The sequence below is a fragment of the Enterococcus sp. C53 genome (genome assembly GCF_040887425.1).
GTDB lineage: Bacteria > Bacillota > Bacilli > Lactobacillales > Enterococcaceae > Enterococcus_B > Enterococcus_B hirae.
In genome coordinates, this window is sequence record NZ_JBFOFT010000003.1 from 1 (window position 1) to 115,343 (window position 115,343).

General features: G+C 35.6%; 112 protein-coding genes and 1 other annotated feature (1 of these 113 running past the window's edge). Of the genes, 79 read left to right on the forward strand and 33 right to left on the reverse strand.

The window, feature by feature from the left end; genetic code table 11:
* The first annotated feature begins 404 nt into the window (after nt 1–404).
* The 3 genes from AB3I42_RS04935 (at nt 405) to serS (ending at nt 3,869) form a co-directional block, all read left to right on the forward strand.
* A complete protein-coding gene (locus tag AB3I42_RS04935) occupies nt 405–1,094 on the forward strand; it encodes a response regulator (protein ID WP_368022357.1) in 690 nt (229 codons plus the stop codon).
* Nucleotides 1,081–2,289: a sensor histidine kinase gene (locus tag AB3I42_RS04940; RefSeq protein ID WP_368022389.1), complete on the forward strand. Its 1,209-nt coding sequence runs from the start codon at nt 1,081–1,083 to the stop codon at nt 2,287–2,289. The genes AB3I42_RS04935 and AB3I42_RS04940 overlap by 14 nt, the downstream gene beginning before the upstream one ends.
* A gap of 38 nt (nt 2,290–2,327) precedes the next feature.
* Nucleotides 2,328–2,546: a binding site (T-box leader), on the forward strand.
* Nucleotides 2,547–2,597: 51 nt separating this feature from the next.
* Entirely contained in the window at nt 2,598–3,869 is a 1,272-nt protein-coding gene (gene serS, locus AB3I42_RS04945) for a serine--tRNA ligase (RefSeq protein WP_010736769.1), read from the forward strand.
* Between the two features lie 446 nt (nt 3,870–4,315).
* Here the strand turns inward: serS and guaB are convergent, their stop codons facing one another.
* The 15 genes from guaB to rpmH form a co-directional block, all read right to left on the reverse strand.
* Entirely contained in the window at nt 4,316–5,800 is a 1,485-nt protein-coding gene (guaB, locus tag AB3I42_RS04950) for an IMP dehydrogenase (protein WP_010720519.1), read from the reverse strand.
* Between the two features lie 320 nt (nt 5,801–6,120).
* Nucleotides 6,121–6,816 (reverse strand): DUF1129 domain-containing protein, encoded by a 696-nt coding sequence (locus AB3I42_RS04955; protein WP_010720518.1) that lies wholly within the window; start codon nt 6,814–6,816, stop codon nt 6,121–6,123.
* An 86-nt stretch (nt 6,817–6,902) separates the two neighbouring features.
* A complete protein-coding gene (gene ychF / locus AB3I42_RS04960) occupies nt 6,903–8,003 on the reverse strand; it encodes a redox-regulated ATPase YchF (RefSeq protein WP_010720517.1) in 1,101 nt (366 codons plus the stop codon).
* Nucleotides 8,004–8,011: 8 nt separating this feature from the next.
* Nucleotides 8,012–8,203 (reverse strand): DUF951 domain-containing protein, encoded by a 192-nt coding sequence (locus tag AB3I42_RS04965; protein WP_010720516.1) that lies wholly within the window; start codon nt 8,201–8,203, stop codon nt 8,012–8,014.
* A gap of 120 nt (nt 8,204–8,323) precedes the next feature.
* Complete coding sequence (locus AB3I42_RS04970) at nt 8,324–9,214, reverse strand: ParB/RepB/Spo0J family partition protein (RefSeq protein WP_010720515.1); 891 nt, start codon at nt 9,212–9,214, stop codon at nt 8,324–8,326.
* Nucleotides 9,201–9,968, reverse strand: a complete 768-nt coding sequence (locus AB3I42_RS04975) for a ParA family protein (protein WP_010736770.1) — start codon at nt 9,966–9,968, stop codon at nt 9,201–9,203. The genes AB3I42_RS04970 and AB3I42_RS04975 overlap by 14 nt, the downstream gene beginning before the upstream one ends.
* A gap of 11 nt (nt 9,969–9,979) precedes the next feature.
* The gene (gene rsmG, locus AB3I42_RS04980) at nt 9,980–10,693 is read right to left on the reverse strand and encodes a 16S rRNA (guanine(527)-N(7))-methyltransferase RsmG (RefSeq protein ID WP_010720513.1); all 714 of its coding nucleotides are present in this window, start codon (nt 10,691–10,693) and stop codon (nt 9,980–9,982) included.
* Nucleotides 10,694–11,032: 339 nt separating this feature from the next.
* Nucleotides 11,033–12,064 (reverse strand): FUSC family protein, encoded by a 1,032-nt coding sequence (locus AB3I42_RS04985; protein WP_010736771.1) that lies wholly within the window; start codon nt 12,062–12,064, stop codon nt 11,033–11,035.
* Nucleotides 12,065–12,637: 573 nt separating this feature from the next.
* On the reverse strand, nt 12,638–14,536 hold the full coding sequence (gene mnmG / locus AB3I42_RS04990; protein ID WP_010720510.1) for a tRNA uridine-5-carboxymethylaminomethyl(34) synthesis enzyme MnmG: 1,899 nt from the start codon (nt 14,534–14,536) through the stop codon (nt 12,638–12,640).
* Nucleotides 14,537–14,551: 15 nt separating this feature from the next.
* Nucleotides 14,552–15,949 carry a tRNA uridine-5-carboxymethylaminomethyl(34) synthesis GTPase MnmE gene (mnmE, locus tag AB3I42_RS04995; protein WP_306690315.1) on the reverse strand — a complete coding sequence of 466 codons (1,398 nt, stop codon included), beginning with the start codon at nt 15,947–15,949 and terminating at the stop codon, nt 14,552–14,554.
* A 605-nt stretch (nt 15,950–16,554) separates the two neighbouring features.
* Nucleotides 16,555–17,958 (reverse strand): hypothetical protein, encoded by a 1,404-nt coding sequence (locus AB3I42_RS05000; RefSeq protein WP_010736773.1) that lies wholly within the window; start codon nt 17,956–17,958, stop codon nt 16,555–16,557.
* Nucleotides 17,959–18,190: 232 nt separating this feature from the next.
* Entirely contained in the window at nt 18,191–18,958 is a 768-nt protein-coding gene (jag, locus tag AB3I42_RS05005; protein WP_181914242.1) for an RNA-binding cell elongation regulator Jag/EloR, read from the reverse strand.
* Between the two features lie 14 nt (nt 18,959–18,972).
* Nucleotides 18,973–19,794 (reverse strand): YidC/Oxa1 family membrane protein insertase, encoded by an 822-nt coding sequence (locus AB3I42_RS05010; protein ID WP_010720506.1) that lies wholly within the window; start codon nt 19,792–19,794, stop codon nt 18,973–18,975.
* Nucleotides 19,791–20,147 (reverse strand): ribonuclease P protein component, encoded by a 357-nt coding sequence (gene rnpA, locus AB3I42_RS05015; protein WP_010720505.1) that lies wholly within the window; start codon nt 20,145–20,147, stop codon nt 19,791–19,793. The genes AB3I42_RS05010 and rnpA overlap by 4 nt, the downstream gene beginning before the upstream one ends.
* A gap of 117 nt (nt 20,148–20,264) precedes the next feature.
* Entirely contained in the window at nt 20,265–20,399 is a 135-nt protein-coding gene (gene rpmH, locus AB3I42_RS05020; protein ID WP_002293121.1) for a 50S ribosomal protein L34, read from the reverse strand.
* A gap of 532 nt (nt 20,400–20,931) precedes the next feature.
* On the opposite strand from rpmH, the gene dnaA reads away from it, so the two are divergent.
* The 9 genes from dnaA to rpsR all read left to right on the forward strand — a co-directional run bounded on the left by dnaA (nt 20,932) and on the right by rpsR (nt 31,138).
* Nucleotides 20,932–22,266, forward strand: coding sequence for a chromosomal replication initiator protein DnaA (gene dnaA / locus AB3I42_RS05025; protein WP_010720504.1), 1,335 nt, complete (start codon nt 20,932–20,934; stop codon nt 22,264–22,266).
* Nucleotides 22,267–22,455: 189 nt separating this feature from the next.
* On the forward strand, nt 22,456–23,586 hold the full coding sequence (gene dnaN / locus AB3I42_RS05030) for a DNA polymerase III subunit beta (protein ID WP_010720503.1): 1,131 nt from the start codon (nt 22,456–22,458) through the stop codon (nt 23,584–23,586).
* 211 nt (nt 23,587–23,797) lie between these two features.
* Nucleotides 23,798–24,040, forward strand: coding sequence for a S4 domain-containing protein YaaA (yaaA, locus tag AB3I42_RS05035; protein ID WP_010720502.1), 243 nt, complete (start codon nt 23,798–23,800; stop codon nt 24,038–24,040).
* Nucleotides 24,027–25,148: a DNA replication/repair protein RecF gene (gene recF, locus AB3I42_RS05040; protein ID WP_034697664.1), complete on the forward strand. Its 1,122-nt coding sequence runs from the start codon at nt 24,027–24,029 to the stop codon at nt 25,146–25,148. Before yaaA ends, recF begins: the two co-directional genes overlap by 14 nt.
* Entirely contained in the window at nt 25,149–27,095 is a 1,947-nt protein-coding gene (gene gyrB / locus AB3I42_RS05045) for a DNA topoisomerase (ATP-hydrolyzing) subunit B (RefSeq protein ID WP_010736776.1), read from the forward strand.
* Between the two features lie 19 nt (nt 27,096–27,114).
* Nucleotides 27,115–29,613: a DNA gyrase subunit A gene (gene gyrA / locus AB3I42_RS05050; protein WP_010720499.1), complete on the forward strand. Its 2,499-nt coding sequence runs from the start codon at nt 27,115–27,117 to the stop codon at nt 29,611–29,613.
* 399 nt (nt 29,614–30,012) lie between these two features.
* Complete coding sequence (rpsF, locus tag AB3I42_RS05055) at nt 30,013–30,312, forward strand: 30S ribosomal protein S6 (RefSeq protein ID WP_010720498.1); 300 nt, start codon at nt 30,013–30,015, stop codon at nt 30,310–30,312.
* A 51-nt stretch (nt 30,313–30,363) separates the two neighbouring features.
* Nucleotides 30,364–30,876, forward strand: coding sequence for a single-stranded DNA-binding protein (gene ssb, locus AB3I42_RS05060; RefSeq protein ID WP_010720497.1), 513 nt, complete (start codon nt 30,364–30,366; stop codon nt 30,874–30,876).
* 25 nt (nt 30,877–30,901) lie between these two features.
* A complete protein-coding gene (rpsR, locus tag AB3I42_RS05065; RefSeq protein WP_002288370.1) occupies nt 30,902–31,138 on the forward strand; it encodes a 30S ribosomal protein S18 in 237 nt (78 codons plus the stop codon).
* A 147-nt stretch (nt 31,139–31,285) separates the two neighbouring features.
* Here the strand turns inward: rpsR and AB3I42_RS05070 are convergent, their stop codons facing one another.
* Nucleotides 31,286–31,693 (reverse strand): hypothetical protein, encoded by a 408-nt coding sequence (locus tag AB3I42_RS05070; RefSeq protein ID WP_010736777.1) that lies wholly within the window; start codon nt 31,691–31,693, stop codon nt 31,286–31,288.
* 238 nt (nt 31,694–31,931) lie between these two features.
* Between AB3I42_RS05070 and AB3I42_RS05075 the strand changes: the two genes are divergently transcribed.
* Nucleotides 31,932–33,905 carry a DHH family phosphoesterase gene (locus tag AB3I42_RS05075; RefSeq protein ID WP_034697669.1) on the forward strand — a complete coding sequence of 658 codons (1,974 nt, stop codon included), beginning with the start codon at nt 31,932–31,934 and terminating at the stop codon, nt 33,903–33,905.
* A 5-nt stretch (nt 33,906–33,910) separates the two neighbouring features.
* A complete protein-coding gene (gene rplI, locus AB3I42_RS05080) occupies nt 33,911–34,363 on the forward strand; it encodes a 50S ribosomal protein L9 (protein ID WP_010720494.1) in 453 nt (150 codons plus the stop codon).
* A 392-nt stretch (nt 34,364–34,755) separates the two neighbouring features.
* On the opposite strand, the gene AB3I42_RS05085 is transcribed toward rplI, so the two are convergent.
* Together AB3I42_RS05085 and AB3I42_RS05090 are read right to left on the reverse strand one after the other, a co-directional pair.
* Nucleotides 34,756–35,247: a glycine zipper family protein gene (locus tag AB3I42_RS05085; protein WP_034867241.1), complete on the reverse strand. Its 492-nt coding sequence runs from the start codon at nt 35,245–35,247 to the stop codon at nt 34,756–34,758.
* Nucleotides 35,248–35,295: 48 nt separating this feature from the next.
* Complete coding sequence (locus AB3I42_RS05090; RefSeq protein ID WP_014834375.1) at nt 35,296–35,418, reverse strand: hypothetical protein; 123 nt, start codon at nt 35,416–35,418, stop codon at nt 35,296–35,298.
* Between the two features lie 456 nt (nt 35,419–35,874).
* Between AB3I42_RS05090 and dnaB the strand changes: the two genes are divergently transcribed.
* From dnaB to AB3I42_RS05120, 6 genes are all read left to right on the forward strand, one after another.
* Nucleotides 35,875–37,242, forward strand: a complete 1,368-nt coding sequence (gene dnaB, locus AB3I42_RS05095) for a replicative DNA helicase (RefSeq protein ID WP_081123091.1) — start codon at nt 35,875–35,877, stop codon at nt 37,240–37,242.
* 436 nt (nt 37,243–37,678) lie between these two features.
* Nucleotides 37,679–38,971: an adenylosuccinate synthase gene (locus AB3I42_RS05100; RefSeq protein ID WP_010720491.1), complete on the forward strand. Its 1,293-nt coding sequence runs from the start codon at nt 37,679–37,681 to the stop codon at nt 38,969–38,971.
* Between the two features lie 336 nt (nt 38,972–39,307).
* Nucleotides 39,308–40,171, forward strand: a complete 864-nt coding sequence (locus AB3I42_RS05105) for a DegV family protein (protein WP_010736781.1) — start codon at nt 39,308–39,310, stop codon at nt 40,169–40,171.
* 254 nt (nt 40,172–40,425) lie between these two features.
* A complete protein-coding gene (locus tag AB3I42_RS05110) occupies nt 40,426–40,512 on the forward strand; it encodes a putative holin-like toxin (RefSeq protein ID WP_223603319.1) in 87 nt (28 codons plus the stop codon).
* Between the two features lie 371 nt (nt 40,513–40,883).
* Nucleotides 40,884–40,970, forward strand: a complete 87-nt coding sequence (locus tag AB3I42_RS05115) for a putative holin-like toxin (protein ID WP_223603319.1) — start codon at nt 40,884–40,886, stop codon at nt 40,968–40,970.
* Between the two features lie 419 nt (nt 40,971–41,389).
* Complete coding sequence (locus AB3I42_RS05120; RefSeq protein ID WP_191984884.1) at nt 41,390–41,494, forward strand: putative holin-like toxin; 105 nt, start codon at nt 41,390–41,392, stop codon at nt 41,492–41,494.
* A gap of 319 nt (nt 41,495–41,813) precedes the next feature.
* Here the strand turns inward: AB3I42_RS05120 and AB3I42_RS05125 are convergent, their stop codons facing one another.
* The gene (locus AB3I42_RS05125; protein WP_081115159.1) at nt 41,814–43,436 is read right to left on the reverse strand and encodes an ABC-F family ATP-binding cassette domain-containing protein; all 1,623 of its coding nucleotides are present in this window, start codon (nt 43,434–43,436) and stop codon (nt 41,814–41,816) included.
* Between the two features lie 394 nt (nt 43,437–43,830).
* On the opposite strand from AB3I42_RS05125, the gene AB3I42_RS05130 reads away from it, so the two are divergent.
* Entirely contained in the window at nt 43,831–44,352 is a 522-nt protein-coding gene (locus AB3I42_RS05130) for an HdeD family acid-resistance protein (protein ID WP_010720488.1), read from the forward strand.
* Nucleotides 44,353–44,452: 100 nt separating this feature from the next.
* Here the strand turns inward: AB3I42_RS05130 and spxB are convergent, their stop codons facing one another.
* A complete protein-coding gene (spxB, locus tag AB3I42_RS05135) occupies nt 44,453–46,183 on the reverse strand; it encodes a pyruvate oxidase (protein WP_010736783.1) in 1,731 nt (576 codons plus the stop codon).
* Nucleotides 46,184–46,350: 167 nt separating this feature from the next.
* On the opposite strand from spxB, the gene AB3I42_RS05140 reads away from it, so the two are divergent.
* A complete protein-coding gene (locus tag AB3I42_RS05140) occupies nt 46,351–47,169 on the forward strand; it encodes a ZIP family metal transporter (protein ID WP_010720486.1) in 819 nt (272 codons plus the stop codon).
* 98 nt (nt 47,170–47,267) lie between these two features.
* On the opposite strand, the gene AB3I42_RS05145 is transcribed toward AB3I42_RS05140, so the two are convergent.
* Entirely contained in the window at nt 47,268–47,459 is a 192-nt protein-coding gene (locus AB3I42_RS05145; protein WP_010736784.1) for a hypothetical protein, read from the reverse strand.
* 216 nt (nt 47,460–47,675) lie between these two features.
* Between AB3I42_RS05145 and AB3I42_RS05150 the strand changes: the two genes are divergently transcribed.
* Nucleotides 47,676–48,257: a TMEM175 family protein gene (locus AB3I42_RS05150; protein WP_010720484.1), complete on the forward strand. Its 582-nt coding sequence runs from the start codon at nt 47,676–47,678 to the stop codon at nt 48,255–48,257.
* 90 nt (nt 48,258–48,347) lie between these two features.
* Nucleotides 48,348–48,488: a hypothetical protein gene (locus AB3I42_RS05155; RefSeq protein WP_014834373.1), complete on the forward strand. Its 141-nt coding sequence runs from the start codon at nt 48,348–48,350 to the stop codon at nt 48,486–48,488.
* Nucleotides 48,489–48,886: 398 nt separating this feature from the next.
* Here the strand turns inward: AB3I42_RS05155 and AB3I42_RS05160 are convergent, their stop codons facing one another.
* On the reverse strand, nt 48,887–49,447 hold the full coding sequence (locus tag AB3I42_RS05160; RefSeq protein ID WP_236599424.1) for a hypothetical protein: 561 nt from the start codon (nt 49,445–49,447) through the stop codon (nt 48,887–48,889).
* A gap of 531 nt (nt 49,448–49,978) precedes the next feature.
* Between AB3I42_RS05160 and AB3I42_RS05165 the strand changes: the two genes are divergently transcribed.
* Entirely contained in the window at nt 49,979–51,427 is a 1,449-nt protein-coding gene (locus AB3I42_RS05165; protein ID WP_368022360.1) for a helix-turn-helix domain-containing protein, read from the forward strand.
* 374 nt (nt 51,428–51,801) lie between these two features.
* Entirely contained in the window at nt 51,802–52,353 is a 552-nt protein-coding gene (locus tag AB3I42_RS05170) for a hypothetical protein (protein WP_081125009.1), read from the forward strand.
* 398 nt (nt 52,354–52,751) lie between these two features.
* Here AB3I42_RS05170 and AB3I42_RS05175 read toward each other — a convergent pair whose 3' ends face one another.
* Together AB3I42_RS05175 and AB3I42_RS05180 are read right to left on the reverse strand one after the other, a co-directional pair.
* The gene (locus AB3I42_RS05175; RefSeq protein ID WP_181934555.1) at nt 52,752–53,669 is read right to left on the reverse strand and encodes a hypothetical protein; all 918 of its coding nucleotides are present in this window, start codon (nt 53,667–53,669) and stop codon (nt 52,752–52,754) included.
* 388 nt (nt 53,670–54,057) lie between these two features.
* Entirely contained in the window at nt 54,058–55,227 is a 1,170-nt protein-coding gene (locus tag AB3I42_RS05180) for a protein kinase (protein WP_368014299.1), read from the reverse strand.
* A 352-nt stretch (nt 55,228–55,579) separates the two neighbouring features.
* On the opposite strand from AB3I42_RS05180, the gene AB3I42_RS05185 reads away from it, so the two are divergent.
* Nucleotides 55,580–55,975: a hypothetical protein gene (locus tag AB3I42_RS05185; protein WP_181934553.1), complete on the forward strand. Its 396-nt coding sequence runs from the start codon at nt 55,580–55,582 to the stop codon at nt 55,973–55,975.
* A 44-nt stretch (nt 55,976–56,019) separates the two neighbouring features.
* Here the strand turns inward: AB3I42_RS05185 and AB3I42_RS05190 are convergent, their stop codons facing one another.
* The 3 genes from AB3I42_RS05190 to AB3I42_RS05200 form a co-directional block, all read right to left on the reverse strand.
* Entirely contained in the window at nt 56,020–56,649 is a 630-nt protein-coding gene (locus AB3I42_RS05190) for an ImmA/IrrE family metallo-endopeptidase (protein ID WP_368014300.1), read from the reverse strand.
* A gap of 17 nt (nt 56,650–56,666) precedes the next feature.
* Nucleotides 56,667–57,038, reverse strand: a complete 372-nt coding sequence (locus AB3I42_RS05195) for a helix-turn-helix domain-containing protein (RefSeq protein ID WP_181934552.1) — start codon at nt 57,036–57,038, stop codon at nt 56,667–56,669.
* 1,077 nt (nt 57,039–58,115) lie between these two features.
* Nucleotides 58,116–58,670 (reverse strand): hypothetical protein, encoded by a 555-nt coding sequence (locus AB3I42_RS05200; protein ID WP_081202171.1) that lies wholly within the window; start codon nt 58,668–58,670, stop codon nt 58,116–58,118.
* A 75-nt stretch (nt 58,671–58,745) separates the two neighbouring features.
* Between AB3I42_RS05200 and AB3I42_RS05205 the strand changes: the two genes are divergently transcribed.
* The 11 genes from AB3I42_RS05205 to AB3I42_RS05255 all read left to right on the forward strand — a co-directional run bounded on the left by AB3I42_RS05205 (nt 58,746) and on the right by AB3I42_RS05255 (nt 66,680).
* Nucleotides 58,746–59,072: a hypothetical protein gene (locus AB3I42_RS05205; protein WP_368014301.1), complete on the forward strand. Its 327-nt coding sequence runs from the start codon at nt 58,746–58,748 to the stop codon at nt 59,070–59,072.
* Between the two features lie 2 nt (nt 59,073–59,074).
* Nucleotides 59,075–59,479, forward strand: coding sequence for a DUF961 family protein (locus tag AB3I42_RS05210; protein WP_048340583.1), 405 nt, complete (start codon nt 59,075–59,077; stop codon nt 59,477–59,479).
* A gap of 223 nt (nt 59,480–59,702) precedes the next feature.
* Complete coding sequence (locus AB3I42_RS05215) at nt 59,703–59,912, forward strand: hypothetical protein (protein ID WP_143352805.1); 210 nt, start codon at nt 59,703–59,705, stop codon at nt 59,910–59,912.
* 33 nt (nt 59,913–59,945) lie between these two features.
* Nucleotides 59,946–60,143 carry a hypothetical protein gene (locus AB3I42_RS05220; protein WP_368014302.1) on the forward strand — a complete coding sequence of 66 codons (198 nt, stop codon included), beginning with the start codon at nt 59,946–59,948 and terminating at the stop codon, nt 60,141–60,143.
* A 119-nt stretch (nt 60,144–60,262) separates the two neighbouring features.
* Complete coding sequence (locus AB3I42_RS05225; protein WP_081202166.1) at nt 60,263–61,318, forward strand: C39 family peptidase; 1,056 nt, start codon at nt 60,263–60,265, stop codon at nt 61,316–61,318.
* A gap of 88 nt (nt 61,319–61,406) precedes the next feature.
* Complete coding sequence (locus tag AB3I42_RS05230) at nt 61,407–63,221, forward strand: VaFE repeat-containing surface-anchored protein (RefSeq protein WP_081202164.1); 1,815 nt, start codon at nt 61,407–61,409, stop codon at nt 63,219–63,221.
* A 57-nt stretch (nt 63,222–63,278) separates the two neighbouring features.
* On the forward strand, nt 63,279–64,013 hold the full coding sequence (locus tag AB3I42_RS05235; RefSeq protein WP_241547434.1) for a class A sortase: 735 nt from the start codon (nt 63,279–63,281) through the stop codon (nt 64,011–64,013).
* 11 nt (nt 64,014–64,024) lie between these two features.
* Entirely contained in the window at nt 64,025–64,141 is a 117-nt protein-coding gene (locus AB3I42_RS05240; RefSeq protein WP_241547433.1) for a DUF3789 domain-containing protein, read from the forward strand.
* A 14-nt stretch (nt 64,142–64,155) separates the two neighbouring features.
* Complete coding sequence (locus AB3I42_RS05245) at nt 64,156–64,707, forward strand: hypothetical protein (RefSeq protein WP_368022364.1); 552 nt, start codon at nt 64,156–64,158, stop codon at nt 64,705–64,707.
* Nucleotides 64,708–64,716: 9 nt separating this feature from the next.
* A complete protein-coding gene (locus AB3I42_RS05250; RefSeq protein WP_081202159.1) occupies nt 64,717–65,172 on the forward strand; it encodes a hypothetical protein in 456 nt (151 codons plus the stop codon).
* On the forward strand, nt 65,172–66,680 hold the full coding sequence (locus AB3I42_RS05255; RefSeq protein ID WP_368014304.1) for a cell division protein FtsK: 1,509 nt from the start codon (nt 65,172–65,174) through the stop codon (nt 66,678–66,680). The genes AB3I42_RS05250 and AB3I42_RS05255 overlap by 1 nt, the downstream gene beginning before the upstream one ends.
* Before the next feature lie 18 nt (nt 66,681–66,698).
* On the opposite strand, the gene AB3I42_RS05260 is transcribed toward AB3I42_RS05255, so the two are convergent.
* Complete coding sequence (locus AB3I42_RS05260; RefSeq protein ID WP_086319677.1) at nt 66,699–67,205, reverse strand: hypothetical protein; 507 nt, start codon at nt 67,203–67,205, stop codon at nt 66,699–66,701.
* 84 nt (nt 67,206–67,289) lie between these two features.
* Between AB3I42_RS05260 and AB3I42_RS05265 the strand changes: the two genes are divergently transcribed.
* From AB3I42_RS05265 to AB3I42_RS05350, 18 genes are all read left to right on the forward strand, one after another.
* Nucleotides 67,290–67,721, forward strand: coding sequence for a hypothetical protein (locus AB3I42_RS05265; RefSeq protein WP_181934547.1), 432 nt, complete (start codon nt 67,290–67,292; stop codon nt 67,719–67,721).
* A gap of 291 nt (nt 67,722–68,012) precedes the next feature.
* A complete protein-coding gene (locus tag AB3I42_RS05270; RefSeq protein WP_368014305.1) occupies nt 68,013–69,296 on the forward strand; it encodes a replication initiation factor domain-containing protein in 1,284 nt (427 codons plus the stop codon).
* A gap of 18 nt (nt 69,297–69,314) precedes the next feature.
* On the forward strand, nt 69,315–69,932 hold the full coding sequence (locus AB3I42_RS05275) for a Phi-29-like late activator (RefSeq protein ID WP_368014306.1): 618 nt from the start codon (nt 69,315–69,317) through the stop codon (nt 69,930–69,932).
* Nucleotides 69,933–69,990: 58 nt separating this feature from the next.
* The gene (locus tag AB3I42_RS05280) at nt 69,991–70,419 is read left to right on the forward strand and encodes a hypothetical protein (protein WP_368014307.1); all 429 of its coding nucleotides are present in this window, start codon (nt 69,991–69,993) and stop codon (nt 70,417–70,419) included.
* A 132-nt stretch (nt 70,420–70,551) separates the two neighbouring features.
* Complete coding sequence (locus AB3I42_RS05285) at nt 70,552–71,577, forward strand: conjugal transfer protein (RefSeq protein ID WP_368014308.1); 1,026 nt, start codon at nt 70,552–70,554, stop codon at nt 71,575–71,577.
* Between the two features lie 3 nt (nt 71,578–71,580).
* The gene (locus tag AB3I42_RS05290) at nt 71,581–71,799 is read left to right on the forward strand and encodes a TcpD family membrane protein (protein WP_368022365.1); all 219 of its coding nucleotides are present in this window, start codon (nt 71,581–71,583) and stop codon (nt 71,797–71,799) included.
* 1 nt (nt 71,800) lies between these two features.
* Nucleotides 71,801–72,190, forward strand: coding sequence for a TcpE family conjugal transfer membrane protein (locus AB3I42_RS05295; RefSeq protein ID WP_368014310.1), 390 nt, complete (start codon nt 71,801–71,803; stop codon nt 72,188–72,190).
* Between the two features lie 68 nt (nt 72,191–72,258).
* Entirely contained in the window at nt 72,259–74,778 is a 2,520-nt protein-coding gene (locus AB3I42_RS05300; RefSeq protein WP_368022366.1) for an ATP-binding protein, read from the forward strand.
* Between the two features lie 11 nt (nt 74,779–74,789).
* Nucleotides 74,790–76,892, forward strand: coding sequence for a CD3337/EF1877 family mobilome membrane protein (locus tag AB3I42_RS05305; RefSeq protein ID WP_368014312.1), 2,103 nt, complete (start codon nt 74,790–74,792; stop codon nt 76,890–76,892).
* Nucleotides 76,882–78,021, forward strand: a complete 1,140-nt coding sequence (locus AB3I42_RS05310) for a glucosaminidase domain-containing protein (protein ID WP_368014313.1) — start codon at nt 76,882–76,884, stop codon at nt 78,019–78,021. Before AB3I42_RS05305 ends, AB3I42_RS05310 begins: the two co-directional genes overlap by 11 nt.
* A 113-nt stretch (nt 78,022–78,134) precedes the next feature.
* Nucleotides 78,135–78,635 carry an EF0163 family protein gene (locus tag AB3I42_RS05315; RefSeq protein ID WP_368014314.1) on the forward strand — a complete coding sequence of 167 codons (501 nt, stop codon included), beginning with the start codon at nt 78,135–78,137 and terminating at the stop codon, nt 78,633–78,635.
* 39 nt (nt 78,636–78,674) lie between these two features.
* Entirely contained in the window at nt 78,675–79,088 is a 414-nt protein-coding gene (locus AB3I42_RS05320) for a hypothetical protein (protein WP_368014315.1), read from the forward strand.
* Nucleotides 79,089–79,155: 67 nt separating this feature from the next.
* Nucleotides 79,156–79,266, forward strand: coding sequence for a DUF3173 family protein (locus AB3I42_RS05325; protein ID WP_143352787.1), 111 nt, complete (start codon nt 79,156–79,158; stop codon nt 79,264–79,266).
* A 480-nt stretch (nt 79,267–79,746) separates the two neighbouring features.
* Nucleotides 79,747–79,923: a leucocin A/sakacin P family class II bacteriocin gene (locus AB3I42_RS05330; RefSeq protein ID WP_081201481.1), complete on the forward strand. Its 177-nt coding sequence runs from the start codon at nt 79,747–79,749 to the stop codon at nt 79,921–79,923.
* 101 nt (nt 79,924–80,024) lie between these two features.
* A complete protein-coding gene (locus AB3I42_RS05335; RefSeq protein ID WP_368022367.1) occupies nt 80,025–82,085 on the forward strand; it encodes a peptidase domain-containing ABC transporter in 2,061 nt (686 codons plus the stop codon).
* Between the two features lie 59 nt (nt 82,086–82,144).
* Nucleotides 82,145–82,441, forward strand: a complete 297-nt coding sequence (locus tag AB3I42_RS05340) for a bacteriocin immunity protein (RefSeq protein WP_048340601.1) — start codon at nt 82,145–82,147, stop codon at nt 82,439–82,441.
* Between the two features lie 411 nt (nt 82,442–82,852).
* Nucleotides 82,853–83,062, forward strand: a complete 210-nt coding sequence (locus tag AB3I42_RS05345) for a DUF3173 domain-containing protein (protein ID WP_038811063.1) — start codon at nt 82,853–82,855, stop codon at nt 83,060–83,062.
* Entirely contained in the window at nt 83,055–84,272 is a 1,218-nt protein-coding gene (locus tag AB3I42_RS05350) for a site-specific integrase (protein ID WP_081201487.1), read from the forward strand. Before AB3I42_RS05345 ends, AB3I42_RS05350 begins: the two co-directional genes overlap by 8 nt.
* A gap of 37 nt (nt 84,273–84,309) precedes the next feature.
* On the opposite strand, the gene guaA is transcribed toward AB3I42_RS05350, so the two are convergent.
* A complete protein-coding gene (gene guaA, locus AB3I42_RS05355; protein ID WP_010720480.1) occupies nt 84,310–85,875 on the reverse strand; it encodes a glutamine-hydrolyzing GMP synthase in 1,566 nt (521 codons plus the stop codon).
* A 59-nt stretch (nt 85,876–85,934) separates the two neighbouring features.
* The gene (coaA, locus tag AB3I42_RS05360) at nt 85,935–86,858 is read right to left on the reverse strand and encodes a type I pantothenate kinase (RefSeq protein WP_010720479.1); all 924 of its coding nucleotides are present in this window, start codon (nt 86,856–86,858) and stop codon (nt 85,935–85,937) included.
* A 250-nt stretch (nt 86,859–87,108) separates the two neighbouring features.
* On the opposite strand from coaA, the gene AB3I42_RS05365 reads away from it, so the two are divergent.
* From AB3I42_RS05365 to deoD, 14 genes are all read left to right on the forward strand, one after another.
* Nucleotides 87,109–87,714, forward strand: coding sequence for a class I SAM-dependent methyltransferase (locus AB3I42_RS05365; protein ID WP_010736788.1), 606 nt, complete (start codon nt 87,109–87,111; stop codon nt 87,712–87,714).
* 352 nt (nt 87,715–88,066) lie between these two features.
* Nucleotides 88,067–90,199: a hypothetical protein gene (locus tag AB3I42_RS05370; protein ID WP_306690303.1), complete on the forward strand. Its 2,133-nt coding sequence runs from the start codon at nt 88,067–88,069 to the stop codon at nt 90,197–90,199.
* A 5-nt stretch (nt 90,200–90,204) separates the two neighbouring features.
* Nucleotides 90,205–90,387: a hypothetical protein gene (locus AB3I42_RS05375; protein ID WP_010736790.1), complete on the forward strand. Its 183-nt coding sequence runs from the start codon at nt 90,205–90,207 to the stop codon at nt 90,385–90,387.
* A gap of 168 nt (nt 90,388–90,555) precedes the next feature.
* On the forward strand, nt 90,556–91,572 hold the full coding sequence (locus AB3I42_RS05380; RefSeq protein ID WP_081123098.1) for a LacI family DNA-binding transcriptional regulator: 1,017 nt from the start codon (nt 90,556–90,558) through the stop codon (nt 91,570–91,572).
* 140 nt (nt 91,573–91,712) lie between these two features.
* Nucleotides 91,713–93,014 (forward strand): pyrimidine-nucleoside phosphorylase, encoded by a 1,302-nt coding sequence (locus tag AB3I42_RS05385; protein WP_034697695.1) that lies wholly within the window; start codon nt 91,713–91,715, stop codon nt 93,012–93,014.
* 14 nt (nt 93,015–93,028) lie between these two features.
* Nucleotides 93,029–93,691: a deoxyribose-phosphate aldolase gene (gene deoC, locus AB3I42_RS05390; RefSeq protein ID WP_010720473.1), complete on the forward strand. Its 663-nt coding sequence runs from the start codon at nt 93,029–93,031 to the stop codon at nt 93,689–93,691.
* A 17-nt stretch (nt 93,692–93,708) separates the two neighbouring features.
* The gene (locus tag AB3I42_RS05395) at nt 93,709–94,107 is read left to right on the forward strand and encodes a cytidine deaminase (RefSeq protein WP_010720472.1); all 399 of its coding nucleotides are present in this window, start codon (nt 93,709–93,711) and stop codon (nt 94,105–94,107) included.
* 73 nt (nt 94,108–94,180) lie between these two features.
* A complete protein-coding gene (locus AB3I42_RS05400; protein ID WP_010720471.1) occupies nt 94,181–95,263 on the forward strand; it encodes a BMP family protein in 1,083 nt (360 codons plus the stop codon).
* Between the two features lie 502 nt (nt 95,264–95,765).
* Nucleotides 95,766–97,328 carry an ABC transporter ATP-binding protein gene (locus AB3I42_RS05405; protein WP_240210812.1) on the forward strand — a complete coding sequence of 521 codons (1,563 nt, stop codon included), beginning with the start codon at nt 95,766–95,768 and terminating at the stop codon, nt 97,326–97,328.
* Nucleotides 97,321–98,454 (forward strand): ABC transporter permease, encoded by a 1,134-nt coding sequence (locus AB3I42_RS05410; protein WP_010720469.1) that lies wholly within the window; start codon nt 97,321–97,323, stop codon nt 98,452–98,454. Before AB3I42_RS05405 ends, AB3I42_RS05410 begins: the two co-directional genes overlap by 8 nt.
* The gene (locus AB3I42_RS05415) at nt 98,454–99,410 is read left to right on the forward strand and encodes an ABC transporter permease (RefSeq protein WP_010720468.1); all 957 of its coding nucleotides are present in this window, start codon (nt 98,454–98,456) and stop codon (nt 99,408–99,410) included. The genes AB3I42_RS05410 and AB3I42_RS05415 overlap by 1 nt, the downstream gene beginning before the upstream one ends.
* A 97-nt stretch (nt 99,411–99,507) precedes the next feature.
* Complete coding sequence (gene deoB, locus AB3I42_RS05420) at nt 99,508–100,674, forward strand: phosphopentomutase (RefSeq protein ID WP_010720467.1); 1,167 nt, start codon at nt 99,508–99,510, stop codon at nt 100,672–100,674.
* A gap of 212 nt (nt 100,675–100,886) precedes the next feature.
* Nucleotides 100,887–101,705: a purine-nucleoside phosphorylase gene (locus tag AB3I42_RS05425; protein WP_010736792.1), complete on the forward strand. Its 819-nt coding sequence runs from the start codon at nt 100,887–100,889 to the stop codon at nt 101,703–101,705.
* Nucleotides 101,706–101,726: 21 nt separating this feature from the next.
* Nucleotides 101,727–102,434, forward strand: coding sequence for a purine-nucleoside phosphorylase (gene deoD / locus AB3I42_RS05430; RefSeq protein ID WP_204639680.1), 708 nt, complete (start codon nt 101,727–101,729; stop codon nt 102,432–102,434).
* 54 nt (nt 102,435–102,488) lie between these two features.
* Here the strand turns inward: deoD and gpmA are convergent, their stop codons facing one another.
* From gpmA to rpiA, 3 genes are all read right to left on the reverse strand, one after another.
* Nucleotides 102,489–103,175, reverse strand: a complete 687-nt coding sequence (gene gpmA / locus AB3I42_RS05435; protein ID WP_010720464.1) for a 2,3-diphosphoglycerate-dependent phosphoglycerate mutase — start codon at nt 103,173–103,175, stop codon at nt 102,489–102,491.
* A gap of 308 nt (nt 103,176–103,483) precedes the next feature.
* Nucleotides 103,484–104,065 carry a recombinase family protein gene (locus tag AB3I42_RS05440; protein WP_010720463.1) on the reverse strand — a complete coding sequence of 194 codons (582 nt, stop codon included), beginning with the start codon at nt 104,063–104,065 and terminating at the stop codon, nt 103,484–103,486.
* Between the two features lie 137 nt (nt 104,066–104,202).
* Nucleotides 104,203–104,886, reverse strand: coding sequence for a ribose-5-phosphate isomerase RpiA (rpiA, locus tag AB3I42_RS05445; protein WP_010736793.1), 684 nt, complete (start codon nt 104,884–104,886; stop codon nt 104,203–104,205).
* A gap of 308 nt (nt 104,887–105,194) precedes the next feature.
* Between rpiA and rpsL the strand changes: the two genes are divergently transcribed.
* From rpsL to AB3I42_RS05490, 9 genes are all read left to right on the forward strand, one after another.
* Nucleotides 105,195–105,608 carry a 30S ribosomal protein S12 gene (rpsL, locus tag AB3I42_RS05450; RefSeq protein WP_002294318.1) on the forward strand — a complete coding sequence of 138 codons (414 nt, stop codon included), beginning with the start codon at nt 105,195–105,197 and terminating at the stop codon, nt 105,606–105,608.
* 91 nt (nt 105,609–105,699) lie between these two features.
* Nucleotides 105,700–106,170, forward strand: coding sequence for a 30S ribosomal protein S7 (rpsG, locus tag AB3I42_RS05455; RefSeq protein WP_010720461.1), 471 nt, complete (start codon nt 105,700–105,702; stop codon nt 106,168–106,170).
* Between the two features lie 78 nt (nt 106,171–106,248).
* The gene (gene fusA, locus AB3I42_RS05460; protein ID WP_010720460.1) at nt 106,249–108,333 is read left to right on the forward strand and encodes an elongation factor G; all 2,085 of its coding nucleotides are present in this window, start codon (nt 106,249–106,251) and stop codon (nt 108,331–108,333) included.
* Between the two features lie 171 nt (nt 108,334–108,504).
* Nucleotides 108,505–109,692 (forward strand): elongation factor Tu, encoded by a 1,188-nt coding sequence (gene tuf / locus AB3I42_RS05465; protein ID WP_010720459.1) that lies wholly within the window; start codon nt 108,505–108,507, stop codon nt 109,690–109,692.
* A 352-nt stretch (nt 109,693–110,044) separates the two neighbouring features.
* Entirely contained in the window at nt 110,045–110,881 is an 837-nt protein-coding gene (locus AB3I42_RS05470; RefSeq protein ID WP_010736794.1) for a PRD domain-containing protein, read from the forward strand.
* 9 nt (nt 110,882–110,890) lie between these two features.
* A complete protein-coding gene (gene nagE, locus AB3I42_RS05475; protein WP_131773309.1) occupies nt 110,891–112,867 on the forward strand; it encodes an N-acetylglucosamine-specific PTS transporter subunit IIBC in 1,977 nt (658 codons plus the stop codon).
* A 240-nt stretch (nt 112,868–113,107) separates the two neighbouring features.
* Nucleotides 113,108–114,577, forward strand: coding sequence for a PRD domain-containing protein (locus AB3I42_RS05480; protein WP_010736796.1), 1,470 nt, complete (start codon nt 113,108–113,110; stop codon nt 114,575–114,577).
* A gap of 1 nt (nt 114,578) precedes the next feature.
* Nucleotides 114,579–115,067, forward strand: coding sequence for a PTS sugar transporter subunit IIA (locus tag AB3I42_RS05485; RefSeq protein WP_010720455.1), 489 nt, complete (start codon nt 114,579–114,581; stop codon nt 115,065–115,067).
* Between the two features lie 20 nt (nt 115,068–115,087).
* Nucleotides 115,088–115,343 carry the 5' portion of a PTS fructose transporter subunit IIB gene (locus AB3I42_RS05490; protein ID WP_010736797.1) on the forward strand. 59 nt of this gene lie beyond the right edge of the window, so only the first 256 of its 315 coding nucleotides appear in the window; its start codon is at nt 115,088–115,090; its stop codon lies beyond the right edge, outside the window.

A 115,343-nucleotide genomic window follows, 5' to 3' on the forward strand; every position in this document is an offset into this window, starting at 1 on the left:
CGTAAGCTGTCGTTTTTTTACGACTCAGTTATCTTATCATGGTGTGATCCCTCTGTCAACAGTTTATTTTAACTATTTTCACTAGCGATCTTTGCTCTTTCGAACAAATAATAATATACCAACAGCAAAAATAAAAGTCAATAAGAAAAAAGCTGTTTTATCAACATTTTTAGCGTAATCGATCGTTCTAATCCTATAAGTGAGAAACGTTCGCTTTTAACATGTTTTTCATTAATGATAGCCTTCTCAGCATTGCGATTGTTCAGTTTTCTATTGATGAGCCACTTCACTTAGCTCTTACCTTCTAAAATTTTCCTTAACAAAGTGTTGCTTTTATCTATTTAGACATTTTTTTGCTAGAATGAATAGTAAATAGTATCATTCTAACTCTGGAGGAACAATCTATGAAAATATTAATTGCTGATGATGATAAAGAAATTGTTGAATTACTAAGTATTTATGTTCACAATGAAGGATACGAAGCTGTTAAGGCTTATGATGGGAAAGAAGCATTATCAAAGATTCGAACGATACCTGATATTGAGTTATTGATTTTGGATATTATGATGCCTGAAATGGATGGCATGCAGGTCGTTAAAGAATTACGAAAGGAATCGCAAATCCCGATTATCATGTTGACAGCAAAAACAACCGATATGGATAAAATTAAAGGGCTTGTTGCTGGTGCTGATGATTATGTTACAAAACCATTTAATCCTTTAGAAGTTATGGCACGCGTAAAATCTTTGCTTCGTCGAACAAAAATGCAAATCACACCGGATCAACCGGATATATTAGAAGTAAACTCTTTGATTATTAACAAAGATTCCCATGAAGTAAAAACAATTGATGGGAAAGAGATTCAGCTCACAGCATTAGAATTTGGGATTCTATACTTATTAGCAAGTCATTCTAATCGTGTGTTCAGTGCAGATGAAATCTTTGAGCGTGTATGGAAACAAGAAAGTATTGTTTCCGCAAAAACTGTTATGGTCCATGTTAGTCATTTGAGAGATAAGATCGAAGAAGCAACTGGTGGAGAAAAAGTCATTCAAACCGTTTGGGGAGTGGGCTATAAAATTGATGCAAGATAAAAAAAGAGGAACAGAAAAACGGCGACGAATCAATCTAACTTCTAAGGAAATCAGTGAGTTATTAGCAGAAGGTATTATCACCGTGATTCTCCTTCTACTATTAAATGTTGCGATTTTGGTTGTCCTTACTTCAATAATTAGTAGTTCCCCTTCATTGACTAATGCGATTTGGGATTCAAAAAATATTTTTGCTCAACGATTGAATAGTGATTTATTTTGGAACGGCCGAAATTTTCTGATTCCCCTTTTCTTTCTTTTAGATATCGGCGTATTATACTGGCGGTTAATCCGTCGCTACCGACAAATGCAACTACGTCATATTATTAGCGAGCTTCACTATATCGCTAATGGTAATTATGACCATCGGATCCCTTTTGAATTAACAGGTGATCTTAGTCGTGTAGTAACAAGCATTAATGGTTTAGTCGATAGTACAGTAGCTGCGATCGAAGATGAACGGAAAATTGAAAAATCAAAAGATGAATTGATTACTAATGTGAGTCACGATATCCGTACCCCTTTAACCTCTATTATTGGTTACTTAGGATTAATCGAAGATGGTCAGTATCAAACAAAAGAGGATCTTTTGAAGTATACCCATACAGCTTATATCAAAGCAAAACAAATGAAATTACTAGTGGATGATCTTTTTGAGTATACTAAAGTCAGACAACCAGCTGTTCCGGTCAATTTTTCGGCTTTTGATCTGATCCAGCTAATTGAACAACTAGCTGCTGATTTTGAATTAGAAGCATCAAAAAAGCATATCCAAATCCTTGTATCATCACAGGTTCCATCATTAACTATGGATGGGGACACTGAAAAACTAGTTCGTGTCTTTAATAATTTACTGACGAATGCTTTAAAATACGGCAAAGGCGCTACAAAAATTGTCATTGAAGTCGAAAAAGTTGGCTCAGAAGTCGTTGCGACAGTAAAAAACAATGGAGCTATGATTCCTCGAGAATCAATCGATAATCTTTTTGACCGTTTTTACCGAGTAGAAGAGTCTCGTTCACAAGAAACCGGTGGGACGGGTTTAGGTTTAGCCATTGCTCAAAGTATCGTTGCTTTACATGGTGGTTATATTTATGCTAAATCTGATAAACACTGGACTTCATTCATCATACATCTCCCAATAAAAAGAAATGAAAAATTACCAATCAAAAGTCAGGAATATATTGACGAAAATTAAAATATCCGATATTCTTATTACAATCATTTCTATATATCATATCTATATAGCACAGAACCCAGTACATTTTATTTTTTTCAAGAGAGCTGATGGATGGTGTAAATCAGCAAAAAATAAGTTGGAAGTTCCAGTTCTTTGATGTGTACCTTTCGAAATAAGAAAGGTCGGTAAAACAGCCGTTATCTGTTAACAAGAGCAGCATATTTATATGTTGAACTCGGGTGGTACCGCGAATGTTAGACCGATTCGTCCCAAGATAATTGAGGGATGGATTGGTCTTTTTTTATTATATTTAAGGAGGAATTGCAATGTTAGATGTAAAAATGATGCGTCAAAATTTTGATTATGTTCAAGAAAAATTAATGACTCGTGGGGTCAAAAAAGAAACCTTAGCTGAATTTATGGAATTAGATGAAAGTCGTCGAAAATTACTTGTTAAAACGGAAGAATTAAAAAAATATCGTAATGATGTTTCAGCAGAAATTGCGCAATTAAAACGGAACAAAGAAGATGCAACAGCTAAAATCAATGAAATGAAAGAAGTTGGGGGCAACATTAAAGCTCTTGATGAAGAAGTAGCGCAAGTAGATGAAAAGTTACATCAAATTGCGACTACCTTACCAAATTTACCAGATGATTCTGTACCTGTTGGAAAAGACGAAGAGGACAACGTGGAAGTTCGTCGTTGGAACACGCCTCGTAATTTTTCATTTGAACCGAAACCACATTGGGAAATCGCTGAAAACTTAGGTATCTTAGACTTTGAAAGAGGGGCAAAAGTTTCTGGAAGTCGTTTTGTTTACTATAAAGGATTAGGTGCTCGCTTAGAACGTGCCGTTTATAACTTTATGCTAGATCAACACATCTATGAACATGACTATACAGAAATGATTACTCCTTATATCGTAAATAGTCGGGCTATGTTCGGAACTGGGCAATTTCCTAAGTTTAAAGAAGATGTTTTCCAATTAGAAGATACAGATTTGACATTGATCCCAACAGCGGAAGTTCCATTAACAAACTATTACAACGATGAGATCTTAGATGGGCAAGATTTACCGATTTATTTCACTGCTCTTAGTCCCGCATTTCGTTCGGAAGCAGGGAGTGCCGGCCGTGATACTCGAGGATTGATTCGTTTACACCAATTTAATAAAGTAGAAATGGTCAAATTCTCTGATGCAGAACATTCTTATGATGAGCTAGAAAAAATGACAGCCGATGCTGAAGATATTCTACAAAAATTACATTTACCTTACCGTGTAGTAGCATTATCTACTGGAGATATGGGCTTCTCTGCTGCCAAAACATATGACTTAGAAGTATGGATCCCTGCACAAGAAACATATCGTGAAATCAGCTCATGTTCAAACTGTGAAGATTTCCAAGCACGACGCGCAATGATCCGTTACCGTGATGCAGACGGAAAAATCCACTATGCTCATACACTGAATGGTTCAGGACTTGCAGTCGGCCGAACTGTCGCAGCGATCCTTGAAAACTACCAAAATGAAGATGGATCAGTGACTGTTCCAGAAGTATTAGTTCCTTACATGGGAAATTTAAAAGTAATCAAATAAATAGAGCTAGATCAAAAAGTGGACTGATAACACAATAAAAACTAGGCTCTTTGTCAAATAATGTTGATGGAGAGAAATCTTGCTATTACTTTAAATCATAAAAAGGATGACGCTAAAGTCTAGGACGGATAGAGATTCTATTCGTCCTAGACTTTTTTTCAAAAAACAACGAACCAGACAAAAATGCGGGTAGACTCCCTAAAACTTCTAATCTAAAATGTTAAAAGACAAATTCATCTGTCATATATTTGTTTGATCAAACGATCCACATCAAAGATACAGGTTTGAAATTAAATCAATCAATTAGATAGAACTATCGCATCCGCTGACAACAAAAAAACACCAAAGCTAGTAAGATTCTACTAACTTTGATGTTCATAAATCGAGCATTGTTACTTTAAATCTGGCATTCTGCTAGATTTCCCACTACTTTTATCTCTTTTTTATTAAGATTCTACTGAATAGTTAGGTGCTTCTTTTGTGATTTGGACATCATGTGGATGGGATTCTTTCAACCCATTGCCACTCATTTGGATGAATTGTGCTTCGTCACGCAATTGTTTCAAGTTGCCTGCCCCAACATAACCCATACCAGATTTTAATCCACCGATCATTTGGAAGATAATATCCGCAACGCTTCCTTTGTAGGCCACACGTCCTTCGATTCCTTCTGGTACTAATTTATTCGCTTCATTGACGCTACCTTGGAAATAACGATCTTTTGAACCTTTTTCCATTGCGCCCAATGAACCCATACCACGATAAGTTTTAAAACGTCGTCCTTGGAAAATCTCAAATTCACCTGGAGATTCATCTGTACCGGCCAACATGCTACCTAACATGACGGCATGTCCTCCAGCAGCTAATGCTTTGACGATATCACCTGAATATTTGATTCCGCCATCAGCAATAATTGCTTTGCCATATTGTCGTGCGACAGAAGCAGCATCATAAATCGCTGTTAATTGTGGTACACCTACACCGGCAACCACACGTGTTGTACAAATTGATCCTGGTCCGATACCGACTTTTACGACATCCACACCAGCATCATATAATGCTTTTGTTGCTTCCGCTGTCGCTACGTTACCGGCAATCAAAGTAGCATCTTTAAAGGTAGAACGAATTTCTTGGATTTTACGAATCACTCCAGCACTATGACCATGTGCTGTATCAATAACGATCGCATCTGCTCCTGCTTCCAACAAGGCACCTGCACGCTCAAATGTATCACTTGTTACACCAACAGCAGCAGCTACAAGTAGACGTCCATGTTCATCTTTGGCAGCGTTGGGAAATTCAATCACTTTTTCAATATCTTTGATTGTGATCAATCCACTTAAACAACCATCGTTGTCAACGATAGGTAATTTTTCAATTTTATGTTTTTGCAGTATTTTTTCTGCGTCTTTTAGAGAAGTACCGACTGGGGCTGTTACTAAGTTTTCTTTGGTCATCACATCATTGATTTCCATATGATAATCAGTTACAAAGCGCATGTCACGGTTCGTAATAATACCAACAAGTTTTCTGTTTTCTAAAGTCTCAACGATCGGTACACCGCTAATTCGATATTTGCTCATCAATTCTTCTGCATCTGCTACAAGATGTTGCGGTGTTAAGAAAAATGGATCAATGATCACACCACTTTCAGAACGTTTGACTTTGCGCACTTCGTCTGCTTGTTGACTAATTGTCATATTTTTATGAATAACACCTAATCCACCTTGTCTAGCCATCGCAATAGCCATCTTACTATCAGTTACAGTGTCCATACTTGCACTGATGATCGGGATATTCAACTTAATATTTTTTGCTAATTGTACACTCATATCCACTTCGTTTGGTAACACGTGACTTTCTGCTGGTATCAGTAAGACATCATCGAAAGTAAACCCTTTTTTCGTGAACTTTGTTTCCCAGTTGGACATTTTTAGTACCACTCCTCTAGTTTTTAGTTTATCTATTAAAATAATCGATTTTTTCTATTAAGTCAACCGTCTTCCCATAATCCGGACTGTTTCTAAGAATATCCTTATTATAAGCGTTTCCATCACAAGTCATATATGGTTAATAACGAGAAACTCTTTTAAGAGAAGCTACTGATTAAATTTACCAAGTTTCTCAAATTTTTGTTCTTTCTGTTTTAACCATTTCTCCATAAAAAATAAGAGACCACTATTCAAAACAAACAACTGTTTCAAATAATGATCCCTCATCATTGATATACATCGAATCGTACTTTAACGAATTATCTTCTAGGTACAGATAAACTTCCAACGATTCCATATTTTTTCTTCATGTAATAACGCAAAGCTAGTGCAGCAGCCCCAATAATGATGATAACTACTGGATCTAACAACGGATTCAGTACTGGAGGAAGAAGTGTGGTAGCGGAAAAGGCAACCACCCAGACCAATGTAGTTCCAGTTAAGATCAACAATGTTTTACCCATACCTGGCTTTTTACTACGATCTGCTCCCGGATACTCATATTGATAAATGTATTTATACATCAGGTAAAATACCCAACCACCAACAGCTGATCCGAAGACCAAAGTTGTGATTCCATAAGCTGGCGTTGTTCCACGTGAAAACAATCCGGTAATAGCAATCATGATACTCAACAAACCTAATAACAGGAATGTATTGTCTAGCCACATCAATAGTGGTTTAGAATTTACCTTTGCTTCAACTGGTTTGTTGATAATTGCTTCAGTTCTTTCAGAGACAGTTCCAAATAATTGTCTGGCTGTTTTTCCACCTTTTTGTTCAGACACTAAGGTTGGAAGGATGTCATGAAGTGCTTTTACCTTTTCCTCTTCGGATAGATTAGCTGCTTCTAAAGATTTTTTTAAGTCAAAAATATATTGTTGGTTTCTTTTAGTTAATTTTTCTTCTAATTGATTGTTTTCTTTTACAATTTCACGTAATTGTTCTGATTCCATGATCTAAATAGTCCTCCTTAGCCGCTACTTTAACGGTTGTCACAAAAGACATTCTAACATACTATACGTATCGTTTGATAGCCCTTTTATACATTAAAACGGAATAACATAACGTCGCCATCTTGGACTACATAGTCTTTACCTTCTAGACGAACACGGCCAGCTTCTTTGGCAGCATGCATATTTCCATAATGATCTAGATCTTCAAAAGAAACAGTTTCCGCACGGATAAATCCACGCTCAAAGTCTGAATGGATAATCCCAGCTGCTTGAGGTGCTTTGATGCCTTTTTTAAATGTCCAAGCCCGAACTTCTTGTTCTCCTGCTGTAAAGTACGTAGCTAATCCTAGCAAATCATAAGCTGCACGAATTAATTGATCTAATCCAGACTCTTCAATTCCTAAAGCTTCTAAGAATTCTGCTTTATCTTCTTCATCTAGTTCAGCAATTTCTTCCTCTGCACGTGCGCTGACTACGATAACTTCTGCATTTTCTTCGGCAGCAAAATTACGTACAGCTTGAACGTAGTGATTCGTATCGCTATCTGCTACTTCATCTTCTGCAACGTTTGCTACATATAAGATTGGTTTGGTAGTCAATAAAAACAATGATTTAACGATTTTTTGTTCTTCGTCCGTAAATTCGATAGAGCGAGCTGAACGTCCTTCTTCCAGGACTGGCTTGATTTTATCTAAAACAGCTAATTCAGCAACTGCATCTTTATCTTTCGTTTTTGCGATTTTTGCTACTCGAGTATAGCGTTTAGTGATCGATTCCAGATCTGCCAATACTAATTCTAGATTGATCGTATCAATATCCGCTAATGGGTCAACTCGTCCTTCAACATGTGTGATGTTGTCATCATCGAAACAACGGACCACATGACAAATCGCATCAACTTGGCGGATATGACTTAGAAATTGATTTCCCAAGCCTTCCCCTTTACTTGCACCTTTAACGATTCCTGCAATATCCGTAAATTCAAATGTTGTTGGCACGGTTTTTTTAGGATGAACAAGTTCAGTTAAGCGTTGTAAACGCCAATCGGGAACTTCTACCATTCCTACATTCGGATCAATGGTTGCAAAAGGATAGTTCGCTGCTTCTGCTCCAGCTTTGGTGATTGCGTTAAATAAAGTTGATTTACCGACATTGGGTAATCCAACAATTCCAGCAGTTAATGCCATAGATTTATTCACTCTTTCTCTGCATTTTTTTCAAGTACTTTTTTTAATTTTTTCTCAAATTCTCGACGAGTCATCATAACGATGTGCCCGCAATTGACGCATTTGATTTTGATGTCCGCTCCCATGCGGATGATTTCCCAACGGTTGGTCTGACAAGCATGAGGTTTTTTCATTTCAACAATATCATGTAAGTCGTACATAAAAGTCCCCTCCTTTAGTCATTTCTCTTAAGAACGGTTCCCACGTCTTTTTTGATATTCATATAGTGATCGTAAAAATTAAGGTTGATTGGTCTGAATTGAACGCTTCTTTCCTATTACTTATTCTTCATCGAATTGAATATTAAGGATATCAAGGATTCTTGTCAAATCATTTTGCGAAAGGTACTCAATTTCAATCTTTCCTTTACCGTCTTTTTCTTGGATAGCAACACTTGTACCAAACTTATCCATCAAGCGGTCTTCACTTTCACGTATATAATAAGGCTTTTCTTTTGCTAGTCGAGGGATTTTCTTTTTTTCTTTCCCATCGTTTTGATTTAATTGCGAAACAATTTGTTCCAACTGACGAACCGTTAGATTCTCCATAACTGCTCGATTCGCTAATTTTAGAATCAAACTTTTGTTTTTTAGACCTAATAAGGTACGAGCTTGTCCCATCGATAATCGTTGATCTTGGACCATTTCCTTCACTAAATCAGGTAACGTTAACAGTCGGAGATAGTTTGCGATATATGGACGACTTTTACCTAAGCGTTTCGCTACTTCTGCTTGCGTAAGTTTAAGATTTTTCATCAGCATATCATAGGCTTCAGCTTCTTCTAATGGGTTCAAGTCTTCACGTTGCAAGTTTTCCAAAACAGCGACTTGCATCATTGCTTCTTCATCAAAGTCACGAACAATTGCAGGGATGGTCGCTTTTTCTGCTAACTTAGAAGCTCGGAAACGACGTTCACCAGCAATGATTTCATATCCTTTTACTGCCGAACGACGGACGATAATCGGTTGAAACACGCCTGATTGCTCAATGGAGTTTGCCAATTCTTGAAGCGAGACTTCTTCAAATGTTTTACGTGGTTGATAAGGGTTAGGGCGTAATTCGTTTAGTGGTAATTGTACAACTGTTTCATCTTCAACATCCACAGTTTCTAAATTCTCTAAATCTTGAAATAACGCATCGATCCCTCGTCCTAATCCTTTACTTTTCTTCACGGTTAACCACTTCCTTTGCCAATGCTTGGTAAACTTCAGCTCCTCTAGAACGTGGATCATAATCAATGATCGGCATTCCATGACTTGGTGCTTCTGAAAGACGAATATTTCTTGGAATAATCGTTTCATAGACCTTCTCACGGAAATACTTTCGGACTTCTTCCACGACTTCATTTCCTAAGTTCGTACGTGCATCATACATTGTAAGTAAGACGCCTTCAATCTCCAATTCTGGATTGAAATGCTTTTGAACTAAACGAACTGTATTGAGTAATTGACTCAATCCTTCTAATGCATAATATTCACATTGCACTGGGATCAGAATAGAATCGCTAGCTGTAAATGAATTAATAGTCAAATGACCTAATGAAGGTGGGCAATCAATCAGAATATAATCATATTGATCGTTCACTTCGGCTAAAGAACCTTTCAAGCGAGACTCTCTGGCCATCATTGAAGTTAATTCGATTTCTGCTCCTGCTAATTGAAGAGTGGCAGGCACAATACTCAAATTTTCATGTTCGGTAACAAGAGTTGCTTCGGCAATCGGTAGCTCATTGACTAAGACATCATAAATATCTTGAGTAACATCTGGTTTTCGAATACCGACACCACTTGTGGCATTGCCTTGTGCATCCATATCCACTAACAAGACTCTTTTACCAAGACTAGCTAAGCAAGCACCTAAGTTAACAGTGGTCGTCGTTTTACCTACGCCACCTTTTTGGTTTGCAACAGATATTATTTGTGCCATCTCTTCTCCTCCTACTTGATTGGTTGCTTATTTGGCATACCAGGTTTTCTTGGGTATTTTTTCGGGGTGACTTTCTTCTTTTGGATTACCAAAATATGTCGCTTGTCAGATATTTTCGGTAATTCTATCGCATCTTCTTTGATAAACTTTCCCCCTAAGATTGCGATCGCATGCTTGGCTTCTATTAGTTCTTCTTCGCTTTTTGCAGCTTTCAGCGCATAAAAGTATCCTTCTTGCTTCACTAGAGGCAAACATAGTTCTGCTAAAACATTCAATCTTGCTACAGCGCGAGCAGTCACTAAGTCAAATGAAGCTCGGAATTGAGGATTTTGACCAAATGTCTCGGCACGATCGTGGTGAAGTGCCGCTGTGATACCAAGTTCTTTTGTTAATTCCGTTAAGAAGTTGATTCGTTTATTCAGTGAATCAACGATCGTGATCTGTAAGTTAGGAAACGCAATTTTCAGTGGAATACTCGGAAAACCTGCGCCTGAACCTACGTCACAAAGTGAAAGAGGCTGAGAAAAGTCCACCTCAAAAGCTAACGTTAATGAATCATAGAAATGCTTCAAATAAACGTCATTTTTTTCCGTGATGGCTGTTAAATTCATTTTTTCGTTCCACTCAACTAACCACTGATAGTAACGTTCAAATTGACTCATTTGTTGATCAGATAAATGGATGTCTTTATCTGCCAATGCTTGACGAAATTCTTCTGGTGTCATAATTAATCCTTTCATTGTGAAACAGCAATTGTTTCACGAAATCTCTTTTTACTTTAACGCAAAATGAACCGAGTTGCAATCTTTCTACCGGTAAATTTATAGGAGGTTTTAAAAAATTAAAAAGGAAGCACTAGGAAGTACACATCCTTCTATATGTAAGTAATTAAAAAAAATAAATGCCTTAACTAGGTTATCTCTAATTTTTAGCGCCAGTTGATTTTTTATTCAAATTTAAACAAAAAATGAACACATATCAAATGTATGGGTTAAAAAAATCAGCTCGTCTTTGATCCTCACTTCAAAAACGAACTGGCTTTTTTTTGTATATACTTTTATTTATTATTTTGTCTCTAATTTTCTCCGCACAACATTGAGATAGTGCTGTAACCCAACGGTCATGACCCATGCAGCACCTAAACCAATAAAACTTCCGATAACGATTCCCAAAAAGCGATATTCGATCAAGGATATCAAGTAGGCCCCACGAATTAGTGTCGATAACATCAGTGCCATCGGATTAAGAAAAATGTTGGCAACCGCATAATTTCTAGCAACCAAAAATTGTGAGATACCGTAAAGAAAAGTGATCAGAAAAATCGTTTGTAACTGAGTAAATGGTACAAAGGATAAAACAGCCGACACACATAAGCCCCCCATGGAACCAATCAAATATTGTACTTGCCGATGTTTCATTGCATCCAAATTCTCAGCTAAAAGAATAGAAGCACAAGAAAGAGTTAACCAGTAAGGATTGTGTAACTGCAATCCGTGACTAATATAGACGGAAAGAAATAAAGCAACACTGTAGAAAACAGAATCAATGATTACTAACGGTTCTTCTTGGAATCTCTCTTTTAAAGAGATTTGTTCAATGGCTTGTTCTGGACGTGAATCAAGTAACTTGGTGATAACTGCAGCAATCAATGAAAACATGACCCCCATGAAAAAATAAAGAGAAACCATTGGCAAATGATCAATCGGTAACTGCATACTTGTTCCCATCGCCGAAAGCATCGCAAAAAATAAGCCACCTGGTTTTGAAATATGGAACAACCGCAAAATAAACCGGCTGGCAAAAGCCACTACAGCTACAGCAAAAGGTTCCAACCATAAAACATAGGTTGATAACATTCCTAATACAAAGGCAAATAAAAGTCCACAACCAATGAAAAACATGCGCTTAATTAAATGTTTCATGGGTATATTTTGATAATAGAAAAAAGTAAAGATCCCTAATGAAGAAAAACTTGAAATCAAGAAATTCTGGTTTATGTATCCTAACCATAGTACGATAAAAATCAATAGCATCAGGTTCATGATACGAAATGGGTTATCTTGAATCTTATTAAAACGAAAATAAGTTTTGAACAACCAATCGCTCCTTTCTTCTATCTTTATTTAGATGTTGAGGCTCCAATGTTTCGCTCTCGTTTCTATCAACATCATTTAGTATAACAACAATTTCTTTATTTTTCATAAAAAATTAAGTGGGGGTTGAGACAAAAGTGTTTAGCATCAAGAAAGAAGAAAGAATTTCCAGAAATTGACAGAAAACACAAACACTAGTTTTTGCTGTTGATTGTTACCTACTTGATACTTCTCAAATTTTTGGCTCAGTCTATAAATAGGAGGAGACTCGAGACTTACGAGGTAATTTCCCATCAATTCTAGCTCAACCTACCCAATTGAATTGTGCCCTGGAAAAAGGAGATTTACACCATCAAAAAATGGACAAAAAGCAAAATACTTCCTATCCATTGATGGTGCTAAGATTTCTCTTTACTGGTATCGTTGCTAAAAAGACGAAAAAAAAACTATCTTCTAGAGATTCCAACAGGAGTATCTAGCTCTGAGAAATAAGCCGGAGAATCCAAAAATAGTTCCTCCTATTTTTTGAAATCTTCGGCTAATTTTCCAATGTAGCTACTTCTGGAAAACCGTAAATCAGAGGTTTTCCACTTTCGCAATCTTCCCTTGTTCGATGTAGACCATCAAAATACTTAGATCAGCGGGGTTTACACCACTGATACGGCTAGCTTGAGCGATGGTTTCTGGTTGGATTTTTTGTAGTTTTTGTTTTGCTTCTGTAGCCAATCCATTAATTGCTGCGTAGTCGATATTTTCTGGTATTTTTTTGGCTTCCATTCGTTTTAATTTTTCTACTTTTTCAAGTGCTTTTTTAATGTATCCTTCGTACTTAATCTGAATTTCAACTTGTTCAATTTCTTTCGCTGTCAATGCTTCATTTTCCGGAATAAACAACATTAAATCGCTGTAGCTAATTTCAGGTCGCTTCAAAAAGTCACTCGCTAAAACCCCGTCTTTTAATGGCGCAGCATTGATAGTTGCCAAAAATGCTTGGACTTCTTCTGTCGGTTTGATCCGGACAGTCATCAAACGTTTAATTTCTGCTTCAACAGCAGCTTTCTTTTTCAGATAAGCTTGGTATTGGTCTTCTTTGACTAAACCTACTTGGTGTCCCATCTCCGTCAAACGTAGATCTGCATTGTCATGACGCAATAATAAACGATATTCAGCACGTGAAGTGAGCAAGCGATAAGGTTCATTGGTTCCTTTAGTCACTAGGTCATCAATCATAACACCAATATAACCGTCACTGCGTTTGATGATCAAAGGCTCTTTTCCTTGGACTTTGAGCGCTGCATTGATTCCAGCAATCAGCCCTTGGCCCGCTGCTTCTTCATAACCACTAGTCCCATTCGTTTGACCTGCAGTATAAAGGTTTTCGATGACTTTCGTTTCGAGCGTTGGACGTAATTGATGGGGTTCGACAACATCATATTCGATCGCATATCCCGTACGCATCATTTCAACTTTTTCCAGTCCTGCGATAGAGTGTAGCATATCCACTTGGACATCTTCTGGTAATGAAGTCGATAATCCTTGAACGTATACTTCTTCCGTATGCAAGCCTTCTGGTTCTAAAAACAATTGATGTCTTGGTTTATCTGCAAAACGTACGATCTTATCTTCAATCGATGGACAATAGCGAGCGCCCACACCTTCAACGATTCCAGTAAACATCGGTGCACGATGCAAGTTATCACGTATGATTTTATGAGTCGTTTCACCGGTATAAGTCAACCAGCAAGATTCTTGTTCTAAGTTGTACGCACTATCTGGCGTGCTAAAACTAAAATGATTTGGTTCTTTATCGCCAGGTTGCTCTTCAGTCACTGAATAATCAATCGTACTTGATTTAACCCGAGGAGGTGTTCCTGTTTTGAAACGATCAATCGCAAAACCTAATTCTTTTAGATTATTAGCTAATCCAACAGAAGGCTGTGAATTATTTGGTCCAGATGAATACTTCAATTCTCCAATGATGATCTCGCCTCGTAAAGCTGTACCAGCAGTAATAACAACAGCTTTTGCTTGGTAGCAAGCACCAGTTGACGTCACCACACCTCGACAAACGCCCTCTTCGACGATTAATTCTTCGACGATTCCTTGACGCAACGTCAAATTAGGTTCTTTTTCTATCGTATGCTTCATTTCTGCGGAATAAGCATGCTTGTCTGCTTGCGCTCTTAAAGCACGCACAGCAGGCCCTTTTCCTGTGTTTAACATTCTCATTTGAATGTACGTTTTATCGATATTTTTACCCATTTCGCCACCAAGAGCATCGATTTCTCTCACTACGACACCTTTTGCTGGTCCTCCGACTGAAGGGTTACATGGCATGAACGCTACCATGTCTAGGTTGATAGTTAGTAATAACGTTTTGGAGCCCATTCTGGCTGCAGCCAACGCTGCTTCTGAACCAGCATGTCCTGCCCCTACAACGATGACGTCATAAGTATCTGCTTGATAATGATTCAAGTACATTTCCTCCTTTTATTTTCCTAAACAGAATTGACTGAATAATTGAGTGATTAATTCATCTTGTACACTGTCTCCAACGACTTCCCCTAAGTAGTCCCAACAGCGTGTCATATCGATTTGAACAAGATCTACAGGCATCCCTGCTTCAATCCCAGCAACTACTTCTGCTAATGAAATTGATGCTTTTTCAAGTAGAGCAATATGTCTGGTATTTGATACATACGTAGCATCTCTTTCACCGGTTTTCCCACCAAAGAATAAATCAGCGATAGCTGTTTCTAATTGATCTAAACCATCATTTTTAGCCACAGAAACGGCAAACACCGGTTCATCTTCTAACCACTGATCAAGTTCTTCTTTTTCTAACTTTTGCGGCAAATCTGTTTTATTTAAAAGTACAATCCGTTTCAAACCGTTAGTGGCTTCTAAAAGCTGCTCGTCTTCTCTGGTCAGTGGCTCACTTTGATTCAAGACCAATAAAATCAAATCCGATTCAGATAATGCTTTTCGACTTCTTTCTACTCCGATCTGTTCAACGAGATCTTCTGTTTCACGGATTCCTGCTGTATCAATTAATTTCAATGGTACACCACGAACGTTCACGTATTCTTCGATGACATCTCGTGTCGTTCCCGCAATATCTGTTACAATTGCTTTTTCTTCTCGCAATAAGTGATTCAACAAGCTTGATTTTCCGACATTTGGACGACCGATGATAGCTGTACTTAATCCTTCACGCAAGACTTTTCCTTGTTTCGATGTAGCAAGTAAAGCTTGGATCCTTTGTTGGATCATCGTCGCTTTTTCAAGCAATAATCGTGTAGTCAATTCTTCCACATCATCGTATTCAGGATAATCGATATTGACCTCCACTTGTGCTAATGTTTCTAAAATTTCTTGTCTTAATGAACGAATCAACGAAGAAAGATTGCCATCTAATTGATTTAAAGCTAATCCCATTGCTTTGTCCGTTTTTGCCCGAATTAAATCCATCACGGCTTCTGCTTGAGAAAGATCCACACGACCATTTAAGAAAGCTCTTTTTGTAAATTCTCCAGGTTCAGCTAGTCTTGCTCCTTCTCGTAATAGCAGTTGTAAAATTTGATTTACGACTACGATCCCACCATGACAATTGATTTCAACGACATCTTCACGAGTAAATGTTTTAGGTGCTAACATAACAGAAACCATCACTTCATCAATGATCTGTTCATTCTTTGGATCAGTAATATGCCCATAATGAATCGTATGACTAGGTACTTCCAATAAGCTTTTCTTGCCACAACGATAGACTTTATCTGCTAAAGCTACCGCTTGGTCTCCACTAAGTCGAACAATACTGATCGCTCCTTCTCCTGGTGGGGTAGAAATTGCAGCAATCGTATCAAATTCTAAAGTAATTTCAGCCATTTTTTCACTCCCTTTTTAATTTTACGCACAAAAAAAGTGCCCACTTCACCCTTTACAATAAATGGTGAACTTCGCACTTTGACTGCTTGTCCATGATTAAATTCTGAACATAGGTTATCATATTTAGTTACAAGACACAAGTATTGAAAATAGAGAACTCTGACAACTTCTGCTTTTTTACAATATCGTAAAAATTTTTTTCATTTATACATTCATTCTGATTTGAGGATATTGTACATTCTTTTTATTTCATCCTTTGTATCGTCGCGATCCTTTTCACGACTATTCAACATAAAAAATAGCCATTCAAAACAAATCGCTATCTCATCTCAGTTCTACAAAAAAACACACGAAGGCTAACCTCCATGTGCTTTTTCTATCAAAGTAAGACTACTTAAGCATCGTATACTCCGATAAGAATGATTTCTAATAAAATATACTTTGTTTAAAAAAGTTTGTCAATGTGATTCCTAAAAAGAACCACGCATATCAACCATTAAATTTTGTTTTTCTCAATATAACTGATCTTCTATGTATGATTGAATGAATTTTCAACTATAGGATAAAACGACATTTATTTTATCCCTATTCAGGAGGGTTTACCTCTATCTTTCCAATCCAGAGTTTAGTCTTTCTGCTTTTTTCTTTTTTGAAACTTTTTTATTTACAGCAGCAACTTTTCTCAGGTATTCTTCACCCGTTTTTCTATTATGTAACTCGTTTTTAACATCTTTCTGATTTATAAGAAACTGGTTTGTAAGCACGTCTCCAACTTTTTCTCCAGCTTCATTTACAACATCTATTAACAATTCTTTTTTTACTATTTTCATGCTTGGCGTCTCTTGCGCCAATTCTTTTTTATTTTTAAGAAAAAACGCGTAATTCTGATCAAGTAAATCACTATAACTCTGGTTCTTGACCTCATCTTTAGCAACTTTTAGCAGCATTTCATCCATACCCTCAATTTGTTTACATTGATCATACTCTTTGTCTTTAATAATTGCCTTAGTTTTATAACCTAGTGTATATTTGAATGCTAATCCTATATTTTTTACGATACATGCCCCTGTCATTTGTGACCTTGCAACATAATTTTCAAACTTACATTCTGATGCATGATGATGAAGCTCTTTTAACGGAAATTCTGTTGTCTTATGAAAAAACAACATATATTTATCTTGAAAAAAGCTTCCAAAGCTCACACCTTCTTTTCGGGACAAACTTAAAAAATCTCGCCATGTAGGAGCATATCTTCCTATACGAACAGCTTTTGAAATGGCTTCTATGTTTTCTTTTGATTCTTCAAACTCATATACATAGATTGATTTTAATTGTTTGGTATCCAGATCTACCCACAATTTTTCTACTGCTGCGAAACTCTCTACACATTCTGCTTTATCCTCCTTACTAACGCCTTTCCAAAGGTCTAATTTCTCTTTATCGGAAAAATCATTCCAGTTTTCCCATTGATAAAACGACGCTATTTTATTTAAATGCTCAAGAGAAATTTTTCCATCAACATTTGGCGCTTCATTAGGTACAAGTTGACCTCCTTTATTACAAACGCGCACTTTAATTTTATTGTCTTCTTTTTGAATAAGCAGGCTGACACTATGAACATCGCCTGTTCTTCGGTTATACATGATTGGTATAACTAAAAAACTATCCGGATCATTATTTACCAAGTCTTTCATGCATGGCTTAAAATATTTGTTATCGTAACTACATCCTATACTACCGTTTAAAGAGTTTATTAAGTTCTTTCGTTCTCTACCATTTTCTGTAAACTGTTCAGGATTTTTTTCAACTACCTTTTTATACAAATACATATACTCTATAAGGTTATCATATTTTACTCCAGCCTCATTATCCAGCATATTGGAAGTCCAATTCCATTTTTGATTAAAGACATGCGACATTTCTGCAATATATTTTTGTTCATTTTTTACATATTTTTCACGAGCTTTTTCGATATCTTTTATCATTTTTTTTCTTTTTTTCTCTTCCATTTTTCCCTTCCTTTCCCCCAGTCGTATTCACAGTAACATAGATTATTTTGGAGAAAGAAACTTTTTTTTAGAAAACAGAGAAAAAAAGATTTCTTGCAAAACACAACAAAAATAAAGTAGCGAAAAAGTAATCAGTTTACTTTTTCGCTACTTCATTGATTTAAACTTCTCTTATTTATCAAGCATTATTTCATTAACAAGCATTTGTTAATGAAGGAAACTCTTTTAGTGTTTATAATCGTTTTTTTACAGGTTCTACTACTAGATAACGATAAGGCTCGTCTCCTTCAGAATGAGTTTTCACATATTCATTCTTGCTTAATGCCGCATGGATTTGTTTTCTCTCAAATGCCGGCATTGGTTCTAAGAAGACTGGTTGACCGGATTTAATTGCTTTTTCGGCAGTACGATCTGCTAAGCGTTGAATGATTTCTTGTCTTTTTTCACGATAATTACCAACGTTTACTACTACAGATAGTTTATTTTTAGCAATACGGTGAATGAAAACTTGGGCTAAATACTGCAACGCATTTAATGTTTTGCCGTGTTTGCCAATTAAAATCCCTTGTTTTTGTGTATCTAATTGAAAAACGACGGTATTTGCTTCGCGGGTCATTTTTACTAAAGCTGGCGCATCTAATTGCTTGGTAATATCCGTGAGATAGACTGCTAATTCCGTTAAAGCTGCTTCATCGCCTAATTCACTGGTTTCTACTTCTTCTGGTTGGTCTTCTGTAAAGACTTCAATGGTTTCAGTTTCTTCTATCGTTTTTTCTAAAGGTTCTTCTACCGTTTCTTCAATCGTTTCTTCAATTGCTTCTGAAACAGTTTCACTAATTGAAGGTTCAATCTTAAGACGAGCATTCTTACGCCCGATCCCCAGAAATCCTTTCTTACCTTCATCTAGTATCTCAATTTCAACTTTCTCTTTATCCAATCCTAAATCGTTTAAACCAAGTTGGATTGCTTCATCAATTGTCGCAGCTTCATAAATCGGCATTAGCATTCCCTCCCTTATTTTTTACGTTTTTTCTTCGGACTCATGGCTTTTTTCAACGCACGTTCTTTTTCACGAATACGTTGAGCTTCTTCTTCTCGCTCTTTTCTAATCTTAAATGGATTATTGATTAGTAATGTTTGAACGACTTGGAAAGCATTAGATATTACCCAATATAATGAAAGACCACTTGCTAAGTTGACCCCCATAACTAAGATCATCACAGGCATCACAAAATTCATGATCTTCATTGATGCATTTGATTCAATTTGACTCATGCTACTTAGATACGTACTTGCAAAAGTAAATACCGCAGCAAGGATCGGTAAAATAAAGGTTGGATCTGCTGTTCCTAGATTTAACCATAAAAAGTTTCCTTGTTTTAATTCAGGCACACGTGAAATCGATTGCCATAACGCCATCAAAATCGGCATCTGTACTAACAACGGTAAACAACCAGCATATGGGTTCACATTATTTTCCGCATATAAACGTTGTTGCGCTTCACGTAACTTACTTTGTGTCTCAGGATCTTTTGAACTATATTCTTGTTGTAGTGCTTTTAATTTTGGTTGAAGTTCTTGGGTTTTTCGCATACTCTTTGTTTGAAAATGCATCAACGGCATCAAGATCACACGAATGATCAAAGTGAATAAAATAATCCCAATCCCTGCATTTCCAAATGACAATGCCTTGATCGCTTCTGCAAAATAATAAACGATGTAGCGATCCCAAATTCCTGTGCTTTGTGCACTTACTTCTCCAGTTCCACAACCGGATAAGACAACGACTAGACTGATAATGCCTGCCATCAAAAGTAAACGTTTGTATTTCTTCACTTACTCTTTTCCTCTCTATCGATTATTTTTGCAAGTTTTAAGACATGGACTAGATTGGAACGAATCTCATCGTAAGTTAGTCCCTTGACACTTGGTCTTGCAATCACGATAAAATCCAATTCCGGATCGATCTGTTCTTTTACAGAATAGACCGCCGCACGAATCTTACGTTTTACCTCATTGCGACATACTGCATTGCCCACTTTTTTACCTACTGAAAGCCCGACACGAAAATGTGGCTGGTCTTTTTTTTCTAAGCGGTAAACGACAAATTTACGATTAGCAAATGACGTTCCTGTATGGAATACGTTTTGAAACTCTCGTTCTTTTTTGACTCGATACGCTTTTCTCATTCGTTTTCTTTCCTTTTCTATCTTTCACTTACGTCCATAATCATAACATATTTCTCTTTATTCTTTCAGCTTTTCCCTAAAAAAGGGCATAAAAAAAACCACTGAAACCCCAGTGGCTTAAGCTGAAAGAACTTTTCTTCCTTTACGGCGACGGCTTGCTAAAACACGACGGCCATTTTTAGTACTCATACGTTTACGGAATCCGTGAACTTTTTGACGTTTACGTTTATTTGGTTGGTATGTTCTTTTCATGTATTCCACCTCCAAAATTTCTTATCTACTGTTAAAACACAGACATACTTTGATAGTATAACGACAATCAAGGTAATTTGTCAATATAAAATGAAAGGAAACTTCTGGATTTATGCATTCTATTTTTCCACAGTTTAGTTTTTTTTCGTGTGATTCGTTTGTGGAAAAAGTTATACACAAGATTTATCCACAATTATTTTTTAGGGTTTTTTACACAGAATAAACACCTGTAAAAAAAGTAATCCACAAACAGTCATTTATCTGTGAATTGAATGCTTAACTCCTTGATAAACAAAGATTTTTTATCCACAACCTACCTGGAATTTCTGTCTTTAAAACACACTTATCCACCTGTTGATTAGTGATGTGGATAAGTATTTTTCCTCGTTGTGATTTTTTTTGTTTTTTTCTCTCTTAATTTTGTGGATAATCTCAAATAAAAAATTTTTTCTGCTCTTTCTGTGGAAAACTATATGAAAAAATGATAAATTAGTACTAGTTATTCACTTTTTAATGAAGGAGGAAGCCTTATATGGTATCCCTCGATGCTTTATGGAACGAATTAAAAACAACTTATCAAAAGGATCTCTCACCTGCGAGCTATAATACTTGGATCGAAACCGCTCATCCACGTTCATTGGATCAGAGTCAATTAGTCGTCGAAGTACCAAGTAAAATTCATAAAGAATATTGGGAAAAGAATCTAACAACCAAAATTGTTGAAGTTGGTTACATGCTAACTGGAAAAGAGATCATTCCAAGGTTTGTAACTGGTGAAGAGGTGGAGCAAGAAGTCGTCGAAGAAATTAAAAGTCCTAAAATACCTGTTGCAAATCCAATAAAGAAGGCGATGTTGAACCCGAAATATACATTTGATACCTTCGTTATCGGTAAAGGAAACCAAATGGCTCATGCGGCAGCTTTAGTCGTTGCAGAAGACCCTGGTTCCATTTATAATCCTTTGTTCTTTTATGGTGGTGTCGGCCTCGGTAAAACCCATTTGATGCATGCTATCGGACATCAAATGTTGTTAAGCGAGCCTGATGCAAAGGTCAAATACGTTAGTAGTGAAACATTTGCCAATGACTTTATTAACTCGATCCAAAACAAAACTGCAGAGGAATTTCGCCAAGAATACCGAAACGTCGATCTTTTGTTGGTCGATGATATTCAATTCTTTGCTGAAAAAGAAGCTACACAGGAAGAATTTTTCCATACTTTCAATGCACTCTACAATGAAGGAAAACAAATTGTATTGACGAGTGATCGTTTACCAAATGAGATTCCAAAATTACAAGAACGTTTGGTTTCACGTTTTGCGTGGGGATTGTCAGTTGATATCACACCACCCGATTTAGAAACGAGAACTGCGATTTTACGTAAAAAAGCAGCAGCCGAACGTTTGGAAATACCCGATGATACCTTGAGTTACATTGCCGGACAAATTGATTCAAACATCCGTGAATTAGAAGGAGCACTCGTTCGCGTTCAAGCATTTGCTGCGATGAATAGTGAAGATATCTCAACTAGTTTAGCTGCAGATGCACTGAAAACACTAAAATCTGGTAAAGGTCATCCGCAATTATCTATCTTACAGATCCAAGAAGAAGTCGCGAAATATTATCATATTCAGTTAAAAGACCTAAAAGGAAAAAAACGTGTCAAATCAATCGTTGTACCGAGACAAATCGCTATGTACTTAGCAAGAGAGCTAACGGATAGTTCTTTACCAAAAATTGGTGCTGAATTTGGTGGGAAAGACCATACAACAGTGATTCATGCTCACGAAAAAATCCAGCAATTAATGGAATCAAGTGTCAGCATGCAAAATGAAGTATCCGAAATCAAAAATTTCTTATTAAATTAACTTTGAAAAACGAAAAAACGCTTTGTGGATAAAGTCAAAAAAAGCCTAAAAGTTATACACAGATTTTCCACAGCTGTTTTTTCTTTTATTTCTTGCATTTTTTTAGTTTTCCACAGAATCAACAGTACCTAATACTTTTATTATTTATATATTAACTAATAATAAATAAACGCTTAAAGGAGACACAACATGAAAGTAACTTTAAATCGAGCAAGTTTTATGCAAGAATTGCAAACTGTTCAACGTGCTATTTCAAGTAAAACCACTATTCCAATCTTGACTGGAGTCAAAATTACTTTGACTCAAGAAGGATTAACGCTAACTGGGAGTAATGCAGATATTTCTATTGAAACTTTTTTATCTGTTGAAAATGAAAAAGCCCAAATGCAAATTGAATCAACTGGAGCAATTGTGTTACAAGCTCGTTTCTTTAGTGAAATTATCCGTCGCTTACCAGAAGACACCTTTACTCTTGAAGTCTTAGAGAATAAACAAGTAGCCATTACTTCAGGAAAAGCCAACTTCTTAGTAAATGGGTTAGATGCAGACAATTACCCTCATTTACCTGTCGTTGAAAGCCATAATCAAATGAAATTACCGGTACATGTCTTAACGAAATTGATCAATGAAACAGTATTCGCTGTCTCACAACATGAAAGTCGTCCAATTCTAACAGGGGTCCATTTTATTTTAGAAGGAAATTCTCTTTTGGCTGTCGCAACTGATTCCCACCGTCTAAGCCAACGAGTGATTCCAGTTGAACAAGCAGCTGATCATTTTGATATCGTGATTCCTGGTAAAAGTCTGACTGAATTATCTCGTTCATTGACAAATGAAGAAGAAATCGTTGAGATCAGTATAATGGAAAACCAAGTACTCTTTAAAACAGAAAACATGTATTTTTATTCCCGTCTGTTGGAAGGAAACTACCCCGATACGAATCGGTTGATTCCTTCAAGCTTCAACACAGAAGTAGAATTTTCTGTTCCAAGTTTCCTTGCAGCGATTGAACGTGCCTCATTACTTTCTCATGAAGGACGTAATAATATCGTTCGTTTATCCATCCAATCAGATGCGGTGATTCTATATGGAAACTCACCTGAAATCGGAAAAGTAGAAGAAAGTCTGAATTATGTGGCAAGTAGTGGGGATCCTTTGGATATTTCCTTTAACCCTGATTACATGAAAGCTGCGTTACGTGCATTTGGTGATATGAGTATCAAAGTGAAATTTATTTCTTCTATTCGTCCGTTTACATTAGAACCAACAGAAGATGGTGTTCAATTTATCCAGTTAATCACACCAGTACGTACGAACTAATCTGTATATCATTTTGAAAAAGTAATGAAAAAAACAAAAAATAAACAAAAAGCCATAAAATCACTTTTAAGGCTTTTTGTTTATTTTTGTTTAAAACACCTTTTTTCGCTTAAATCGTCTTATATGGAAAAATATATGGATAAATTTGTTTTATTGCCTAAAAAAAGGTATAATAGAGTATACATTTATTAATGAAAATGAGGGATGAACATTGAAACAACAAGTCATTCTAAAAACAGAATTTATGACGTTGGGTCAAATGCTAAAAGAAGTCACAGTAATTAGCAGTGGTGGACAAGCAAAATGGTATTTAGCTGAAAACACTGTCTTGGTAGACGGCGAACCAGAGAATCGTCGTGGACGAAAACTTTATCCCGGCATGATGGTTGAAGTTCCAGAAGTGGGAACTTTTTTTATGGTAAAAAAAGGAATAAACGATAATGAGGCTGAATAAGCTGTATCTAAAAAATTATCGAAACTATCAGGAATTAAAGATTACGTTTACTAAAAACCTTGTCATTTTTTTAGGAGAAAATGCCCAAGGTAAGACGAATCTTTTGGAAAGTATTTATGTTTTGGCTATGACGAGAAGTCACCGTACCAGCAGTGAGCAAGAATTGATCGGATGGCAAGGCGAGCAAGCACTGATCCAGGGCGAAGTGACAAAAGGAACCTCTAAGATTCCTTTGGAGATCCTTCTTTCAAAAAAGGGACGCAAAACAAAGATCAATCATATCGAACAAAAAAAATTAAGTAGCTATGTTGGTCAATTAAATGTCATTTTATTTGCACCTGAAGACCTTTCATTAGTAAAGGGTAGTCCGCAGATCAGGCGAAAATTTCTTGATATGGAGTTAGGACAGATCAATCCGATCTATCTTTACGATTTGGTTCAATATCAAGGTATTCTAAAACAAAGAAATCAATATTTGAAACAACTGAATGAAAAAAAACAAACAGATTTACTTTATTTAGATATTTTATCTGAACAGTTAGCTGAATTTGGAAGTAAAGTATTGAAAGCACGTGCACAGTTTGTTCGACGACTGGAATTTTGGGCAAATACATTGCACCAACAAATCACCCATCAAAAAGAGCAATTAGAGATTGAATATGTCACCTCGTTTTCTTCTTTAAGTACACAAACACAAGAAGAGATCCAAACACAATTTTTAGAATTGTTGAATCAAAACAAAAAGAAAGATATGTTTCGCGGAACAACGACAATTGGACCACATCGTGATGATCTTTCTTTTTTCGTCAATCAAAAAAACGTGCAAACGTATGGTTCTCAAGGACAGCAGCGGACCACTGCTTTAAGTGTCAAGTTGGCTGAAATTGATTTGATCAAAGAAGAAACTGGGGAGTATCCAATTCTTTTACTTGATGATGTAATGAGTGAGCTAGATGATAATCGCCAACTACATTTACTAGAAACGATTGAAGGAAAGGTACAGACTTTCTTAACAACAACGACACTTGATCATGTAAAAAACAAAATGACTGTTGAACCAGAGATTTTTTATGTTCAGCAAGGGGAAATAAAAGGAGAAGAAGGCTAAATGACAGATGAAAAAAGTTTAGTAGAACGTGCAAAAGAATATGATGCCAGTCAGATCCAAGTTCTTGAAGGACTTGAAGCCGTTCGAAAACGTCCTGGTATGTATATCGGCTCCACAAGTTCGGAAGGATTACATCACTTAGTATGGGAAATCGTTGATAACTCTATCGATGAAGTCCTAGCAGGATTTGCGACGAAAATCCAAGTAATAATTGAAAAAGATAACAGTATTACTGTCATCGATGATGGCCGAGGTATCCCCGTTGATATCCAAGCCAAAACTGGTCGTCCAGCGGTAGAAACGGTGTTTACGGTACTCCATGCTGGTGGGAAATTCGGCGGAGGCGGTTATAAAGTATCTGGTGGTCTTCACGGGGTAGGTTCTTCGGTTGTAAATGCGCTCTCCACTCAGCTTGATGTAAAAGTCTACAAAGATGGAAATGTGTACTATCAGGAATATCGTCGTGGTGCTGTTGTCGATGATCTGAAGATTATTGAACAAACCGATCGAAACGGGACAACTGTTCATTTTATACCAGATCCAGAAATCTTTACGGAAACAACAGTTTTTGATTTTAATAAGCTAGCGACCCGTATCCGCGAATTAGCATTCTTGAACCGGGGAATGAAGATCTCGATTGAAGATAAGAGAGAAGAATCTCCAGTAGTAAAAGAGTACCATTATGACGGTGGGATCAAGAGCTATGTGGAATATTTGAATGCAAATAAAACGGTCATTTTTCCAGAGCCAGTTTATTTAGAAGGAGAACAACAAGACATCACGGTAGAAGTTTCCATGCAATATACCGATGGTTACCACTCCAACATCATGAGTTTTGCAAATAATATCCATACTTATGAAGGTGGTACGCATGAATCTGGCTTCAAGACAGCGTTGACACGTGTGATCAATGACTATGCACGTAAACAAAAATTGATGAAAGAAAATGATGATAACTTAACTGGTGAAGATGTGCGGGAAGGACTGACCGCAGTAATTTCGATCAAACACCCAGATCCACAATTTGAAGGGCAAACCAAAACAAAATTAGGTAATTCTGAAGTTCGGACAGTAACAGATCGTCTGTTTAGCGAGCATTTCATGAAATTCTTGTTAGAAAATCCAAGTGTTGGACGACAAATCATTGAAAAAGGATTGTTGGCTTCTAAAGCACGTCTAGCAGCGAAACGTGCCCGTGAAGTAACCAGAAGAAAAGGCGCATTAGAAATCAGTAATTTGCCTGGTAAACTGGCCGATTGCTCAAGTAATGATCCAGAAAAATGCGAATTGTTCATCGTCGAAGGAGATTCTGCCGGCGGTTCAGCAAAACAAGGGCGAAATCGTGAATTTCAAGCAATTTTACCGATTCGTGGGAAAATCTTAAATGTTGAAAAAGCAAGTATGGATAAAATTCTAGCCAATGAAGAAATCCGCTCTTTATTTACCGCTATGGGAACAGGATTCGGTGAAGACTTCGATGTTTCCAAAGCTCGTTACCACAAATTAGTGATTATGACGGATGCCGATGTCGATGGTGCCCATATTCGAACATTGCTCTTAACCTTGTTTTATCGTTATATGCGCCCAATTGTTGAAGCGGGATATGTTTATATTGCACAACCGCCGCTATACGGGGTAAAACAAGGGAAAAAAATCACGTATGTACAACCCGGTAAAAACGCTGAAGAAGATTTGAAACAAGTAGTTGCTTCTCTACCAGCTACACCAAAACCAAGTGTTCAACGATACAAAGGGTTAGGTGAAATGGATGACCATCAACTATGGGAAACAACGATGGACCCTAGCAATCGTATGATGGCTCGTGTTAGTGTGGATGATGCTATCGCAGCTGATCAAATTTTTGAAATGTTAATGGGTGATCGAGTGGAACCTCGTCGTGCATTCATTGAAGAAAATGCCCATTATGTGAAAAACTTAGATATTTAGTCATGAAGGAGGAAAAAAGATGAGTGAAGAAATCAGAGAGAACATCCATGATGTCAATCTAACTAGCGAAATGAAAGACTCCTTCATCGATTATGCGATGAGTGTTATTGTTGCTCGTGCACTACCGGATGTTCGAGATGGGTTAAAACCTGTTCATCGCCGTATTTTATACGGGATGAACGAATTGGGTGTGACCCCAGATAAAGCCCATAAAAAATCTGCCAGAATCGTTGGGGATGTTATGGGTAAGTATCACCCCCATGGAGACAGTGCTATTTATGAATCCATGGTACGGATGGCACAACCATTTAGTTATCGGTACATGCTAGTGGATGGACATGGTAACTTTGGTTCTGTCGATGGTGATGGAGCAGCTGCGATGCGGTACACCGAAGCACGTATGAGTAAAATTGCCACGGAGATGCTACGGGATATCAATAAAAATACTGTAGATTTCCAAAGTAACTATGACGATACAGAAAGGGAACCAGTCGTACTTCCAGCACGCTTTCCTAATCTGCTAGTTAACGGAACAACAGGGATCGCAGTTGGTATGGCGACGAATATCCCCCCTCATAATTTATCTGAGGTAGTAGCAGCGATCGATCTATTGATGGAAAATCCAGAAGTAACAACCAATGAATTGATGGAAGTTTTACCTGGTCCCGATTTTCCAACCGGTGGTCTCGTAATGGGTAAATCAGGTATTCGCCGTGCTTACGAAACGGGGAAAGGGTCAATAACTGTTCGAGCAAAAGTAGAAATCACGGAGATGCCTAATGGCAAAGAACGAATTATCGTAACGGAACTTCCTTATATGGTCAATAAAGCAAAATTGATCGAACGAATCTCTGAATTACACCGTGATAAACGGATTGAAGGAATTACGGATTTGCGTGATGAGTCTTCTCGTGAAGGAATGCGGATCGTTATCGATATCCGCCGTGATGCAAGTGCTTCGGTTATTTTAAATAACCTGTATAAGTTGACTTCATTACAAAATTCATTTGGTTTCAATATGCTGGCCATTGAAAAAGGCGTTCCTAAAGTACTGAGTCTTAAACAAATACTTGAAAACTATGTAGAGCATCAGCGTGAAGTGATCACTCGCCGAACGATTTTTGAAAAAGAAAAGGCAGAAGCACGAGCTCACATTTTAGAAGGTTTACGGATCGCATTGGACCATATTGATGAAATCATTGCAATTATCCGTGGGTCTAAATCTGACGATGAAGCAAAAACAACGATGATTGATCGTTTTGAATTATCTGATCGACAAGCGCAAGCGATCTTAGATATGCGTTTACGTCGTCTAACTGGTTTAGAACGTGAGAAAATCGAAAATGAATACCAAGAATTATTACGATTGATCGAAGATTTAACGGATATTCTTGCTCGTCCAGAACGTGTGACCGAAATCATCAAAACAGAGCTAGCAGAATTAAACCAACGTTTTGGTGACAAACGTCGTACAGAATTACTAGTGGGTGAAGTTTTAAGTCTTGAAGATGAAGACTTGATCGAAGAAGAAGAAATCGTTATTACACTCACGAACAATGGGTATATCAAACGTTTAGCGAACAATGAATTTAGAGCACAACGTCGTGGTGGACGCGGTGTACAAGGAATGGGCGTGCATAACGATGACTTCGTCAAAAACCTTGTCTCTTGTTCGACACATGACACCTTGCTATTCTTTACCAATAACGGGAAAGTCTATCGTGCCAAAGGATATGAAATTCCAGAATATGGTCGAACTGCGAAAGGAATTCCAATCATTAACTTGTTAGGGATCGATTCAAGTGAAAAAATTCAAGCAATTATCGCAGTCACCGGTGAAGCTCAAGAAGGACATTACCTCTTCTTCACTACTCGTCAAGGAACGGTGAAACGGACCACCGTAACTGCTTTTGCGAATATCCGCAGTAATGGATTGATTGCGATTGGCTTAAAAGAAGACGATGAATTAGTCAACGTGTTGTTAACAGATGGTCAATCAAACATTATCATTGGTACACATGATGGTTATTCGGTAACGTTTGCGGAAGGAGCTGTTCGGGACATGGGACGGACAGCGTCAGGAGTTCGAGGTATTCGTTTAAGAGAAGACGATTATGTGATTGGTGCTGCCTTGATGAATGAAAATCATGAAGTCTTGATCATTACTGAAAAAGGCTATGGTAAACGAACGAAAGTGAAAGAGTATCCAGTGAAAGGTCGCGGCGGTAAAGGGATCAAAACAGCCAATATCACTGAAAAAAATGGTCCATTAGCTGGACTAGCCACGATTGTTGGAACAGAAGATATCATGCTGATCACAGATAAAGGCGTTATTATTCGTTTCAATGTCTCAACTGTTTCTCAAACTGGACGTGCTACACTTGGCGTACGTTTGATCAAAATGGAAGCTGATACGAAGGTTGTGACAATGGCGGCCGTCGAGCCAGAAAGCACAGAAGAAACTGAGACACCAACAGAGACCGTGGAAGATACCACAATAGATAAAACAGAAGAATAGTCAAAAAACAGGGCTTGTCTCAGCGATGGGAAGCTTGTAAAAATAAGCCACAACCTCCGATACACAATGATTGTCGGAGGTTGTGGCTTATTATTGTTTTATGTTCATGGATTCTTTTGCAACATAAAAAAGAATCCACCTACGAATAGCTCTTGTAGTTTTTATACTTTGTTATTGTAGGAGATCGTGTTTTTCAAGAGATTCAAAAAGAGAACTTTCGGCAGTCATTTAGTAAAGCATCTTATTAAAAACTTCTTTCTACACTATTTTCCCTTCAGCTTATTGCTTTTTTCACTCTATACGTGTATAATTAAAGATTGTGAGTAGTCTAATTTATTAGAAAACTCTCCTTGCTCTTGGGAATCTAAGAGCCGAAAGTCCATAGGGAGGTGAAAATCAATGGAAAATACGAAATATGAAATCATGTACATTATTCGTCCAAACATTGATGAAGAAGCAAAAACTGCTTTAATCGAACGTTTCGATGCAATCTTGAAAGATAACGGAGCTGAAGTTATCGAATCTAAAGATTGGGAAAAACGCCGTTTAGCGTATGAAATGAACGGTTACCGTGAAGGTATCTATCACATCGTTAAAGTGTCTTCTCCATCATCAGCAACTGCTGTCAATGAATTTGACCGTCTTGCTAAAATCAACGACGATATCATTCGTCACATGATCGTGAAAGAAGAAGCATAATTTATTGTTTCATGTGGAACAATAGAACAACGATGAGAGGAGATGAATCTTTTGATTAATAATGTTGTACTAGTTGGACGTCTAACTAAAGATCCGGATTTACGATATACATCAAGTGGCACTGCAGTAGCAACGTTTACTTTAGCTGTTAATCGTAATTTTACTAGCCAAAACGGCAATCGTGAGGCTGACTTTATTAATTGTGTGATTTGGCGTAAATCAGCAGAGACATTAGCAAACTATGCTCGTAAGGGGACTCTTTTAGGAGTTACTGGACGTATCCAAACTCGTTCTTATGATAATCAGCAAGGACAACGTGTATACGTAACAGAAGTAGTTGCTGAAAACTTCCAATTATTGGAAAGTCGTGCTGCATCTGAAAATCGTCAACAAACTGGCGGTTACCAAAGCTCTGGTCAATCGACAAATGATTTTGGCGGAAGTAATAACTATAATCAAACATCTCAATCATCCAACGGTATGCCTGATTTTGATCGTGACAATTCTGATCCATTTGGTTCAAGTTCAACGATCGACATTTCAGACGATGATTTACCATTCTAAACGAATTTGATAGGAGGGAAATAGAATGGCACAACAAAGAAGAGGCGGACGTAAACGTCGTAAAGTAGACTATATTGCTGCTAACCATATTGAATATATCGATTATAAAGATATTGAATTACTAAAAAGATTTATCTCAGAACGTGGAAAAATCTTGCCACGTCGTGTAACAGGTACAGGCGCTAAAAACCAACGTAAAATTACTGTTGCTATCAAACGCGCACGTATCATGGGCTTACTACCTTTCGTAAGTGAAGATTAATTGAAATAATGAAACGAGGAAATGGTTTTACTACCGTTCCCTCGTTTTTTACTTTTTGAGAATAAATGTTTAGATGTTTTATTATCAAAAAAAAGAGTGTCATCTATACTTAGAAGAATCATAGAGAAAAGCATCCACGATTTTCGTTTAGGATTGGGGATAAAGAATACTATCTTTAAAAATTCCATCTCCCCAAATCTGACTTTCCGACAAGCTGCTCTCAATCAACTCGATTGGTTGCTGATTGACTAAGATCATTGCACAACGGTAGCCAGCGAAAGGTTGATAAAGAGGCATGATGATTTCTTGTCCTTTCAATGCTAGCTCAATGTTATCGACTGTAAAAGCAACATGAGCTTCTTTTTGAATGATTGGATCAAGACGACAATCGGGACCAAAGGCATGGAGTTCGATTGGCATAGATAAAGAATTTTTCACATCCAGTGAGTACATATCGAATAAAGGACTATACTTTGTTTCTGGATGATCTTTGATTTCTTCCAGATCGATTGGTTTACCGATATGATGGAAGCTTAATTTGTTCATTTTATTCATATAATGCTCCTTTGCCTTTTATAAATTGCTCATTTGAACATTCAAAGTAGTAATAATTTGCTTTATTTCGGTTTGAGGTTAGATGATAACTGTCATTTCAAGGTTGAAAACAAGTTATTCTACCATTTTTTTTAATACAGTGAAAAGTATTTTCAGTTAAATAATCAAGCATTTGTTTAGTCGCTTGAATACGGGAAGTTATGGTAAAATTAAACTAATCAACTATGGGAGGAAGAAGATGGAAAAAGAAAAAGAAAACTTAACCCCTAGACCTCTCTTCATTTTTTTATTTTTATTGCTTGAAGTACTGGTTGTATTATTTATGCCATTTCGTTTTGTTAGCGCTTTGGTTGTGCTTTTGATGAACCTTTTTGGCTTACGTTATTGGTTGAAATTAAAACGATGGCTAATGATAAAAAATCGTGAAAAAATCCAACAAGCCTCAACGGTGGCTGAGAACAATCTTGCTTATGTCTCCGAAGTGATGCCAGTAGGAGTGATTGCGTACCAACCAACAAGCCAAAAAATTGAATGGTTGAACCCACTCGCCTTAAAAATCAAAGATCAAAGCAGCTTAACAGAAGAAGAACTATTAGATGCTTTTTTTTCGGCAAAAGAGAAAAAGAAAAAACAAGTATATTTAGCAGATCGAACCTTTCAATTTGAAATGGATACAGTAAAGGGGGTCGTTTATTTCAACGATATCACCCAAAATCAATTGTTGAAGCTCCATCAAACCAACAGTCAGCCAGTGATTGGTATCTTATCAATTGATAATTATGCAGATGCTATCGATAAGTTAGATGACAAAGAAATCTCTTATCTCAATTCGTTTGTGACTACAATGGTGTCTGATTGGATGAACGAATACCATGTCTTTTTTAAGCGGATCACTGCAGAACGCTTTTTCTTTGTCGCACAAATGATTGATTTGAAAAAAATGATGGACAAAAAATTTGATCTGTTGGATCGTTTACGTGCAGAAGCAGAGCGACAAAATTTGCCAATTACTCTAAGTATGGGGATTGCTTACGGTCAAGATTCGTTAGATGAAATTGGGGGAGAAGCCCAAAATAATTTGGACATTGCTCTAGTTCGAGGTGGCGACCAAGTTGTCGTGAAAGAACTACGTGAGGGAGCAAAACCTGTTTACTATGGAGGAAAATCAGCTAAGTCAGTCAAACGAACCCGTGTACGTTCACGAGCGATGAGTACTGCACTTCGTAAGATTTTTACTGAAACTGGCGATGTATTTATCATGGGGCATAAATTCCCCGATATGGATGCTATTGGTTCAGCATTTGGGGTAAGTTGCTTAGCTCGTTTCAATCAAAAAAAAGCGTATATCGTACTTGATGAAAACGAGATTATTCCAGACGTAGAACGATGTTTAGAGGAAATTCATAAACACCCTGAACTAGAAGCACAGCTGATTTCGCCCAAAAAAGCGATGGAGCTTAAAAAAGAAGAAGACCTGCTAGTTATGGTAGATTACCACAAACCCTCGCTATCGATCTCTCAGAGCCTATATGAGCAATTTGATAAGATCGTTATTATTGATCATCATCGACGTGGGGAGGAGTTCCCAAGTAAGCCGCTGTTGACGTATATCGAATCTTCTGCTTCTTCTGCTTCAGAGTTAGTAACAGAACTAATTCAGTATCAAAGCAATCGCACGAATCGCTTAGATCGTTTTGAAGCGACGTTGTTATTGGCAGGCATGACTGTTGATACGAACAGTTTTAATGTACGCACAACAGCACGAACTTTTGATGTAGCAAGTTATTTAAGGTCTTGTAGTGCGGATGCTTCCCTAGTACAATATTTATTGAGTTCAGATTTAGCAACCTATTTGGAAATCAGCCATTTGATTGCACAGAGCGAATATGTAACTTCAGATATTGTCGTAGCAGCTGGGACAGATGAAAAGGAATATAATAGTGTGATCGCTGCGAAAACGGCAGACACCCTCTTATCAATGATCAATATCAATGGGGCTTTTGTCATCACGAAACGAACGGACGGGCTAGTCGGGATCAGTGCTCGTAGTTCGGGCACGATCAATGTTCAAGTGATCATGGAGTCTCTTGGCGGCGGCGGTCATTTCACCAATGCAGCGACCCAATTGGAAGGTGTCACAGTAGAAGAAACCAAACAGCGTTTACTTGCTGCAATCAAAGAAAATAGGAATCAATTATATGATAAGGAGTAATGGATATGAAAGTCATTTTCTTACAAGATGTAAAAGGTAAAGGAAAAAAAGGTGACGTTAAAGAAGTACCGAATGGTTACGCACAAAATTTCCTATTAAAAAATAATTTGGCAAAAGAAGCAAATAAAAGTAGTATTAGCCAATTAGCTGGACAAAAAAAGGCACAAGAAAAACAAGAAGCTGAAATTTTAGAAGAAGCAAAAGAACTAAAAGGATTTTTAGAAAAAGAAGAAACGGTTGTCGAACTGAAAGCCAAAGCTGGTGAAGATGGACGTTTATTCGGTTCAATCCCTTCAAAACAAATTGCTGAAGGATTGAACAAGCAATACAAAGTAAAACTAGATAAACGAAAAATCGAATTGAATAATCCAATCCGTACGTTAGGTTACACGAACGTACCAGTCAAATTGCATCATGAAGTGACTGCAACGATCAAAGTGCATGTGGTAGCAGAATAGCTACCTCACCAATCATTTCTGTTAGCAGTCTCTTGAGGTTTTGTAATAGGACTTGTTGAGAAATGATCGCAGAGACTGAGAGTTCTCTTCAAAAAGAAATCAGCCGGATTTTGATGAATCATGTCAAAATCCGGCTGATTTTTTTCATTTAATGGTAAAGATATTTGATAGGATGGTATGGAAAGCATACTTTCTTTTCAATTGATTTTAGCTACTTTATTCTTACAAGATTATGTGCTTTTTAATACCCTAGATCAAAAAAGTGGGACATTAACCAGATTTTTTTGTTCATGTCCTAGACTCTTTAAGCTTAGATTATTTTTTCTTGCGATATTTCAAAAATAGTAATATCATCACAAGGATTGTTGAATAAATTAATAAGGTTCCCAGTCTCATATACTACACTGCGTTTGTGACGTTAAACTGCAAATCGGAAATTCTGCTGTTAAAGTCATCCGCACTCCTCCATTTGATCTATTTTTACTAATCATTGTTTTTACATCACTTTGACCTTGATCGCAACGTTTGGCTAATACTGCAGCACCAATAATTGTCCCAACTACAGCTCCAATCACACCACCAATTACAGCACCATAACCCGCACCATTTACTGCTAAACCAACAGAACAAAAACCTAAATAGTCTCTTAAATTAGCTAATCCTGTCTTACTAGTGGCATAATCGTTGATACCACCATTAACAAATTTTTCTGACCACCCGGTAGTATCGTAAAGTCCTCGTGCGAACGTATTGTCACCATAAGCATAGTGGACTTCAGCGCCATCATATTTTAAGATAAGAGACTGGATCAAAGCTTTTGTTTCTGCTGAGTCTGGCTGATTCAGTAACTGTTGTTTGATCTCTGGACGATTCACTTCTTGCACAAAAGTTTTGTATAATTCATTGGATTCGACAATCTTGACTTGATCTAGTTAAAAATGGTTTTCAGCTGGTACACTAGCGGTTTTCTCAGCTGCATCAACGATTTGTGTTACTCCTGGTACTACGGATCCAAATAAAGACAGACAAGACAATAAAATAGCAACGAGTTTCATTTTTTTCGTAACACATTTCCTCCTAAAATTTTTTGCGCGGGATAGAAAACGATTTCTTTGATGGATTCTTGCACAATCAATAGTATATAGTATTAAATAATCATAAGCGATCTATTTTTTGTCAAAAATGAAAAAACAGGAAAAAAGTTTCCTTTTTTTTTTCGATTATGACAACACCTATTGAACATATAGCTAGTTTGGTACTAGCATAAAGGATCACTTGACTGATATACTTTTTATAGTTGTTTCATTTTATCAAGGGATCTTCGTTCTCAAAGTTTTTGCTAGTTTAAGATTTTGATGAATCTACATATGTATTTTTTGTACTTATTCTTGGTATTGACTGTCTCTTTTATTGATTTCGAAAGATAAGCAACCATTACACTCACTTTTTTAAAGTGACTTTTTTACGATTTTCTTGTAAAATAAAGCAATTGAAGACAAGGAGCGATATGTATGAATGAAGTGTGGCAGGATCGAATTCCACCGCAAAATATTGAAGCTGAACAAGCGGTTTTAGGATCGGTTTTTTTAGATGCTGAAACGATCATTGATGCCATGGAGTACATAGAACCGAAAGACTTTTATCGTCGGGGACATCAAATCATTTTTGAAACAATGATCGAATTAAATGACCGTAATGAAGCAATAGATGTAGTGACTGTAAAAGATCGGTTGGAGCAAGCGAACTTATTAGAAGATGCTGGTGGGTTAAGCTACCTTTCAGATTTAGCGTTAGCAGTACCTACTGCAGCAAATATCGTCTACTATGCGAAAATCGTTGAAGAAAAATCATTGCTTCGCACACTGATCCAAACAGCTACTGGGATCGTGACAAAAGGGTTTGAACAAGGGGAAGAAGTCCAATCGATTCTGGATGATGCCGAGCGCAGTATTTTAGAAGTATCCGAAAAAAGAAACCGCAGTGGCTTTCTATCTATTGCAGAAGTCTTGAACTCAACCATTGAAAATATTGACCAGCTGGCCCAAAATAATGAAGAAATCACAGGATTACCGACTGGATACAAAGGACTTGATAAAATGACAGCAGGTTTTCAACCTGAGGAATTGATCATCCTAGCAGCTCGGCCTGCGGTAGGGAAAACAGCTTTCGCATTAAATATAGCTCAAAATGTCGGGACAAAAACCGATCGTTCAGTTGCTATTTTTAGTTTGGAAATGGGGGCTGAGTCACTTGTTAATCGGATGCTTTGTGCGGAAGGGTCGATCGAAGCAAGCCATTTGCGTACCGGTCAACTTTCTGAAGAAGAGTGGTCCAATTTGATCGTTGCAATGGGTAGTTTGTCACGGGCAAATATCTTTATTGATGATACTCCAGGAATAAAAATTTCTGAGATTCGTGCCAAATGCAGAAAATTAGCGCAGGAAAAAGGAAATCTTGGATTGATCTTGATTGACTACTTGCAATTGATTGAAGGAAACGGGAGAGAAAATCGTCAACAAGAAGTATCTGATATTTCACGTCAATTAAAAAAGCTAGCCAAAGAATTAAAAGTACCCGTTATTGCGTTGTCTCAGCTTTCCCGTGGAGTAGAACAACGTCAAGATAAACGTCCTGTATTAAGTGATATCCGTGAATCGGGTTCCATTGAGCAAGATGCTGATATCGTAGCCTTCTTATATCGAGATGATTACTATGAAAGAGAAGGTGGCGAAGACAATGAGGATAACGAACCAAAAAACGACAATGTCATTGAAGTCATCATCGAAAAAAACCGTAGTGGTGCCCGTGGTACAGTAGAATTACTGTTTATCAAAGAATACAACAAATTTTCGTCGTTATCCCCGAGAGAAGAATATTGATTATAAATTGACTATAAAAAAGCACCTCCAAATTATCTCGTTAATTTGGAGGTGCTTTTTTAGCTATCGATCATTCCAACTGTTCTTTATCAAAAGAAAACGCAGCAGAATCACATTTGGGAAATAATAGTATAGTAAATTAGGAAGCAGTCTACCCTAGTAATCATTATTTCTAATAAGCAAAGATGTTTAGATTACGATTCTGTCAGTGGCAACGAGTAATAAACCCTAAAAAACTATCTTATTTGCTTTGTACTAAAGGAATTTTCTTCTCTGAATAGTTTGGTTTACACTAGTTTCTATTTAAAATGTATCATCGTTCGTTTTTCAAGCGTTTTTATAAAATAAATAAAAGAATCATTCGATTTTAGTTGAATAAGTAATGAGTTATTGTTACAATAATTCAGGATTAAATAAAATAAAACGAGGTGTTCAAATGTCATCTGTAGTAGTGGTAGGTACACAATGGGGCGACGAAGGGAAAGGAAAAATTACTGACTTTCTTAGTGAAAATGCTGAAGTGATCGCACGGTACCAAGGTGGCGATAATGCAGGACACACGATCAAATTCAACGGTGTTACTTATAAACTGCATTTGATTCCTTCGGGGATTTTTTATAAAGATAAAATCAGTGTGATCGGGAATGGTGTGGTAGTCAATCCTAAATCATTAGTCAAAGAGTTAGCTTATTTACATGAAAAAGGTGTAACTACTGATAACTTACGTATTTCTGACCGAGCACATGTTATTTTGCCTTATCACATCAAGTTGGATCAATTACAAGAAGATGCAAAAGGTGAAAATAAAATCGGTACAACAATCAAAGGGATCGGACCAGCATACATGGACAAAGCAGCTCGTGTAGGGATCCGCATCGCTGACTTACTAGACAAAGAAATTTTTGAAGAACGCTTACGTTTAAACTTAGAAGATAAAAACCGTCAATTTGTAAAAATGTTTGATTCTGAGCCAATTGATTTTGACTCGATATTTGAAGAATATTATGAATATGGTCAACAAATCAAACAGTATGTTACTGATACATCTGTCATTTTAAATGATGCCCTAGATGCAGGAAAACGAGTATTATTTGAAGGCGCACAAGGGGTTATGCTGGATATCGACCAAGGAACCTATCCATTTGTTACTTCTTCAAACCCAGTCGCAGGTGGCGTAACGATCGGTAGTGGCGTAGGTCCATCTAAAATCAATAAAGTTGTTGGTGTATGTAAAGCTTATACTTCTCGTGTAGGAGATGGTCCATTCCCAACTGAATTGTTTGATGAAACGGGACAACAAATTCGTGAAGTTGGTCGCGAATACGGAACGACTACAGGTCGTCCACGACGTGTGGGATGGTTTGATTCAGTAGTGATGCGTCACTCAAAACGTGTTTCAGGAATTACTAATCTATCCCTTAATTCAATTGATGTCTTAAGTGGACTTGATACAGTAAAAATTTGTACAGCTTATGAGCTCGATGGAGAATTGATTTATCATTATCCAGCAAGTTTGAAAGAATTGAAACGTTGTAAACCTGTTTATGAAGAACTTCCAGGTTGGTCTGAAGATATTACAGCATGCAAAACACTTGCTGAATTACCAGAAAATGCACGTAACTATGTCAGACGTATTTCTGAACTCGTAGGTGTGCGTATTTCAACATTTTCTGTTGGACCTGATAGAACACAAACAAATATCTTAGAAAGCGTCTGGGCACAAATTTAAGCCATTCAGCTAAGTTCGTTGAGACAGGACATTCTTGTTCCTTAAGAATGAACGAAATAGCAGAAGTATAGGTAAGAATGCTCATGCGGTAAAGAAAGAAAACGTCGAAACTGCGAAATTTGTTTTTAACATTTTTGTAGATTTTGGCGTTTTTTTTCAATAAGTAATCAAAGTTGGTTTAGAGGTGAGCGTTGTTCTTCTTTTTAATCATCCATTTAAATTTTACGAAGACAATGGTTTTCCTTTTTACAAACATAGTTAACGTTATTTTCCATGCAAGAGATTTGCTATAATAGGAGTTAAGGGTAAAATGAAAAGTTGAAGGAGTTGAAGGGTGTGTATCAAATCGTAACCGATTCATGTTGTGATCTGCCTTATCAAGTGCTACAAGCAGCCAAGGTTGATTATTTATCAATGAAGATCCAGTTAGATGAAGAAGAATTAGTAGATGATCTGGGAAAAACGTTTAATTATGATCATTATATGGAACAATTAAGAAATGGGGCTACCCCAACGACCTCACAAATCAATGTGGGTCAATACTTAGAATTTTTCCGTCCTTATGTTGAACAAAATATTCCTATCCTTTATGTTGCTTTTTCCAGTGCTTTAAGTGGATCCTATAGTAGTGCGTTACAAGCAGTAGAATTATTAAAAGAAGAATATCCAGATCCACAAGTAAAGGTCTTTGATACAAAAGCCGCAAGCGTTGGGGAAGGGTTATTAGTATTGGAAGCTGTTCGATTGAAAAACGAGGGGAAAACATTAGAAGAGAACTTAGAATGGTTAGAAAACAATTACTTAAAAGTACATTCTTGGGTAACCGTTGATGATCTCAAACACCTTGAACGTGGGGGGCGTATCTCTAAAACTAGTGCTACACTAGGTAGTATTCTAAACGTGAAGCCAATTATCACAGTCGATCAGGAAGGACGTTTGACGAATATCAGCAAAGTACGAGGACGAAATAAATCGATACAAAAAATTGTTGAAGAAACTGTTAAAACCATTGTCGCTCCATTAGAACAAACTGTTTATATTGCTTATGCTGGCGATTTAGAAAGTGCTGAAAAAACAAAACAATTACTTGAAGAGAATATTAAGATGAAAGAAGTTAAGTTATATCCACTTGGCCCTACCATCGCAAGCCATACAGGATATGGATGTATTGCGATATTCTCAATGGGAATCACTCGATAAAAAATTGTAGTCATTGTAGAAGAAATGCCCCAAAAAAGAACCATTCAGAAGAAAAAGAATATTCTTCGAGTGGTTCTTTTTAAGAATATAAAATAACTGATTTATATTAAGTTAAATCTTTTGTCGATAGTAAGTACTTCCTAAATTTGCTATAATAAAGCCAGTAATTCGTGGAGTGTAAAAGATGGTAGCTAATCTCTTGAACAAGGGGTGATGCTTATGGTTAAAAGCTTTTTCCCTAGAAAGGAATAAAGTTGTCAGTATATGAAGCAATACAACTCATGCTCGCATTTGCGACATTTGTGTTGTTGTTAATTGACAAAAAAGACCAAAAAAAATAACCATCTAAACCACTTTTAGCAGAGTTTTTAGATGGTATATATACCCAAAAAATAAAGCTACCGTCTTTTTAACGGCACGAGTTACTGATGAAGGGGTTGTTAGAGCAATCCCTTTTTCACTATCCATTATAGCTTATCAATTGGAAAAAAGTAAAGCTGTTGATTAAAAAAAATGAAGGCACACGAATCAAATACATGACAGGTAAAAAATAACATTATTATTTAAAAATAAAGTTAATGAGGATAGCAAGTTTTCGCTAAGTTTGCTACAATAAAACCAGTAATTCGTGGAGTGTAAAAGATGGTAGCTAATCTCTTAGATAAGGGGTGATGCTTATGGTTAAGAGCTTTGTCCCTGGAAAGGAATAAAGTTGTCAGTATATGAAGCAATACAACTCATGCTCGCATTTGCGACATTTGTGTTGTTGTTAATTGACAAAAAAGACCAAAAAAAATAACCATCTAAATCACTTTTAGCAGAGTTTTTAGATGGTTAATTACTTAAACAAAGCTACCGTCTTTTTAACGGCACGAATTACTGATGAAGGGGTTGTTAGAGCAATCTCTTTTTCATTTTCCATTATAGCTTATCAATTGGAAAAAAGTAAAGCGGTTGATTGAAAAAAAGTTTTTAAAACCATTAAGAAAATAGATTAAATAGTTTAAAAAAAAATGAGGCATACGATACACAAATCAACTAACTATCAGCTGAAAAATAACTATTTTATTTTAAGTTAAAGCTAATATTGATAGTAAGTTTTCGCTAAGTTTGCTACAATAAAACCAGTAATTCGTGGAGTGTAAAAGATGGTAGCTAATCTCTTAGATAAGGGGTGATGCTTATGGTTAAGAGCTTTGTCCCTGGAAAGGAATAAAGTTGTCAGTATATGAAGCACTGCAACTCATGCTCGCATTTGCGACATTTGTGCTGTTGCTAATTGACAAAAAAGACCAAAAAAATAACCATCTAAACCACTTTTAGCCAAGTTTTTAGATGGTCAATACTATAAAAAAGCTACCGTCTTTTTAACGGCACGAATTACTGATGAAGGGATTGTTTGCGCAATCCCTTTTTCATTACCAATTATAGCTTATCAGTTAGAAAAAATAAAGCGGTTAATAAAGCAAATAAGAGAAAAAATAATGGTCTCCTTCATACTATAGATTATAGACAGTAAATGGAACTCAGGTACCTCTAGCTAGTTGTGAAAAACAGTGCTTATGATAAAAGAAAGGGACATCTCACCGTCTGATGAGATGTCCCTGATAGGCTATTTTCTTAAGTCTACATGATTGTTGCTTTACTTCCAGAGATCTTCTAATTGTTTTTGGATATCTTTATTTTCTAAAAATTCATCATAGGTTGTATCTGCTCGATCGATAACACCTTTATCAGAAACAGCAATGATACGATTAGCCAATGTTTGGATAAATTGATGGTCATGTGAAGCAAAAAGGATAGAACCAGTAAAGGCCATCAAGCCATCGTTTAGTGCTGTAATCGATTCTAGGTCTAAATGGTTTGTAGGATCATCTAAAACTAGGACATTTGCTTTAGAAAGCATCATTTTAGAAAGCATGCAACGCACTTTTTCACCACCAGAAAGGACATTGACAGGTTTTAATACTTCTTCCCCAGAAAATAGCATGCGTCCTAAAAAGCTTCGTAAGAATGTATTATCGTCTTCTTCTTTACTTGCATACTGACGTAACCAATCTAAGATCGTCAATTCATTGTCAAATTCTTTCGTAGTATCTTTTGGTAGATAAGAATTGCTCGTTGTTACGCCCCATCTTACGGTTCCAGTATCAGGAGTGATTTCACCCATGATTACTTTAAACAAAGTTGTAGTTGTAATATCATTTTCAGCAACGAACGCAACTTTATCTTCTTTGCTTAAATTAAATGATATATCATTTAATATTTTCTTACCGTCGATCGTTACACTCACATTTTCGACCTGTAAGAGATCATTACCAATTTCACGTTCTGGTTTAAATCCAACGAATGGATAACGACGTGAAGAAGGTTGAATATCATCAAGAGTGATTTTTTCTAACATTTTCTTACGAGAAGTTGCCTGTTTAGATTTTGAAGCATTCGCACTAAAACGAGCAATAAATTCTTGTAGTTCTTTGATTTGTTCCTCTTTTTTGGCATTGGCATTTGCTTGTAATTTTGCAGCAAGTTGACTTGATTCTAACCAAAAATCATAGTTACCAACGTATAATTTGATTTTTCCAAAATCTAAATCTGCCATATGGGTACATACTTTATTTAAGAAATGACGGTCATGAGAAACAACGATAACCGTATTTTCAAATTCAATTAAAAATTCTTCTAACCAGTTGATGGATTGGATATCTAATCCATTCGTAGGCTCATCAAGGAGTAACACATCCGGTTTACCAAACAATGTTTGAGCTAAAAGTACTTTGACTTTTTGACCACCAGTAAGTTCACTCATCAATTGATGGTGCAATTCTTCTGGAATATTCAGTCCTTGTAGTAAAACAGCAGCTTCAGGTTCAGCTTCCCAACCATTTAATTCAGCAAACTCACCTTCTAATTCAGCTGCTCGGATACCATCTTCATCAGTGAAATCTTCTTTCATATAGATAGCGTCTTTTTCTTTCATAACTTCGTATAAACGCTTATGTCCCATAATAACTGTTTCTAAAACTGTATATTCTTCATAGTCATAATGGTTTTGTTTCAATACAGCCATTCGCTCATCTGGTCCCATGGAAACAGTCCCTGTAGAAGGTTGTAAGTCTCCTGATAATACTTTAAGGAACGTTGATTTACCTGCACCATTTGCACCTATTAAGCCATAGCAATTTCCTGGAGTAAATTTAATATTAACATCATCAAATAGTTTGCGGTCTGAAAAGTGCAAACTTACATCATTTACAGTAATCAATTTTTTTCCTCACTTTATCTTTATAATATTTAACGAGCCTCCTAGAATTATATAGGGGAAAAGAGAAAGTTTCAAGGTAATCAATTATTCTTTGTGTTTCACGTGGAACATGACGACAAAAACTCATGAAAGAATGGAAAAAATTGTATCTATGAAGCAATGATGAGATTCGAAAGTGGTTAAGAAAGACAAAATGTTTATTATTTAGTAGAAGAATAAGTTGGTAATGAGTTTACAGAAAGTTAAAGGTGGAGCAGCTTTTACTAAAAAATAATAGCAGCAAAAGCTGATCAGAAAAGAAATTACTTTTGCTTTTCATCACCAGCATATGTTTTGACGTTATTTAAAGAGAGCGTTAGTATAATAATAGATTAAAATGAAAGTTGGAATGAAAATGAATGAAAGAAAAACACTAGACTGGGGATCATTAATTTTAGGGATTTTATTTGTCCTTGTTTCATTAATCTCTTTTCAAGATCCTGTTGGTAATTTAGTGGCGATTGTCGTTGTTTTTGCTATTTTTGCCTTTTTAAAAGGAATTTTTGAATTATTTGTACGAAATCGCATGAAAGAATTGACAGGATATAAAGGGAAAATGCCGTTGGTTATTGGTATCATTGATATTTTAGTCGGGATTTTCTTCTTGTTCAATATTGGTGCAGGAGTAGTTGCTTTACCGTTTGTTTTTGCCATTTGGTTTATTGCCGACTCTATCTTAGCTTTATTTACAGCTGATTTAGCGAAAGGTTATAGCACAGGCTACTATTGGTTTACAGTAATCATCAATATTTTGGGTGTGGTATTAGGATGTATACTATTGTTTAATCCTATTTCCTCCGCTTTGACTTTAAGTTTTCTTGTCGGTTTTTATTTTATGCTCTTTGGAATCAACCATATCGTATATGCTTTCAGATAAACAAAGTAAAGTATATAAAGAAGCAATCAGGCTGAATTTTCCTGGTTGCTTCTTTTTTTATAGTTGATATGTCTGAATCTCTCAAAGAGTAGAGGTTCAATTATTTCCTTTTTTCATATAATTCATTCAATACAGGTAAATCATGCACTTCGTATTTTTCTTTGAATTGTTTGATTTCTTCTTCTGTATATTTTCTTGGATCAAGATGAAGATCTTCAACCGGTAAAGGACGTTTGTTATTGATTTTTACATCAATTACTACTGGTCGTTGGGATTTTTTAGCGGCCTCAAATGCAGGTCTTAATTGGTGATACTCAGTAATCGTGAAACCATCAGCTCCCAGTGCTTCACTCGCTTTTCCGAAGTCAGCCTCTTCTAAAAACACACCAAATTTTTTCTGTTCAGTATCTTCTTGTTCTGCTTCAATAAACCCAAACGATGTATTCGATAAAACCACATTAATAATCGGTAGTTGGTATTTCACTTGTGTAATGATATCTTGCATCACCATTGCAAAACCACCATCACCGCTTAAAGTAAAGACTTGTCGATTAGGATAACTTAATTGTGCAGCAATGCCACCTGGAACACCATTCCCCATTGTAGCGAACCAACCAGAGGTCGTGTGTTTTTGTTTGCCGTTCATGTCTAATAATCGAATGGAATGGATCGTCGTATTCCCAACATCTGTTACAAAAATCGCATCTTCTTCAGCGATCCGATTGATTTCTTTATAAACAGCTTCAGGACGAATCGGTTGGTCTTCAAGGTCAGCGAATGAGTTTAACCAGTTTACCCAATTCGCTTTGTTTTCTTGGTTGGCTAGATACCAGCGATCTTCAGGACGTGGTTTGCCCAGCTTTGTTAATCTCGCTAATGTGGTATTGGCATCCCCTAAAATGGTATGGGAGGTAGCATGTCTTCGACCAAATTTTGAAGCATCGATGTCCACTTGGATAAATTCAGCCTCTGGGTTAAAGAACGCACGACCAAAAGGAAAGTCACTACCCATAAATAAAATCAAGTCGGCCTCTGCTAATGCTTCATTTGCAGGTTTTGTGGCCACACGTCCAGCAAAGCCTAGAAAGTTTTTATAGTTATCTGGAATGATGCCTTTCGCTAAAACAGAAGCAACAACTGGCATGGAAAAGTGTTCTGTAAAATCTTTGATTTGTGAAAAGCCATTACGAGTACCTTGTCCAATGTAAAGTACAGGCTTTTTAGCTTTTTCAATAAAAGGAAGAGCAGCAATTACATCTTTTTCATCAGGAAGGACAGTACCTGTTTTATGAGTAGCTGCGTTAGATATTTTCTCTTCTTCAATGTCTGCAAAACCTAAATCAACAGGGATGGTTACAATAGCTACTCCTTTATTTTCATAGGCTGCTTTGATTGCTTCGTCCACTACATGAGGTAAACTTTCAGGTGTCATAACTGTCCGATTATAGACACTAACATCTGCAAAAATTGGATTTTCATTTAATTCTTGGAAAGAGTTATAGTTCATAGCAGTAGTTGCAACTTGTCCAAGCAACGCAACAACTGGAACATGATCCATTTGTGCATCATACAAACCATTGATCAAATGCGTGGCGCCTGGTCCAGCAGAACCAAAAACAGCCCCAACTTTTCCTGTTAGTTTCGCATCGGCTGCTGCGGCTAGCGCTCCTACTTCTTCGTGACGTACTTGGATATATTTTATTTGATCTTTTTCATGATAAAGAGCATCCATGATTGAATTAAACGAACCACCAGGAATCCCATAAATATGCTCGATTCCCCAACTTTCCATTACTTTGACCATTGCGATACCAGCATTGATTGTTGCCATATTCTCCCACTCCTTTATCAAATGAATGATAAAATTTCGTAACTTTATTAATTAAAGTATAGTGCTTTAAGAATAAAAGCCCAACTGATTCGCTTTTTCACACAAACAGTAGTCATGATTTTTTGAATATGCTAGAGTAATAAGTAAAGGCACGAAAGGAGAATAAAATGACAGAATGGCTACTAAGCTTAGCCCCGTGGCAACAAGCATTAGCGGGGACAGCATTTACGTATTTTATGACAGCTCTGGGGGCTGGGTTGGTATTTTTCTTTAAAGAAATCAAAAAAGAAGTATTGAATCTCATGCTTGGTTTTGCTTCGGGGGTCATGATTGCTGCTAGTTTTTGGTCATTGCTTGATCCTGCGATTACAAAAGCTGAAGAAAATGGCGATATCGCTTGGCTGGTCGTTAGTATTGGTTTTGGATTAGGTGGTGTCTTTCTTTATATCGCTGATAAAACGCTTCCCCATATGCACTTTGGCCCACAGCACGAAAAAGAAGGCCTACCTACGCATTTAAAACGAACAATCTTATTAGTTTTTTCGATCACCTTGCACAATATCCCTGAAGGTTTGGCTGTAGGGGTAGCATTTGGGGCTGCCAGTACAGCCGATAATCCAACAGCGGCCGTTTTGGCAGCCATTTCGGTTGCATTGGGTATTGGAATTCAGAATTTTCCGGAAGGTGCAGCTGTTTCGATTCCTTTAAGACAAGAAGGATTGAGTCGAACAAAGGCATTTATATATGGACAAGCTTCAGGTATTGTTGAACCGATCGCAGGTGTGATTGGTGCGGTGCTAGTGACACGAGTAACCATCCTTTTACCTTATGCACTGGCATTTGCAGCAGGTGCGATGATCTATGTGGTTGTTGAGGAATTAATTCCCGAAGCCCAACAAACATTATCAAGTAAACGACATTTTGCCGTTTTTGGGGTGATGTTAGGTTTTATCATTATGATGGTACTAGATGTAGCTTTAGGGTAATACCATCAAATGATATATCATTTGGAACAACTGATAAAAATATAACGAAAAAAGCAGCACAAGACTGGGGAATCTGTCGTGTGCTGCTTTTTTCAATATTAGTAATATTTTCGATGATGTCGACGATTTGTTCCAGAAATTACACGAATTAGCCAAATAATGATTGCAATAGGAATGAGTAATTTAATTGCAAACCATAAAATACTAGTAAAAAGGCTAATTACAAAACTACCTATAATGAATACCATTACTAGCATGAAAATAGTTGAAAAAGTATTTTTTTGTCCCATACAAACCCCTCATTTCTTTCTAGTTCCCAAAATAAGTTAAATTTAATAAAAATGTACTTAGAACTTAGCTTATTTATTAGAGAACTAGGATAGTTAAATCCTCTTGTTTCATTGAGTATAGCAGTATAAAGTGAGCGTTACCTCCAACTATAGACTGATTTAGTTACTTTTTTCTAGCTATCTTTACTACAATAAGTCAGAAAAGGAGGCAAAAATATGCCAAAAAATCGTTTAGAAGCTTTTACCGATGCAGTTATCGCAATCATTATGACTATCTTGGTCTTAGAGCTTCACCAGCCAAACACTGACACTTGGCAAGCGCTAAGTGCCTTAGGATATCGTTTTATGATCTATATTGTCAGCTTTTTTACATTGGTCATCTATTGGAATAATCATCATCATATGTTTCAAGTCGTTCATAAAGTAAATTGGCGAGTTTTGTGGGCAAATAGCTTTTTTATCTTTGCTTTATCATTTTTTCCCTTTGTCACGTCTTGGATCAGCGAGTATAGTCATAGTTTAGCGCCAGAGATCACATACGGTGTAGTAACTTTAGGAGCTAATATTGCTTACTATATTTTAGCAAGAGAGTTGGTTCAGTCTGATCCTAAAAATAAAAAGAATATCAAAGAATTACTAGATAACTATCGAAAATCCTACTGGTCAATTGGGTTAAATATTTTAGGAATTATTTTAGGCTATGTCATTACACCAATAGCTGTTTTAGTAACGAATGCTGTGATTTTACTTGGTTGGCTGATTCCTAGCCGTAAAATCGAATCTCAATATAGTAATTAAAGATGTTCAAAAAAATTAAGAGAAATATAACAAAAAGATAAAAAAATGGTCGAACTTCTAGAGGAAAATCTTCCTTGAAGAGGGATGCTTATGATCAATCAAAAAAAATTGAATATCGGTCTAACTACGAGCATGATAACGATCCTTATCTATATAGATCATCGGCAATGTAGTTTATTGGTTATTTTGTTATCTATGATGATTCCATTTGTTGTAGCATTAAAGAAGTAAGAAGCGTTTATTTTTGATCCCGGATCTTTCAGTCTAAAGAATTGAAAGATCCGGGATTCGTTGTATCTAATTATACACAGACACGTATCAGAGAGGTAATCTGTTCCGAAAGTTTTCCACAGGGGATAACGAAAACGAAAAGTTCCAACCTATCGATAAAAGCAGGTATACAATATTTTTGTATAAATATTAAATGAATAGGCAGACAACAATTTATATAGATTGATCCATCTGATTAAATAACTTTCGGTTTTCGAACATAGTGTTATTTTATCTTTTTAAAATAACGGATTTAATAATTGGTTTATTTTTTTCACAAGAAGAATCAAATAAATTAGGAAAAATGACGAAAAACAAAGGAAACAAGCCGTCTCGAATGAAATAGTTAGTATAAAAGATCAATGGTCGAGTGGGAGAAGAAAAAAAATAAACAGAAAAGTTATTCGAGGTTCTTTCCATTGAAAAGATAAAAGCCAATCAAATATACCTTGTAGGGGTATATTTGATTGGTCAGTCTGTTGTATGAGTGGCACTTGCGACAGGATAATTTTTTTATAAGCAAAGTAGCGTGCTTCTTTTTTTGCTATGCCAAAAGAATCAGATAGCTGTAAATTTTGAGGTGAGAATTGTATGGCGGGGATTGAAAATGTCTGTTTTTGTTTGTCTATAATTGAAATAGAAAAGTTGATTTCTTCTTGTTCGGCATTTGCTAACGTCACATAAGAATGTCTGTCGAAATGGATACCAACTACTGTGTAAATGCCCAGTAATTGAAGTTGATCTCCTTCAATTTTTACTAGTTCATCTTTTGTTGGCACATATTCCATCTTGGCTCCAGTAGTCATTTTCATTTCAGCTTTTGAAGTAACATCTTTTACAGGAGAAGCAAAGTATTCAATCATAAAAAATAAAGCAATTAAACCTAAAAAACTACTAACTATAATAATTGTTTTCTTCACCTTGGACACTCCCATCTAACAGTTATGACGTAAAAAAGTACATTTATGATAAAAATAGTTTTTTAATCATTAAAAATGGTATAATATATGCCTTTTTTTATTAATTTTTGTTATTAATTAATTGCTTTAAAAACAGTATAAATTTAAATATAAAAAAAATAAAGCATAAAATACTTAATTTTAGCAGTTTGTTTTACTGAAGGAATGTTTCAATCAAATAAATTATTTCGCTAAAATAATTTATTTAGTTATTTTTTAAAATGAGAAGGCGAATGATACTATTTTCTGTTGGCAAGATCAGCATTCTGATTATTTGAAAGGTCTAAGGGCAAAAAAAGGCCATAAATGATCTATTTATAAAATAGGTAGATAGGATTGCTTATTTTTCATATTTTTTATACCCATTTTTACTATTTTTTTGAAAAAAAAATTCTAATTCGTTAAAAATTTTCTTTAAAATATAAATAGGAACATTCAAATAGAAAAAAGTGAATGCTTTTTTATAGTTGGTAAAAAGAGGGGAGGAAGTAAATGTTAAATATTTTATCGAAAAAAATGAAACGACAGTTACTTCTACTGGAATTGCTTTTTGAAGGAGAAACCTATCGCTTTCAAGATTTAGAATCTCAATTAAAGTGTTCTTCAAAAACATTGAGAAATGACTTGATGGATATCGATTCTTATGCAAAAGAAATTAATATACATACTGATCGTGAGAATGGGATATTTGCAGAAATTGCTCCTCATGTCACAGAAGAATATATTTACCGAATTATTATGAATGAATCGATTGAGTATCAATTTTTAGAAGCAATCGTGTTAAATAAATATACGAACTACTTGGAAGTAACGGAACAACTATTTATTTCAGAGAGCACTTTAAGACGAATGGTGAAGCGCATCAACCTTTCCTTAGAGCAATATCACTTAAGAATTCGAGGATTGATTCGATTAACGGGAAATACACAATTAATTGAAAAGTTGACGATCCAGTTACTTTTAGAAAAATATGTGTGTTTAGAAGAGGCCTTCAATGAAGAAATTTGTCAAAAAAGTCGTCAATTATACTTAAAATACATAACGAATAATCAACTTCAAGATATAATTCGTAAACTGGAACACCGAAAACATAATCAGCTTTTATTTTATATTGCTATGAAAATTTACCAAGTAAAAAACGAAAAACAATTTATTGAAAAAGAGCAGAATAATCTTTTATGCCTAGAATCAAATGAGAAGCAAAATACTTCTTTATGGTTATCTCTTGAAGAGGATCAGGATCTGATAAAATACATCTTTGAACAGCCGTTTGTTTGTTCGCTACTGGATATACAGAACAACAGCGATGACTACCAACAAAAACCTTATTTAACAAAGATGGTTGGGATATTGCTTGATTATTTGGAAATAAAATATCAGATCAAATATGAAGAACGACAAGAAATCTGCTATAAAATAATTAATGATGGCGACTATATGGAAAATCTTTCTTTTATTTTATATGATAAACATCATCAGTTTTTAAAACAGATACTTCCAGAAATCGAAAGTATTCAAGTAGGACTAAAGAATTATTTAATTAACAAGGATCAAAAAGAGTTATTAAAGTATATGAAAAATGACGAATTTACCAGAAAATTAGTCGCTTTGTTACTTGTCTACTGGCATGATCTGCTAAAAAAGATTGAAACGAGTAAACAAATTAGGGCTTTGATTGTAACCAATTCTGAACAATATGCTAGCTACATTATTGCAAAGCTTGAGCTTTATCTAGGAGGACGATATCGTTTTGTAGCCAGCAAAACCCCGGTAGTTACAGATCAGATGCTACATAAGGAAAATTATGATTGTATTGTTTCCAATACGATGCTGAACAGACAGTTCAATATCCCTATATTTGGTATTTCTATATATCCCAAATCAAGAGAAATTCAAAACTTGATTTTCTTTTATCAACAAACAAGAACAGAAATTACATAGCGTGTTTGATAGTTATTAACTTTGAGAAATTGTTAGTTTGAACATAGGTGGTCAATAAGGGGAAACGCTGATCAATGGTGAATGAATATTCCACAGATAAAAGAAACAAAAAGAAGAGATAGGTTAAAAGTTAACCTAATTTTATGGGCTCTTTGTTAAATGATATGATATTGGTAAAGAGAAATCTTAGAATCATTTGGACAGAAAGAAGAAAAACTTCTTTCTGTTCTTTTAGAGAAGGCAAATATTTCCTCATTGTTTTGGTAGTAATTCAAGTAAGTTTGCAGTAAAAATTACTCATTTAATATTAATGAAAAGTTTAATGTACTTTGCTATTATGGACTAATTAATTAGGAAACAGATGGAGGTTCTCAATGGAAGTACTGAGATTAGTTAGTCAATTTTATGCAATTATAGCGATACCCGTCTTTATTTTTTGTGGTTTTAGATTACGTAATCAAAGAAGGGCTATGGAAAAGAAGAAAAAAAATAAAGTGAGTGAAATGTTCCCCGAACTTAGTAAAGAGGACTTAAAGCTGAGAAAAACAGCAATTATAAATTATCAAAATATGTATTTGAATACCACTTTTAAAAGAGGTATTCAAATGTTATTGACTGTTGCATTACTTGCAAGTATTATAGGCGCTTTGGTCACTAGTATGCTTTATCAAGATTTTTCGACTAGTTTCCTATTTATCAGTGCATTAACCTTTTGTATTTTACTTCTTAGTATAATCGCTCCGTCAAGTCAGAAACAAACACAGTTTTGGGAGAATTATCTAAATCAACATCCCGATAATCCATTGAAAATCGTTCTGTTGGACAGGGAAGATGTCGAAAAGATAACTGCAATAAGAAAAAAACAAGTTATTAACTTTATGGTCATCGAGTTAGCTTTTCTGATTTTTTACGTTCTTTATTTTTAGCAAGATCTCCGATTTTATACGAATAGTCAATTGATTGTCAAAGATAAGAGTGGCAAGAAATTAGAACGATTGATTGGAATGGAGATAGAAAGAATTTTATCAAAAGGCTACAGAATAAGTGTGATAATAAAAAACAGCCAACAAACATTGATTTAACAACGTTTGTTGGCTGTTTTTTATTATTCCCACTCAATAGCCTATTAGAAAGTAAGAACATTCTATGCTGATTTATTGGGATTTTTGATGATATTGTTAGGGTAATTAGGATTTGAATTGAATTAAACTGTGACCAAAAGTGTGACCATTAAAATATTGTAAACAAGCTAACTTATAATATTTTGGTTTGATAATATGTGAAAATCTATATTGCTTAACGGTATAAGAAATTATTAATCTAGTTATAGAATGAACGATATATAGTTAGTAAAAGAACGCATAAAAATTTTTCTCTCTGCCATTTTATCTATATTATCTTCATATAAATCGTAATAACATTCTTTCACCATATCAATCATATCCCACTTTACTTTATACAAAGTCTCTTCTGATAAAAAATCAGGAATACATGAAGGATCGAATTCTAGCGGCGGAAAAAGTTTTAAGGTATCTACATCAACTATTTTCAAAGTATCTTTTAAGAAGAAATAATATAATTCATTTTTAGCTATATCTGTCATTTCAAAGTAATGAAATATTCCATTTTTATTTTGACTACCGTAATAAAAAATGGAAAGTTTAAAGTTTGATTGAGTTTCTAAAGTATATAGATTTTTTTCGTTTGCAATTTTTTTTAATAACTTTATATACGTAGAAATTATTATAGATAAGCTATCCATAATACTTTTTTTAGAATCCATTGAAAAATAGAATTGTGTTAGAAAGCGATCTAAAGGAGGTAACTTTTCGCTTTGCAAATAACCATCTAACTTTTGTATTGACCAATTAAAATCCTTAAAATTTTCATCTATATAATTATATCTTCCATTTTTATAAAAATCGGTTAACAAATTAAAAATCTTGTTTTCTTTTTTGCTAAAGTTTATATTATGCAGTTTAGCTATTATTGATTTTAATTCTTCTAAATTATGTTGGGTTAAAAACTTTTTTTGATTATTCTCTATTTTGCTATCGTCTAGTAGTAAAATTATCTTTTGTATTCGTTCTATACCGACAGAAATATTATAAAAAATATTAAAAATTTCGTAGTCTAAAATAGCTTCTCCAGTATTGTACAGAGCTTCACATCCAGTAAAAAGAAATTCACCTACATTGTGCATCTCCATATTCAATTGTATGCGTATATCATTATCAAACATTTCAATTTTTACCTCTAATTATAAATTTTTTCTTTTATAGTAAGACTATATATTATTTGTGCATTTTTTGTTATTGTCAGTTTTTGTATAATTAAATCATGTTCAAGATGCTTTACATCCCCAGAATGAAAGGAAATCTCAAAAATAAGGTTAGGCTGTTCATAAAGCAAAAAAATAATAGAAATGGTAAAGGAAATAGTAAAAATAATGTCTATGGTGAATCTATAGTTTATTTTTAATGATTCTATATGTATGTTTTACATAATCGAATCTAGTGAGAATAGTATAATACCAGTGATTAGAGCTAAGCTAAACATTATTTTTGTAGGTAATTTAAAAAAGTCAGTTGCAATTAAATCAATATCCATCAATAAAATCTGATACCTTTCTAGCCAGGAATATTTTTAAAAGCGTTTGCTAATTCTTGAATGTTTTTAAATCGAATATTTTTATCTGGGTTCAATCCAATCTCTAAAAATTTTTTTATATTATTATCTTTATTTTTCGATATGTTTGTTTTACCAGTTAACACAAAGTAAAGTAATCTAGTTAAAGCAAAGATTTCATGTGAGATATTGTAATTTGAAAAACCGTCAAGCTCTAAAGATGGATCATTAAACCATCCTTTCATATCAGTATTAAAGGATGTCATCTGCAAATTAGGAACTTTTACCAATCCAAAATCAGCTATTTTCACAATCTGGGTATCATCATATATTTTTAAGAGTACATTTTTAGGATTGATATCTCTGTGAAACAGACCCTTAGAATGAATGTAATAAAAAGCTTTAAGAATCTGATTTCCAATATTCTTTCTTTGAGTGAAGCTCAGTTTATCATTGTTTTGAAGAATATAATGGTATAAGTTTACATCCATAAGTTCCATATAATACATATGTTTTTGTTCATCATAATTATAGACTTCAACAATATAAGGGGAATTAAGTTCTTTCATTTGGTTATACTCTTCTTTAAAACGCAATAGTTCTTTTGCAGTTAAATTTTTCTTAGCCACTTTAATTGCAAATTCCTTATTATAAAATTCATCTTTGTATTTAAAAACATCAGCATATGATCCACTACCAATATTTTGTTTTAATTGATAAATTACTCTATTTTTCGTTTTTTTGATAGCAACGGTATCATCAAAAATAAACATAGGCTTAGTATAATAGAGGATCACTTTATTCATATTTGGGGGTAATGCACTACCTCCGCTTTCAGAAAGAAAAGTTTCGCAATTACTAATTAGATTAGTATAGTATTCATCTAATTGAAACGCATATGGGGTCGCTGAGAGTTCCCTAATTAAATCATTAGTGATTTGTATTATATGAATTAATTCTCGGCTAGGATCTGCCCAAAAGTGAGCTTCGGAATCTTTTGTGGGTAATCTATCATTCATCAATTTGAAAAGTGTTTGAAATTCTTTGTGTAATGTTGATAATATTATCTGTAATCTTTCGCTTTGAATACTTTTATATAAATTAATGTATTCAAAATTAGTAATATGCTCTATCTCTCTATATTGAGACTCAATAAAATTAGTGATGTCCATATGTTTCAGCTCCCGTGGCAATTCTTTATGGTTTATTATGTACTATCAATCATTTGATAGTCAATTCTCTATCTATAAAGTTATTGGTTGCAATAACAAAAAAAGAGGCATGGACTACTTTAATATTAAGGGATTCACGGTTTCTTTGAATGTTTCCATTCAATAACCTATTAGGAAGTAAGAATTTCAACACTAATTTATATAATAGAAAAATCAGAGATACTAACAAGAATTAGTAATAAATGTATGTTATGTTTTAGAGAAAAAATTATCGCCTACTTTTGAAGTTAAGGGACTTGATGAAGTAGCAGAAAAAGCAACAGGAATTGCTAATATAGATGATATTAAGCGAATGATTGATGAGGGTGTCAAGAGAGAATATAAAAGTTCTGAAGAAAATCAATATTCTTGGGATACACAATACGATATAAAAGAAGAAAAATTAGTGTATCGTCAACTCAGTAAAGATGAGGATAATGCTAATAGTTGGTCGGATAGTACTATGAGTAAAGGTGGAAATGGTAATCTAATAAAAATATTTACAATTAAGTTATACTCTGGAGGAACTAAAGGGAAGTTAGAAGATACAAAAACTGTTATCATTGGTTATAGTAATATTGTATTAAATGATAAAAAAGAAGCCGATGTAGCGGATATAATACAAATTGAAGATACAAAAGATGATACTTATTCATTAGAATCGGCAATTAAACTTTATGAAGGTTATGGATATACAGAAGTTAAATAAGATAAAGAGTGTCTAGAAATTTAAATCCTAGACACTTTTTTTATTTAGAAAAAAATATTTAAAAAGTCTTTGTTATTTTTATATCTATATTTATTTATTAAGCACCGAGCATAATCGGGATGACAATTTTTGTTAAAAATCAAGTATTCTGTTAATCGATTGAATAAGGCTGCTTTACTCATAAAAAAATATTTAGCTACTTCTTCAAATGAATTAAATTTAATAACTGCATGTTTCAATGCTAAATCGTTTGCCATCAAGACACTAGCACCAACATTAGCACGGTATTCTTTAGGTAGGTCTTCTGAAAAATAACCATTTTCTGAAATCATATCAGAAAATGTATAACCTTCATTGGCATAAGGAATATCTTTGTAGAGATGTACAACTTCATGCATTTCAGTGAAATTTCTTCTTTCACACATTAGATTTCTATTTATCGTAATAAGAACTTCATTTAGTATTTTAGTTGTAGATCCCAGCATTTTATCTCTAAGTTGTTTTTTGAAATCATAGTATATGATTTCGGCAATATCTTTTTCTATTATATAGCCTTCTATATCAAAACACTTTATTTTCTCTATGTTTTTTGAGTAATAGAGACTGACTTCATATGCTAGTTTGTTTGCAAAATCTACGGCTTCAAAATAAAGTTCTTCACGAATAAAATCCAACGTAACAACCACCCAACCTATTTTTTATCTTTTCTAGCTTTTGCTTTTTGAATTAGAAAATTCATATACTCATTTAATTCTTCTTCTAGTTCTTCTATATCTTCTGTATTCATGTTAGCAGTATTTATACGAAAATGAGAAATAATACTATCTCCAATAGTATCTTCTTCTTTTTTTGGGGGGGTTGGATCGGATGTTCTGTCCGTTAGGTAATCTATGGAAACTTTAAAATAATCAGCAAATTTAATTAATTCATTGTCTCTAATTGGTCGTACACCAGATTCGATTTTATTATACACACTTCTATCCATATGTAGTGCGTCTGCAAGTTCTTTTTGAGTTAAATCGTTGCTTTCACGAAGATATTTTAAACGCTCATATGTTTTCAATACAATCACCTTCAATCAACTGGTTTAATATAGTTTACCATGTATCTAAAATGAATCTTAATAAATATTCAAAATAGAACTTGACATTTCTCTTTCAGCACTATAAACTATGGATGTAGAGATTTGAAATAGAACATATTATTTCTTTTTTAGAATCTCAAATGAGAATAAACAAAAAAGCGTTCACGAGAAGAAAATAAATTTCTGTTCCGTAAACACTCAAAATAAAACCTAGACAATTTTATTTTAAGTGATTTGACGGAATAATACAAGAAGGATATTTTCCTTTACGGTTATAAGTCTTGTTGAGGTGGAGCAACCCAGCCGTTGAATGGTTTGCAAGGTGGCAATGGAATCTGTAAATAGAGCCATGTCAAAGAGGATTTGAGATAGAAGGTTTCTAGCTATTATTAAGGACTAGGTTTTCCGTTTTGACTGCAAGTAAGTAGTAGGGCATTGAAAACATTGGAGTAATTTCCGCTTAATGATAGAAGGGTGGCTATTCTTAAAGAATCTGATTATTTTCTATAACCATGTCGTGATGACACGTTGAAAGTAATTGCTGAAACAAACAAGATGAGAAGGTTTGTAGAGGCTTGACAAGAGGAGGAGTGTTGTACACCGTATATGGTAGGTCTAGTAACGTGCCGTGATACGATTAATGATCGTTAGCACGTTGAAGAATTGATTCTATGAAACGAATGGATAATGCTTATTTTATTTCATGGCGCAAGCGAATTTTTAAGTTATTATTAGCAGTATGCACATTCTACTACCATGAATAAAGAATCACTAAATTTTTAAAGTTAGTGTTTTAAAATAATTTTTCTGAAAAAGCATTTAACTTTAAATTAAAACATATGTTAAGTAGCACAACTAGAAAACTCTGGTTGTGCTTTTTTATTTGAAATAAAAAAAGTAACAGAACGGAAGGTGTTGCTTATTGTGTGACTTTTATGTTTCGTGTGTAATGATAAGCATAATGTTTATAGGGATGATCTATTTTATAAAAGAAAGAGACTGGATGAACGTATTATTTTCTGGAGTAATATTTTTTCTTGAATGTATTCAATTAATCTATTTTTTAAACAATAAATAAATACTTCGAATAGACTGAAAAAGTATAAAAGCAAATAAAACAATATATTCGAGATTCGACCAAATATAGGTTTGGAGTTTAAATCGATATAATTTGTGGTGAATTCTGAAATCTGGAGTTCTTGGTCTTAATCCAATAATTTTTCTTGTTCTATTTAATTCGTTGTAATAACTTCTAGAAAATTTTTGATACATTATATTAAGTTTTTTAGGCTTTATGGACTTGTTCTTTGTTTGAACAAGAGCCTCTAATGGAATTAGTAAACTATCAGAAATATAAAATAGTAATTTTTCTTTGATGAAAGTGTTGTGTAGTTTTATTAAGTGTTCTATCACTTCATTTTTATTTTCTGTTGTTATGTTCACAAATAAATTACATTCGATATCTTCATAAAAAGGAATAAATATTTTTTCTATTAATTCAGAAGCATATTTCTGTGTAAAAGCAAGAGAATTTGTTTTCTTTGAATTAAAAATTAACCACATTAAATTGATGGCACTTAGTATTGAATTAAAGCTATTAAAAAAATTCAAAATGTGCAACTCCTTTAGTCCAGTTTTAATCTTAATTAATTATAACAAAAAACAATTTGAAAGAAGGAAATTATTTTGGCAAATCGTATTCAAGAAGTAGCTTTGAATGAAAAACAATTAGGTAAGAAAATTAAAGCAGTATTTCGTATGGAACGGGATATGTATGTTAACGGTAGTCCAGTGAGAGGATGTGTATTTTCTGCGTCTAGCGCAGAACAACGTGATTTTGAAATTTTTGTTCCGGGGTTAAGAAACTCTCAATCCTTTAATGGTCGTAAAGAAATTCGTTTGACAGATCCAGTTGTTCGCATTAGTGCAAAACGAAATAATATTGGAAATAGCCGATCATTGGATCTAGTTGTTTATGCAAAACGCTTAGAGGTAGTAGGAGGGAACAAGTAATTATGAGTTTAACATTTAAAGATAATATTATTGAAAATTTTGACGTTGTAGGTACTTTTGGCAAAATGAATTTTTTGGAAGTTGAAACAATTTTTGAACGTGATACAGAAAATAAAGTTACTGATGTCGCAAGAGAAAAACGTGTAACAATCTATTCTGAAAAATTAAACGATCAAGTAGAAATAGCAATTGCACCAGATTATGAAGTAAAAGGCATTGAATATGATGATGAAATTGAATTAACAGGACATGTCACTGCAAGAGCTTGGTTAAGTACGTATGAAGGTTATAACAACTCAGTACAATCAGAACAAGCTTTCAAAATTCGTGCTGCTGGAATTAAAAAAGTGGGCGCTACTAACGTGCCACCAATTCAACCAGCAAAAGAAAAACAAGAAAATAAATAATTATTGTCACGTACAATGACAGAGTTTTGAAATGATAAACTACTTATTCGGACGAACGTTGGTTACGTTTAATAACCATTTAGGGCATTCTAATGAGTGCCCTTTTATTATTAATTTGTGTCAGTAATTGTTCTATTGATAGGCATTAGTAATAAATATAAAGGAGGGAAAAGTACGAAAAAAGGAAGTACATTTCTATATAGGGGGAGTTTAGAAAGAGAAATTGAAAAATCGTAAAAGAGTATTAAAAGATTTTATTCTTCTTGGAGAAGAGGAATTAAAGAAGGAGAGGGAAAAAATGAAACAGGGGAAACGCCCCACTAGAAAAGAAAAAGAGTTGTTGAAAAATAAACACTTGAATCCAGTTAATTGGCTAGTAGAAAGACGTTATTCTACTAGTATTATTTTTTTCATAGAGAAAGTAAAAATTTGAGAAAGATTTCTCTAGTGTGAGGAGTGGTATTCTTTGGAAGAGCAAGTACTTGATTATTTAAAGAAACAATATAAAAAAAGAATTAAAATCAATGAGTTAATTTCAGCTTTAGGGATGACTAGAGTTGAAAAGTTACAATTTCTAGGATCAATAAAACACTTTGAACGACTAGAAAAAACCTATATAAAATTAAATCAGCGAGTTTATTGTTGCTTGCAGATCATACCGTAACAAAAATGACTTAAAATTGATCGTTTATGACGTTGTTATTTTTAGTGTTATCTAACATGATATACTTTTAAGTGTATGTCTTATTGATCTATATATTCATAATGAAAAGAGGATAAAAGATGAAAAAAGCGACAATAAAAGGCTTAGTACTAGGCGCAATGGTGCTTGGAGGCTTCGCAATCGGTCAAGCAACTTTTGCTGATAGTTCCATTCCAATGTATCGAGTTTATAATCCATATAGTGGAGAGCATTTGTACACTCGAACGACTGCCGAACGAGATAGTTTAACTCGTATTGGCTGGCGCTATGAGGGCGTAGCATGGAATGCTCCAACTAGCGGAACTCCTGTTTATCGTTTGTATAACCGTTATAATGGTGAACATTTTTACACGATTGATGCAGGCGAGCGAGACAAAATTTCACACACTGGTTGGACGTATGAAGGTGTGGCTTTCTACTCCTACAATGGGGCAAGTGGTGTACCTGTAACTCGTTTATATAATAAATACGTTAATTGGCACCATTACACGTTAGATCAAAATGAAAAAAATGTGATCAGTAAACAAGGCTGGAAGATTGAAGGTACAGGCTGGTATGCAATGCCAAATAGCACACCAAATCCGACACCAGCGCCAGTCAATAGCAAAGTATTGAATGTACCTGTTGTTTGGCAAGGAGATACGATGTTGTGTGAAGGGGCTTCGTTATTAGAAGGTCTGCACTATAAAGGCGTAGCCACGAACCAATCTCTAACAAGTTTTGTTAATTCTATGCCAAAAGCTTCAGATGGCAACCCATACCATGGCTATTCTGGCGAATGGCGCCACAACGTAAGCGGTACGTATCAAGGTATGATGGCTGATCCAGTTGTACAATGGGCGAAAAATGTAGGTGGAAATGCTGTCAATATCACAGGCTCTGGTACAAATGGTATTAAGAATGAAATTCGAAATGGTAACCCAGTGGTTACATGGATCACTTACAATTATGCTTCTCCACAATTTAAACAAATGTCGTGGGGGCGAGCAGTATGGAACGGACATGTGGTCTTAGTTGATGGTTTTAGAGACGGTGCTTATCATGTTGTCGATCCTGTCTTTGGGGCAAAATGGATCAATGCGTCTACGTACGAAAATGCCTTTAACGTTACAGGTATGGCAGTAGCAGTACGATAGAAAAAATTAAATAGATATTTAAAAAGACTTCTAAAGGATTATTTTAGAAGTCTTTTTTTGTATACAAAAAATGAAAAGAGGGAAAAAGATGATTCATAAAAAGGTATTTTTGTATTCAGCAGTGGTATTAAGTATGGCTGGTTTAGGTGTTGGTGCTGGTAAAAGCGTAGCGAATGCAAGTGAAACAAAAGCTTCCATTAATTATACAGCACCCAAAAATATGGAGTATTCATTAGTTGGCGGAGAAATTAAAGGTTATATGCGTGTCAAACGTTCAGATGGATCGCTCGAATATATGATTACGCATGATTTTGTTGATAAAAATGGTAGTGAAGCTTATTGTATGGATTCTGAGAAGCCTTCTCCTAATGGTCATACCTTAGCTCTTCAAGGAAAACTAGGCGATGAGTTTTATAGAATGTACGAAGCGGGTTATGCTAAAAAAGGTAATCTGAATAATTTACCTGTAGCAAATACGCAAGAAGCAAGATATGCAACTCAAATGGTTTCATGGATCTTGTCGGGAAATTTCAAAGCTTCGGATATTGTTTGGTCTACTCCTGAACATTCGCAAGAAGAAATTGATCGAGTACACAAAGCATTTGATATTATTTGGGATCACGTTCAAAATGGTAAAACGTCTACTGATACAACCTATGATTTGAAAAAGGTCAATGAATCAGAAGATGATATTTACTATAACTATAAGTTCAAATCAGAAGCAAATAAAACAGATGGTAAAGCAAGCGTCAGCTTTGACAAGGAAATTCCCGGCATGCGGATTTTGAACAAAGACGGCAAAGAAATTTCAAAAGACAATTTACCACTTAATCAAGAAATTACCATTCAAATTCCAAAAGGTACACCAACAGGTGAATTGAAAATTACGTCTGAGGGCGATATTAAATCTGTCCATGTTTTTAAATACGGTGGGGATTCTGCGGTACAACCAGCGAATTCATTAATCAGCGTTGATGATGAACATAAGACAGATGAACAGAAAATCAATTGGAAATTGAAAGATATTGTGATTGGGACAACAGCTACTGACAAAGCAGACAATGATAAAGTACTTGCGCCAGATACAACGGCTACGGTTGTTGATGAAGTGTCTTATCAAAATCTGATTGTCGGTAAAGAGTATACTGTTACAGGAAAAGTAATGGATAAGGAAACAGGAAAACCATTGATGATTGACGGAAAAGAAGTAACTAAAAGTGCTAAATTTACAGCAAAAACTGCGAATGGAAAACAAAATGTCGAATTTACTTTTGATACTGCAGGTTTAGATGATAAAGAGCTAGTTGTTTTTGAAAATCTTTATTTTGGCACGAAAGTAATTGCTACGCATGCGGATATCAATGACAAAGGGCAAACTGTCAAAGTGGATAAGAAAACGCCGAAAATCGGTACAACAGCCACCGATAAAGCCGATAAAGATAAAACACTGGCAAACGATCAAAAAGTAACAGTCAATGATGAAGTTGCCTATAAAGGATTAGTTGTTGGCAAAGAGTACACTGTTACAGGAAAACTAATGGACAAAGAAACAGGAAAAGCTTTATTAGTGGACGGAAAAGAAGTGACTGGAACAGCCAAATTTGTTGCCAAAACGCCTGACGGCAAGGTAAATGTTGAATTTACGTTTAATACCGCTGGACTAGAAAATAAAGAACTTGTAGCCTTTGAAAGTGTCAAAATTGGCGAAAAAGTGATCGCTACGCATGCGGATTTAAACGATAAAGGACAAACTGTCAAAGTAAATAAACCAGAAACACCATTGCCACAAACTGGATCAGAAAACTATCAATCAAAAGGATTGCTTGGTCTAGCTTTAGCTGGGGTGTCTGCTTTTCTAGTGTCTGCTTATTCCATTATTAAACGCAAAAATACAGCTAAATAAGAGTGAAAAAGGAGTATCGAAAAAATCGGTACTCCTTTTTTATATAAGGAGAAGATGATGAAAAAATTATTTGTACATTGGAAATTGATTGTTGTTTCACTGACTATTTTTTTGATTGCTGGACTTAGTTCTTATTTTTATTTTGGACACCAGCAACAAGAATTAGATAAAACGACTCAAAGCGTTCAAAGTACCGCTATTCAAGCAATGGAGAAAAAGGAGAAACAGCAGAAAAAAACGAACAGTAGTCAGACAGCAGGATCAGATTCAACAGACGCAAGACAGAGCAATGAGATCAAAATTAGTGATCCTAAAAAACAACCTGATTATGTTGGTAAAGATGTTAAGCCATTGACTGTGGAAGCAATGAAGAAAGTGAATGCTGAAAAAGTCGTTTCTACTTTTGGAGCTGGCATGATTCAAATTCCTAGTATCAATATGAATCTTCCAATTGTAGAAGGAATGAGTCAAGAAAATTTAAGTGTTGGTGCTGGAACAATGAAAGCTAATCAAGAATTGGGAAAAGGCAACTTCACTTTAGCTGGGCATTATATGACAAATGCTGGCTTGCTTTTTGGTGGCATTAAAAACGTGAAAAAAAATGATCTTGTACAAGTTACTTATAAAAATAAAACCATGAATTTCAAGGTCACAAAAGTAAAACAGATTACAGCAGAAGATAATCAAGTGATTTTCGATTCAGAAGGAAATGGGATTTTGACGCTAATTACTTGTGATAGTTCAGTTGCTGGCACTGATGGTCGATTAATGGTTCGTTGTGAGCCAGTTTAGGAGGGGATAGCATGATTTTATTTATAGGTGGTTTATTTATCGGCATGTCGTTTGGAATCGCTGTGATGGCTATTTTATCAGCTGGAAAGTGTGAAGACATACGAATGGAAAAAGAAAGTCATTCATAAGGGAATGAGATTAGATGAATATTACTTATTTAGGTACAGAAATGAAGCTTTCTGAGTATCTGTATCGTTATGAAGAAATGATGCTGTATGTTTTGCAAAAATCAAGTTTTGCGGATTTATCGTCTGATCGCTCAAAAGATTTGTTAAAAGCAGAATTGCGTAAAGCAGAAACAGGTTGGCATGAATTTTATAGTGCCAATCGTCGTGGACCCGATTATGCATATTTACAAGAACAAATTACTAATTTTGGGGTCTATCGGTCAGGTTTATTTGACTGTCGAGACGAAGAACTGACCGAAGATAATTTTGTTCATTATCATATTGAATCCTTACAATCGGAAAAGCTATTGTCGATCTTCCAATTCGAGAAAGCCGATTTACATTTTATTGAGAAATACGAGCGAAAGCGTGCTTCTGAATATTTTAATGAACGTAATCAATATCTGAAGGGATATGAAAATGATCGGATTTCTGTGAACGAAACCATGCAACGGATCGGTTATCAGCAATTAAGACAAAGCTTTTTAGCTGATCCATTGATTGAATCTTACAGAAAACAGATATAGGAGGGTTCTATGAGTGAATTTAAACAGAAAATGGAAAGGCAACTCGCGGAAGAAAAAAAGGCTAAAATCCAGCGGAAAATCAATGATTATGAATCTGATATAAAAGTGTTAGAGAAAATTGGGAATACTGAAAATACGTTTTTGAAGCTCTCTAAATTCTTTTTTTCTGGAGAGAGAGGATTTAAAGAGTTTTATTACTTTATAGCAGTTTCTCAATTTGTTGTTTTTCTTTTATTTCCATATATTCATTCTGTTTTTTTTACGGAAGTCTTAGTATTTAGTCTCATTTTGCTTGGTTTGATTGTATTGACCTATTGGAATGTCTCTATTAAAAGACTTAATAAGTATCTAAATAAATTGATCTATAAAGAACTTCAAGAATTAGAGTTCGCTCTGGAAGGTGTCAAAGAACAGCTTAGGAGAGAGACAGACAAGCAGAGAGGAAATAAAAGGAAGGTGATGTAATGAAAAAATTAATCCAATATCGTGGTAGGCGTATACGCTATTCTAGTAGAAATTTATTGAATTTCTATAAATTTTTTCTTCTGTCACCTGTACTAGTTCTTTTAGGATATTTTGTGGGATACAAACAAATTTATCTTTTGGTAATAAAAAGTGTGCAGAAGTGGCAAGTTTATGTGTTACCTGTAGTATTTATTATGGCTTGTTTAATTGGTTCTTTATTATTAATTAATTTACTGATTAAGTGGTCAATTATTCGGTCTGGATATTTCTCAAAAGTGGAGCAACGCCAAATCCTTTCTCGTATGTTGATTGATAACAACTATTACACAAAAAAACAAATCAAAACTAGTGATGGTAAGTTGAAGGAAAAAATCAAATTTCCTAAAGTTTATTTCAAAGCTTCAAAAGAGAGCGTATTTGTTTCATTTGAAACTTCCGGAAATAAATTTCAAGAAAAGTTTGAATCTATAGGCGGTTTCCTAGAAACAGCTTTTCATGCTGATAATATTGCTACTGTCGATGAAAAAGGTTTTATTATCTATGAGTTGGTTGTTGATGTTTATGAAAAACGTATATCTATTATAGATATGAAAGCCGATAAAGGCAAAGTACAACTGATGAAGGGGTTGTATTGGTATTTCGACAAAGACCCGCATTTACTTTTAGGAGGCGGAACAGGCGGAGGAAAGACGTTTACTTTACTGTCTTTAATTTATGCTCTTTGCGGAATTGCGGATATTGAGATTTGTGATCCTAAAAATAGTGATTTGATGGCTTTAGGCAAATTACCCTTATTTTTTGGAAAAGTTCACACTGGGAAGGAAGCTATTACCAATTGTTTAAAAACGGGTGTTGAGTTAATGAATAGTCGTTTTGAAATGATGAACAATAGTCCAAAGTATAGTATGGGGAAAAATTATGCCTATTATGGATTAAAGCCTAAATTCATTGTTATTGATGAATTGGCTGCTTTCAAAGCTGAATTAGCAGGAGATTATAAAACTGAGGGAGAATTTGACGAACATTTGTCTCAATTGGTTTTGAAAGGACGTCAATGTGGGATCTTTTTAATTGTTGCTATGCAACGTCCAGATGGAGAATTTATTAAAACAGCTTTACGTGATAATTTCATGTTTCGCATGTCCGTGGGGCGTTTGTCTGAAACAGGCTTATTTATGATTTTTGGAGACGAAAATAAAAATAAGAAATTCAAATTTGTTGAAAAAATTAATGGATTGAAAGTTTACGGTCGTGGTTATGTGGCTCGTGGAGGAGAAATTGCACGTGAATTTTATAGTCCACAAGTCCCTGACTCGTTCGATTTTATCACTGAATTTATAAAAATTAACGATAAATTAGGCTATGAACGAGTATCAGAAGACGTGAAAGTGGAAGTATCGAAAAAAATATCGGAACATTTGGAAAAAGAAATACTCGATGATATTGACAATGTTTTAAATGCGGAAAATGAAATACTTAATGAATTAAGTAATAAATTTGTTGATTAAGTCTTAAAATATAATCAATTATTTATATTTCCGATGTGGAAAATATTGTTTTACTTTTTTATTTTGGGTTAATGAGTAATTCCAAAGTTTAAATCCTAAATTTACAGGATAAATAATGAGTAGTATTGAATTGGAAGTAGTATCAAAAAAATTCACAGTATAAGATTTATTAATCAAGAGAAGGAATGTAACTATAATAGTGATTATTTCTATAACTTGACTTAATTTATTTTTGTCAAATTCTATGTAGATGTTATTTGACGAAAATAGGTTTGGAACAATGAATTTTGGATTGTGGTTCCATTTATTTAACAAATAAATAGTGAAAAAAATAGCTGGAATAAAATAGAAAAAAACCATACTAATAAACCAAGTCAGTGTATCTTCTGCTTGGATATTTTGGAGTAAGCTTGTACCTAAAAGTAAAAGTGAAACGCATAGTAGACTGAATAATAAGGATAAAAAACCTGTAACTAAAATAAAGATAGTATGAGCTAAGTATTCTTCGATATTTCTTTTTCCCATGGGTAGATTCCTTTCTCAAACATTATTTAATAGTAAAACAAAAAAATTAATAAAAGTAAATATTTCGTCAGAAAGGAGATATAATTGTACGATTTTAATGATGTTTTAAATGAACTTAATTATTCTATTTCGTTAAAAACTTTAAAATCTTGGTGTATTAAGATTGAAAAAATGACTGATACCAAATTTCAGCGTAGATATGCTAAAAATAGAAATGGAAAAAATTATAGTTACAAAGTTTTTGATAGTTCTCAACTTGTGCAATTGAAACAGTTGTCAGATTTAAGATCAGAAAACAAGCCATTAAATGAAGCTATTTATAAGATTTTCATGTCGGAAGACGGGAAAAGAAAACAAGAAGAAATTGCTTTATCGAAACTGGAGTTTGAAGAAAGTAAAGCTGATACTAAGAAATTAATTGAATTGACTAAAAAGGTATTACAAGAGAATGCAGATTTAAAAAAACGAATTCTACGGTTAGAAAATTTAGCGAACGTGGAGACTAGTAGCCGCTGAAATTGTCGCTGACTTCGTAGCAGGAAAAGGGGTGGCGCCATAAGGCGCACACCTCTTTTCCTGCGTGAAACGTAAGTAGTGACGTATATTTCAAGTGTTGCTAGGCGTGCGTGTGGTGGGCTTGTCCCGCCACACGCAATCTACCCCCGTTTTATAACATGGGGGTAGAAATTACAAACCTATTAAAAAAAGTCGCTTACTTTTCTTGTCCCGCAAGGGATTGAGCGATTTTAATTTTGTCACATTTTTTATTAGCGCCTGTCACATTCTTAAGAAAGAAGGTTTTGATGTTTGAGAAGTATTGATTTAAAACGATTCAGAAAGGAGTTGGGGCTAAAACAAAAAGAATTAGCTGATAAATTGGAAGTTGAACGTAGTTTGATTTCTAAAATTGAATCGGGGAAGCGAACGATTTCTAAAGAACTAGAAATGAAAATTATTGATAGGCTTCACCTTGATGGTGGTCGAGCTTCTGTTGAAGCGAAAATTGATTTCTTAAGAATTCGATTTAAGACTTTAGATATACAAACGATTATTGAAAAACTTTTGCATATGGATATGAATTGGTTTACTCATGAAGAACGTGGATTTTACCATTACACTGAAACTTTTTCATACGGTTCTATTCGATTATTTAGAAATCCTGAGGATATGAATATGGGAATAATGTTAGATTTGTCGGGTGAAGGTTGCCGTCAACTGGAAGATATTTTTGAGGAAGATAACAACCGTAGCTGGACAGAATTTTTTAGATCATTGTATGATGATGATATTTTTGGAAAAAATATTATTGTTGATACAAAAATTACTCGTATTGATATTGCTCTTGATGAATTGATTGTTGAAGGGAAACCTAATTTTAATCTATATAAATTAAAGGAAAAAATGGAACAGGGGTTAGTAAGTACCACTTTTAAAAATTTCGATTTTAATGGTGGTTTTTCTTTTGAAAAAAGTAATCTAGTTAACAAAGGCTTGTCTCTATATTTTGGTAGTCGGCAATCTCCGCTTTACTTTAATTTTTATCAAAAAGACTATGAACTAGCTCGTAAAGAAGGACTTTCGGTTGAAGAAGCGAGAGAAAAATATGAAATAAAAAATAGATATGAGATACGGCTTTCTGATGAGAAAGCTTTTTTATTTGTTGAATATTTTTTATCAAGTGGAGAAAGCCTAGATTGGTTAGTGAAAGAAGTTGTTAATGCGTCTCTGACTGTTTTTGATGTGGAAGATGGAATGAAAGTATATTGCAAAGAATGGTATGACGTGATTGATAAATTAGAAGGACTTCGATTATCAGTTCATGCTGAGAAGCCGTCAATTGAAAAAACGTTAAGGTGGTTATCAAATTATTTAGCTCCTTCTCTAAAAATGATTAAGTTAATTGATTTAAGATTAGGGACTAACGAATTGATGGAACGAATTGACTTTGCGGAGTTAAAAGAAAAACATGAGGAATTGATTGATCAAGTCTGTGTTAGTGCAAAAGACCTACTCTTCACTACGGATCAAAATAGCGAAGTACGTAACTACATGGAACAAGAATTTAATTTAGAAGAAGAATATCCATTTTAAAATTGGGAGGTAAAAAAATTGGACGTAAGCAGAGAATTTATTTTAAGGATCACGAGACAATGTGGTTTTGTTAGTGAAAAACTAGAGAAAACAACAGCCACTTTGAATAGGATCATGAAACAGATTGAAGAGCTGGATAAGGAAGGTAATTTAACAATCCCATATCTAAAAAAACGTACAGCAACGGGAGCGTCAGAAATTAGTGATCGGCAATATGAAATAAAAAGAAGTGATTATTTATATCCCATATACGAGAACTTTATGGAACCAATTGATAAGCTTTGTTGGAGTGATTATTTCTTATCTATCAAAAAATTTAATTTAACGGTTGCTGATTTTAATGATTTTATAGATAGATATAAATATTTCGTTCCTAAAAATAGGGAACAGATTGAAAACTTAGTAAGAAATGAGCTTCGTAAAAAAGGTTTTATTGTTGATAGTTATTTTGAGGGTGATTACGATACGTGGATTGGTGTTTATGCACGTCCAAAAGATAAACCAACCTATCTTGATCCTGCGACTGCGGAGGAAGCCCGTCTACAGGATAAATATAGAGTAGATGGTTTCAAACAGGATTTTTCGGAATGGTTTGAATGGAAAATAAAAAATGGTGAAATAATTAATCAATTGTAATGTTAGGCAAGTGATACTAAAAGACTTTTGAATTTTAATTTAACAGGAGGTGGTACTAATGCCTATTGTACCTATCTTTAGAGAACAAAGTGACTTTTACAAAAAATATGGTAAGTACTCTATTCCAGATATGCTTAGGCTGCATGGATTTAGTGTATTTGAGAATGAAATTGATGATGAAGATATTGTTTATATTGAACAATATAAGCAATTTTTAATGACTAAAGGCATTATTGATGTCCCTATTTATTTTAAGAAAGAGTTTGTGGCTGAATTTTCTTTAGAACATACTAGTCTTTTTGCAGAAGGTTATTATCGTCGGAAACCTACTGGAGAAAAGATGTATAACAGTTATTCCTATTATTTTTATACAGGAGGTTATTACTCACATAAAGGAGTGACGAGGAAAAGAATTTATGCTGAAAGAGTAAATAAAATTACTTTTCTTAAAATATTTGAAGAACATTTAGAAAAAGGTTATTCGTAACTAATATCAAAATCCATAAACAAAAAGGCATGTGAAAAATAATCATGCCTTTTTATTTATTTTGATAATGGAAAAAAATTTAATATTTTTAATGAATTATACCGCAAAAAAGTTATCGGAAAGGAAACTAAGATGGATTTTAAATTTAAAAAGAAGGAAAAAGAGAAAACAGAAAGTGTGCCTAAGAAAAAAGGAATCCAAACAAAAGGAGTGAAACGTGTCGTCATGGGTGGGTTAGTGCTGGTTTTGTTTTCGGGTGTGGGCGCATATATCAAAGCTGGTGCAGTGAGTAATCATATTTCCAAAGTGGAAAAATCAGTTGTGCTATTAAAAAATGATGTTGACGGTTCGAATCAGAAACAAATTACGTTTACGCCAGAATTACAGTCTTTCATGGATCGTTTTGTAGATGAGTACATGAATATTTCCAATGATAATGAAGCCTTTAAGGAACGGGCCCAAAATCTTGAGAAAAATTTCTATGCTGACGGATTAGCAGAAGATGAAGTTTCTTTTTCTGCCCAACGTTCTTTGAAAAAAGCGATGCTGGTGTCATTAAAAAATGTGGACGGTGTGTCAGTTGCCAGCTATCAAGTCAATTATGAGATTGAAACGCCAGTAACAAAGAAGATTGAAGAAAAGCACAAAGACAGTAAAGGAAAAGAAACGACGACGACAAAAGAAGTGACAGATACTAAAAAAGTAGAAGCAACGCAAGTTTTGAATATTCCTTTTAGTACGAAGAACCATGCGTTTTGTGTGGTTGCCTATCCTTATTTTACTGAACCAGTCACAACTAAAGCAAAAGTAAAATCTATTACTTATGATATGGAAAAATTAAAAGCGGTTGATGATGAAACAGACAAAGACGCACAGAAATTTGTTTCTGAGTTTCTAACGAAATATTGTGAAAGTTCGTCTGCTGATATGGCGTATATGATGGATAGTCCTGAGGGATTAAATGGGAATTTTACATTAGATAAAGTGGAATCAAAAGTTTATAAAGCGAGTGATGGTTTAATTGTGAAGGCTGATGTTTCTTTGAAAGATAAGGATACGTCGATTTTGCAAAAAGAACAATTAACACTCCATTTAGTAAAAAAATCTGATAAATATTATGTGAAAAAATTAAGTCATACATGGAAGGATAGTGAATAATTCATGGATTTGAAAGGTTTATTAACTTTTATTTTACAACAGGGAAAATATGTTGTGATTGGAATTATCATTTTTAATGTAGCCAAACATTTTTCTAAGTCAAAAGTGGCAGGGATCGTGGCAGCTTTAATTCTTGGTGGGTTAGCATGGTTCTTTTTAGGAAACCCTGAAAAAGTACTAGATGCCATTGGAAATGTGTTAAGTAAAGCGTTTGGTGGTTAGTATGGATTGGGAAGCTTACAACTATACGTCCATATTTAAAGAACCTTACCGTATTCAAGATATTCCGAATATTGTTCGGCTACCATTTTCAATTGTTGTAGTAGATGCTGTGACGGCAGTTGTAGTGGCTTTACTCATAAACTTATTTTTTGGATCAATGATCGCAACATTGGCAAAAACATTTCAAATTATGTATATGCTGTGCTATGTCGGTCTACCGATTGGGTCAGTGATGTTAATGAATAAAATTCAACCTGATGGAAAGAAAATTTATTATTATCTGTTGGATTCGCTGATTTACTATTTCACGGTACAATTGCCAGATATGATTATTTGTGAAGGAAAAAAATGTAAACGAGAAGAGATCACGGAGTCGATTCAATTTAAATAATTTTTAGGTCGTATGTTGTCGAAGGCATACGACTTTTTCATTAAATAAATTTAGAAAGAAGGAAAAGTATGATTACTGTGGAAAGCCCGCTTAAAGCGTTAAAAGATCACTTAATGTTAAACAATGAAGGAGATATTTGGGGCTATTATGAAGTTACGCCTAAAACAATTTCTCAAAATAATCCCAAAGCCATGCAAGACAATAAAGAAATGATGGCAAGTTTATTGAACCTTTTACGGACATATGAAGACATTGATTTAACCATGTATCCTAGAACCCTAAATTTAAGAAGTCGATTTGATAAATTAGCCGAAGGATTTGATCCTAAAAGCCGAGAAATTGGCGAGTATTACGCCAATGAAACCATTCATGTGTTAGAACAAGAATTAGGTAATGTTTATCGTCCGTCTTTTTTGTTAGGGGTAAAAATCAAAGATGCCTATATTGCAGAAGACGTAAAGGAATTGGCGAAAAAGATGTCAGACGCTGTTGTCCAAGAAATAGTCTCTCTTGTTGGCTATGAAATAGCTGATCCTAGTGCTTTATTTGAACAAGTGAAGCTGTCAGAACAAGAACTGACGCAGATTTTATTTTCCTATTCCATTCGTCCATTGTCTAAAAATGAAATGATTTATGCGAATCGCATGCAATATATCCGAGGAATGAAACATAAGATTGAAGATGAAAATTGTATTACGAATGTACAAAATATTCAATCTTCCGTTTTAAGTCCTTTGAAAACGGGAAAAGGAATTTTAAAAATAGAAGATGAATTAGGCGAAAGTTATGTGTCGTTTTTACCTGTTGGGAAGTTTCCTGACAATATGAAAAATATCAATTTATTCCAATTTGTACAAGATTTGCGTTTTCCAGTGGAGTTAAGAGTCAAATTACATTATCCCGAAATCAAAGGAGTAAATGGGGTATCTACTAAATTAGGGTGGTTAACGAATCGTTTTAAAGAAGAACAACAAGTACAAGAAGCAGAAGGCGGAGAAGCTTCCAGTCGTACGAAATCTATTCGCTTTTTAGCCAGCGCCTTGCGTGAAAAGTTAGAACAAAATCAACCAGTGATGGATTGGTTGGCTTGTTTAGTCGTCTACGGTCAAACAAGAGAAGAAGTGAGAGAACGTTCCTTACAGATTATTAAGTCTTTAGATGATGTAATCAAGGTTTATAAAGGGAAAAAAGATCAATTTTCTTTGTTTTATAAAATGGCAATGGGACAAGCTTTAGGTGCACAAAAACACTGGGTACAACGAACGACGTGTGAAGCAGTCGCAGAATTGTTATTTGCGACGATTGAAGAGCTAGGGATGAGTTCAGGAAATTATATTGGTCGATTAGATGTATTAGGCACAGAAGGCTCTAGGGGCGAAAAAACGCCATTAGAAGAGTTTATCTATGCGTCTAATAAATATGTCTTTCTGAATCCTTTAGCGATTGCAGAAGGGATCACAGGGGCATTATATGACGCTCCCCATATTGCGGTAACTGGTAAAACAGGGAAAGGAAAATCGTTCTTAGTTGGCTTGCTATTTCTATATAGTTCCTTTTTAGATGTACAAAGTTTGTTTGTAGATCCAAAAGGCGAAAAAAGAAAATGGTTTAAGAAAGTGATCCATGATCCCTACTATCAAGAAAACTATCCTTTGTTTGTAAAGCACTTGGAAAGCTTTAACTATGTCACGTTAGACGCTTCAAAGAAAAGTAATTATGGGGTACTTGATCCAATGATTTACCTTGATCGGAACAACGCGAAACAAGTAGCACAAGATATGATCGATGAATTAAGCCCATTGAAAAATAATTTCTTGTTAAAAGGGGCGGTACTTAGTTCTATAGAACAAGTGCTAAACCAGCGAGATCAACATGAAACAGTGGGGTTAATGAAAGTGATTGACTTGTTACGTTCGCACGAGAACAAAACAGTCAAGGAATATGGCGATTTTCTTTACTTAACGATTAATGATTCCATTTTACGATTAGGCTTCTCCTATGGCGAAAATGCTGGACTGAGTTTCCATGAGAAAGTCACGATTTTAGAAATTCAAGATTTAAAATTGCCAAAAGATGGGCTTGATCCTTCGTTGTATAGTGACGCTGACAGGAAATCTTTGTGCTTAATGATTAGTCTAGGACGTTTTTGTGAAATGTTTGGAAAACGAGATATCTCGCATAAAACAGCGATTTATTTTACAGAAGCTTGGGTCTTTAACAAGTCAAACTCTGGACGTGCGATTATTAGTGCAATGGCTCGTGTCGGTCGTTCACAGATGAATCAATTGGTTTTAGATACGCAGTTTATTGATGACTTAGGGTCTGATGATGAAAAAGGGAATTTTGGTGTGGTTTTTGCTTTTGATGAAGATAGCGAACGAGAAAAAATTCTTCACCATTTAGGACTTGAAGTGAACGAGAAAAACTTGAAAGAAATGAAACGAATGATTAAAGGTCAATGTTGGATGCGTGATCCCTATGGACGGTTTGGCAAACTGAATGTTCATTGTCCGTTTGAAGAAATGGCAGCCGCACTCAAAACAACAGAAAAAACAAGTAATAGTGAAGCAGAAGAACAGGTGGCATAGGAGGTGCTTTTGTGAAGTTCTTAAAAAAACTGAATATAGGTAAAAAGAAAGCTTTGTTTCTGACTGGAACAGGGCTTTTTTACTTATTGATTCGCACAGTGCCAGCGTTGGCAGTAGGAAAGAATTTAACAGATATTTACAAGGTAGGAACGTACCATATTGATACGTTTTCTTCTTACATGGTAGATGCTGATTTTTCTTTAACCAGTGTGATCTTTGGCGATACTGGGGTTGCTTTCTTCAAAATGATTTCTAATGGTGGTTTTTATGTAGACAAGTTGATGTGGCAAGTAAATGACGCTATTATTGAGAAATTATATAAAGGAGCAGAAATGGATCACTTGATCCATACTTTCTTTACGTTTTCGCAAAATATCTATAATAGTTTATTTAATGTGTTCGGGTTAACTTTAATTGGTGTTTATGTGTTGTACGTGTTTTATTTAAAGATGTTTAAGTCGCCACAACGTGCAACAAGTGCGTTTGTAAAAATGTGTTTGGTGGTCGGATTTTCAGTTGTTTGGTTCGGTCATGGAAATGTAGCGAGTCAAGGTGAAAAATTTACCAAAAATATTGATACGTGGTCAACTTCTGTGGAAGGACTGATTTTTCAGGCAACGAATGGTGTAGAAGGACTGGAAGTTGCGACAAATAGTGATGATGCCATTAAACAAATTCGGAACATGTATTATCAAAAAGCGGTGGTTGATCCGTATTTGTTGTTAAACTACGGAACCACTAATTTACAAGAATTAGATCATGCAAGTATTGATCCCACAGAGTTTTTGAGTAAAAAATATACAGATAAAGAAAAAAAAACTATTGATACGAATCTGGGTGAAGCTAAAAAAGAGGACAAAAATGAAACCTATCGTCAGTATATCAAGCCTGAAATGGGTCTGTATAAAGCGGTAATCGGCGTAGCTACGCCAGTGTTAAATATGACAATTGGAAATCCTATTTTAATAATTGGAATGGTACGTTTTATCTTCCAATTAGGTGCAATGTTGATGTTGATTGCTCTTCCTTTTCTTCTGCTTTTGTCTTTTTTCCCGACATTAGATTATTTGCTTTTTAAAGGATTCCGTTCGTTTGTTGGTTTTATGTTTCAGAAATCCATTTATAGTGTATTGATCTTAGTCGCATTTTTAGTGTTCAATGTCGTGGATACGTTGATTCCTATGGGGACAATCGTTTCCTTTATTGTCAATATGATGATTAAAGGAATCATTGGATTGATTGCTTTCTTCAAACGAAAAGCCATTTTGCAAAAGCTAGGATTAGGACAGGCAGATGCGACGCTTCGTACGGTTAAGCATGGTGCCAAACAAGCGAAACAGGAAACAAAAGAGCGAGTTCGTTCGGGGATTGATCGGACGCAAAAATTAGCGTTAAAAACAGCGTCAGTCGCTGGTTATGGCTATCGTGGGGGAAAAGCTACGATTAATGGGATTCAATCCCTGAATCGTAACTTGCAGAACCTTAAAAATCGTCCGAATGAAGCTACGCCTACTAATGGTCGTGTTATTAATCCTATGGAAATTGGCATGCGGAATAAACAACAAATTCCATATTCAGGTAAGAAAGTGATCTATGGGAATCACATAAAAGGACAACCTTCTAATTTAACCAAAGAAGGTGTGACCGCTCCTGTAGGGTTACCATTTAATCCGATGAAAAATCGAACGGTGCAAAATGGAGAACAAAGTCAAAAGATGAATCCGCCAAGATTAATGACTTTAACTCGCAACCCGATCAATTATGCAGGACAAAAAATTCCATTGATTAATCGAACGATACCACGTGTAACATTGGATTCTCGTTATAGCCAGCCACGTGAAAATGTGCGTCGTTTGAATCATAGCAACGTCAGAATAACTCGAACACCAATTGATCGCACAGGACAAAAAATTCCTTTAACAAATCCATATACGCCACATTTAGTATTGGATAAAAAATTCCATTCAGATGTCAAACAAGTTCAAAATGTAACGAATCAATATCGAAAAGAAGTACAGCCGATAGAGGAAAAAGTGATAAAGAAAAAACAAATCCAAACTTTGCCAAGCGGACGTACACCACAAAAAAAGCTAGGTGGCGTTTATGAAAAATAAAGGCTGTTTTGGTTGCTTTGGTTGTCTTGGGTTACTTGTTCTTCTTGTCATGTCGTTTCTGTTGTTTTTCTTAGGTATGGATGATTCTGATACAAGTGGATCAACTGCTGGTGGAACAGAATTTAATGGTGTATATACGGAAGATTTACCTTCTTATCCTGAAATCAAAGGAGTTGGAAATGTACCTGATGAAATCGCCCAATTAGCGGTAGGATCGGCTGTAAAGTATCACTTATTGCCGAGTGTCATAATTAGTCAATGGGCTTATGAAAGTGAATGGGGGCATTCTGCGTCTGCTAAAAACGACAATAATTTTTTCGGAATCACTTGGTTTGAAGGGTGTCCTTTTCCGAAAGGGACAGCTCGTGGTGTCGGCGGTTCAGAAGGTGGAAATTATATGAAATTTCCGAATAAAAAATCAGCCTTTAGTTATTATGGCTATATGGTAGCTTCTCAAACTAATTTTAATGCGTGTATAGGAAACAAGAGTCCAGAACAATGCTTGTTGACGTTAGGGCGCGGGGGATATGCTGCAGCAGGAATTACAATGAATAGCCCATACTTTACAGGTTGTATGTCCATTATTAAGTCGAATAATCTGACCCAGTATGATGATTTTGCGATCAAAAACTGGAAAGATTTTGGCGGGAACACAGGTGGTTCAGTTGGTGGTGGCTGGGGATGGCCATTTCCTGACGCTGGACAAGGTTCTTTTGCAGGCGGTCAATTATTTGGGAAAAATCCTGGTGGGGAATTTCGAGAAAATGGTTTTCATGACGGATTGGATTTTGGATCGGTGGATCACCCTGGAAATGAAATTCATGCCATTCATGGTGGAACGGTCACTTATGTTGGAAATCCCGGTATTTCGGGGTTAGGTGCTTGTGTGATTGTCATTAATGACAGTGGATTGAATATGGTTTATCAAGAGTTCGCCACAAGTACCAGCAATGCAAAGGTTAAAGTAGGCGATAAGGTCAAATTGGGAGACGTAATCGGTATACGTGATACAGAACATTTACATTTAGGAATCACGAAAAAAGATTGGCTACAAGCGGAATCGAGTGCGTTTACTGATAATGGGACGTGGCTTGATCCATTAAAAATTATCACCACTGGTAAATATTAATTGTTCGCTTTTTGTGTTTGATTTTTTCCCATTTTTCTTGACTGCAGTTGGAAAAATAAATGCAAAAAGCGAATATTGTTTTTGAAGTCAAATTTTTGGAAAAGAGGGAAATAATGAAACGAATTACTTGTATTATTTTATTGTTGATCGGTCTTCTATTTGTTGGAGTGAAGTATCATGAATTACAAGAAAAGTATCACGATCACGAAGCTACGATCACGAAGTTAAAAAAAGAAAAAAGTGAGAAGTCAATTGTCATATCTGAGCCACAAACTGATAGTAACAGAGAAAAAGACGATAAAACAAAAGAAATCCTAGAATCTTTTGTGTACTCTTATGTTAATTTCCACTCTATTGATGATCGAAATCAATCAGTGATGGATTTTGTAACAGAAGACTGTCAAAAAGAAAATGCGCTTGATGTAAAAGTTCATGCGGATTTTGATAGTAAGGGAACGATTGAAAGTAGCTATCAAAGTATAGCTGATCCAGATAGTTTTATTGTGTTAGGAAAAGAAGAAAGCCGTGGAGCGTCTCACGCGTTCTTGATGAATGTTCATTTTATCAATGACAAAATAGATTCTTATACTTACAAATATATGGCACAAAACTAAATAGTGTTTGTTATAATAAGATAAAAAGGAGTTTTTTCAATGAAACGTTTTGTAGGTGTTGCTTTGTTATTAATCTCTTTAGGGATTTTTGGGGCTTGTGGTAGTCAAACCAATAAACTTGATGAGAAGGCTCAAAAAGCAGAAAAAGAGGTGCTTAGTTATTGGAATGAACTACACAAAGAAAAACGAGAAGAAGAACATGGTTCTACATTTGAAGGAAAGTTAACAGAGAAAGATGTAGAAAAAGTTTATTACTCTGGAAAAGATTTTAATGAGTATGTTTTTGTCACAAAAGTTCAATTGTATTCTGATCCTCAATTAAAGGAAAAAGAAAATGAAATTACTAATTACTATATGTATAAAAATGGTGATTCAAATGTAATCAGTGATAAAGAATTTGAACAGTTGATTAAAGATAAAAGTAATCATTTCGAGAAAATTTACCAAGAATAATAAATAGAAATTAAGGACATTGCTTATACAGCAATGTTTTTTTTTATAAAATTAGGAGAGGATTTGAATGGAGAAAGTAGAAAAAAAGTATGATGTCATGATTGATCGTAATTGTTTAATTGAAATGGGATTTAAAACTAGTCAAGCTTCAAAAATTATTCGAGCTTCTAAAGAATAATGGGCAAACGATGAAGGATAGCGTAAGACAAATAGCAGTTTACTTCTCTCTAATGATCAATATGTTATTTTAATTTAAATTAGGTAAGTGATCACATGGTAAAAAAGTTAAGACATAAAGTATTATGACAAGAATATGAAGTGAATTTATGATTTGTATTTTTTATGGACGAATATATTTAAAAAATTTCTGGGTTAATTTCAATAGGGATAACTCAGTCTTTAAAGAGAAAATGAAATATTGTAATACTACGTAATTTCACAAAAAATATATTTACGATTATGATGCTAAAAATAACTTTTATGAATTCAAAATATATGTTTATGAAATCCGTTTCCATATTCTATGAATTTAAAATTTCGGATGACAAAAACGTTAGTTAAAATAACTTAAATGTAAGTTATTTTAATATAAATAATGTGCTACCATTCTAAATAAGAACAATTATATATTGTTCAAAAATGAAAGAAGGAATGAAGTATGGAAAAATTAACTGTGAAAGAAATGTCGCAAGTAGTTGGCGGAAAGTACTATGGTAACGGAGTATCATGTAATAAAAAGGGATGTAGTGTTGATTGGGGAAAAGCTATTGGTATTATTGGAAATAATGCTGCTGCTAATTTAGCTACTGGCGGAAAAGCAGGGTGGAAAGGTTAATTTAGTTATTTTGTTTTGTATATGAATACATTTTCGAATACTCATTCATTAAAATATCTGGATGAGTATTCATATTTATAGGTGATTTTTTGAGAATAAAATTGATAAAACAATATAATGAAGTTGACTGTGGTCTTGCTTGTATGCAGATGATCTTAAATAATTATCATTCATGGGTTTCTGTAGAAATATTAAGAGACTTAACAGAAACTGATTCTGAAGGTACCAGTGCATTAGGGATAGTGAGCGGTTTTTCTAAAGTAGGGATAAATTGTGAAGCATATAAAGCTCGCAATAATGTATGGAAAGAAAATAAATTTAATTATCCAGTAATTGCTAACATAGTAACAGATAATCAATATCTTCATTATTGTATTGTATACGGCGTAAAAAAAAATAAATTATTAATAGCTGATCCTGCAATTGGAAAATACAAAGAATCAATAGAAACATTTGATAAAAAATGGACTGGTGTTATTTTAGTACCTAAAAAAATGCCTAATTTCCAAGCTATAGATAATAAATCAAAAAGTATCTTTTCATCAATAAAGTTGTTAAAAAAACAATATAAAAAATTATTATTTGTAACATTTATTTCATTTATAATAACGATTATAGGGATACTATCTAGTTATTATTTTAGAATTTTGGTAGATTGGTTGGTTCCTGATAGAGATTTTTTAAATCTTTTTATGATATCAGTTAGTTATATTATAGGTATATTTATAACAACAATATTTGAAATAGCCAGAAGATATATTTTAGAAAAATTAGGGCAAGATGTAGGTAGAGATATTTTATTTAAATATTTAGAACATATTTTTGTTTTACCTGTTTCCTTTTTTTCTAAAAGGAAAACTGGAGATATAGTATCTAGATTCTCTGATGCTAATAAAATCATAGAAGCTTTAGCTAGCTTTACAATATCTATTTTATTAGATTTAAGTTCAGTTATAGTTGTAGGGCTGATACTGATTAACATTAATAAACAATTGTTTTTAATAACTTTAAGTTCTATACCTTTTTATATTATAATTATTTTAGGATCGAATAAAAAGATGATTCGATTAAATGTAGAAGAGATGCAAAAGAATTCAATATTAGATTCAAACTTTATTGAATCATTAAACGGTATATATACTATAAAAGCACTTTGTAGTGAGAAAAAAATTGTAAACCAAATATATAAAAGTTTAAATGATTTTTTTGATGTATCATTAAAACGAAATATGTATGATTCTGTAACTCAAAATTTAAAAATAATGATATCTTTTTTAACGTCGGCGTTTGTATTGTGGATTGGTTCATATGATATTATTAATGGTAAAATTACAATAGGAGAATTAATATCTTTCAATTCATTATCTATATTTTTCTCTGCACCTATACAAAACATAATAAATCTACAAGAAAAATTTCAAAAAGCACAAGTGGCAAATACTCGACTTAACGATGTATTTTCTATAGATCATGAAGACAAAGATAAGCTTATTCATTTGGAACGATTACCTGAAAACTCAATAATTACATTTGAAAATGTATATTTTACTTATTCTTCCAAATATTCTAACGTATTAGATAATATAAATCTTTCTTTACCTCTAAACAAAAACATAGGAATAAAAGGTGATAGTGGTGTGGGAAAGTCAACTTTAGCACAACTTCTAGCTGGATTTTATGTACCAGATAGCGGGAAAATTTGTATAAATGAGAAAAATATTGAAAATATTAATAGAAAAGACTTACGTAAATTAATTACTTATGTTCCTCAAGAATCTTTTATTGTGAGTGGATCTATTAAAGATAATTTAGTTTTAGGTTTAGAAAGTGTCCCTAATGAAAAAGAATTTGATAAAGTATTGAAAGATACTTGTTTGTGGAGTTTTATTAATGAGCTTCCTCTGGGTCTTGATACGTATCTAGAAGAAAATGGAACGAATTTATCAGGTGGTCAAAAGCAAAGAATAGCTCTAGCAAGAGTTTTATTATCAGAAAGTAAAGTTTTATTGTTAGATGAAGCTACGAGTGCTCTAGATTCTAAAACTGAAATGCGACTTTTTGATAAGTTATTAACATACTCTAATAAGACATTAATAATAATATCCCATAACCTTAACTTAATAAACAAGTGCGATTTGATAATTGATTTAGATAAAAAGTGACTTCGAGAAATTATAATAAAATTATTTAAAAGTAAATTAAAATTAAGGAGGATTAATAAATGAGTAATTTAAAATGGTTTTCTGGCGGAGATGATCGAAGCAAAAGAGCAGAAATAATTATTACTGAATTATTAGATGATTTAGAGACAGATTTAGGAAATGATTCCCTTCGAATGGTATTGCAAACCTACCTTGGAAATCTGAAAAATGAAGGAACTTCAGTACCTTTAATTTTAAGTCGTATGAATTTAGAAATATCAAATGCAATAAAAAAAGACGGTGTATCTTTAAATGCAAAGCAATCAAAAAAATTAAAAGAATTGATGTCTATATCTAATATAAGATATGGTTATTAGTAATTTCCTTATTTCTTATATTAAATTAAAGATAATTAAATGAATAATAATTATACTTTAATATCTAAAATTATATGAAATATTTGGAAAACTATGAAATTTAAGTGTTCGCTAATAATTATTTCCTACTTTCAAGCTATTTGTAAACAAAAAGCAAATTTATTGACCCGTAAGGTCTAGGTGTGATCTTTATGACTAAGAGTAGAAATCAATCTGTTACAGATTTTGTAACAGAAAACCTTAAAAAAGTATATTTTTTAGAATTAGATTTCTAATGTGCATTTTTTGAGTATTAAGGAGCAAGTATACAAAAATTTATGAAGCTGATTAAATTTGAATAAAAATATGCAGGAACGCTACTATTTTTAGTAGTGTTCTTTTTTATATTTGAATAAAAAATGAGGTGTTTAAATGGTAGTTATAACAAAAAATGAATTAATGAAATTAGGTTATGGGAAGTATCAGTCTGAAAGAATCATACGACAGGCAAAAGCAATTATGGTTTCAAAAGGCTATACCTATTACGAAAATAGAAGATTAGGACTAGTACCTGTTGAATCTGTAGAAGAAGTTTTAGGTATGAAGATAGAGGTAGAGGAGGATTTTCAGAATCATGGTTAATTTTAAAAAAGATAAAAACGGGAAATATTATTTTACTGCTAGTTTGGGATTCGACAAACGAACAGGGAAAAGAGTACAAAAAAAACGTAGGGGGTTTAAAACAATTAAAGAAGCAAAAAAAGCGTATGCCGAACTTATTTCTAATTATGGAAAAGAAGCAGAAACTTCTCAAAGTACTATGTTGTTTGAGGAGTTTTTTTATAAATTATTCCTACCTTATTATCAAGGGAAAGTGGAAGAAAGAACATATAAAAATCGGTTATCTACAATCAAAAAAACTTTTTCTTATTTCTTTAAAATGGAGTTAAGAGAAATACGTCCAATTGACATTCAAAAGTGGCAAAATAATTTATTGAGCAAATATAAAAACTCTTATGTAAGAAACATATATGGGATTTTTCAGATGTCATTAGATCGAGCAGTTGTTTTGGGACTACTTGAAAAAAATCCTGCAAAAGTTATTGGAAATGTGAAGAAAAAGAAAACTGCAGTTGATTTTTGGACAAAAGAAGAATTTGAAAAAGTTATTTCAACTTTTTATATTGATGATTTGTACCAACATTTTGGTTTTATTTGTATTTGGTTACTTTTTATGACCGGTATGCGTTTGGGAGAAGCCACTGCATTAACTTGGAAAGATATTGATTTTGAAAATAAAAACTTGCGTGTGAATAAAACACTCTATTATAAGAATGCCAAAACCTATGAGTTTGTAGAACCAAAAACAGCTTCTAGTATTCGTACAATCGAACTAGACGACGATACAATTACCTTTTTAAAAGCTTGGAAGGAGCGTCAAGATTCAATAGGAGGCATGTCGTTTGTACTTTCTTATAATGGAATACCTACTCAGAAATATACAATCCGTCATATTATGAGAAGACATGCAACGATTGCTGGTGTTCATATGATCCGCATACATGGGTTAAGGCATAGTCATGCTTCTTTGCTTATATCACAACAAAAAGATGCACTTCGAATTAAGGAAAGGTTAGGACATGCTGATGTACAAACGACTTTAGGAACTTATGGTCATTTGTATCCAAATTCATTGAGAGAGATAGCGAATGATTTAACTGGATCTATCCAAACTAATTTTTCTAAAAGCAACCTGACACCTGAAACTAAGAATCAGTTTACGACAGATAAAAAAAGGAATAATGAACACAAGTGTGACCAAACTGTGACCACGCCAAAAGAAAACCGCTAGAAAACCTATAATATAGGCATTTCTAGCGGTTTATTTATTATTCCCACTCCACAGTTGCAGGTGGTTTAGAAGTGATGTCGTACACGATACGGTTGACGTGAGCGACTTCGTTTACGATGCGGACAGAGATTTTTTGTAAAACATCCCATGGGATACGGGCAAAGTCTGCTGTCATCCCATCAATAGAAGTGACTGCACGGATACCTACTGTATAGTCGTAAGTACGGCCATCGCCCATTACACCGACAGAGCGGATTCCTGGTAGAACAGTGAAATATTGCCAAATGTCACGATCTAAGCCAGCTGCTGCGATTTCTTCACGTAAGATCGCATCTGATTCACGGACGATTTCTAGTTTTTCTTCACTGATTTCACCCAAGACACGGATACCTAGACCAGGACCTGGGAAAGGTTGACGCCAAACGATTGAATCTGGCATTCCTAGTTGTGTTCCTAATTCACGGACTTCATCTTTGAATAATGTGTTCAAAGGTTCGATCAATTGGAATTGCATGTCTTCTGGTAGTCCACCCACGTTATGGTGAGATTTGATCGTTTGAGCAGTTTCCGTTCCACTTTCGATCACATCAGTATAAAGTGTTCCTTGGGCTAAGAAAGCAATTCCTTCTTCTCCCGCTAATTTTGTTGCTTCATCATCAAAAACATACACAAATTCATTACCAATGATTTTACGTTTTTGCTCAGGATCAGAAACGCCGGCTAACTTGTCTAAGAAACGTTTTCTTGCATCCACTTTGATAATATTTAGACCAAATTTCCCGCCTAAGCTTTCCATTACTTGGTCTGCTTCGCCTTTACGCAATAAACCATGGTCAACAAAGATGGAAGTTAGCTGATCACCGATTGCTTTTTGTAAAAGAACACCAACGACACTAGAATCCACGCCGCCAGAAAGTCCAAGCAATACTTTTTTATCGCCAACTTGTTCACGAATTTTTTCGATTTGCATATCGATGAAGTTATTCATTGTCCAGTTTCCTTCACAATGACAAACATCAAAAGCAAAATGACGGAGTAATTCGATTCCGTATTCAGAATGACGAACTTCTGCATGGAATTGGATACCATAGAAATTACGTTTTGTGTCTTGGATGGATGCGATCGGGCAGTCTTTACTTGTACCAACGATTTCAAATCCTTCAGGAACTTGGGTTACTAAGTCCCCGTGGCTCATCCAAACGGTTTGTTGTTTAGGTGTGTCATTGAACAATACTGCATCGTCACTGGTTACTTCTAACTGAGCTTTTCCGTATTCACGGTTTTTAGCTGGTTCAACTTTCCCACCTAGCTTATACGTAATCAATTGCATACCGTAGCAAATACCCAATACAGGAATCCCTAAGTTAAAGATTTCTGGATCGATTCCAAAAGCATTTTCATCATACACACTGTTAGGACCACCGGAAAGAATGATTCCTTTTGGATTCATTGCTTTTACTTCTTCAGCAGAAACCCGATGGCTCAATAATTCAGAAAAAACTCCTAAATCACGGATGCGTCGTGTAATCAATTGGTTATACTGGCTACCGTAGTCTAATACGATAATCTTTTCAACGTTTGTCATGTCGGCAACGTTTGTCACATTTATTACCCCTATCCCTTTAAATTTTATCTCAAAATAGAATAAACTATTTTAAAATGCTAATATTTTCGCATGAAAATCGAATCGATAATATGATTTTCAGTTTTATGGAGAATTATATCTGCTCTGCCACGAGTAGGCAAGATATATTCGTTTAAATTTTTCAAATTCACATTTTTCCATACTTCTTGCGCCATTTTAAATGCATCGTCACGATCGCCAATAGCAAATTGATAGTAATAATTTTGTGGATTTTGAAAAGCGGTGTCGAGTAAGGCACCGAATCGATCTAAATACCATTTTTCAATTAATGATGAATCAGCATCAACATAAACAGAAAAATCAAAAAAATCACTGACATAGATTTGTTGATTAGCAGGCAGTTGCAGCGTGTTGATTCCTTCAACAATCAGAATATCAGGTTGTTGGATCAATTCATATTCGCCAGGAATGATATTGTAAATGTCATGTGAATAAACAGGTACTTTTATTTCTTCCTGACCGGATTTTACTCGATTAAGAAAATCGATCAACATCTCCATATCATAACTTTCTGGGAATCCTTTACGATTCATGATCCCTCGTTCTTTTAACGTTTCATTAGGATATAAAAAACCATCAGTTGTAATCAACTGAACATTCCTGCGTTTAAATGTACGTGATAAGATCGTTTGTAACAGGCGAGCTGTTGTGCTTTTTCCAACGGCAACACTCCCAGCAATTCCAATAATAAATGGCGGTACTTCGACATATTTATGAAGAAATAGACCTTTACTTAATGAAAGAGATTCAAATTCTTTCATATATAGATAAATCAAATGAGCAAGAGGAACATAGATATCTCGAACATCTTGCATTGAAATACGGTCATTTAAACTTTTGATGTTATCTAGCTCGTCTTGGGTCAAAGGTGCTTGTCCATTACGATAAAATTCACGCCATTCTTCTCTTGCCACACGGTAGTAGTTCATTGGATCATTCATAATAGCCTCCTGCATTCTCCCATCAATGGAATCATTTTAACATAAAACACGGCTAAACCCCACCACTAAACGAGAATGGTTATAAGTCTCTTATTTTTAACTGAATAAATAAAAAGGATGACATATCAAAATTCATTCTGTTCGTGTTTCTGATCAACTATTTATTTAAACTAGGAAAAATAGACATTGCATGCCAATTGATAAAAGGATAGACTAAGAAACAAGAAACAATATAAAAAGGATGAACGATATGACGAATCATTATTATTCGCAAGAGCCAACGACAGAACATGACTTTGAACAATGGTCATTTGAATTAAAAGGAAAAAACTTCCAATTTGTAACAGATTCAGGAGTATTTTCACGTGAAACAGTCGACTTTGGTTCACGAGTGTTAATTGATACCTTTAATTGGGAAGAGCTGCCAGCTGATGGCAAAATTTTGGATGTTGGTTGTGGCTATGGTCCGATTGGATTGGCGATCGCTTTTGCTAGTCAGCGATTTGTTGAGATGGTCGATATTAACTCTCGGGCAGTAGAATTAGCTCAAGGAAATGCGAACCGCAATGGGATCAAACAGGTGGATATTCATCAATCGAATATCTATGAAGCAGTTCATGAAGAAACTTATGCAGCAATCGTCAGCAATCCGCCAATTCGTGCCGGTAAAAAAGTGGTACACGAAATTTTAACCGAAGCATATCCAAGGTTAAAATCGGGTGGAACACTAACCATTGTCATTCAAAAAAAACAAGGGGCTCCTAGTGCGAAAAGCAAAATGGCAGAGACCTTTGGGAATGCTGAAATCGTCCATAAAGAGAAAGGGTACTATATCATCAAAAGTATCAAAGAATAACTGTTTGATTGTGGTGTTTGAGACTAAATAAAAAGCTATGACAAAATAACACACTCTAAAAGCAACCGAAGAATCCTAAAATAGAAGTAACTATTTTCGGGTCCTTCGGTTTATTTTTGTCCCTTTCTTTCTATTAAAAAACAGGCGATAGGTACTCTAGGTCATGGGAATATGGAGATCGTAAAAAAGTTGATGAAAGGAGTGAGACACTTCGCTAACTAGTGGAACTTTTTCCTATTGAAAAGTGGCGTATTTCAAGGAGCTAATAATTGAATAACGTTTCTTCCTTTTTTAGAAAACAAAACTAGCATGGTATTGAAAAATTTGAGTGACTTGAAAGGAGAATAAAAAGATGACACAAACCAGAATGATAGTAGATACTAAATCTATTTTAGAATTACCCATGTATAACCAGGAAAACGTATTAAGGTATTTAGAAAAAGACCATGTCGAAATGGCTACAACATTTAAAGCATGGGAAGAAAAGGCGAAGGGGATCGTCCAGAACAATAAAACGAAAAGAGAAAAATTAAATAGCAAAAGAGAAAAAAGTGAAGTTCAGCCAGATGATCAACATGTTGCTTTAACAAATGAACTTTTAGATCTCTTAGATGGATTAGTACATCATGGTTTGCATCAGTATCGTCCCACGCTGGTGTCTAAGTATAAAAATCTATTGATATGGAAAGATCAAGAAAAATTTGATTTCTTACTTAAGAATCGAGATGCTAAGAACGGGTTCACTCAAATCATGAATGACAAGCCTATGATTAAGCTTTACCAAAAAAAACCAAAGAAATTTGCTCAGATCAAAAAAGGCTACCATTCTCAAAAAAACAACGATGTCCTATTTGTTGGAAACATGCTGCTGTTTGAACTACTTGATTTTTCTCGCTCAGAGAGGGAACAACTGGTAAAAGAATTTCTAACCCATACGATTCCCAACGATCAGCGACGAGACAACTTAAATCAAGAAATTCAAAATCGTCCTGCGGCAACGCTTGACAAGCTTTCACAGAGAAATAAAACAGTCTATTGGGAGTTTGTTAGTATTAGAAGTGTGGCAGATTATTCTAAAGTAAAACATGTGAAAGAACAAATTGATCATCAAGATGGATTGACTCCAGAAGAAAAACAGGCACTTCATAACGATTTAGATGCACGTATCGCCAAATTTAATAGTCAAGCTATACTGTTTGAAGAAGCAGTTGCGGATTTAAGTGAAAAAAATAAGGATTTACATAAGATGTTCAAAAAAGATGTACCACAAGAGCGAATTGACTTGCTCAAAGGAATCAAAGATGAGTCAAATTTGGATTGGCTAACAAAGAATGTGTTGACCGAAGAATTAGTAAGAAAACAAGTGGCTCAAGAAAAACTAGATACATATAAAGCACTGATGAGTGACAAACAATTGACCCGAGAAGTGGTAGCTAGCATCAAACAAAGCAAAGAGTATTCAGAAGAAATAAAAAAAGCTCTCATTTCTGAAATTAATCCCTCAGAGGAAGCGAAAAAGAACAACATCAAAAAAATATCAGTTATCAAACAGGAATTTTTCATTAGAAAGCAACTGTTAGAAGTACTAAAAGAACGAGTGGCAACGGATAAAACCTATCAGCCGCTTTTTGAACAAATAGAAAAAGCCACGAATAGTAATGAAAAACAAAAGGAACATGTAACTGCTCAAAGTGATATCAAAGAGTGCCAAAAGTTTATAAGTGAAAATAAATGGGAAGAGGAAATGATTAAAAGAATCAATCAAGAGGAACGAATCCCTCCACATTTGAAAGTAATCGTTTTATCTGAGTTAAAGGAACCAACAGCAAAAAATCAACGAGTTGGTGGAGAAAATCGGCAAGATTCCACACTTGTTGCTCTTGTTTTAAAGTCTCACGTTCAAAATATACAACTAGGATACCAACAAGAGGTTTATCAAAAGACGAAGAAGGAGCAACAAATTGATCATCGCATGATTAAATACGAACAAAAGTTACAAAAAATTCTAAAGATAAGAACAGGACTCTTTGATGCCATAAATAGATTTGAGAGCCAAGAGAAACAACTGATAGGGGATGGGGGAAAGATTTCTGTTCCCAAGGATGAACAAGAAAAAGCCAGTCAACAAGCTACGCTGACTAAAAAAGATTTGCAAGAGAATGAAGAGCAGAGGCTAGCTATGGATATCGGAGAGCTTCTTATGAAAGGAAATACGGCAGACTATTTTCAGGCAGTCGATAAACATGATTTAAACTTTTTAAATCTTAGGCAACAAGTAAGGCAAGATCCAAAGATTCCTATTGACAATAAAAAACCTTTCCTTGAACAGCTAACAACGATGATCGCCACGGATCGAACGGCAGGTTATCAAAAAGAGCTTCAACTTTTTTCATCTGTTCGAGAAAAGATTCTAGAACTCCATAATGAAATCTTAAACGATCAGGAAATAGCTCATGATGAGAAAAAATACTTCTCAAGCAGGTAGATGGAATGGTAGGAGCGATTGAAAAACGGGATTCTGAACATCTAGCTGCTGATAATTTAGTAACCCAAAGTCAGAAGTCTTCTTTGAGTGAGAAAGTAACTAGTGCAATCAATAATAGAAAAGATCAATCGCTAGTTACTCAAGCTAATGAAAAAACTCCTATGAAAGAGAAGAACAATGACAGATGATCGGCAGTTACAGCAGTTTTTAAGAAGTCAGTTTAGGAAATTGGCACTTTCCAAGCTATTTATTTTTATTAGTGAATAAAAGATTTTTTCTTATTTTTTTCTATCTATTCTTTTTTATATGCTTTTGGTAAACTAAAAAAGAATTTACATCATAAAGGAGGAGAAGAAGTGAAACTAACGATCCGAGACATTGCAGAAATGGCAGGTGTTTCAGTCACCACTGTATCACAAATTTTAAATAATAAAGGGAGCCGCTTTAGTGATAAAACACGAAAAAAAGTCCTGAATATTGTTAACGAGCACCATTATAAACCAGATTACTTTGCCTCGAATGTGATCAATCGTCATTCTAAAACGATTGGTATGATCGTGCCAGATGTCACTGACTTCTTCTTTTCTAAATTGATTGAAGGGGTCGAGAGTTACTTGAATCCACTGGGGTATGTGATCATGCTTTGCAACTCTCGTCATAGTCAAGAAAATGAAATCAAGTATTTAAAAGAATTGGCTCATCGCTCAGTGGATGGAATCTTATTGGCTACGCCCAATGTTTTGCCAGATGACTATTCTTTAGATAGTGATTTTTATAAAAATATGCCGATTATTTTGATTGATCGTGGATTGAATACCAGAGATAATGGTCGGTTGATTGTAAAAGAGTATGAGGGGGCTTATCAAGCAGTTTCTTTGTTTATTAAGAACGGTCATACCAAAATCGGTATGCTCAAAGAAACAACAGGCTATTACCAGTTAGAAGAACGGTTCAACGGGTATCGTCATGCACTAAAGGATCATGGAATCCCTTTCAATGGAAAGTATGTAGAACAAGGGGAGTTGACGGTCCAAGGTGGATACGAGGCGTCTAAACGGCTCTTAAAGCACAAAGATCTTACAGCAATTTTTTGTGGAAATGACGCAATGGCGATTGGTTGTTACCAAGCGATTGATGAATTAGGCAAAAAAATCCCCGATGATATTTCAGTTATTGGTTTCGATGGGTTGAAGTTATCCGAGTATATGATCCCTCAATTGACAACAGTGAAACAGCCAAGTTCTGATATTGGATTTTATGCCGCAAGATTTTTGATCGACACGATCGAGTTCCCACAACGCAAAGTTCCGAACAAAGTCTTTGAAACAAAATTAATTATTCGTGAGAGCATAAAAACATTGACAAAGGGATAACTCAGCGTTATATTGCTTATGTAAGTGTTTACAAAGGCAGTGAGTAGCTCTTTGTATTCTTAGTAAACTGGTTTACTAAAGTGGTTTACCTTTTGGAAAATTCCTGTATAATACCGAATGAAGACGAGGAGGATCAAGCAATGCGAATGGTGGATCTGATTGAAAAAAAGCGAGACGGAAATGAATTATCGACAAAAGAAATCGAGTATATTATTACAAAATACACGAATGGTGAAATTCCAGATTATCAAATCAGCGCATTGTTGATGGCGATCTTTTATCAAGATATGACCGATAGAGAAATCACGGATTTAACACTTGCCATTGCCCACTCAGGAGATGTCATTGATTTAAGTCCTTTAGATGGGATCAAAGTGGATAAACATTCTACAGGTGGTGTGGGAGATACGACAACGTTGATCTTAGCACCTTTAGTCGCAAGTGTGGGTGTTACAGTTGCCAAAATGTCTGGTAGAGGTTTGGGGTATACAGGTGGTACGCTGGATAAACTAGAAGCAATTCCTGGATTTCAAATCGAACTTTCTGATGAAGCGTTTATCCGAATTGTCAATGAGAGTAAAGTGGCTGTTATTGGACAATCAGGAAATCTTGCACCAGCAGATAAAAAACTTTATGCTTTGCGGGATGTGACTGCGACAGTGGATTCGATTCCTTTGATTGCCAGTTCGATTATGAGTAAGAAAATTGCCGCAGGAGCAGATGCGATCGTTTTAGACGTGACGACAGGTGACGGCGCCTTTATGAAGAATATTGAAGATGCTAGACGTTTAGCAAAAACAATGACTAGTATTGGAAAATTAGCTCATCGTCAGACAGTAGCCGTAATTTCTGATATGTCTGAACCTCTTGGTGAAGCAATTGGTAATAGTCTTGAAGTTGTGGAAGCAATTGAAACGTTAAACGGCAATGGACCAGAAGACTTGCTGGAAATGTGTTATGCATTAGGGAGTCAGATGGTGGTCTTAGCCAATCAAGCAGCAACAATCGAAGAAGCTAGAAGTTTACTGCAAGAAGCGCTAGAATCTGGCAAAGCCTTAGACAAATTTAAGGAAATGATCCGTAATCAAGGTGGAGATGACTCTATCGTAGACCAACCAGAACGATTACTGACAGCTAAGTATGTTGTTGAATTGCCAGCCAAATCGAGTGGTATTGTCTCAAAACTCGTTGCGAATGAGTTGGGGATTGCAGCTATGATGTTAGGTGCAGGACGCAAAACTAAAGAAGATGATATTGATCACGCAGTTGGTCTTAAATTAAATAAAAAAATTGGTGATCCTGTAAAAGAGGGAGAATCATTGTTGACAATCTACAGTAATACAAAAGAGATTTCTTCTGTTCAAGAATTGCTCTATCAAAATATCCAAATTAGTGACTCGGCTGAAAAGCCTACGTTGATACATGATATCATCACCGAATAAAAGGAGAGAAAAAAATGGAATTGAACCGAATGATCGATCACACCATCTTAAAAGCAGATGCTTCTCAAGAAGACGTTATGCGAATTATTGAAGAAGCAAAGAAATACCATTTCTATTCTGTTTGTATCAACCCAACATGGGTCGCACTAGCAAAAGAACAATTAAAAGGCGAACCAGTGGCAGTATGTACAGTAATTGGCTTTCCTTTAGGAGCTAATACTGCTGAAACTAAGGCTTTTGAAACTACAAATGCGATTGAAAATGGCGCAGATGAAGTGGATATGGTCATCAATATTGGGGCAATGAAGTCTCAACAGTTTGATAAAGTCCAAAAAGATATTGAAGCAGTGGTTGCAGCGGCCAAAGATCGTGCTTTAGTCAAAGTCATCATCGAAACAGCTTTATTAAATCATGAGGAAATTGTAAAAGCTTGTGAGCTGGCAAAAGCCGCTGGGGCAGACTTTGTTAAAACTTCTACAGGATTTTCAACTGGAGGAGCAAAAGTCGAAGATGTTCGTTTAATGCGTGAAACTGTTGGACCTGAAATGGGTGTAAAAGCATCTGGTGGTATCCATAACGAAGCTGAAGCTTTGGCAATGATTGAAGCTGGTGCGACAAGAATTGGTACCAGTGCAGGAGTTTCGATTATGTCAGGATCTACTGGCGAAGGCTATTAAGTAGTAAGGGGAAGCTTATGACAGAAGTGAAGCAAGAATGGATCAACATTGCAGTAGAAGCATTGGATAAAGCATATGTACCATATTCACATTTTCCAGTAGGTGCATGTTTAGTCACTGAATCTGGAAAAACGTATCAAGGGGTCAACATCGAAAATGCCTCGTTTGGTTTAACCAATTGTGCGGAGCGCACGGCTTTTTTCAAAGCTGTTTCTGAAGGAGAAAAAGAGTTTACTCATTTAGTAGTGGCTGGTCATACGCCAGAGCCAATTTCTCCTTGTGGTGCTTGTCGTCAAGTAATGGCTGAGTTTTGTGTACCAGACATGCCGGTAACTTTAGTAGGGGATAACGGTGTGACTAAGGCAATGACGGTTAAAGAACTATTACCTTACGCCTTTACAGAAAAAGATCTATAGAATTATCACTCATGTTCATTCAGTCAGCTGACTGTTGAAAAATAAAACAATTATTTTAGGGGGCTTTACAGAAATGAAAAAAGCAAAATTATTTGGTTTAAGTGCTGTAGCGTTATCTGCTGGGTTATTATTGGGCGCATGTGGCAGCGGATCAGATTCAACTGATTCAACCGGTGGAAACAGCGGTTCAAAAACAGCAACTGCAGCATTGATCACAGATACGGGCGGTGTTGATGACCGTTCATTCAACCAGTCAGCTTGGGAAGGACTACAAGCTTGGGGGAAAGATCATGATCTATCACGTGGAAATGATGGGTTCCAATATTTCCAATCAGCAAATGAATCAGATTATATCCCTAATATTGACCAAGCTTTGAATGCAGGTTTTAAAACAATCTTTGGTATTGGTTATAAATTGAAGCCAGCTATTGAAGAGCAAGCTGCATCAAATCCTGAAACAAACTTTGCTATTATTGATGACGTTATCGACGGCAAAGACAACGTGGTTTCAGCAACATTTAAAGATAACGAAGCTTCTTATCTTGCTGGGATTGCCGCAGCTTACACAACTGAAACAAACACTGTTGGTTTCATTGGTGGGGTAAAAGGTGAAGTAATCGATCGTTTTGACGCAGGATTCAAAGCTGGTGTAGATGCTGGTGCAAAAGCTTTAAACAAAGAAATTAAAGTCTTGAATCAATATGCAGGAGACTTCTCAGCGCCAGATAAAGGACGTTCAATTGCTCAAGGAATGTATGCACAAAATGCAGATATCATTTTCCACGCATCTGGTGGTACTGGTAACGGTGTATTCCAAGAAGCGAAATCATTAAACGAATCAGGCGACAAAAAAGTTTGGGTTATCGGGGTTGACCGTGACCAATCGGACGAAGGCGAATACACTTTAAACGGTGAAAAGAAAAACTTTACTTTGACATCAACTCTAAAAGGTGTAGGAACTGTTGTTGAAGACTTAGCTCAAAAATCAGCTGACGGTGATTTCCCTGGTGGAGAACATACCGTTTACGGATTGAAAGAAGACGGTGTTGGTATCACAAAAGGTCAACTTTCAGAAAAAGCAGAAAAAGCTGTGAATGAAGCAAAAGAAAAAATCATCTCAGGAGATATCAAAGTACCAGAAACTCCTGAAAAATAATCAAACGAATTTCTATAGCCTTGTTGGACAATTGTTTGACAAGGCTATGGTTTAGTAAATAACTAACGATTGTTTCTTTATCAAGATGTTGCTGAGAAGCTATTTTCGTTTTTTTGTTCTTAATTCTTGAAGTAGAACATGCTGCTCACAGCCTCTTACTAAACGGCGTTCAAGAAGCAGCTCCTCAACAATAAGCGATGATTTTTAAAAATATGAGAAGCTATTTTAAAAAATCCTCTCTTATTTGCTCGGAGCTAAACGCTTCTTTCACAGCCTCTTGCTAAACGGCATTCAAAGAGCTGACCTTCGGCATTAAGTCAAAAAATCTCAAAACATGAAAAGCTGTTTCGAGATTTTCTTCCTTAATGCTCAGGTCAAAACGCTCTTTTCACAGCCTCTTGATAAGGGAATAATCCCCTGAAGTTTTTGCTTCAATTTGAGATTTTATGAAAAATCTTTGTTAATCGTTGCCTAGATAGAAATCGTTAGGATGTGAAAAATTGTGGTTCAAGAAAATATTGTCATCGAAATGCGGAATATCACCAAACAGTTTGGTACGTTCAAAGCAAATGACAACATCAACTTGCAAGTGAAAGCAGGAGAGATCCACGCTTTACTTGGAGAAAATGGTGCCGGAAAATCAACCTTGATGAATGTGCTCTCAGGCCTTTTAGAGCCAACATCAGGTGAAATACTGATGCATGGGAAAGAAGTGAAAATTACAAGTCCGACAAAAGCGAACCAGCTAGGTATCGGAATGGTCCATCAGCACTTTATGCTTGTGGATGCATTTACTGTTACTGAAAATATTGTTTTGGGAAGTGAGCCAAGTCGAGCAGGGGTACTTGATCGTCGCCAAGCACGTGAAGAAATCCAAAAGCTTTCTGAACAATATGGTTTATCGGTCAATCCTGATGCGTATGTCCGAGATATCTCTGTTGGAATGGAACAACGGGTAGAAATTTTAAAAACACTTTATCGTGGGGCAGATGTCTTGATTTTTGACGAACCTACAGCAGTATTAACGCCACAAGAGATTGACGAACTGATTGTAATCATGAAAGAGTTGGTCAAAGAAGGAAAATCGATCATTTTGATCACCCATAAGTTAGATGAGATTAAAGCTGTAGCAGATCGTTGTACAGTTATCCGTCGTGGTAAAGGGATTGGTACAGTAAATGTAAAAGATGTCTCTTCACAACAATTGGCAGATATGATGGTTGGACGTACGGTTTCATTTAAGACAATGAAGAAAGAAAGTCAGCCTCAAGAAGTTGTGTTATCGATTGAAAATCTAGTGGTTAAAGAAAACCGAGGATTGGACGCAGTCAAAGACTTAAGTTTAGAAGTACGAGCAGGAGAAGTTTTAGGAATTGCTGGTATTGATGGTAACGGACAGTCAGAATTGATCCAGGCGTTAACCGGTTTACGTAAAGCAGAAAGTGGAACGATCCGCTTAAAAGATGAAGATATCACGAATAAAAAGCCAAGAAAAATTACGGAGGCTGGTGTAGGACATGTGCCCGAAGACCGTCATAAGTATGGCTTAGTTCTGGATATGACGTTAGCGGAGAATATTGCTTTACAAAATTACTACCAAAAACCTTACAGTAGGAATAGCTTATTGAATTATTCTTTGATAAATGAACATGCACGTGAATTAATCGAAGAGTATGATGTTCGGACAACGAATGAACTTGTGCCAGCAAAAGCATTATCAGGTGGGAACCAACAAAAAGCAATCATCGCTCGGGAAATCGATCGTGATCCTGACTTGTTGATCGTTGCTAATCCGACACGTGGACTAGATGTTGGAGCAATCGAGTTTATTCATAAACGTTTGATTGAACAAAGAGACAAATACAAAGCGGTCTTATTGATTAGTTTTGAATTAGAAGAAATTTTGAATGTTTCTGATCGTATTGCGGTACTCCACGAAGGAAAAATCGTGGGAATCGTTGATCCAAAAGAAACTTCTGAAAATGAACTAGGATTACTTATGGCGGGCTATTCTTTAGAAGAAGCAAGAAAAGAGTTAGAAAAGGTTGGTGGCGCACATGAATGATCGCAATGAAAAGATACGTAATCTCCTAGTTCCTATTTTTTCGGTAATTCTAGGTTTAGTTTTAGGTGCTATCTTGATGGCAGCTTTTGGTTATAACCCAGGCCAAGGTTATTCTTCAATGTTAAATGCGTCCCTTGGTTCTCAAAGAAGTATTGGTGAAACATTACGGCAAGCAACACCGTTGATTTTTACTGCATTAGGTTTTTCTGTTGCGAACTCAGCAGGATTCTTCAATATCGGGCTTTCGGGACAAGCACTCTGTGGTTGGATCGTTAGTGTGTGGGTAGCACTTGCCTTTCCTGATCTGCCAAAAGTCATTTTATTACCGACTTGTGTGATTTTAGGTGCTTTGGCAGGAGCTTTGGCTGCGGCTATCCCAGGGGTATTAAGAGCCTTTTTCGGTACAAGTGAAGTAATCGTCACTATTATGATGAACTATATTTTACTTTATTTAAGTACTTTTGCTTTACATGACATCATGCCAGATACGTATCGTTCAAGCTTAGATTCTTCAAATTTGATTGGGCAAAATGCTTCTCTTAGATTACCTTGGCTGACACAAATGTTTGGCGGTTCTCGTGTAAATGCTGGTTTGTTTTTAGCATTGATTGCACTGGTTGTTGTTTGGCTATTGATGAAGAAAACGACGTTAGGCTTTGAAATTCGTTCGGTAGGTCTAAATCCTTTTGCTTCTGAGTATGCTGGAATGAGTAGTAAACGTACGATCGTCTTCTCCATGATGATTTCAGGCGCTTTAGCAGGACTTGGTGGAGTAGTCGAAGGATTAGGAACGTATCAAAACTTTTTCGTTCAAACAACTTCCTTAGCCATCGGATTTGACGGAATGGCTGTGTCACTGTTAGGTTCTGGTTCAGCGATTGGAATTTTACTTTCAGCACTCTTGTTCAGTATCTTGAAAATCGGTGGTTTGGGGATGCAAACAGGTGCCGGTATACCATTTGAAATCGTAAATGTATCGATTGCATTGATTATTTTCTTTGTTGGGATCAACTTCTTGATTCGTTTCATTATGGCGAAATTCTTCCAAGGTAAAAAACAAGAAGCGATCGTGGAGACTGTTGAATCGAAACCAACAAATCAGAGTCAAGAAGGAGGAGAATTATAATGTCAACAACTGAGTTAATTGCTTTAATCCTCACTTCAACGTTGGTTTATTCAACACCATTAATTCTTACATCTTTAGGTGGAACTTTTTCTGAACGAAGTGGGATTGTCAATGTAGGTTTAGAAGGCATCATGGTTATGGGTGCTTTCAGTGCGGTAGTATTTAATCTAACCATGAGTCCTACCTTAGGAGACATGACACCATGGATCGCTATTTTAGTCGGTGGGATAGTTGGTGTGTTATTCTCTTTATTACATGCAGTAGCAACTGTTAGTTTACGTGCAGACCATATCATCAGCGGGACAGTTATCAACTTGATGGCACCAGCTTTGGGTGTATTTTTAATTAAAACATGGTATGGAAAAGGACAAACTGATAACATTTCAGTTAACTTAGGATATTTCTCATTTCCTGGATTATCAAAAATTCCAGTAATTGGACCAATTTTCTTTAAAAATACATTTTTACCAGCTTATTGTGCCATTTTAATTGCGATTCTTGCTTGGTTTATTATCTTTAAGACAAAGTTCGGACTTCGCTTACGTTCAGTGGGTGAAAATCCTCAAGCAGCGGATACATTGGGAATCAATGTTTACGCGATGCGTTATTCTGGGGTATTGATCTCTGGTTTACTTGGCGGAATGGGTGGCGCAGTATTCGCTCAATCGATTTCAGGGAATTTCTCTGCCGGAACGATCGTAGGTCAAGGGTTTATCTCAATGGCTGCTATGATCTTCGGTAAATGGAATCCACTAGGGGCCATGGGCGCTTCTTTATTCTTTGGTTTTGCGCAAAGTTTAAGTATCATCGGAGCTCAATTACCAGTGATTTCTTCGATACCGCCAGTATTGCTGCAGATTGCACCTTACCTATTAACCGTTATTGTGTTAGTAGCGTTCTTAGGAAAAGCATCTGGACCTAAAGCGAACGGTAAAAATTATATAAAATCAAAATAAACTTTTAGTGAATAAAAAGGGTGGGTTACGGGAAATGTTTTTTCGACTCGCCCTTTTTGATTTAATAGCAATAATAAAAAAGAAAGAAGGAATAATCATGTTTAAACGCGTACATTTGATTGTCATGGATTCAGTAGGAATCGGTGAAGCGCCAGATGCTGAAAAATTTGGTGATAAAGGTTCAGATACACTAGGGCATATCGCAAAAGAAGCTGGTTTGACAATTCCTCATTTAGAACAGTTAGGATTAGGAACGATTCGCCCATTAGAAGGTGTCGAAGCGGTTAAAAACCACCAAGGCTATGCCACTAAATTAGAGGAAGTATCTGTAGGAAAAGATACAATGACCGGTCACTGGGAAATCATGGGTCTGAACATCAAGACACCATTTCGAGTATTTCCTAACGGTTTCCCTGATGAATTACTCAAACAAATTGAAGACTTCTCAGGACGCAAAATTGTTTGCAATCAACCATATAGTGGAACCGCTGTTATAGATGACTATGGTGAACATCAAATGAAAACTGGTGATTTGATCGTCTATACGTCCGCAGATCCAGTTCTACAAATTGCTGCGCATGAAGAAATTATTCCTTTAGAAGAACTTTATCGGATTTGTCAGTTCGTTCGTGACATTACTAAAGACGACCCATACATGATTGGTCGAATTATTGCGCGACCTTACGTTGGAGAACCAGGTAATTTTACTCGTACGAGCAACCGACATGATTACGCATTGGATCCATTCGGGCATACGGTTTTAGATTCATTAAAAGAAGCAGGAAAAGACGTTATCGCTGTTGGAAAAATCAACGATATCTTCAACGGTCAAGGGATTACAGAGTTCGTCCGTACGAAAAGCAACATGGATGGCGTTGACCAATTATTAAATGTGATGAAAAAAGAGTTTACAGGGATCAGTTTTACTAATTTAGTTGATTTTGATGCATTATTTGGACATCGTCGGGATGTTGTAGGTTATGCCCACGCAATTGAAGATTTTGATTTACGTATTCCTGAAATATTAGAGGCAATGGCAGAGGACGACTTACTGATGATTACTGCTGACCATGGAAATGATCCAACATTCCCTGGAACAGATCATACACGTGAATATGTACCATTATTAGTTTTCAGCAAAAAAATGCAAGGACAAGGAAGCTTGCCACAAGGCTACTATTCAGATATCGCAGCAACGATTGCTGAAAACTTCGATGTTCCTGCTACCGAAAACGGCGAAAGTTTCTTAAAACTTTTGAAATAGGAATGACAGACCGCGTTTGAAAATTTGACCTGAAAAAGCGTAACTAAGATAGGTCAATCATTTTGTTCAAAGAGCCATCTTGCTTTAACAGTATCAATCAAGAGGTGAAAAAGCCTTGTTAATCAGGCATACCTGTTTTTTTAGCTAGTCGAACGACAGGGCTTCTAACCTCTTGACTTCTGTAGAAAAAAATAGTTAATAGGAGAAAGTAAATGACCCAATTAAGCGAAATGTTACAAGAAACGACTCAATTTATTCTAGAAAAGGGCGTAAAAGAAATTGATTTTGGTTTGATCTTAGGTTCAGGTTTAGGAGAGTTAGCGGAAGAAATCGAGGAAGCGATCGTGATTCCTTATGACCAAATCCCATTTTTCCCAACATCAACAGTTGTCGGCCATGCTGGTCAATTAGTCTATGGTACCTTGTCTGGTAAAAAAGTTCTGGCAATGCAAGGACGATTCCATTTTTATGAAGGTCATTCAATGCAAACTGTCACTTATCCTGTGCGGGTAATGGCAGCATTAAAGGCTCATTCGGTGATTGTCACGAATGCAAGTGGTGGGGTAAATGAATCATTTGTTCCTGGCGATTTGATGTTGATTACTGATCATATCAACTTCACAGGTCAAAACCCATTGATTGGTCCTAACGAAGATGAGATCGGTCCACGCTTCCCTGATATGAGCGAGGCGTATACCTTAACTTACCGTGAAGTAGCCAAAGAGGCTGCGAGCCAATTAGATTTGACTCTTAAAGAAGGGGTATATATGGGCTATTCTGGACCAACATATGAAACACCAGCAGAGATTCGGATGTCACGTACGATGGGAGCAGATGCAGTCGGAATGTCCACTGTGCCAGAAGTGATCGTTGCAGCACATAGCGGATTGAAAGTTCTCGGCATTTCATGTATCACTAATTTAGCAGCAGGCATGCAAGCGAACCTTAACCATGAAGAAGTGGTGGAAACAACGCAACGTGTCAAACAATCATTTAAGGCATTGATTAAAGAAGTATTAGTATTACTATAACTGAATCAAGGAGAGTGTCAGATGAGCGTACACATTGAAGCAAAACAAGGAGAGATCGCTGATAAAATACTACTTCCAGGCGATCCTTTACGAGCAAAGTATATTGCTGAAATATTTTTAGAAGATCCAGTATGTTACAACCAAGTTCGTGGGATGTTAGGTTTTACTGGAACCTACAAAGGCGAACGTGTTTCGGTACAAGGAACGGGGATGGGGATGCCGTCAGCAACGATCTATGCCCATGAATTGATTCATTCATACGGTGTGAAAAAATTGATACGAGTGGGTACATGTGGTGCATTATCTAAAGATGTCCATGTTCGTGATCTTGTTTTAGCCCAAGGAGCAGCTACTAGTTCTTCGATGATCGAGAAAAATTTCCAAGCCTTTCATTTTCCGCCGATCAGTGATTTTAATTTATTGTTGAAGGCGTATGAAATTTCAAAAGACAAAGGATTTACCACACATGTAGGAAATGTTCTCTCGGAAGATTCATTTTATAAAGATGATTCAACAGAAACGTTTAAATTAGCTGAATTAGGTGTGCTAGGTGTGGAAATGGAAGCAGCTGCTTTATACTATTTGGGAGCAAAATATCATGTCCAAACATTAGCAATCATGACAGTGAGTGACCATTTGCTTACCGGAGAAGAAACAACTGCAGAAGAACGACAAACGACATTTAACGAAATGATCGAAGTCGGATTAGAAACAGCAATCGCAGATTAATAAAAGAAGTGAGCGAGTGATTCAATTGAATCGCTTGCCCACTTTTTTTATTTATTATAAATAGTATTTTTTAGCAACTGTCAAGTCATCGTTTAATTCATAAACAAGTGGTTGACCAGTTGGAATTTCAAGATCCATGATATCTTCATCAGAAATTCCTTCGATGTGTTTTGCTAAAGCACGTAGAGAGTTACCATGTGCAGCTACTAAAACAGTTTTGTTGTCTAGTAAAGCTGGAGCAATTTCGTCTTGCCAGAATGGTAAAGCACGTTCTAAAGTAACTTTCAAGTTTTCGCCACCAGGAATATCGCGTTTGTCTAACATTGCATAACGACGATCGTTTGCAGCAGAACCTTCGTCACTTTCGTCCATCAATGGAGGAAGAGTGTCGTATGAACGACGCCAAATGTGTACTTGGTCATCTCCATATTTTTCAGCTGTTTCTTTTTTGTTCAATCCTTGTAATTTACCATAATGACGTTCGTTTAAGCGCCATGATTTGATTTGAGGAACCCAAAGTTGATCTGAGTGTTCTAAAATCAAATTACATGTTTTGATGGCACGAGTTAAAACTGAAGTGTAAGCAACATCAAATTCAATTCCAGCTTCTTTGATTTTGCGTCCGCCTTCTTTGGCTTCTTCGATTCCTTCTGGTGCTAAGTTTACGTCAGCCCAACCAGTAAATTGGTTTAATGCATTCCATTCACTAAGACCATGACGAGAAAAAACTAATTTTGGCATGTTTAGCTCTCCTTTAAAATAGGTTATATTTCTGAAAATTTCAGTTCTGCTTTATTGTACAATTTTTTTGACTAGATTTCCATTGAAAAATGAAGTTAATGAAAGGGAAAATCAGAAGATAGACAGATAAAAAAACAAAAATAATTCTTACAGTGACAGATAAACAGAGGTAGGTGGGTCAATGGCTGCACTGTCATTGATCCACCTACCTATTCATTATATACAGTTGATTCGTCTTTAGCAGACAGTCTGCGTTTGTTGCGCCAATCCATTTTTAAATGAAAGAATATCAAGATGTAGGCAGTCGTTTAAGATAATTGCTGAATCTCTTTTTCTGGAAGATTGATATATTTATAACAGGTTCCGACTGATACACCACATTTAGTAGAAATTAATTGGATCGTTTCTTTTTTTTCATAATAAAGCCGACGAATTTTTTTAATTGTTTTTGGATCGATTTTTGGACGACCCCCGATTTTACCTTTTTTACGTGCTTCATCTAACCCAACAAGTGTCCGTTCCTTGATTAAAGAGCACTCCATAATGGCTAATCCTTCCATTAGTTGAAAATAGATTTTCCCCATCGGTGTACGCGTATCGATTTCTTCTTGGATACTAACTAGGTGTAAGCCACGATCTTTGAATAATTGTGTGAGTTCTGTTAGCTGACGAGTGGACTTCCCTAGACGATGAAGTTGACAGATAACTAAAGTATCGCCTTGTCGCATTTCCTTGATTACTTTTTCTAAACAAATATTATTAGACACCGCATCTTTAGACTTGTATGTCTCGTGAAAAATCTCCTGACAACCAAAATTAGAGAGTTGCTCCACTTGTGTTGTAAGATCAACATCATTTATGGTTGTGCGTGCATAACCAATAATCTTCATGGTGATTCCTTTCTAGCAATGATTTTCTGTCTATAGATAACAGTAAAAATGTAGCATAAAGTCCATTGAAAAGATAGTTTTTTTATGTTTTTAAAATGAACTATTTTTGCTAATTTTTATAACTAATATCAGGGTTGTTATTTTTGATGAGGTGAGTCGATAATTGATACGCCTTGTGCGGAGCCGACAACGACTTTTGAAACCATATTTAAAAACAGTCCATGTTCAACGACACCAACCAGTTGATCAAGGTACGTTGCTAAAGCTTCAGGGTCATTGATCACTTCTAAATGTAAGTCAATAATGTAATGACCACTGTCTGTTTTGACTATCTGACCTGTTTCGGTTTGACGTAAAACAGGTTGGTAACCTTTCTCATCAAAGATCCGCATCAATTGTTGAGCGCCATAAGGAATCACTTCTACTGGAAGAGGGAACTGCCCAAGTTGCTCCACTAATTTTGATTCATCAACGATCCAGATGACTTGTTTTGAATACGTAGCAACAATTTTTTCAAAAAGTAATGCTGCGCCACCACCTTTAATTCCTTGAAATGCTTTACTGATTTCATCAGCACCATCGATCGTGAGATCAACTACGGGTACTTCATCAATACTCTTAAGAGGGATACCTAATTTTTCTGCTTGTTCTTTAGTGGCATTCGATGTAGTGACACCAGTGATGTTTAATCCTTCTTCACGCATTCTTCTACCAATTTCTTCTACCATATAATAGGCTGTAGAACCGGTACCCAAACCAACGATCATTCCGTCCTTCACAAATTTAGCTGCTTCAATTCCAGCTGCTTGTTTCAAATTCATCTGTTGTTCCCACCTTTTCTTTCGTCTCTATTCATAGCTATTTTATATTGAATGATTGGAAAAAGATAGCGTCCTTTTTTTAATTTCAAATGGCTAAAAAAAATACATAACACTGGTTGACAGAGTACTTTATTCATGATATCCTAACCAAGGTGCTTTATCTACAGGTCTCTGGTAAAGAGACGTGCTGACTGTTTATCAAAGCATATTTGATAAAGATGCAGAATTGCATTTATTTTTTATCGCAAAAAAAGAACCACCTGGATGTGTGGAACTAGACGCGAATCGTGGGAAGGAGGAAACAAGGAATGCCTACAATTAACCAATTAGTACGTAAACCTCGTAAATCAAAGGTGGAAAAATCTAATTCACCTGCTTTGAACAAAGGATATAACAGCTTTAAGAAAACTCAAACAAACGTGAACTCTCCTCAAAAACGTGGGGTAGCAACACGTGTGGGTACAATGACACCTAAAAAACCGAACTCAGCTTTACGTAAATATGCTCGTGTTCGTTTGTCAAACTTAATTGAAGTTACTGCTTATATCCCAGGGATTGGTCACAACTTACAAGAACATAGCGTAGTATTACTACGTGGTGGACGTGTAAAAGACTTACCAGGGGTACGTTACCATATCGTTCGTGGTGCACTTGATACAGCTGGTGTAAACGACCGTAAACAAAGCCGCTCTAAATACGGTACTAAAAAACCTAAAGCTTAATTTTAATTATTAAACAAATGAAACTTGTTCTTACTATGTTAAGAGAGTAAGGCAATTACTATGAAGAATATTTCGGAAGGAGGAGTTACGGATGCCACGTAAAGGTCCTGTTGCAAAACGTGATGTTTTACCAGATCCTATTTATAACTCAAAATTAGTAACTCGCTTGATCAACCGTGTAATGGTTGACGGAAAACGCGGTGTTGCAGCTAGTATTATTTATAACGCCTTTGATTTGATTAAAGAATCTACAGGTAATGATCCATTAGAAGTGTTTGAACAAGCTATGAAAAATGTTATGCCTGTTCTTGAAGTTAAAGCACGTCGTGTTGGGGGTTCAAACTATCAAGTACCAGTTGAAGTTCGCCCTGAACGTCGTACAACTTTAGCTCTTCGTTGGGTAGTAAACTACGCTCGCTTGCGCGGTGAACACACAATGGAAGAACGCTTAGCAAAAGAAATCATGGATGCTGCAAACAACACTGGTGCTTCTGTTAAAAAACGTGAAGACACTCATAAAATGGCTGATGCCAACCGTGCATTTGCTCATTATCGTTGGTAAGATCCTCTCTGCCTGTTGGGGTAAACGACAGCAGAAAGTCAATTTACAATCGATTTAAATAAAGAGAGGAGTAAGAAAATGGCAAGAGAATTTTCGCTAGAAAAAACTCGTAATATTGGTATCATGGCTCACGTTGATGCAGGTAAAACTACAACAACAGAGCGTATCTTGTACTATACTGGTAAAATCCATAAAATTGGTGAAACCCACGAAGGAGCTTCACAAATGGACTGGATGGAACAAGAACAAGAACGTGGTATCACAATTACATCTGCTGCGACTACAGCGCAGTGGAAAGGTTACCGTGTAAACATCATCGACACACCAGGACACGTAGACTTCACAATTGAAGTTCAACGTTCTCTACGTGTATTAGATGGTGCGGTAACTGTACTTGACTCACAGTCAGGTGTTGAACCTCAAACTGAAACAGTTTGGCGTCAAGCAACTGAGTACCGAGTGCCTCGTATCGTATTCTGTAACAAAATGGATAAAATCGGTGCGGACTTCTTGTACTCAGTAAAATCATTGCATGATCGTTTGCAAGCAAACGCGCATCCAATCCAATTGCCAATCGGTGCTGAAGAAAACTTCACTGGTATCATCGACTTGGTTAAGATGAAAGCTGAAATCTATACAAATGACTTAGGAACAGATATTCAAGAAACTGAAATTCCTGAGGAATATTTAGAACAAGCTCAAGAATGGCGCGAAAAATTAGTCGAAGCTGTTGCTGAAACAGACGAAGAACTAATGATGAAATATCTTGAAGGTGAAGAAATCACACAAGAAGAATTGATTGCTGGTATCCGCCGTGCAACAATTAATGTTGAATTCTTCCCTGTATTAGCTGGTTCAGCGTTCAAGAACAAAGGGGTTCAATTAATGTTGGATGCCGTTCTTGATTACTTGCCTTCTCCAGTTGATATCGAAGCAATCAAAGGGATCGATACAAAAACAGACGAAGAAACAACACGTCCAGCTGACGATGAAGCTCCTTTTGCTTCATTAGCGTTTAAAGTAATGACTGACCCATTCGTAGGTCGTCTAACTTTCTTCCGTGTTTATTCTGGTGTCCTTGAAAGTGGTTCATATGTATTGAACGCTTCTAAAGGCAAAAAAGAACGTATCGGACGTATTCTACAAATGCACGCCAACACTCGTCAAGAAATTGATAAAGTGTACTCAGGTGATATCGCCGCTGCTGTTGGATTGAAAGATACAACAACTGGGGATACATTATGTGCATTAGACTCACCGGTTATTCTTGAGTCAATCGAATTCCCTGACCCAGTTATCCAAGTTGCTGTTGAACCTAAATCAAAAGCAGACCAAGATAAAATGGGTGTTGCGTTGCAAAAACTTGCAGAAGAAGATCCTTCATTCCGAGTTGAAACAAACGTTGAAACTGGTGAAACTGTTATCTCAGGTATGGGTGAGTTGCACTTAGACGTTTTAGTAGACCGTATGAAACGTGAATTTAAAGTTGAAGCAAACGTTGGTGCTCCACAAGTTTCATACCGTGAAACATTCCGTGAAGCAACAAAAGCTGAAGGTAAATTCGTACGTCAGTCTGGTGGTAAAGGTCAATACGGTCACGTATGGGTTGAATTTACACCAAACGAAGAAGGTAAAGGCTTCGAATTTGAAAATGCAATCGTCGGTGGGGTCGTTCCTCGTGAATACATCCCTGCTGTTGAAAAAGGACTAGAAGAATCTATGAATAACGGTGTTCTTGCTGGCTATCCATTAGTGGATATCAAAGCAAAACTTTACGATGGTTCATACCATGACGTCGATTCAAATGAAACAGCCTTCCGTGTTGCTGCATCTATGGCTTTAAGAGCTGCTGCAAAACACGCACGTCCTGTTATTTTAGAACCAATGATGAAAGTAACGATTACTGTTCCAGAAGATTACTTAGGTGATATCATGGGACACGTAACTAGCCGACGCGGTCGCGTTGAAGGTATGGAAGCACATGGTAACTCACAAATCGTTAATGCGATTGTTCCATTGGCTGAAATGTTCGGTTACGCAACAACATTGCGTTCAGCAACTCAAGGACGCGGTACATTTATGATGGTATTTGACCACTATGAAGATGTTCCTAAATCAGTCCAAGAAGAAATCATTAAGAAAAACGGCGGTAAAGCTGAATAATTTCTTAAAACAAGATCGTCTGTTTGACAGATTATCTAAAGAGACTGTATTTTTAATATAGTTTCGTGTAAAATAATTATCGATGATATGGGCATGTGATAGACTTTTGGTTTATCACATACCTATCAGACAAATAAAAAATATATTGTATTTTTAGGAGGACATTTTAAAATGGCAAAAGAAAAATTTGACCGTTCTAAACCACACGTTAACATTGGTACAATCGGACACGTTGACCACGGTAAAACAACTTTAACAGCAGCAATCACAACTGTACTATCTAAGAAAAACGGCGGCCAAGCTATGGCTTACGATCAAATCGATGGTGCTCCAGAAGAACGCGAACGCGGAATCACAATTTCAACAGCTCACGTTGAGTACGAAACTGACACTCGTCACTACGCTCACGTTGACTGCCCAGGACACGCGGACTACGTTAAAAACATGATCACTGGTGCTGCTCAAATGGACGGAGCTATCTTAGTAGTTTCTGCTGCTGATGGTCCTATGCCTCAAACTCGTGAACATATCCTATTATCTCGTCAAGTTGGTGTTCCATACATCGTTGTATTCTTGAACAAAGTAGATATGGTTGACGACGAAGAATTACTAGAATTAGTTGAAATGGAAGTTCGTGACTTATTAACAGAATACGAATTCCCTGGTGACGATGTTCCTGTAGTTGCTGGTTCAGCTTTGAAAGCTTTAGAAGGCGACGCTTCATACGAAGAAAAAATCCTTGAATTGATGGCTGCAGTTGACGAATATATCCCAACTCCAGAACGTGACAACGACAAACCATTCATGATGCCAGTCGAAGACGTATTCTCAATCACTGGTCGTGGTACTGTTGCTACAGGTCGTGTTGAACGTGGACAAGTTCGCGTTGGTGACGTTGTAGATATCGTTGGTATCGCAGAAGAAACAGCTCAAACAACAGTTACTGGTGTTGAAATGTTCCGTAAATTATTAGACTACGCTGAAGCTGGAGACAACATTGGTGCTTTACTACGTGGTGTTGCACGTGAAGACATCCAACGTGGACAAGTTTTAGCTAAACCAGGTACAATCACACCTCATACAAAATTCTCTGCAGAAGTATACGTGTTGACAAAAGAAGAAGGTGGACGTCATACTCCATTCTTCACTAACTACCGTCCACAATTCTACTTCCGTACAACTGACGTAACAGGTGTTGTTGAATTACCAGAAGGAACTGAAATGGTTATGCCTGGCGACAACGTAACAATGGAAGTTGAATTAATCCACCCAATCGCTATCGAAAACGGTACTAAATTCTCAATCCGTGAAGGCGGACGTACAGTTGGTGCCGGTGTCGTTACTGAAATCAAAGCTTAATCTTTGATCAACTGAATTGTAAGCAACATTGTATTCGGACAATAAAAAGTCATGGTGTCATTAGACATCATGGCTTTTTTTATGGCTTATTTTAAACTTTATTGAGTAAATGAAAGCATTTTGTTTGACAAAAGGAAAAAAGATGTTGACAAAAAAACGTTCCCTCGATAAAATTAAAGCGTTAACATATTTATTTTTCATGTGACTAGATCATACTAGGCATGGGAAGATTCCGTCGATAAGGAGACTTTGGTGGAATTTTTCTATGCTTTTTTTGTTGTCAAGCTTAGGATTGATAAAGGATGATTGGTTCATGAAGTAACTTTAATTCTGCAGAAAAAGGGTTATTATTATGAAAATCAAAAAGATTTTTAATCAAAATGCGGTCTTAGTCGATGACGATGGACAAGAAAAGGTCGCAATTGGTAAAGGTGTTGGATTCGATAAAAAGCGCAATGACTTGATTTTTCATCGAGAAATTGAGCGGATGTTTGTGATGGAGCCAGAAAGTCAAATGAAACTACAAAGTTTGCTGAATCAAATTGACGAAAAGTTTCTTTTTGCTGCTGAACACATTATTGATCATGCAGAAACAGTTTTAATGAAAAAGCTGAATGAGCATGTGTTGATCGCGTTAACGGATCATATTGCTTTTGCTGCTGAAAATATTCGTAATGGAATTGTTATTCGAAATAAATTACTGCGAGAAATCGAGGCGCTGTACCACGAAGAATTTAGTATTGCGCAATGGGCAGTTGATTATTTGAATCACACTTTAGCTATTCCTTATACATATGATGAAGCGGGTTATATAGCGATACATATCCATAGTGGTCATAGCGGACAAACTAGTAATCATCGTAGCATTCGCGAAGTCACGATCGTGTCGGAAATTATCCAGTTGATTGAAAAAGAGCTGAGGATCGATATCCATTCCGAACAAATGGCACTGAATTATTCTCGTTTAGCAAACCATCTTCGGTTGTTGATCCAACGGTATCACAATCAGCAGTATGCGGTCTTAGACGAGGAGATTATTGAGATAGTCAAACGAAAATATTCAGGAAGTTATGCAGTCGCAAAAAAAATTCGAGTACTTTTAACTAAACAATATCAAATGTCTATTACAAGCGAAGAACTTGGTTATTTAGTTATTCATATCGAACGCTTGCGAGGGACAACAGAATAGGAGAACAAAATGAAAACATACTTACAACGAATGGGACGTTCCTTGATGTTACCAGTAGCAACCCTACCAGTAGCTGCTTTATTCATGGGGATTGGTTATTGGATCGATCCGACTGGTTGGGGTGGCAATAACATTTTTGCTGCTTTTATGATCAAAGCTGGAGGAACAGTCTTAGATAATTTAGGAATCATTTTTGCTGTTGGGTTAGCATTGGGGATGTCTAAGGACAAAGATGGTTCATCAGCATTGGCAGGATTGATAGCCTTTTTAGCACCAGTCACATTAGTCAATAGTGCTTCTGTCGCATTGTTTACTAAAGTGGATGTTGAAAAAGTGAATATCGCTTTTGATGCAATCAATAATAAAAATGTATTTATTGGAATTTTGGCAGGCTTAGTCGCTGGTGCGATGTATAATCGCTTCAGCGGAGTTAAATTGCCAATGGCGTTATCTTTCTTTAGTGGAAAACGAGCAGTACCAATCGTAACAGCTGGTTTAATGGCAATTATTTCTGCTTTATTGATTTTTGTTTGGCCACCAGTTTATGATACATTGGTTAGTTTCGGTGAATTGATCTCTGGAATGGGCGCGTTAGGTGCTGGTCTATATGGCTTCTTCAACCGTTTGCTGATTCCAACTGGTTTACACCATGCACTGAACAATGTTTTTTGGTTCAATTTAGCTGGAATTGATGATATCGGTAAATTCTGGGCAAGTGAAGGGGTAAAAGGAGTCACCGGTATGTACCAAGCTGGTTTCTTCCCGGTCATGATGTTTGGGTTACCTGCTGGTGCACTTGCTATCTATCAATATGCGCGACCAGAAAAGAAAAAAGTGACCGCATCTTTGATGTTAGCTGCCGCTTTCGCTTCTTTCTTTACAGGGGTGACTGAACCGTTAGAATTTTCATTTATGTTTGTCGCTTGGCCATTGTACGTCGTTCATGCTGCTTTAACAGGGATTTCGATGTTTATCGCAGCAACCTTCCATTGGACAGCGGGCTTTAATTTTAGCGCCGGCTTTATTGATTTCTTCTTAAGCTTACGTGTACCTATTGCCAATCAACCATTAATGCTATTGGTATTAGGCTTGGCGATGGGTGTGATTTATTACTTTACATTTTTATTTGTCATCAAAAAATTCAATTTGATGACTCCGGGGCGTGAAGAAGATACTGGAGTTGCAGAAAATGGGGAAGTAGGAACAGTGCCAACTGGTGACAATCGATTTGCCACGCTAGCTAATCAACTTTATCAAGCATTAGGTGGTGCAGCGAACGTTGTTTCCATTGACAATTGCACGACACGTTTACGCTTGTATGTAAAAGATACGGCAAAAGTTGATCAAGGGAAAATCAAAGCGACTGGCGTTCCAGGCCTGAAAGTAATTGATGCCAAAAATATTCAAGTGATCGTTGGAACGGAAGTCCAATTTGTTGCAGATGAAATGAAAAAAATTCATGGAAGTAGTGGCAAAGGAACTGCTCAGTCCACGCCTACTGTGACAACCAAAACAGTCGTTGATCCACAAAACCAAGATATTTTTGCGGTAGCAAATGGGAAGCTAATGCCAATCACAGAAGTGGCAGATGATGTCTTTTCACAAAAAATGATGGGAGACGGGTTTGCGATTCTACCAACGAATGGCGAAGTGTTTGCTCCAATCGCTGGTACGATTATCAATATTTTTCCAACGAAACATGCAGTTGGTATCAAAACGGAATCAGGAATTGAAGTTCTCTTGCATATGGGGATCGATACTGTGAACTTAAAAGGAGCGCCTTTTACGATCTACGTTGAAGAGGGACAAAAAGTTGCACGTGGTCAATTAATTGCAACCATGGACTTGGTGGCACTACAATCGGCAAACAAACAATCAGATCTGATCGTTGCTTTTACCAATGGTGAAAAAGTGGCGAAGCTAACGATGGATGCTAGTGGGGTAGTTAAAGCAAATGCTGTGATTGGTCATGTTAAGAGTAATTAAGGAAGAAAACTACTGACACCAATCAATAGTTACTTATTTTCATCGTTTCGTCTATTCATTACTTTTATGTACTCTGATGTATCGTGTAAAACATCGAAGACAGGTTTTTGCCTGCTTCGGTGTTTTTTGTCTTTTTTGCCATTTTTTGTAAACGCTTTTAAAAATGTCCAGAGTAATGGACAGAACAAAAAATGAGTTGTCAGAAAATTCCGTTATAGTATAAACAAGGAGGTTGAACAAATGCAGCTAAGCAAAAGAGAGAAAGAAATGGTCGAATACTTTGTTAAACATGGCTTATCCCTTACAGCTCAGGAGTTAGCTGAATTTGCCCATGTTTCTACGAAAACGGTCTACCGCACGATTAAAAAGATAAATGATGTGTCTGAAACCGGGGAAATCATTTTGGCAGAGGCAGGCAAAGGATTTCGGTTAGACTACGATAAATATTTAAATGTGAGTGCAACGCATAATGAAAGTCGAACGAGTCAAGGACCTTTGGAAAGAAGAAATGCGATTTTGCTTAATTTGTTGTTTAAGGCACCCAAGAAGTTATTAATCAATGAATTGTTCCATCCGTATTATGTCAGTGATCCGGTAATTAGTAATGATTTGGCTAAGATCAGTTTATTTTTAATGAAAAACCACCTCCAACTTAAACGACAAGGTACCCGAATTGGTATCGAAGGAACAGAAAAACATATTCGTAAAGTAGTGAATATGCTATTAAGTATCCATTTATTGGAAGATAAAAAAGTGGTTCCTAGTCACCCAATGATCAGCTCATTTGATATCAATTTTATTACTTCGATCGTTGAGTTTATCGAACAAAAACTAGTCAGCCGAATTGCCTATCCATATGCAATGAATATTTTTTCTCATATTTATATCTTAGTCAAACGCTTCCGTGAAGGGGTCGTGTATTTAGAAGAAGATACGTGGGATTTAGATGAAGAAGATCAGGCGCTGATCCATTATAACCAGGAACTGTACCAACTATCAAAGCAAGTCATGCTCAAATTAGGTCAATATTTAAATACGACTCTCCCTGAAAGTGAAACTTTTTATCTTTTTCAATACTTGATTTCCTCCAGGATCGAAAATGGTTCGATTAAACATCAAAATATCTCAAATGAAGCTGAAGAAATCACCCGTTTTTTTTCTGCTACGATGAGCCGGCTCATGGGAGTGGCGATTGATCAAGAACGAAACCGACATGATTTGTATAGTCACATTCAGCCGCTATTGTATCGATTAAAACATGAGATCACAATCAAAAATGATTTATTGCACGATATTGAATTAGAGTACCAGGAAACGTTTCAATTAGTAGAATTTGTCAGTAAAATGGTCCAAAAAAAATTTCATACAAACCATATATCCAAAGATGAAATTGGATTTTTAACATTATACTTTGTGAGATACAAAGAGTTAGCCCCAATAAAAAAACGTGTATTGATCATGTGTAGTAGTGGTGTTGGAACTTCAGAACTATTGAAAGTCAAAGTAAAAAAAGCCTTTCCTGAATTAGAGATTATTGCTGTTTTATCTTCTCGGCAGTACCAGAAAAACCAAGCGGAATTTAGTAAGATCGATTTGATTTTAACAACGGTTTGTTTGAATGAGCCACCGAAGATTCCCACGATATTAGTAAACTCAGTATTTACCAAGCAAGACGAAAAACGTGTGAAGCAAATGTTAGGAGAGATGTGAAATGGTTACAAAACAGGTAATGTCAGAATTTAGTATCGCAAATGTGATTACAGAAAAACTGATACGTTTAGAAATGAAAGCGAAAACAAAAAAAGAAGCGATTCTCGAATTAAGTGAATTACTAAAAGAAAACGGCATTATCAAAGATGTTGATGATTTTTCATCAGATGTCTTTCAACGGGAGAAAGAAGGAATCACAGGGATTGGAAACGGTGTGGCGATTCCCCACGGAAAATCAGCGAGTGTCATTCAGACTTCTTTGGTTGTGGGTAAAGTCGAGACCCCGATCCCTTGGGAATCATTAGATGAGCAGCCTGTAAAGGTCATTATCTTATTTGCAGTAAAAGATACAGATGCCAATACCGTTCATATCAAATTATTACAAAAAGTAGCAATGTTATTAGCAGAAGATACCATTATCGAAAAAATGAATCAGGCAACTAGTAAAACAGAATTAATGGAACTATTAGCAAAAGAACCAACTGTCTAAAAGAAAAGGAGGAAGGAAAAATGAAGATCGTCGGAGTAGCAGCCTGTACTTCAGGAATTGCACATACGTATATTGCCAAACAAAAATTAGAAAAAGCAGCAAAAGCATTAGGACATGAAGTGCACATCGAAACACAAGGAACAATTGGTACAGAAGACGAGTTATCGAAGGAGGAGATCAAGCAGGCAGATGTCGTCATTATTGCAGCAGATATCAAAATTGGTGGCAAGGAGCGGTTCGAAGGAAAAAAAGTGATTGAGATTCCTACGAACATGG

What these genes read in the sequence shown, in the direction of transcription:
- AB3I42_RS04935 (WP_368022357.1), top strand. Translation starts at nt 405, where the DNA reads ATGAAAATATTAATTGCTGATGATGATAAAGAAATTGTTGAATTACTA.
- serS (WP_010736769.1), top strand. Translation starts at nt 2,598, where the DNA reads ATGTTAGATGTAAAAATGATGCGTCAAAATTTTGATTATGTTCAAGAA.
- guaB (WP_010720519.1), bottom strand. Translation starts at nt 5,800, where the DNA reads ATGTCCAACTGGGAAACAAAGTTCACGAAAAAAGGGTTTACTTTCGAT.
- AB3I42_RS04955 (WP_010720518.1), bottom strand. Translation starts at nt 6,816, where the DNA reads ATGGAATCAGAACAATTACGTGAAATTGTAAAAGAAAACAATCAATTA.
- ychF (WP_010720517.1), bottom strand. Translation starts at nt 8,003, where the DNA reads ATGGCATTAACTGCTGGAATTGTTGGATTACCCAATGTCGGTAAATCA.
- AB3I42_RS04965 (WP_010720516.1), bottom strand. Translation starts at nt 8,203, where the DNA reads ATGTACGACTTACATGATATTGTTGAAATGAAAAAACCTCATGCTTGT.
- AB3I42_RS04975 (WP_010736770.1), bottom strand. Translation starts at nt 9,968, where the DNA reads ATGGCACAAATAATATCTGTTGCAAACCAAAAAGGTGGCGTAGGTAAA.
- rsmG (WP_010720513.1), bottom strand. Translation starts at nt 10,693, where the DNA reads ATGACACCAGAAGAATTTCGTCAAGCATTGGCAGATAAAGACATCCAT.
- mnmE (WP_306690315.1), bottom strand. Translation starts at nt 15,949, where the DNA reads ATGGCTGAAATTACTTTAGAATTTGATACGATTGCTGCAATTTCTACC.
- AB3I42_RS05000 (WP_010736773.1), bottom strand. Translation starts at nt 17,958, where the DNA reads ATGGAAGAGAAAAAAAGAAAAAAAATGATAAAAGATATCGAAAAAGCT.
- jag (WP_181914242.1), bottom strand. Translation starts at nt 18,958, where the DNA reads ATGCCGATTTATGAAGCTGCGACAATTGATGAAGCAATCCAACTTGGT.
- rnpA (WP_010720505.1), bottom strand. Translation starts at nt 20,147, where the DNA reads ATGAGAAAAGCGTATCGAGTCAAAAAAGAACGAGAGTTTCAAAACGTA.
- rpmH (WP_002293121.1), bottom strand. Translation starts at nt 20,399, where the DNA reads ATGAAAAGAACATACCAACCAAATAAACGTAAACGTCAAAAAGTTCAC.
- dnaA (WP_010720504.1), top strand. Translation starts at nt 20,932, where the DNA reads ATGGTATCCCTCGATGCTTTATGGAACGAATTAAAAACAACTTATCAA.
- dnaN (WP_010720503.1), top strand. Translation starts at nt 22,456, where the DNA reads ATGAAAGTAACTTTAAATCGAGCAAGTTTTATGCAAGAATTGCAAACT.
- recF (WP_034697664.1), top strand. Translation starts at nt 24,027, where the DNA reads ATGAGGCTGAATAAGCTGTATCTAAAAAATTATCGAAACTATCAGGAA.
- gyrB (WP_010736776.1), top strand. Translation starts at nt 25,149, where the DNA reads ATGACAGATGAAAAAAGTTTAGTAGAACGTGCAAAAGAATATGATGCC.
- gyrA (WP_010720499.1), top strand. Translation starts at nt 27,115, where the DNA reads ATGAGTGAAGAAATCAGAGAGAACATCCATGATGTCAATCTAACTAGC.
- rpsF (WP_010720498.1), top strand. Translation starts at nt 30,013, where the DNA reads ATGGAAAATACGAAATATGAAATCATGTACATTATTCGTCCAAACATT.
- rpsR (WP_002288370.1), top strand. Translation starts at nt 30,902, where the DNA reads ATGGCACAACAAAGAAGAGGCGGACGTAAACGTCGTAAAGTAGACTAT.
- AB3I42_RS05070 (WP_010736777.1), bottom strand. Translation starts at nt 31,693, where the DNA reads ATGAATAAAATGAACAAATTAAGCTTCCATCATATCGGTAAACCAATC.
- AB3I42_RS05075 (WP_034697669.1), top strand. Translation starts at nt 31,932, where the DNA reads ATGGAAAAAGAAAAAGAAAACTTAACCCCTAGACCTCTCTTCATTTTT.
- rplI (WP_010720494.1), top strand. Translation starts at nt 33,911, where the DNA reads ATGAAAGTCATTTTCTTACAAGATGTAAAAGGTAAAGGAAAAAAAGGT.
- AB3I42_RS05090 (WP_014834375.1), bottom strand. Translation starts at nt 35,418, where the DNA reads ATGAAACTCGTTGCTATTTTATTGTCTTGTCTGTCTTTATTTGGATCC.
- dnaB (WP_081123091.1), top strand. Translation starts at nt 35,875, where the DNA reads ATGAATGAAGTGTGGCAGGATCGAATTCCACCGCAAAATATTGAAGCT.
- AB3I42_RS05100 (WP_010720491.1), top strand. Translation starts at nt 37,679, where the DNA reads ATGTCATCTGTAGTAGTGGTAGGTACACAATGGGGCGACGAAGGGAAA.
- AB3I42_RS05130 (WP_010720488.1), top strand. Translation starts at nt 43,831, where the DNA reads ATGAATGAAAGAAAAACACTAGACTGGGGATCATTAATTTTAGGGATT.
- spxB (WP_010736783.1), bottom strand. Translation starts at nt 46,183, where the DNA reads ATGGCAACAATCAATGCTGGTATCGCAATGGTCAAAGTAATGGAAAGT.
- AB3I42_RS05140 (WP_010720486.1), top strand. Translation starts at nt 46,351, where the DNA reads ATGACAGAATGGCTACTAAGCTTAGCCCCGTGGCAACAAGCATTAGCG.
- AB3I42_RS05145 (WP_010736784.1), bottom strand. Translation starts at nt 47,459, where the DNA reads ATGGGACAAAAAAATACTTTTTCAACTATTTTCATGCTAGTAATGGTA.
- AB3I42_RS05150 (WP_010720484.1), top strand. Translation starts at nt 47,676, where the DNA reads ATGCCAAAAAATCGTTTAGAAGCTTTTACCGATGCAGTTATCGCAATC.
- AB3I42_RS05155 (WP_014834373.1), top strand. Translation starts at nt 48,348, where the DNA reads ATGATCAATCAAAAAAAATTGAATATCGGTCTAACTACGAGCATGATA.
- AB3I42_RS05165 (WP_368022360.1), top strand. Translation starts at nt 49,979, where the DNA reads ATGTTAAATATTTTATCGAAAAAAATGAAACGACAGTTACTTCTACTG.
- AB3I42_RS05170 (WP_081125009.1), top strand. Translation starts at nt 51,802, where the DNA reads ATGGAAGTACTGAGATTAGTTAGTCAATTTTATGCAATTATAGCGATA.
- AB3I42_RS05175 (WP_181934555.1), bottom strand. Translation starts at nt 53,669, where the DNA reads ATGTTTGATAATGATATACGCATACAATTGAATATGGAGATGCACAAT.
- AB3I42_RS05180 (WP_368014299.1), bottom strand. Translation starts at nt 55,227, where the DNA reads ATGGACATCACTAATTTTATTGAGTCTCAATATAGAGAGATAGAGCAT.
- AB3I42_RS05185 (WP_181934553.1), top strand. Translation starts at nt 55,580, where the DNA reads ATGATTGATGAGGGTGTCAAGAGAGAATATAAAAGTTCTGAAGAAAAT.
- AB3I42_RS05210 (WP_048340583.1), top strand. Translation starts at nt 59,075, where the DNA reads ATGAGTTTAACATTTAAAGATAATATTATTGAAAATTTTGACGTTGTA.
- AB3I42_RS05225 (WP_081202166.1), top strand. Translation starts at nt 60,263, where the DNA reads ATGAAAAAAGCGACAATAAAAGGCTTAGTACTAGGCGCAATGGTGCTT.
- AB3I42_RS05230 (WP_081202164.1), top strand. Translation starts at nt 61,407, where the DNA reads ATGATTCATAAAAAGGTATTTTTGTATTCAGCAGTGGTATTAAGTATG.
- AB3I42_RS05235 (WP_241547434.1), top strand. Translation starts at nt 63,279, where the DNA reads ATGAAAAAATTATTTGTACATTGGAAATTGATTGTTGTTTCACTGACT.
- AB3I42_RS05240 (WP_241547433.1), top strand. Translation starts at nt 64,025, where the DNA reads ATGATTTTATTTATAGGTGGTTTATTTATCGGCATGTCGTTTGGAATC.
- AB3I42_RS05245 (WP_368022364.1), top strand. Translation starts at nt 64,156, where the DNA reads ATGAATATTACTTATTTAGGTACAGAAATGAAGCTTTCTGAGTATCTG.
- AB3I42_RS05250 (WP_081202159.1), top strand. Translation starts at nt 64,717, where the DNA reads ATGAGTGAATTTAAACAGAAAATGGAAAGGCAACTCGCGGAAGAAAAA.
- AB3I42_RS05255 (WP_368014304.1), top strand. Translation starts at nt 65,172, where the DNA reads ATGAAAAAATTAATCCAATATCGTGGTAGGCGTATACGCTATTCTAGT.
- AB3I42_RS05260 (WP_086319677.1), bottom strand. Translation starts at nt 67,205, where the DNA reads ATGGGAAAAAGAAATATCGAAGAATACTTAGCTCATACTATCTTTATT.
- AB3I42_RS05280 (WP_368014307.1), top strand. Translation starts at nt 69,991, where the DNA reads ATGCCTATTGTACCTATCTTTAGAGAACAAAGTGACTTTTACAAAAAA.
- AB3I42_RS05285 (WP_368014308.1), top strand. Translation starts at nt 70,552, where the DNA reads ATGGATTTTAAATTTAAAAAGAAGGAAAAAGAGAAAACAGAAAGTGTG.
- AB3I42_RS05290 (WP_368022365.1), top strand. Translation starts at nt 71,581, where the DNA reads ATGGATTTGAAAGGTTTATTAACTTTTATTTTACAACAGGGAAAATAT.
- AB3I42_RS05295 (WP_368014310.1), top strand. Translation starts at nt 71,801, where the DNA reads ATGGATTGGGAAGCTTACAACTATACGTCCATATTTAAAGAACCTTAC.
- AB3I42_RS05300 (WP_368022366.1), top strand. Translation starts at nt 72,259, where the DNA reads ATGATTACTGTGGAAAGCCCGCTTAAAGCGTTAAAAGATCACTTAATG.
- AB3I42_RS05310 (WP_368014313.1), top strand. Translation starts at nt 76,882, where the DNA reads ATGAAAAATAAAGGCTGTTTTGGTTGCTTTGGTTGTCTTGGGTTACTT.
- AB3I42_RS05315 (WP_368014314.1), top strand. Translation starts at nt 78,135, where the DNA reads ATGAAACGAATTACTTGTATTATTTTATTGTTGATCGGTCTTCTATTT.
- AB3I42_RS05320 (WP_368014315.1), top strand. Translation starts at nt 78,675, where the DNA reads ATGAAACGTTTTGTAGGTGTTGCTTTGTTATTAATCTCTTTAGGGATT.
- AB3I42_RS05325 (WP_143352787.1), top strand. Translation starts at nt 79,156, where the DNA reads ATGGAGAAAGTAGAAAAAAAGTATGATGTCATGATTGATCGTAATTGT.
- AB3I42_RS05330 (WP_081201481.1), top strand. Translation starts at nt 79,747, where the DNA reads ATGGAAAAATTAACTGTGAAAGAAATGTCGCAAGTAGTTGGCGGAAAG.
- AB3I42_RS05340 (WP_048340601.1), top strand. Translation starts at nt 82,145, where the DNA reads ATGAGTAATTTAAAATGGTTTTCTGGCGGAGATGATCGAAGCAAAAGA.
- AB3I42_RS05345 (WP_038811063.1), top strand. Translation starts at nt 82,853, where the DNA reads ATGGTAGTTATAACAAAAAATGAATTAATGAAATTAGGTTATGGGAAG.
- AB3I42_RS05350 (WP_081201487.1), top strand. Translation starts at nt 83,055, where the DNA reads ATGGTTAATTTTAAAAAAGATAAAAACGGGAAATATTATTTTACTGCT.
- coaA (WP_010720479.1), bottom strand. Translation starts at nt 86,858, where the DNA reads ATGAATGATCCAATGAACTACTACCGTGTGGCAAGAGAAGAATGGCGT.
- AB3I42_RS05365 (WP_010736788.1), top strand. Translation starts at nt 87,109, where the DNA reads ATGACGAATCATTATTATTCGCAAGAGCCAACGACAGAACATGACTTT.
- AB3I42_RS05370 (WP_306690303.1), top strand. Translation starts at nt 88,067, where the DNA reads ATGACACAAACCAGAATGATAGTAGATACTAAATCTATTTTAGAATTA.
- AB3I42_RS05375 (WP_010736790.1), top strand. Translation starts at nt 90,205, where the DNA reads ATGGTAGGAGCGATTGAAAAACGGGATTCTGAACATCTAGCTGCTGAT.
- AB3I42_RS05385 (WP_034697695.1), top strand. Translation starts at nt 91,713, where the DNA reads ATGCGAATGGTGGATCTGATTGAAAAAAAGCGAGACGGAAATGAATTA.
- deoC (WP_010720473.1), top strand. Translation starts at nt 93,029, where the DNA reads ATGGAATTGAACCGAATGATCGATCACACCATCTTAAAAGCAGATGCT.
- AB3I42_RS05395 (WP_010720472.1), top strand. Translation starts at nt 93,709, where the DNA reads ATGACAGAAGTGAAGCAAGAATGGATCAACATTGCAGTAGAAGCATTG.
- AB3I42_RS05400 (WP_010720471.1), top strand. Translation starts at nt 94,181, where the DNA reads ATGAAAAAAGCAAAATTATTTGGTTTAAGTGCTGTAGCGTTATCTGCT.
- AB3I42_RS05410 (WP_010720469.1), top strand. Translation starts at nt 97,321, where the DNA reads ATGAATGATCGCAATGAAAAGATACGTAATCTCCTAGTTCCTATTTTT.
- AB3I42_RS05415 (WP_010720468.1), top strand. Translation starts at nt 98,454, where the DNA reads ATGTCAACAACTGAGTTAATTGCTTTAATCCTCACTTCAACGTTGGTT.
- deoB (WP_010720467.1), top strand. Translation starts at nt 99,508, where the DNA reads ATGTTTAAACGCGTACATTTGATTGTCATGGATTCAGTAGGAATCGGT.
- AB3I42_RS05425 (WP_010736792.1), top strand. Translation starts at nt 100,887, where the DNA reads ATGACCCAATTAAGCGAAATGTTACAAGAAACGACTCAATTTATTCTA.
- deoD (WP_204639680.1), top strand. Translation starts at nt 101,727, where the DNA reads ATGAGCGTACACATTGAAGCAAAACAAGGAGAGATCGCTGATAAAATA.
- gpmA (WP_010720464.1), bottom strand. Translation starts at nt 103,175, where the DNA reads ATGCCAAAATTAGTTTTTTCTCGTCATGGTCTTAGTGAATGGAATGCA.
- AB3I42_RS05440 (WP_010720463.1), bottom strand. Translation starts at nt 104,065, where the DNA reads ATGAAGATTATTGGTTATGCACGCACAACCATAAATGATGTTGATCTT.
- rpiA (WP_010736793.1), bottom strand. Translation starts at nt 104,886, where the DNA reads ATGAATTTGAAACAAGCAGCTGGAATTGAAGCAGCTAAATTTGTGAAG.
- rpsL (WP_002294318.1), top strand. Translation starts at nt 105,195, where the DNA reads ATGCCTACAATTAACCAATTAGTACGTAAACCTCGTAAATCAAAGGTG.
- rpsG (WP_010720461.1), top strand. Translation starts at nt 105,700, where the DNA reads ATGCCACGTAAAGGTCCTGTTGCAAAACGTGATGTTTTACCAGATCCT.
- fusA (WP_010720460.1), top strand. Translation starts at nt 106,249, where the DNA reads ATGGCAAGAGAATTTTCGCTAGAAAAAACTCGTAATATTGGTATCATG.
- tuf (WP_010720459.1), top strand. Translation starts at nt 108,505, where the DNA reads ATGGCAAAAGAAAAATTTGACCGTTCTAAACCACACGTTAACATTGGT.
- AB3I42_RS05470 (WP_010736794.1), top strand. Translation starts at nt 110,045, where the DNA reads ATGAAAATCAAAAAGATTTTTAATCAAAATGCGGTCTTAGTCGATGAC.
- nagE (WP_131773309.1), top strand. Translation starts at nt 110,891, where the DNA reads ATGAAAACATACTTACAACGAATGGGACGTTCCTTGATGTTACCAGTA.
- AB3I42_RS05480 (WP_010736796.1), top strand. Translation starts at nt 113,108, where the DNA reads ATGCAGCTAAGCAAAAGAGAGAAAGAAATGGTCGAATACTTTGTTAAA.
- AB3I42_RS05485 (WP_010720455.1), top strand. Translation starts at nt 114,579, where the DNA reads ATGGTTACAAAACAGGTAATGTCAGAATTTAGTATCGCAAATGTGATT.